The 107,891-nt window shown below is 68.6% G+C and carries 113 protein-coding genes and 2 pseudogenes (2 of these 115 running past the window's edge); 42 read left to right on the forward strand and 73 right to left on the reverse strand.

The features are described 5' to 3' along the window. On the forward strand, positions 1-2,349 hold the 3' portion of the coding sequence (locus tag AC3A6Y_RS04195) for a TrlF family AAA-like ATPase (protein ID WP_487866969.1). 708 nt of this gene lie to the left of the window's left edge; only the last 2,349 of its 3,057 coding nucleotides appear in the window; its start codon lies beyond the left edge, outside the window; its stop codon occupies positions 2,347-2,349. Between the two features lie 216 nt (positions 2,350-2,565). Here the strand turns inward: AC3A6Y_RS04195 and AC3A6Y_RS04200 are convergent, their stop codons facing one another. The 13 genes from AC3A6Y_RS04200 to AC3A6Y_RS04260 all read right to left on the reverse strand — a co-directional run bounded on the left by AC3A6Y_RS04200 (position 2,566) and on the right by AC3A6Y_RS04260 (position 14,533). Then, positions 2,566-3,009 (reverse strand): DUF4124 domain-containing protein, encoded by a 444-nt coding sequence (locus AC3A6Y_RS04200; RefSeq protein WP_487866970.1) that lies wholly within the window; start codon positions 3,007-3,009, stop codon positions 2,566-2,568. 116 nt (positions 3,010-3,125) lie between these two features. Continuing rightward, positions 3,126-3,344: a hypothetical protein gene (locus AC3A6Y_RS04205; protein ID WP_487866971.1), complete on the reverse strand. Its 219-nt coding sequence runs from the start codon at positions 3,342-3,344 to the stop codon at positions 3,126-3,128. After that, positions 3,323-4,372, reverse strand: a complete 1,050-nt coding sequence (gene darG, locus AC3A6Y_RS04210) for a type II toxin-antitoxin system antitoxin DNA ADP-ribosyl glycohydrolase DarG (protein WP_487866972.1) — start codon at positions 4,370-4,372, stop codon at positions 3,323-3,325. Before darG ends, AC3A6Y_RS04205 begins: the two co-directional genes overlap by 22 nt. 11 nt (positions 4,373-4,383) lie before the next feature. Then, on the reverse strand, positions 4,384-5,058 hold the full coding sequence (gene darT, locus AC3A6Y_RS04215; RefSeq protein WP_487866973.1) for a type II toxin-antitoxin system toxin DNA ADP-ribosyl transferase DarT: 675 nt from the start codon (positions 5,056-5,058) through the stop codon (positions 4,384-4,386). Positions 5,059-5,229: 171 nt separating this feature from the next. After that, the gene (locus AC3A6Y_RS04220) at positions 5,230-5,931 is read right to left on the reverse strand and encodes an ABC transporter ATP-binding protein (RefSeq protein WP_487866974.1); all 702 of its coding nucleotides are present in this window, start codon (positions 5,929-5,931) and stop codon (positions 5,230-5,232) included. Position 5,932: 1 nt separating this feature from the next. Continuing rightward, complete coding sequence (locus AC3A6Y_RS04225; RefSeq protein WP_487866975.1) at positions 5,933-6,742, reverse strand: ABC transporter ATP-binding protein; 810 nt, start codon at positions 6,740-6,742, stop codon at positions 5,933-5,935. Beyond that, positions 6,739-7,695: a branched-chain amino acid ABC transporter permease gene (locus AC3A6Y_RS04230; protein ID WP_487866976.1), complete on the reverse strand. Its 957-nt coding sequence runs from the start codon at positions 7,693-7,695 to the stop codon at positions 6,739-6,741. Before AC3A6Y_RS04230 ends, AC3A6Y_RS04225 begins: the two co-directional genes overlap by 4 nt. A 3-nt stretch (positions 7,696-7,698) precedes the next feature. Beyond that, entirely contained in the window at positions 7,699-8,571 is an 873-nt protein-coding gene (locus AC3A6Y_RS04235; RefSeq protein ID WP_487866977.1) for a branched-chain amino acid ABC transporter permease, read from the reverse strand. Between the two features lie 31 nt (positions 8,572-8,602). After that, on the reverse strand, positions 8,603-9,778 hold the full coding sequence (locus AC3A6Y_RS04240) for an ABC transporter substrate-binding protein (protein ID WP_487866978.1): 1,176 nt from the start codon (positions 9,776-9,778) through the stop codon (positions 8,603-8,605). After that, positions 9,775-10,566, reverse strand: coding sequence for an alpha/beta fold hydrolase (locus AC3A6Y_RS04245; protein ID WP_487866979.1), 792 nt, complete (start codon positions 10,564-10,566; stop codon positions 9,775-9,777). Before AC3A6Y_RS04245 ends, AC3A6Y_RS04240 begins: the two co-directional genes overlap by 4 nt. 142 nt (positions 10,567-10,708) lie before the next feature. After that, positions 10,709-12,331 carry a benzoate-CoA ligase family protein gene (locus AC3A6Y_RS04250; protein WP_487866980.1) on the reverse strand — a complete coding sequence of 541 codons (1,623 nt, stop codon included), beginning with the start codon at positions 12,329-12,331 and terminating at the stop codon, positions 10,709-10,711. Between the two features lie 35 nt (positions 12,332-12,366). Next, positions 12,367-13,926, reverse strand: coding sequence for a 3,4-dehydroadipyl-CoA semialdehyde dehydrogenase (locus AC3A6Y_RS04255; protein WP_487866981.1), 1,560 nt, complete (start codon positions 13,924-13,926; stop codon positions 12,367-12,369). Positions 13,927-14,068: 142 nt separating this feature from the next. Further along, on the reverse strand, positions 14,069-14,533 hold the full coding sequence (locus AC3A6Y_RS04260; RefSeq protein ID WP_487866982.1) for a 4-hydroxylaminobenzoate lyase: 465 nt from the start codon (positions 14,531-14,533) through the stop codon (positions 14,069-14,071). Between the two features lie 170 nt (positions 14,534-14,703). On the opposite strand from AC3A6Y_RS04260, the gene AC3A6Y_RS04265 reads away from it, so the two are divergent. The 7 genes from AC3A6Y_RS04265 (at position 14,704) to AC3A6Y_RS04295 (ending at position 22,490) form a co-directional block, all read left to right on the forward strand. Further along, complete coding sequence (locus AC3A6Y_RS04265; protein ID WP_487866983.1) at positions 14,704-15,633, forward strand: helix-turn-helix transcriptional regulator; 930 nt, start codon at positions 14,704-14,706, stop codon at positions 15,631-15,633. A 139-nt stretch (positions 15,634-15,772) separates the two neighbouring features. Beyond that, positions 15,773-17,443, forward strand: coding sequence for a 2,3-epoxybenzoyl-CoA dihydrolase (gene boxC, locus AC3A6Y_RS04270; RefSeq protein ID WP_487866984.1), 1,671 nt, complete (start codon positions 15,773-15,775; stop codon positions 17,441-17,443). A 220-nt stretch (positions 17,444-17,663) separates the two neighbouring features. Next, entirely contained in the window at positions 17,664-19,091 is a 1,428-nt protein-coding gene (gene boxB, locus AC3A6Y_RS04275; protein WP_487866985.1) for a benzoyl-CoA 2,3-epoxidase subunit BoxB, read from the forward strand. A 123-nt stretch (positions 19,092-19,214) separates the two neighbouring features. Next, a complete protein-coding gene (boxA, locus tag AC3A6Y_RS04280) occupies positions 19,215-20,498 on the forward strand; it encodes a benzoyl-CoA 2,3-epoxidase subunit BoxA (protein ID WP_487866986.1) in 1,284 nt (427 codons plus the stop codon). A gap of 13 nt (positions 20,499-20,511) precedes the next feature. Continuing rightward, positions 20,512-20,949, forward strand: coding sequence for a MaoC family dehydratase (locus AC3A6Y_RS04285; protein WP_487866987.1), 438 nt, complete (start codon positions 20,512-20,514; stop codon positions 20,947-20,949). A 178-nt stretch (positions 20,950-21,127) separates the two neighbouring features. Further along, positions 21,128-21,802: a hypothetical protein gene (locus tag AC3A6Y_RS04290; protein WP_487866988.1), complete on the forward strand. Its 675-nt coding sequence runs from the start codon at positions 21,128-21,130 to the stop codon at positions 21,800-21,802. Then, positions 21,795-22,490: an RES family NAD+ phosphorylase gene (locus AC3A6Y_RS04295; RefSeq protein WP_487866989.1), complete on the forward strand. Its 696-nt coding sequence runs from the start codon at positions 21,795-21,797 to the stop codon at positions 22,488-22,490. The genes AC3A6Y_RS04290 and AC3A6Y_RS04295 overlap by 8 nt, the downstream gene beginning before the upstream one ends. A 27-nt stretch (positions 22,491-22,517) precedes the next feature. On the opposite strand, the gene AC3A6Y_RS04300 is transcribed toward AC3A6Y_RS04295, so the two are convergent. The 4 genes from AC3A6Y_RS04300 to AC3A6Y_RS04315 all read right to left on the reverse strand — a co-directional run bounded on the left by AC3A6Y_RS04300 (position 22,518) and on the right by AC3A6Y_RS04315 (position 26,946). Then, a complete protein-coding gene (locus tag AC3A6Y_RS04300; RefSeq protein WP_487866990.1) occupies positions 22,518-23,399 on the reverse strand; it encodes a DMT family transporter in 882 nt (293 codons plus the stop codon). After that, entirely contained in the window at positions 23,392-24,222 is an 831-nt protein-coding gene (locus AC3A6Y_RS04305; protein WP_487866991.1) for a DUF2182 domain-containing protein, read from the reverse strand. Before AC3A6Y_RS04305 ends, AC3A6Y_RS04300 begins: the two co-directional genes overlap by 8 nt. A 67-nt stretch (positions 24,223-24,289) precedes the next feature. Continuing rightward, positions 24,290-24,892: a DUF1326 domain-containing protein gene (locus tag AC3A6Y_RS04310; protein ID WP_487866992.1), complete on the reverse strand. Its 603-nt coding sequence runs from the start codon at positions 24,890-24,892 to the stop codon at positions 24,290-24,292. Positions 24,893-25,017: 125 nt separating this feature from the next. After that, the gene (locus AC3A6Y_RS04315; RefSeq protein WP_487866993.1) at positions 25,018-26,946 is read right to left on the reverse strand and encodes a PAS domain-containing hybrid sensor histidine kinase/response regulator; all 1,929 of its coding nucleotides are present in this window, start codon (positions 26,944-26,946) and stop codon (positions 25,018-25,020) included. 264 nt (positions 26,947-27,210) lie between these two features. On the opposite strand from AC3A6Y_RS04315, the gene AC3A6Y_RS04320 reads away from it, so the two are divergent. Together AC3A6Y_RS04320 and AC3A6Y_RS04325 are read left to right on the forward strand one after the other, a co-directional pair. Continuing rightward, entirely contained in the window at positions 27,211-28,047 is an 837-nt protein-coding gene (locus AC3A6Y_RS04320) for an alpha/beta fold hydrolase (RefSeq protein ID WP_487866994.1), read from the forward strand. Positions 28,048-28,215: 168 nt separating this feature from the next. Continuing rightward, complete coding sequence (locus AC3A6Y_RS04325) at positions 28,216-29,280, forward strand: DnaJ C-terminal domain-containing protein (protein ID WP_487866995.1); 1,065 nt, start codon at positions 28,216-28,218, stop codon at positions 29,278-29,280. A gap of 20 nt (positions 29,281-29,300) precedes the next feature. Here AC3A6Y_RS04325 and AC3A6Y_RS04330 read toward each other — a convergent pair whose 3' ends face one another. Next, on the reverse strand, positions 29,301-29,768 hold the full coding sequence (locus AC3A6Y_RS04330; protein WP_487866996.1) for a ferritin-like domain-containing protein: 468 nt from the start codon (positions 29,766-29,768) through the stop codon (positions 29,301-29,303). Positions 29,769-29,939: 171 nt separating this feature from the next. Here AC3A6Y_RS04330 and AC3A6Y_RS04335 point away from each other — a divergent pair, with 171 nt between their 5' ends. Beyond that, positions 29,940-30,257, forward strand: coding sequence for a hypothetical protein (locus AC3A6Y_RS04335; RefSeq protein ID WP_487866997.1), 318 nt, complete (start codon positions 29,940-29,942; stop codon positions 30,255-30,257). Positions 30,258-30,263: 6 nt separating this feature from the next. On the opposite strand, the gene AC3A6Y_RS04340 is transcribed toward AC3A6Y_RS04335, so the two are convergent. Both AC3A6Y_RS04340 and AC3A6Y_RS04345 read right to left on the reverse strand, forming a co-directional pair. Beyond that, a complete protein-coding gene (locus AC3A6Y_RS04340; RefSeq protein ID WP_487866998.1) occupies positions 30,264-31,325 on the reverse strand; it encodes an alpha/beta hydrolase family protein in 1,062 nt (353 codons plus the stop codon). A gap of 118 nt (positions 31,326-31,443) precedes the next feature. Continuing rightward, positions 31,444-32,565: an AraC family transcriptional regulator gene (locus AC3A6Y_RS04345; protein WP_487866999.1), complete on the reverse strand. Its 1,122-nt coding sequence runs from the start codon at positions 32,563-32,565 to the stop codon at positions 31,444-31,446. Positions 32,566-32,639: 74 nt separating this feature from the next. Here AC3A6Y_RS04345 and AC3A6Y_RS04350 point away from each other — a divergent pair, with 74 nt between their 5' ends. Next, a complete protein-coding gene (locus AC3A6Y_RS04350) occupies positions 32,640-32,915 on the forward strand; it encodes a DUF2164 domain-containing protein (RefSeq protein WP_487867000.1) in 276 nt (91 codons plus the stop codon). A gap of 7 nt (positions 32,916-32,922) precedes the next feature. On the opposite strand, the gene AC3A6Y_RS04355 is transcribed toward AC3A6Y_RS04350, so the two are convergent. Beyond that, entirely contained in the window at positions 32,923-33,750 is an 828-nt protein-coding gene (locus AC3A6Y_RS04355; protein WP_487867001.1) for an enoyl-CoA hydratase/isomerase family protein, read from the reverse strand. Between the two features lie 57 nt (positions 33,751-33,807). Continuing rightward, on the reverse strand, positions 33,808-34,899 hold the full coding sequence (locus AC3A6Y_RS04360) for an alpha/beta fold hydrolase (RefSeq protein ID WP_487867002.1): 1,092 nt from the start codon (positions 34,897-34,899) through the stop codon (positions 33,808-33,810). Positions 34,900-35,054: 155 nt separating this feature from the next. Here AC3A6Y_RS04360 and AC3A6Y_RS04365 point away from each other — a divergent pair, with 155 nt between their 5' ends. Further along, entirely contained in the window at positions 35,055-35,897 is an 843-nt protein-coding gene (locus tag AC3A6Y_RS04365; RefSeq protein WP_487867003.1) for a ParB N-terminal domain-containing protein, read from the forward strand. 6 nt (positions 35,898-35,903) lie between these two features. On the opposite strand, the gene AC3A6Y_RS04370 is transcribed toward AC3A6Y_RS04365, so the two are convergent. Continuing rightward, positions 35,904-36,242 carry a hypothetical protein gene (locus tag AC3A6Y_RS04370; RefSeq protein WP_487867004.1) on the reverse strand — a complete coding sequence of 113 codons (339 nt, stop codon included), beginning with the start codon at positions 36,240-36,242 and terminating at the stop codon, positions 35,904-35,906. 270 nt (positions 36,243-36,512) lie between these two features. Here AC3A6Y_RS04370 and AC3A6Y_RS04375 point away from each other — a divergent pair, with 270 nt between their 5' ends. After that, the gene (locus AC3A6Y_RS04375; RefSeq protein WP_487867005.1) at positions 36,513-36,791 is read left to right on the forward strand and encodes a type II toxin-antitoxin system RelE/ParE family toxin; all 279 of its coding nucleotides are present in this window, start codon (positions 36,513-36,515) and stop codon (positions 36,789-36,791) included. A 32-nt stretch (positions 36,792-36,823) separates the two neighbouring features. Beyond that, complete coding sequence (locus AC3A6Y_RS04380; protein WP_487867006.1) at positions 36,824-37,120, forward strand: HigA family addiction module antitoxin; 297 nt, start codon at positions 36,824-36,826, stop codon at positions 37,118-37,120. A gap of 215 nt (positions 37,121-37,335) precedes the next feature. Here AC3A6Y_RS04380 and AC3A6Y_RS04385 read toward each other — a convergent pair whose 3' ends face one another. The 3 genes from AC3A6Y_RS04385 to AC3A6Y_RS04395 form a co-directional block, all read right to left on the reverse strand. Continuing rightward, positions 37,336-37,932, reverse strand: coding sequence for an ATP-dependent Clp protease proteolytic subunit (locus AC3A6Y_RS04385; RefSeq protein ID WP_487867007.1), 597 nt, complete (start codon positions 37,930-37,932; stop codon positions 37,336-37,338). Positions 37,933-38,221: 289 nt separating this feature from the next. Beyond that, positions 38,222-38,647: an arsenate reductase (glutaredoxin) gene (arsC, locus tag AC3A6Y_RS04390; protein WP_487867008.1), complete on the reverse strand. Its 426-nt coding sequence runs from the start codon at positions 38,645-38,647 to the stop codon at positions 38,222-38,224. Positions 38,648-38,712: 65 nt separating this feature from the next. Then, positions 38,713-39,051, reverse strand: coding sequence for a hypothetical protein (locus tag AC3A6Y_RS04395; protein WP_487867009.1), 339 nt, complete (start codon positions 39,049-39,051; stop codon positions 38,713-38,715). Between the two features lie 27 nt (positions 39,052-39,078). Between AC3A6Y_RS04395 and AC3A6Y_RS04400 the strand changes: the two genes are divergently transcribed. Further along, positions 39,079-39,501, forward strand: a complete 423-nt coding sequence (locus AC3A6Y_RS04400; protein WP_487867010.1) for a CopG family transcriptional regulator — start codon at positions 39,079-39,081, stop codon at positions 39,499-39,501. Positions 39,502-39,525: 24 nt separating this feature from the next. Continuing rightward, positions 39,526-40,608, forward strand: a complete 1,083-nt coding sequence (locus AC3A6Y_RS04405; RefSeq protein ID WP_487867011.1) for an extracellular catalytic domain type 1 short-chain-length polyhydroxyalkanoate depolymerase — start codon at positions 39,526-39,528, stop codon at positions 40,606-40,608. Between the two features lie 68 nt (positions 40,609-40,676). On the opposite strand, the gene AC3A6Y_RS04410 is transcribed toward AC3A6Y_RS04405, so the two are convergent. The 4 genes from AC3A6Y_RS04410 to AC3A6Y_RS04425 form a co-directional block, all read right to left on the reverse strand. Beyond that, complete coding sequence (locus tag AC3A6Y_RS04410; protein WP_487867012.1) at positions 40,677-41,186, reverse strand: adhesin; 510 nt, start codon at positions 41,184-41,186, stop codon at positions 40,677-40,679. A gap of 194 nt (positions 41,187-41,380) precedes the next feature. Beyond that, the gene (locus AC3A6Y_RS04415; protein WP_487867013.1) at positions 41,381-42,481 is read right to left on the reverse strand and encodes a glycosyltransferase WbsX family protein; all 1,101 of its coding nucleotides are present in this window, start codon (positions 42,479-42,481) and stop codon (positions 41,381-41,383) included. Positions 42,482-42,655: 174 nt separating this feature from the next. Next, positions 42,656-43,483 (reverse strand): ATP adenylyltransferase family protein, encoded by an 828-nt coding sequence (locus AC3A6Y_RS04420; protein ID WP_487867014.1) that lies wholly within the window; start codon positions 43,481-43,483, stop codon positions 42,656-42,658. A gap of 70 nt (positions 43,484-43,553) precedes the next feature. Further along, on the reverse strand, positions 43,554-44,453 hold the full coding sequence (locus AC3A6Y_RS04425; RefSeq protein WP_487867015.1) for a hypothetical protein: 900 nt from the start codon (positions 44,451-44,453) through the stop codon (positions 43,554-43,556). Between the two features lie 321 nt (positions 44,454-44,774). On the opposite strand from AC3A6Y_RS04425, the gene AC3A6Y_RS04430 reads away from it, so the two are divergent. The 8 genes and pseudogenes from AC3A6Y_RS04430 to AC3A6Y_RS04465 all read left to right on the forward strand — a co-directional run bounded on the left by AC3A6Y_RS04430 (position 44,775) and on the right by AC3A6Y_RS04465 (position 54,256). Then, positions 44,775-45,518 carry a hypothetical protein gene (locus AC3A6Y_RS04430; RefSeq protein ID WP_487867016.1) on the forward strand — a complete coding sequence of 248 codons (744 nt, stop codon included), beginning with the start codon at positions 44,775-44,777 and terminating at the stop codon, positions 45,516-45,518. 57 nt (positions 45,519-45,575) lie between these two features. Next, positions 45,576-47,573 carry an AsmA family protein gene (locus AC3A6Y_RS04435; RefSeq protein WP_487867017.1) on the forward strand — a complete coding sequence of 666 codons (1,998 nt, stop codon included), beginning with the start codon at positions 45,576-45,578 and terminating at the stop codon, positions 47,571-47,573. Then, positions 47,574-48,494, forward strand: coding sequence for a YihY family inner membrane protein (locus AC3A6Y_RS04440; protein WP_487867018.1), 921 nt, complete (start codon positions 47,574-47,576; stop codon positions 48,492-48,494). Positions 48,495-48,515: 21 nt separating this feature from the next. Further along, positions 48,516-48,842 (forward strand): hypothetical protein, encoded by a 327-nt coding sequence (locus AC3A6Y_RS04445; protein ID WP_487867019.1) that lies wholly within the window; start codon positions 48,516-48,518, stop codon positions 48,840-48,842. A gap of 356 nt (positions 48,843-49,198) precedes the next feature. After that, on the forward strand, positions 49,199-49,816 hold the full coding sequence (locus AC3A6Y_RS04450; RefSeq protein WP_487867020.1) for a YdeI/OmpD-associated family protein: 618 nt from the start codon (positions 49,199-49,201) through the stop codon (positions 49,814-49,816). Next, positions 49,813-50,007, forward strand: a complete 195-nt coding sequence (locus tag AC3A6Y_RS04455; RefSeq protein ID WP_487867021.1) for a hypothetical protein — start codon at positions 49,813-49,815, stop codon at positions 50,005-50,007. The genes AC3A6Y_RS04450 and AC3A6Y_RS04455 overlap by 4 nt, the downstream gene beginning before the upstream one ends. A 1,507-nt stretch (positions 50,008-51,514) precedes the next feature. Further along, positions 51,515-53,769, forward strand: a pseudogene (locus AC3A6Y_RS04460) (autotransporter outer membrane beta-barrel domain-containing protein); the annotation flags it as partial. A 268-nt stretch (positions 53,770-54,037) separates the two neighbouring features. Continuing rightward, on the forward strand, positions 54,038-54,256 hold the full coding sequence (locus AC3A6Y_RS04465; RefSeq protein WP_487867022.1) for a hypothetical protein: 219 nt from the start codon (positions 54,038-54,040) through the stop codon (positions 54,254-54,256). Here the strand turns inward: AC3A6Y_RS04465 and AC3A6Y_RS04470 are convergent. Then, the gene (locus AC3A6Y_RS04470; RefSeq protein WP_487867023.1) at positions 54,216-54,902 is read right to left on the reverse strand and encodes a GNAT family N-acetyltransferase; all 687 of its coding nucleotides are present in this window, start codon (positions 54,900-54,902) and stop codon (positions 54,216-54,218) included. The genes AC3A6Y_RS04465 and AC3A6Y_RS04470 overlap by 41 nt on opposite strands. 190 nt (positions 54,903-55,092) lie before the next feature. Between AC3A6Y_RS04470 and AC3A6Y_RS04475 the strand changes: the two genes are divergently transcribed. Continuing rightward, positions 55,093-55,332, forward strand: coding sequence for a hypothetical protein (locus tag AC3A6Y_RS04475; RefSeq protein WP_487867024.1), 240 nt, complete (start codon positions 55,093-55,095; stop codon positions 55,330-55,332). Further along, positions 55,329-55,700 (forward strand): DUF1161 domain-containing protein, encoded by a 372-nt coding sequence (locus AC3A6Y_RS04480; protein WP_487867025.1) that lies wholly within the window; start codon positions 55,329-55,331, stop codon positions 55,698-55,700. The genes AC3A6Y_RS04475 and AC3A6Y_RS04480 overlap by 4 nt, the downstream gene beginning before the upstream one ends. Before the next feature lies 1 nt (position 55,701). On the opposite strand, the gene AC3A6Y_RS04485 is transcribed toward AC3A6Y_RS04480, so the two are convergent. Next, positions 55,702-56,640: a GlxA family transcriptional regulator gene (locus AC3A6Y_RS04485; RefSeq protein ID WP_487867026.1), complete on the reverse strand. Its 939-nt coding sequence runs from the start codon at positions 56,638-56,640 to the stop codon at positions 55,702-55,704. A 162-nt stretch (positions 56,641-56,802) separates the two neighbouring features. On the opposite strand from AC3A6Y_RS04485, the gene AC3A6Y_RS04490 reads away from it, so the two are divergent. Next, positions 56,803-57,597: an SDR family NAD(P)-dependent oxidoreductase gene (locus tag AC3A6Y_RS04490; RefSeq protein WP_487867027.1), complete on the forward strand. Its 795-nt coding sequence runs from the start codon at positions 56,803-56,805 to the stop codon at positions 57,595-57,597. Positions 57,598-57,725: 128 nt separating this feature from the next. After that, positions 57,726-57,932: a DUF3606 domain-containing protein gene (locus AC3A6Y_RS04495; RefSeq protein WP_487867028.1), complete on the forward strand. Its 207-nt coding sequence runs from the start codon at positions 57,726-57,728 to the stop codon at positions 57,930-57,932. Between the two features lie 328 nt (positions 57,933-58,260). On the opposite strand, the gene AC3A6Y_RS04500 is transcribed toward AC3A6Y_RS04495, so the two are convergent. The 8 genes from AC3A6Y_RS04500 to AC3A6Y_RS04535 all read right to left on the reverse strand — a co-directional run bounded on the left by AC3A6Y_RS04500 (position 58,261) and on the right by AC3A6Y_RS04535 (position 65,777). Further along, positions 58,261-59,175 carry a LysR family transcriptional regulator gene (locus AC3A6Y_RS04500; protein ID WP_487867029.1) on the reverse strand — a complete coding sequence of 305 codons (915 nt, stop codon included), beginning with the start codon at positions 59,173-59,175 and terminating at the stop codon, positions 58,261-58,263. A gap of 30 nt (positions 59,176-59,205) precedes the next feature. Then, positions 59,206-59,544, reverse strand: a complete 339-nt coding sequence (locus AC3A6Y_RS04505; RefSeq protein WP_487867030.1) for a 4Fe-4S dicluster domain-containing protein — start codon at positions 59,542-59,544, stop codon at positions 59,206-59,208. A 25-nt stretch (positions 59,545-59,569) separates the two neighbouring features. Beyond that, positions 59,570-60,346: an enoyl-CoA hydratase-related protein gene (locus AC3A6Y_RS04510; protein WP_487867031.1), complete on the reverse strand. Its 777-nt coding sequence runs from the start codon at positions 60,344-60,346 to the stop codon at positions 59,570-59,572. Positions 60,347-60,482: 136 nt separating this feature from the next. Next, entirely contained in the window at positions 60,483-61,658 is a 1,176-nt protein-coding gene (locus AC3A6Y_RS04515; RefSeq protein WP_487867032.1) for a CaiB/BaiF CoA transferase family protein, read from the reverse strand. Further along, positions 61,655-63,034 carry an FAD-dependent oxidoreductase gene (locus AC3A6Y_RS04520; protein ID WP_487867033.1) on the reverse strand — a complete coding sequence of 460 codons (1,380 nt, stop codon included), beginning with the start codon at positions 63,032-63,034 and terminating at the stop codon, positions 61,655-61,657. The genes AC3A6Y_RS04515 and AC3A6Y_RS04520 overlap by 4 nt, the downstream gene beginning before the upstream one ends. 58 nt (positions 63,035-63,092) lie before the next feature. After that, on the reverse strand, positions 63,093-63,944 hold the full coding sequence (locus tag AC3A6Y_RS04525) for an ABC transporter permease (protein WP_487867034.1): 852 nt from the start codon (positions 63,942-63,944) through the stop codon (positions 63,093-63,095). A 14-nt stretch (positions 63,945-63,958) separates the two neighbouring features. Continuing rightward, complete coding sequence (locus AC3A6Y_RS04530) at positions 63,959-64,741, reverse strand: ABC transporter ATP-binding protein (protein ID WP_487867035.1); 783 nt, start codon at positions 64,739-64,741, stop codon at positions 63,959-63,961. 4 nt (positions 64,742-64,745) lie between these two features. Continuing rightward, the gene (locus tag AC3A6Y_RS04535; RefSeq protein WP_487867036.1) at positions 64,746-65,777 is read right to left on the reverse strand and encodes an ABC transporter substrate-binding protein; all 1,032 of its coding nucleotides are present in this window, start codon (positions 65,775-65,777) and stop codon (positions 64,746-64,748) included. Between the two features lie 346 nt (positions 65,778-66,123). Here AC3A6Y_RS04535 and AC3A6Y_RS04540 point away from each other — a divergent pair, with 346 nt between their 5' ends. Then, positions 66,124-66,366 carry a DNA-directed RNA polymerase subunit alpha C-terminal domain-containing protein gene (locus AC3A6Y_RS04540; protein WP_068686305.1) on the forward strand — a complete coding sequence of 81 codons (243 nt, stop codon included), beginning with the start codon at positions 66,124-66,126 and terminating at the stop codon, positions 66,364-66,366. Between the two features lie 49 nt (positions 66,367-66,415). On the opposite strand, the gene AC3A6Y_RS04545 is transcribed toward AC3A6Y_RS04540, so the two are convergent. From AC3A6Y_RS04545 to AC3A6Y_RS04590, 10 genes are all read right to left on the reverse strand, one after another. Then, positions 66,416-67,621: a beta-ketoacyl-[acyl-carrier-protein] synthase family protein gene (locus AC3A6Y_RS04545; protein ID WP_487867037.1), complete on the reverse strand. Its 1,206-nt coding sequence runs from the start codon at positions 67,619-67,621 to the stop codon at positions 66,416-66,418. 5 nt (positions 67,622-67,626) lie between these two features. Beyond that, positions 67,627-67,881, reverse strand: a complete 255-nt coding sequence (locus tag AC3A6Y_RS04550; protein WP_487867038.1) for an acyl carrier protein — start codon at positions 67,879-67,881, stop codon at positions 67,627-67,629. A 34-nt stretch (positions 67,882-67,915) separates the two neighbouring features. Further along, positions 67,916-68,623, reverse strand: coding sequence for a phosphatase PAP2 family protein (locus AC3A6Y_RS04555; protein ID WP_487867039.1), 708 nt, complete (start codon positions 68,621-68,623; stop codon positions 67,916-67,918). Between the two features lie 121 nt (positions 68,624-68,744). Further along, entirely contained in the window at positions 68,745-70,070 is a 1,326-nt protein-coding gene (gene fahA, locus AC3A6Y_RS04560; protein ID WP_487867040.1) for a fumarylacetoacetase, read from the reverse strand. Further along, complete coding sequence (locus tag AC3A6Y_RS04565; protein ID WP_487867041.1) at positions 70,067-70,876, reverse strand: cyclase family protein; 810 nt, start codon at positions 70,874-70,876, stop codon at positions 70,067-70,069. The genes fahA and AC3A6Y_RS04565 overlap by 4 nt, the downstream gene beginning before the upstream one ends. Before the next feature lie 15 nt (positions 70,877-70,891). Further along, positions 70,892-71,722 (reverse strand): ABC transporter permease, encoded by an 831-nt coding sequence (locus AC3A6Y_RS04570; protein ID WP_487867042.1) that lies wholly within the window; start codon positions 71,720-71,722, stop codon positions 70,892-70,894. Beyond that, a complete protein-coding gene (locus AC3A6Y_RS04575; protein WP_487867043.1) occupies positions 71,719-72,501 on the reverse strand; it encodes an ABC transporter permease in 783 nt (260 codons plus the stop codon). The genes AC3A6Y_RS04570 and AC3A6Y_RS04575 overlap by 4 nt, the downstream gene beginning before the upstream one ends. Further along, the gene (locus tag AC3A6Y_RS04580) at positions 72,494-73,264 is read right to left on the reverse strand and encodes an ABC transporter ATP-binding protein (RefSeq protein WP_487867044.1); all 771 of its coding nucleotides are present in this window, start codon (positions 73,262-73,264) and stop codon (positions 72,494-72,496) included. The genes AC3A6Y_RS04575 and AC3A6Y_RS04580 overlap by 8 nt, the downstream gene beginning before the upstream one ends. A 2-nt stretch (positions 73,265-73,266) precedes the next feature. After that, positions 73,267-74,208: an ABC transporter substrate-binding protein gene (locus AC3A6Y_RS04585; protein ID WP_487867045.1), complete on the reverse strand. Its 942-nt coding sequence runs from the start codon at positions 74,206-74,208 to the stop codon at positions 73,267-73,269. Beyond that, the gene (locus tag AC3A6Y_RS04590) at positions 74,205-74,948 is read right to left on the reverse strand and encodes a TetR/AcrR family transcriptional regulator (protein ID WP_487867046.1); all 744 of its coding nucleotides are present in this window, start codon (positions 74,946-74,948) and stop codon (positions 74,205-74,207) included. The genes AC3A6Y_RS04585 and AC3A6Y_RS04590 overlap by 4 nt, the downstream gene beginning before the upstream one ends. 99 nt (positions 74,949-75,047) lie before the next feature. On the opposite strand from AC3A6Y_RS04590, the gene AC3A6Y_RS04595 reads away from it, so the two are divergent. Together AC3A6Y_RS04595 and AC3A6Y_RS04600 are read left to right on the forward strand one after the other, a co-directional pair. Further along, the gene (locus AC3A6Y_RS04595) at positions 75,048-77,066 is read left to right on the forward strand and encodes an acetoacetate--CoA ligase (protein ID WP_487867047.1); all 2,019 of its coding nucleotides are present in this window, start codon (positions 75,048-75,050) and stop codon (positions 77,064-77,066) included. Positions 77,067-77,165: 99 nt separating this feature from the next. After that, complete coding sequence (locus AC3A6Y_RS04600) at positions 77,166-78,380, forward strand: MFS transporter (protein WP_487867048.1); 1,215 nt, start codon at positions 77,166-77,168, stop codon at positions 78,378-78,380. A 124-nt stretch (positions 78,381-78,504) separates the two neighbouring features. On the opposite strand, the gene AC3A6Y_RS04605 is transcribed toward AC3A6Y_RS04600, so the two are convergent. Then, on the reverse strand, positions 78,505-79,101 hold the full coding sequence (locus AC3A6Y_RS04605; RefSeq protein ID WP_487867049.1) for a hypothetical protein: 597 nt from the start codon (positions 79,099-79,101) through the stop codon (positions 78,505-78,507). A 549-nt stretch (positions 79,102-79,650) separates the two neighbouring features. On the opposite strand from AC3A6Y_RS04605, the gene AC3A6Y_RS04610 reads away from it, so the two are divergent. Further along, a complete protein-coding gene (locus AC3A6Y_RS04610; protein ID WP_487867050.1) occupies positions 79,651-80,457 on the forward strand; it encodes a hypothetical protein in 807 nt (268 codons plus the stop codon). Positions 80,458-80,469: 12 nt separating this feature from the next. Here AC3A6Y_RS04610 and AC3A6Y_RS04615 read toward each other — a convergent pair whose 3' ends face one another. The 6 genes from AC3A6Y_RS04615 to AC3A6Y_RS04640 all read right to left on the reverse strand — a co-directional run bounded on the left by AC3A6Y_RS04615 (position 80,470) and on the right by AC3A6Y_RS04640 (position 85,365). Further along, positions 80,470-81,357, reverse strand: a complete 888-nt coding sequence (locus AC3A6Y_RS04615) for a LysR substrate-binding domain-containing protein (protein WP_487867051.1) — start codon at positions 81,355-81,357, stop codon at positions 80,470-80,472. 46 nt (positions 81,358-81,403) lie between these two features. Beyond that, positions 81,404-82,219 (reverse strand): phytanoyl-CoA dioxygenase family protein, encoded by an 816-nt coding sequence (locus AC3A6Y_RS04620; protein WP_487867052.1) that lies wholly within the window; start codon positions 82,217-82,219, stop codon positions 81,404-81,406. Positions 82,220-82,280: 61 nt separating this feature from the next. After that, positions 82,281-83,321 (reverse strand): MBL fold metallo-hydrolase, encoded by a 1,041-nt coding sequence (locus AC3A6Y_RS04625; protein ID WP_487867053.1) that lies wholly within the window; start codon positions 83,319-83,321, stop codon positions 82,281-82,283. Between the two features lie 14 nt (positions 83,322-83,335). Then, positions 83,336-83,995, reverse strand: coding sequence for a peroxiredoxin (locus AC3A6Y_RS04630; protein WP_487867054.1), 660 nt, complete (start codon positions 83,993-83,995; stop codon positions 83,336-83,338). A gap of 170 nt (positions 83,996-84,165) precedes the next feature. Further along, a complete protein-coding gene (locus AC3A6Y_RS04635; RefSeq protein ID WP_309960442.1) occupies positions 84,166-84,330 on the reverse strand; it encodes an FmdB family zinc ribbon protein in 165 nt (54 codons plus the stop codon). Between the two features lie 111 nt (positions 84,331-84,441). Further along, a complete protein-coding gene (locus tag AC3A6Y_RS04640; RefSeq protein ID WP_487867055.1) occupies positions 84,442-85,365 on the reverse strand; it encodes a LysR substrate-binding domain-containing protein in 924 nt (307 codons plus the stop codon). Between the two features lie 171 nt (positions 85,366-85,536). On the opposite strand from AC3A6Y_RS04640, the gene AC3A6Y_RS04645 reads away from it, so the two are divergent. The 3 genes and pseudogenes from AC3A6Y_RS04645 to AC3A6Y_RS04655 form a co-directional block, all read left to right on the forward strand. Further along, complete coding sequence (locus AC3A6Y_RS04645) at positions 85,537-86,733, forward strand: acyl-CoA dehydrogenase (protein ID WP_487867056.1); 1,197 nt, start codon at positions 85,537-85,539, stop codon at positions 86,731-86,733. A gap of 1 nt (position 86,734) precedes the next feature. Next, a complete protein-coding gene (locus AC3A6Y_RS04650) occupies positions 86,735-87,964 on the forward strand; it encodes a CaiB/BaiF CoA transferase family protein (RefSeq protein WP_487867057.1) in 1,230 nt (409 codons plus the stop codon). A gap of 137 nt (positions 87,965-88,101) precedes the next feature. Next, positions 88,102-88,908: pseudogene (locus AC3A6Y_RS04655) on the forward strand (Fic family protein); the annotation flags it as partial. A gap of 3 nt (positions 88,909-88,911) precedes the next feature. Here AC3A6Y_RS04655 and AC3A6Y_RS04660 read toward each other — a convergent pair. The 3 genes from AC3A6Y_RS04660 to AC3A6Y_RS04670 form a co-directional block, all read right to left on the reverse strand. Beyond that, positions 88,912-89,370 carry a CopD family protein gene (locus AC3A6Y_RS04660; RefSeq protein WP_487867058.1) on the reverse strand — a complete coding sequence of 153 codons (459 nt, stop codon included), beginning with the start codon at positions 89,368-89,370 and terminating at the stop codon, positions 88,912-88,914. A gap of 62 nt (positions 89,371-89,432) precedes the next feature. Then, complete coding sequence (locus AC3A6Y_RS04665) at positions 89,433-89,807, reverse strand: VOC family protein (RefSeq protein WP_487867059.1); 375 nt, start codon at positions 89,805-89,807, stop codon at positions 89,433-89,435. After that, complete coding sequence (locus AC3A6Y_RS04670) at positions 89,804-90,787, reverse strand: threonine ammonia-lyase (protein ID WP_487867060.1); 984 nt, start codon at positions 90,785-90,787, stop codon at positions 89,804-89,806. The genes AC3A6Y_RS04665 and AC3A6Y_RS04670 overlap by 4 nt, the downstream gene beginning before the upstream one ends. 103 nt (positions 90,788-90,890) lie before the next feature. Between AC3A6Y_RS04670 and AC3A6Y_RS04675 the strand changes: the two genes are divergently transcribed. Beyond that, a complete protein-coding gene (locus tag AC3A6Y_RS04675; RefSeq protein ID WP_487867061.1) occupies positions 90,891-91,358 on the forward strand; it encodes an Lrp/AsnC family transcriptional regulator in 468 nt (155 codons plus the stop codon). Between the two features lie 7 nt (positions 91,359-91,365). Here AC3A6Y_RS04675 and pdxR read toward each other — a convergent pair whose 3' ends face one another. After that, the gene (gene pdxR / locus AC3A6Y_RS04680) at positions 91,366-92,805 is read right to left on the reverse strand and encodes a MocR-like pyridoxine biosynthesis transcription factor PdxR (protein WP_487867062.1); all 1,440 of its coding nucleotides are present in this window, start codon (positions 92,803-92,805) and stop codon (positions 91,366-91,368) included. Between the two features lie 92 nt (positions 92,806-92,897). On the opposite strand from pdxR, the gene AC3A6Y_RS04685 reads away from it, so the two are divergent. Then, positions 92,898-93,635, forward strand: a complete 738-nt coding sequence (locus AC3A6Y_RS04685; RefSeq protein WP_487867063.1) for an NAD-dependent epimerase/dehydratase family protein — start codon at positions 92,898-92,900, stop codon at positions 93,633-93,635. Next, positions 93,632-94,147, forward strand: a complete 516-nt coding sequence (locus tag AC3A6Y_RS04690; RefSeq protein WP_487867064.1) for a cupin domain-containing protein — start codon at positions 93,632-93,634, stop codon at positions 94,145-94,147. Before AC3A6Y_RS04685 ends, AC3A6Y_RS04690 begins: the two co-directional genes overlap by 4 nt. Before the next feature lie 3 nt (positions 94,148-94,150). Here the strand turns inward: AC3A6Y_RS04690 and AC3A6Y_RS04695 are convergent, their stop codons facing one another. From AC3A6Y_RS04695 to AC3A6Y_RS04715, 5 genes are all read right to left on the reverse strand, one after another. Beyond that, positions 94,151-95,131, reverse strand: coding sequence for a tripartite tricarboxylate transporter substrate binding protein (locus tag AC3A6Y_RS04695; protein ID WP_487867065.1), 981 nt, complete (start codon positions 95,129-95,131; stop codon positions 94,151-94,153). A gap of 55 nt (positions 95,132-95,186) precedes the next feature. Beyond that, the gene (locus AC3A6Y_RS04700) at positions 95,187-96,188 is read right to left on the reverse strand and encodes a quinone oxidoreductase family protein (RefSeq protein WP_487867066.1); all 1,002 of its coding nucleotides are present in this window, start codon (positions 96,186-96,188) and stop codon (positions 95,187-95,189) included. Next, positions 96,185-97,075, reverse strand: a complete 891-nt coding sequence (locus AC3A6Y_RS04705; RefSeq protein ID WP_487867790.1) for a beta-keto acid cleavage family enzyme — start codon at positions 97,073-97,075, stop codon at positions 96,185-96,187. The genes AC3A6Y_RS04700 and AC3A6Y_RS04705 overlap by 4 nt, the downstream gene beginning before the upstream one ends. 79 nt (positions 97,076-97,154) lie before the next feature. Then, positions 97,155-97,919: an SDR family NAD(P)-dependent oxidoreductase gene (locus AC3A6Y_RS04710; protein WP_487867067.1), complete on the reverse strand. Its 765-nt coding sequence runs from the start codon at positions 97,917-97,919 to the stop codon at positions 97,155-97,157. 25 nt (positions 97,920-97,944) lie between these two features. Then, the gene (locus AC3A6Y_RS04715) at positions 97,945-98,811 is read right to left on the reverse strand and encodes a dioxygenase family protein (RefSeq protein WP_487867068.1); all 867 of its coding nucleotides are present in this window, start codon (positions 98,809-98,811) and stop codon (positions 97,945-97,947) included. Between the two features lie 135 nt (positions 98,812-98,946). On the opposite strand from AC3A6Y_RS04715, the gene AC3A6Y_RS04720 reads away from it, so the two are divergent. After that, positions 98,947-99,969, forward strand: a complete 1,023-nt coding sequence (locus tag AC3A6Y_RS04720; RefSeq protein ID WP_487867069.1) for a LacI family DNA-binding transcriptional regulator — start codon at positions 98,947-98,949, stop codon at positions 99,967-99,969. Here the strand turns inward: AC3A6Y_RS04720 and AC3A6Y_RS04725 are convergent. Further along, positions 99,966-100,205 carry a YjiS-like domain-containing protein gene (locus AC3A6Y_RS04725; protein ID WP_487867070.1) on the reverse strand — a complete coding sequence of 80 codons (240 nt, stop codon included), beginning with the start codon at positions 100,203-100,205 and terminating at the stop codon, positions 99,966-99,968. The two genes, AC3A6Y_RS04720 and AC3A6Y_RS04725, sit on opposite strands and share 4 nt — an antisense overlap. A 90-nt stretch (positions 100,206-100,295) precedes the next feature. Here AC3A6Y_RS04725 and AC3A6Y_RS04730 point away from each other — a divergent pair, with 90 nt between their 5' ends. Then, on the forward strand, positions 100,296-101,186 hold the full coding sequence (locus AC3A6Y_RS04730) for a LysR family transcriptional regulator (protein WP_487867071.1): 891 nt from the start codon (positions 100,296-100,298) through the stop codon (positions 101,184-101,186). 131 nt (positions 101,187-101,317) lie between these two features. Here AC3A6Y_RS04730 and AC3A6Y_RS04735 read toward each other — a convergent pair whose 3' ends face one another. The 6 genes from AC3A6Y_RS04735 to AC3A6Y_RS04760 all read right to left on the reverse strand — a co-directional run bounded on the left by AC3A6Y_RS04735 (position 101,318) and on the right by AC3A6Y_RS04760 (position 107,049). Beyond that, a complete protein-coding gene (locus AC3A6Y_RS04735) occupies positions 101,318-102,232 on the reverse strand; it encodes a glutaminase (RefSeq protein WP_487867072.1) in 915 nt (304 codons plus the stop codon). A gap of 146 nt (positions 102,233-102,378) precedes the next feature. Further along, positions 102,379-103,302, reverse strand: coding sequence for a DMT family transporter (locus tag AC3A6Y_RS04740; protein WP_487867073.1), 924 nt, complete (start codon positions 103,300-103,302; stop codon positions 102,379-102,381). 31 nt (positions 103,303-103,333) lie between these two features. Further along, positions 103,334-103,831 (reverse strand): BON domain-containing protein, encoded by a 498-nt coding sequence (locus tag AC3A6Y_RS04745; protein WP_487867074.1) that lies wholly within the window; start codon positions 103,829-103,831, stop codon positions 103,334-103,336. Positions 103,832-103,862: 31 nt separating this feature from the next. After that, complete coding sequence (locus AC3A6Y_RS04750; protein ID WP_487867075.1) at positions 103,863-105,269, reverse strand: amidohydrolase family protein; 1,407 nt, start codon at positions 105,267-105,269, stop codon at positions 103,863-103,865. A 19-nt stretch (positions 105,270-105,288) separates the two neighbouring features. Then, positions 105,289-106,038 (reverse strand): TSUP family transporter, encoded by a 750-nt coding sequence (locus AC3A6Y_RS04755; RefSeq protein ID WP_487867076.1) that lies wholly within the window; start codon positions 106,036-106,038, stop codon positions 105,289-105,291. A gap of 18 nt (positions 106,039-106,056) precedes the next feature. Then, positions 106,057-107,049, reverse strand: a complete 993-nt coding sequence (locus AC3A6Y_RS04760; protein WP_487867077.1) for a Bug family tripartite tricarboxylate transporter substrate binding protein — start codon at positions 107,047-107,049, stop codon at positions 106,057-106,059. Positions 107,050-107,173: 124 nt separating this feature from the next. Here AC3A6Y_RS04760 and AC3A6Y_RS04765 point away from each other — a divergent pair, with 124 nt between their 5' ends. Then, on the forward strand, positions 107,174-107,891 hold the 5' portion of the coding sequence (locus AC3A6Y_RS04765; protein WP_487867078.1) for a GntR family transcriptional regulator. Its footprint extends 2 nt past the window's final position; only the first 718 of its 720 coding nucleotides appear in the window; its start codon is at positions 107,174-107,176; only part of the stop codon is in view: it crosses the right edge, with 1 base visible at position 107,891.

Raw genomic sequence — 107,891 nt, forward strand, 5'->3', positions numbered from 1 at the left:
GACGCCTTCAACGGGGTCAAGACTGCGGACAACGACAGCTTCTTCACCGATTTCCAAGCGGCTATCAAGCACCCAAAGCTGGCCGTTCGCGGCAGTGATGCGCATCGCGTCGCGGACTACGGGAAGTTCCATGGCGGTAACCCCACGTGGATCAAAGCGCTTCCGACGTTCGCGGGGCTTCTGCAGGCTTGCCGCGAGCCGGCGAACCGTTCCCACGTCGGAGCGTTGCCGCCCAAGGTCGACTTCGTCCAGAAGAACCCCCAGCTCTTCATCAAGAACGTCCATGTACGCAAGCGTGCTGGCGCCCCCGAGCCCGGCGCGTGGTTCGACAACACCACGCTTCCCCTGAATCAAGACCTCGTGGCGCTCATCGGCAGGAAGGGCAGCGGCAAAAGCGCCCTTGCTGACGTCATAGGTGTACTCGGTGATACGCCGAACGAAAAGTACTTCTCTTTCCTCTCCGACCAGCGCTTTCGGTTGGCGAAGGACAACAAGGCCAGCTCGTTCGAGGCACAACTCGAATGGGTTCAGGACTCGAAGGACCCAGAGTGGCGCGCTTTGTCTGACAGTCGGTCCAGCAGTTCTGTGCCCCGCGTCAAGTACCTGCCGCAGCGGTACTTCGAAGAGCTGTGCAACGACCACGTCAAAGGCGACGACAGCTTGCTGCAGGGTGAGCTCCGCGCAGTCATCTTTTCCCACATCCCGGTCACTGAACGAGATGGGGCTGACTCGTTGGATGAGCTGATAGCGCTTCGCACCGACGTCATCGAGCGAGAGGCATCAGCCATTCAAGCCGACCTGAAGGCGACAAACGCTCGCATCATCCAGCTCATTGAGCAGGTGAACCAGCCTGCGCAGGATCGTGCGCGGGAATCGGTTCGTCTTTCGCTCGTCGGTCTCCATGCCTTGCGCGACAAGAAGCCCGCGGTTCCGCCGGCACCGCAGGCCGATGACGAGCCCGCAAAAGTCGCGGCGGCTGCCATCACGGACTTGAACGCTCGCATAGCGGCAGTCGAGACGCAGCAGACGGCGGCCCAGACTGAAGCCGACCTGCAGCGGACGCGCATTCGCACCATAGACGACGTGCTTCAGCGCGTCGCCGCTCTTCAGAAGGTACTCGAGGACAGCAAAGCGGACCTGTCGAAGCGCATCACAGCACTCGGCCTAAAGCTGGAAGACGTCATTCAGCTCACCGTCAACACGGTGTCCTTGATTGAACTGCAGACAGCGTCAAAAGCCAAGCTGTCCGAACAGGAAGCATTGCTTCAACCGGGTGTCGAAGGGACGCACCCGACACAGCTGGCCAAACTCAAGGCGGAGTTGGCCACAGAGCGGTCCAGGCTCGACGGCCCGATGAAAGCGCACCAGGAGGCTCTGACAGCTCTGCGGGTCTGGGAGGAAGAGTGGGCTGCAGCGACTGGTGCGGCTGACAAAGAAGAGTCCTTCCGTGGCAAGTGGCATCGGCTCAAGAACATCCCGGCTCTGCGCGCCGAGCTGGTTCAGCTGCGCAAACAGCGAGTTCAGCTGTCTCTGGCCATATTAGGGACATTGCGCAAGCGCGGTGACGTGCTCAAGAGCCTCTTCGCCCCCGTGCAGGCGCTGGTGGACGACGAGCCGCAGATTCGTGAAGCACTGGGCGTCCAGTTCTCGGTGCGCTTCTCGTTCGATGTCTTCGTCGCGCGACTGTTCGACTTCATCAAGCAGAGCGCAGGGTCGTTCGTAGGATTTGAAGAGTCCAAGGCTCTCGCCAGCAAGCTACTGGCGGCGCATGACCTCACTACCGATGCGGGCCTGACGGCGTTTCTTGCCGACGTAGACGATGCATTGACCTTCACTGTTCGTGGCGGTCAACGCCGCGCCGTCGCCACGGCAACAATTCTCAAGTCCGATAGGACGGCAGCGCAGCTGTACGACTTCCTCTTTGGGCTTGAATACGCAAGTCTGAGTTATGGCCTGATGCTTGGAAGCGTCGAACTGGAGCGGCTCTCGCCCGGTCAGCGAGGCGCGTTGCTGCTCATCTTCTATCTGCTCGTCGACCGGGACCGCATCCCCATCATCCTAGACCAGCCCGAAGAAAACCTGGACAATGAGACCGTCTACAACCTACTGGTCGGCGTCATCACGCGGGCCAAGCAACACCGCCAGGTTGTGATGGTCACCCACAACGCCAACCTGGCCGTGGCCTGCGACGCCGAGCAGGTCATTGTCTGCAGCATGGAGCGCGACGGCTCAAACAAGATTTCCTATGAGGCTGGCGCCATCGAAGAGCTGAACCTGAACCAATCGGTGGTGAATATCCTGGAAGGCACGAAGCCGGCGTTTGAGAACCGGCGCCGCAAGTACGTTTGAACAAGACCCTTCGAAACTCATCGGCAAGTCGACGTTTGCGATGGCCGTATAACGAGGATGACGCATGGCTCTGAATAGCGCCTACAGGCGTGTGACGACCCCCTGAGTGGCGGGTTTCGCGCGCGGCAGTCACTCAGCTATGAGATCTCAAGGTCAGCACCCAGTCTTGAGCCGAACTTCAAATAGAGGCCCGGCAGGTCCCTACCATCTGCAGGCTCAACACTTCAGGTCAAAAACGCGCTTGCGTGCTTTGTAGAGGTTCACGTCGGCCAACACCTTCCCTTCGCCCGTGCCCTTCGCCGCGTCGGCTTCCAACTTCGGCACCAGGCTATCGAGCTGGGCGCACTGCTGCTGATCTTGGCTAGCCAAGTTGACTCGCCGCCGTAGCACGTTCATCTCTTCGTGCGATCGCCCGTGCAGCGGGCGCGTCGCGCCGTCGAGCAATGCGGTGAACTCATCGCGCTGGACCTCCCGGCCTTTCCGTGAAGCGCCGCTCATCTTGTCCGCGCCTTGCGTGGGCGTGGCGTCGATCACCTTCGCGCCGACACATGGCGCGTCCGAATAGGCGACCTTCCCATTTGTCTCGCAGCGATAGACGCGCGGCTGGGCGGAAAGCGAGGTCGCAGTGAAGAGAACGAGGCACGAGAGCACAAGCTTCATGCCCATCATTGTGGTGGCGCGTAAATGATCGACGCGCTCCCAATCCGGAAGGAATTCACGATCATGCAGACCACAAGGTCAGGCCGACCTCACACCCCAATAACTCCTCCAGCACCTTAGGCTCGGCCAACAAGCCCGCCGCGCAGGACATGGCTGTCCCCGTAGTCGGTATTCAGCCCTTCGATCTGCAGCATCTCAATGGACCTCGCCCAGTTAGGCCGTGCGTACTTCGGATTCACGCGGATCGAAGCCGGGTCGCCGGTCGCGATCACGATGCCGTTCACCATCACAGTGATGTGGGGCGAAAGCAGAATCAACGTGCGCTCGAAAGCCATCCTTCATCAGTGAGCCGCTGCCAAGCCAGCTTGATGTGATCGGACTGCATGAGAGCCTTCTTTCGATCGTTCCAGTCATGCACTGCCGCGATCGCTTCCTCGGCCGAGCGCACGCCGGGCTCGTGTGCGGCGACCCAGTGAACCGAGGCCAGCAGCTCCATGCCATACGACGACTGGTAGCCTTCGATCAGTCGTCCCACGCGCTCGACGTGGGCAGAGAGCGCTCCGTGTCCCTCCGCTGAAATGAACGCCTCGGCCTCAGCGAGGGCGTCTTCCGTGGGTTCGATCTCGGCCTCGACAACACCGTCGCCCAGACCCCGGATGAAGTGCCCTTCCATCTTGTTGAGTGCGTGGCGCAGTGTGTCCGAGTACGGGCCATAGTGGTGCTTCACGAACTGAAGCTTCAGCGGCTCGCCGGCCTCCTGAAGAAAGTACGCAAGCTTCTGAACCTCGATCTTGGACAGCCCGTAATTCAGCTCACGATACGTGTCCAACGCCTTGATGATCGCGGCCCGGCCCGGAGTCATACGGGGACGCTCGGTCCGTACTTCCATCGTTCGTGGATTCGGCGCCCCGCCCGGCTCGAAGAGCCGCACGTCAACATCAGGCAGCGCTTCGAATGCAGCTTCGATCAAAGGGCGCACTTCGGCCCAGTCCAGCCCACCATTTCCGCAACCCAGCGGCGGGATGGCAATCGACCGAATACCCAGGCGCCGCACTTGATCCACCAGGTCGACCAAGCCGTCGCGGATGAACTCCATCCTGGAGGCGCCACGCCAATGGTCCTTGGTGGGAAAGTTGATGATGTAGTTCGGCTTGACGAGCCCGCCGGAGTCGTGGATGAACATACGGCCCGGGCGCACCTGTCCGGCTTTGCAGGCTGCGGCGTACTCCGCAAAGTTGTCGGGCCACTTGTTCTTGAACTGCAGAGCAATGCCCTTGCCCATCACCCCGACGCAGTTCACCGTGTTGACGATCGCGTCCACGTCGTTTTGCTTCAGCAGGTCGCCCTGGGTGAGCTTGATCACGATGGCTGTCCTCAGAAGTACCAGGCCGGCATGATGTCGACCGTCAATGCTGCGCCGGCCTGCGCCAGCAGTGTCTGTACCTGCGCTCGCCGCCCGGCGTCGATCACGCCCAAACGAGTCACGCAGTTGAGGGGCACATTGTCCTTCACCAGAAACTCTGCCTGACGGCGTTCCATTCGGTCGGCGTACCGTGCAGCGGCTGGGTTGTTATGCCAGAACTTGCAGAAGCCGTCGAGCTGTGGTGCTTCGGTGATCAGGTCCCAGGCAACGGCAGTGTCCAGGTGAGCCAGATCGTTGTAGGGAGTGCTGAAAGCCAAGGTTGCGTTGCGATCGTAAAAGATGAACGGTCGGGCCTGAGCCACAACGCGCTGCACGGTAGTTTCGAAGTGAACGATATCCCCTTGACGCCATTGGCAGCCCACGACGCGGCCTCCGTTGATGGCCAAGAGCATCGGCGACCGGGGCGCAAAGTAGAACGGGACGAAGTCGTGCACCAAGCCGCCCGGCGGATCGGGCACTGCGCGCACGGCACGTGCTCCCTGGGCGCCTGCGTGAGCGATGTTCTGATAGTTGATGCCCGCGGCAGCACCACCGTTCTTTGACAGTAGAGCCCCTGCTGCGAAGATGGCCGGCAAGTTGGCGATCGCCGTAATGTGGAACAGGCGCGTTGGCTGTGGGGCCGGCATCGATCAGTTCCCGTCCCGGGAGGCGGGCGCTACGGCTACGGCATGGGGCGCCGCCGGCTGACGGATTCTGGCGCTGACCTCCTCGGTCGTTGTGGCGGCCACCGCGGATTCCTTTGCAAAAAGGCGCTAGCGTAATGCAAGCGCGGCCACTCCTAGCGAAGGTCCCGTCCCTCACACCCCCAACAACTCCTCCAACACCTTCGGCTCCGCAAGCAGTCCAGCCGAAGGCCCCTGCCGAACAATCTTCCCCTTCTCCATCACCACAGCCTGCTCGGTGTGCCCCAGCACCTTCCGCCAATCCCGATCCACGATCAGCGTCGCAATCCCCGTCGCCCGGATGTCCGCAATCACCCGCCAGATCTCCGCCACGATCAGCGGCGCCAGCCCTTCGGTCGCCTCATCCAGAATCAACAACCGCGGATTCGTCATCAACGCCCGCCCGATCGAAAGCATCTGCTGCTCCCCACCCGACAGCTGCTGCCCGCCATGCGACAGCCGCTCCGTCAGCCGCGGAAACGTCGTCATCACCCGATCGAAGGTCCACTCCCGCTTCCCATCGATCCCCGCCCGCGCGCTCATGATGAGGTTCTCCCGCACCGAGAGGTTCGGAAAGATCCCGCGCCCTTCGGGCACGTAGCCGATGCCGCGCCGCGCCATCTTCTCCGGCGCCCAGCCGGTCACGTCATCGCCATCCAGCTTCACCCGCCCCGACGCCGGCCGCACATAGCCCATCAGCGACCGGATCAGCGTCGTCTTCCCCATCCCATTGCGCCCCAGCAGGCCGACGGAGGTGGCGGTGGGCAGCGTCACGTCCACGCCGCGCAGGATGTGGCTGTCCCCGTAGTAGGTGTTCAGCCCTTCGATCTGCAGCATCTCAATGGTCCTCGCCCAGGTAGGCCGTGCGTACTTCGGGATTCACGCGGATCGAAGCCGGGTCGCCCGTCGCGATCACCGTGCCGTTCACCATCACCGTGATGCGGTCCGCGATGCGGAACACCGCATCCATGTCGTGCTCCACGAGCAGGATCGCGTGGGTGGCCTTCAGGTTCGCCAACAGGCCCAGCATGCGCTCGGTCTCCTCCGCGCCCATGCCCGCCAGCGGCTCGTCGAGCAGCAGCACGCGCGGCTTGGTGGCCAGGCACATCGCGACTTCGAGCTGGCGTTTGGCGCCATGGCTCAAGGTGCCTGCAACGCGGCCGGCGACGGACGAGAGGCCGGCGGCCTCCAAGGCGTCGCGTGCGGCGCCGTTGCTGTACTCGCAGCTTTCTGAAGACTCCCAGATGGCCCACGGCTTCGGCGCCGCGGCCTGCGCCGCGAGGCGGCAGTTCTCCAGCACCGTGAACTCCGGAAAGATGGTGGTGCGCTGATAGCTGCGCCCCACGCCCGCCAGCGCGCGACGGAACTGCGCGCGCCGGGTGATGTCCTCGCCGTTCAGCGTGATGCGCCCGTCGGAGGCCTCGATCTCGCCCGAGAGCATGTTGATCAGCGTGGACTTGCCCGCGCCGTTGGTGCCGATCACCGCATGCACCTCGCCCAGGTGCAGGTCCAGCGTCACCTTGTTCACCGCAACCAGGCCGCCGAAGCGGCGCGTCAGCGTCTCGACCTCCAGAAGTTTGCTGCTCACTGGAGTACCTTCGCCTTCGGCCACGGTGCTGTTCGTCTTCGGAGCGGCCGTGCGACTCATGCGGCAGCCTCCTTCTTCGGCATCACGCGCACCCGCAGGCCGACGATGCCCTTGGGCAGCAGCGCGACGAAGGCGATGATGGCCAGGCCCAGCGTCAACTGCCAGTGGTCCGCCAGCGGCCCGACGATCGCGTGCGTGGACAGCAGCTCCTTCAGCAGCGTGAAGGCCACCGCGCCGATCACCGCGCCGCGCAGGTGGCCGAGGCCGCCCAGGATGATCATCAGCAGCACCTCGCCGGAGTTGTGCCACGCCAGCAGCTCGGGGTTGACCACGCCGTCGCGCGAAGCCACGAGAAAGCCCGCCAGCCCGGCCAGCGCGCCCGCGATGACGAAGGCCGCAAGCTTGTAGCCGTACACCGGAAAGCCCGCCGCGCGCATGCGCTGCTCGTTGACGCGAATGCCCGCCAGCGCGGCGCCGAAGCGCGAGCGGCGGATCAGCGCCAGCAGGGCGTAGGTGAAGACCAGCGCGCCGAGCACGAAGTAGAACTGCACCTTGCGGTTCTCCATGTCGAGCGCGCCCAGCACCGGGCGGATGTACATGTAGATGCCGTCGCTGCCGCCGCCCACCGGCGTGTCGTGGAAGACGAAGAAGGCCATCTGCGCGAAGGCGAGCGTGACCATGATGAAGTACACGCCGCGGGTGCGCAGGCTGAGCGCGCCGGTCACCAGCGCATAGGCCGCCGCGCAGCCCATGGCCAGCGGCAGCAGCAGGGCGATCGATCCGCCTTCCTTGCCGGAGCCGAGCACGGTGGCATAGGCACCGATGCCGTAGAAGGCCGCGTGCCCCAGGCTCACCAGGCCGGTCATGCCGACCAGCAGCTCCAGGCTCAGCGCGAAGATCGCGAGGATCATCACCTTGACGACCAGGTCGCCAAGATACGGCCCGAGGAAGGGCCCGAGCGCCGCGAGCCCAATGGCGCAGATCAGGGGAAGGTAGTGGGAAAAGGTCTTCATGCTTCAGGCCTTCTTGCCCATCAGGCCTTCGGGACGCCAGATCAAGATCACGGCCATCAGCACGTACACGCCGATGCCGCTCAGCTCCGCGAAGAACACCTTGCCGAAGGTGTCGACGAAGCCCACCAGCAGCGATGCCACCAGCGCCCCGGTGATGGAGCCGATGCCCCCGATCACCACCACCACGAAGCAGATGATCAGCACGCTCGCACCCATGTTCGGGTAGACCGAGGACATGGGCGCCGCGATCATCCCCGCCAGCGCGGCCAGCGCCACGCCGGCCGCGAACACGATGCGGTAGAGCCGGCGGATGTCGATGCCCAGGCCGCGCACCATGTCGCGGTTGCTGGCGCCGGCGCGGATCATCATGCCCAGGCGCGTGCGGTTCACCACGTAGTACAGGCCGATCGCGAGCACGATGCAGGCGGCCGATGCGAAGAGCCGGTACCACGGGTAGCTCATGAGGTCGCCGAGCGCGAAGCTGCCGCTCAGCCACGGCGGCACCGGCACGCCGTGCACGTCGTTGCCGACCAGGATTGAGCGCAGCTCCTCGAAGACCAGGATGAGCCCGTAGGTCATCAGCACCTGCTGCAGATGATCGCGCTGGTAGAGGTAGCTGAAGAAGGCCCACTCCAGCACGTAGCCGAAGAGCGCGGTGAGCACCACGCCCCCCAGGAGCATCAGGATGAACTGGTCACCGAAGAGCGGCGCGAGCGCGAACGCCATGTAGGCGCCGATCATGTAGAAGCTGCCGTGGGCCAGGTTGATCACGCCCATGATCCCGAAGATCAGCGTCAGTCCCGAGGCCACCAAAAACAACAGGAGCCCGTACTGAACCGAGTTCAGGCACTGGACAAGAAAGGTACCGAAGTCCACGACAGGTCATCGCTTTCAGCGTTGGTGGCAATTACATCCTGCAGCCGCGGGCCGGGTCGGCGAGACCCTTGACGGCGACATTGACCATCTTGTTTTCCTTGCCCTCGACCTTGCGCAGGTAGATGTCCTGCACCGGGTTGTGCGACTTGCCCATGGTGAAGGCACCGCGCGGGCTGTCGATCCTGGCCTTCTCGATGGCGGCCGCGAACTCGGCCTTCTTCGTGATGTCGCCCTTGGTCGCGGCGAGGCCGATGGCCAGCATCTGCGCCGCGTCGTAGCCCTGCACCGCGTACACGTCGGGCTGCAGCTTGAACATCTTGGCGTAATCGGTGCGGAACTTGTTGTCGCGCGGCGTGTTGAGGCCGTCGGCATAGTGCAGCGTGGTCAGCATGCCCTGGGCCGCGTCGCCCTGCGCATCGAGCGTGCCGTCGGTCAGGAAGCCGGGGCCGTAGAGCGGGATGGTCTTGTTGAGGCCCGCAGCCGCGTAGTCCTTGACGAACTTCACCGCGCCGCCGCCCGCGAAGAAGGAATACACCGCATCGGGCTTGGCCGCTGCGATCTCGGTCAGGAGCGCCTGGAACTCCACGTTGGGGAAGGGCACGGTCAGCTGCTTCAGCACCTTGCCGCCGCCCTTCTCGAAGCCTTCCTTGAAGCCGGCCACCGACTCGTCGCCGGCCGCATACTTCCAGGTGAGGGTCATCGCGGTCTTCTTGCCCTGCTTGGCCGCGACCTCGCCCATGGCATAGGCCGGCTGCCAGTTCGAGAAGGAGCTGCGGAAGATGTTCTGCGCGCACATCGGGCCGGTCACTGCGTCGGCGCCAGCATTGGGCACGATCAGCACGGTGCCGCTTTCCTTGGCGGCCTTGGCCATCGCCATCGCAACGCCGGAGTGCACGGTGCCGACGATCACGTCGACGTTGTCGCGCTTGATCAGCTTGTTGACGTTGTCGGTGGCCTTGGCCGGGTCGGACTCGTCGTCGACCTTGATGTACTCGATCTCGCGGCCGCCCAGCTTGCCGCCGTTCTCCTCGACATGGAGCTTGAAGCCGTTCTCGATGGCCACGCCGAGTGCGGCGAAGGTGCCGCTGAAGGGCAGCATCAGCCCGACCTTGAGCTTGCCCTGCTGGGCGTGGCCCAGGGTGGCGATGCAGGCCAGTGCGAGAGCCGTCAGCGTGCTGCGGGCCAGGCGTGCGGTGGGGGTGGTCATGGTGATCTCCTGTCTTCGTTGATGAATGAAACGGTCGCAACTATCGCTTTTTCGGGCTGGTCGCGATGCGGGGAATGCCCGCAGTCGGGGAGTTCCACCAGTGCGGTGCCGGGCACGCGCTCGGCGATGCCGCGGATCTGCGCAAGTGTGCCGTACTCGTCGTCGATGCCCTGGATGGCCAGAACCGGGCAACGGATGGCATCGAGCTCGGCCTCGATGTTCCATTGCTTGAAGGGCGGGTGCAGCCAGATGCGGTTCCAGCCCCAGAAGGCCGAGTCCACGTCGTCGTGGTAGCGGCCCAGCTTCTTCGGCAGGTCGGTCTCGAGGTAGGCCAGCCGGGCCTGCTCGATGTTGGCGACCGTCACGTCCTCCACGAAGATGTGCGGCGCCAGCACCACCAGGCCGGCCACGCGCTCGGGGAAGCGCGCGGCGTAGAGCAGCGAGATCGAGCCGCCGTCGCTGTGGCCGAAGAGCCAGGGTTTTTCCGTGAGGCCGATGGCTTCGAAGAAGGCGGGCAGCACCTCGTGCGCCTGGCGGTGCATGAAGTCGACGTCCCAGGTCTCCTCGGGTCCGCGCGGCGTGGAGCGGCCGTAGCCGGGGCGCGAAAACACCAGGCCGCGGAAGCCGCCCTCCTCGCACAGGCGCTCGGGGAAGTCCTTCCACATCGCGATCGAGCCGAGGCCTTCGTGAAGGAAGACGAGGAGTGGGGCGCCGGTGCGCTCGGGGGCGATCCACTGATGCTCGATGCGCACCTTGCGCCCGCGCCATGTGATGCTGGCAAACGTCATGGCCTTGCTCCTTCCCCTTGCGGGGGAAGCTTGGGATGGGGGCAGCCGCGTTCGATGGCAGCGCCGCGTGCCCACACCGCAGCCCTCCCCCGGAAGGGGAGGGAGCCAAGACCGGGTCCGGAGCGCCGTGTCGTCCCGCGCGTCACCCCTGCCGCTCCCGCTCGCGCAGCCGGAAGCGCTGAATCTTGCCCGTGGCCGTCTTCGGCAGCTCCTCGACGAACTCGATGAAGCGCGGGTACTTGTAGGGCGCAAGACGCTCCTTCACAAAGGCCTTGAGCTCCTCGTCCGTCACGCTCTGCCCGCCCTTGCGCACCACGTAGGCCTTGGTCTTCACCAGCCCGTCCGCGTCTTCCTTGCCGATCACCGCGGCCTCCAGCACGGCCGGGTGCTGCATCAGCGTGGCCTCGACCTCGAAAGGGGAGACGTAGATGCCGCTGACCTTGAGCATGTCGTCGCTGCGGCCCGCGTAGGTGTAGTAGCCGTCGGCGTCGCGCGAGTACTTGTCGCCGGACTTGGTCCAGCCGTCGCGGAAGGTTTCGGCGCTCTTCTCGGGGTTGCCCCAGTACATCACGGCCGTGCTCGGCCCCTTGATGTAGAGATCGCCCACCTCGCCCACGCCGACCGGCTTGCCGTCCTCGCCGCGCAGCTCGATCGCATAGCCCTCGACCGGGCGGCCGGTGGTGCCGTAGCGGATGTCGCCCGGCCGGTTGGAGAGGAAGATGTGCAGCATCTCGGTGGAGCCGATGCCGTCGATGATCTCGCAGCCGAAATGCTGCTTGAAGCGCTGCGCCAGCTCGCCCGGCAGCGCCTCGCCGGCCGAGGAGCACATGCGCAGCGACACCGCCTCGCGTGCCGGCAGGTTGGGTGACGCCAGCATGCCGGCGAAGCCGGTGGGCGCGCCGAAGAACACCGTGGGCTTCATCGGCGCCGGGCCGCCCCGAGCCGACGGCTCCCCCTCGGCGGGCTGGCGCGCAGCGCCATGGGGGCCGGGCGTCTCGCCCGTCCAGCGCTTGAAGGTCGCATCGGGCGTCGGCCGCTCGGCCATCAGCAGCACCGTCGCGCCCACCGAGAGCGGGAAGGTCAGCGCATTGCCCAGGCCGTAGGCGAAGTAGAGCTTGGCCGCGGAGAAACAGACATCGTTCTCCGTCAGCCCCAGCACCGGCTTGCCGTAGAGCTCGGCAGTCCACCAGGGATTGCCGTGCGTGTGGACCGTGCCCTTGGGCTTGCCCGTGGAGCCGGAGGAATAGAGCCAGAAGGCGTGGTCCTGCGGCGTGGTCGCGGCGGGCTCGGCCAGCGGTTCGTGAGCGGCGAGCGCGGCCTCGAATTCCTGCGCGCCCTCGGGCAGCGCTCCGGTGGGCTGCGAGACGAACAGCGCCTGCAGCGCATGCGAGCCCTTGCGCTGCGCATCCTGCAGCACCGACAGCAGCGCGCCGGACACCAGGGCCGCCTTCGCGCCGCTGTTGGCCAGCATGTAGGCGTAGTCGTCGGAGGTCAGCAGCGTGTTGACCGCCACCGGCACGATGCCGGCGTAGAGGCTGCCGAGAAAGCTCACCGGCCAGTCGCTGCTGTCCAGCATCAGCAGCAGCACGCGGTCTTCGCGCTTCACGCCGGCGGCGAGCAGCGCGGCGGCGAGCCGGCGCGAGCGCTCCTCCAGCTGGCCATAGGGCAGGGTGCCGCGGTCGTCGACATAGGCGGTCTTCTGCGCGCGGCCGCGGTTGAGGGCGAACAGGTGTTCGGCGAAATTGAATCGTGCGGGCAGGCTCATCGTGTTCTCTCCTCGGGTCATCCCTGTGCTCTTGCTCAAGCCGGCGCCAGGCCCAGCTGCGCCAGCACGCCGGGGCTGGCCTGCACTGCGGCGCGGCGGTGGTAGAAGTCCATCGCGCGCAGCCCGGCCAGTTCCGCACCGCCACCCGCGCGGCCGGGGCCGCCGTGCAGCGACTGGGGCATCACGTTGCCGTGGCCCGTGTGGGCCTGGGCGACGTCGGGCGTGATCACATGCACGCGGCCGTGGCTGGCGGCCAGCTGCACCGCCGCCTTGCCCAGCGCGGCCTCGTCGGCGCCGTAGAGCGAAGTGACCAGCGAGCCTTGGCCGCGATGCGCCAGCGCGATCGCATGGTCGAAGTCGCGATAGGGCAGCAGGGTCGCGACCGGGCCGAAGACCTCCACGTCGTGCACCCGTTGCGCCGCATCGGCATCGCGCGCGCCCAGCAGCACCGGGCCGATGCACGCGGCCACCGCCGGGTCGGCATCGAGCAGCGGCGCCCGGCTGCCGTCGTGCAGCACGCTGGCCTGGGCTTTCAGCTCCTCCAGGCCTTCGCGCACCGCGTCGAGCTGCCCGCGGCTCACCAGCGAGCCCATGCGCACGCTCTCGTTGCGCGGGTTGCCGACCGTGATGCCCGCCAGCTTGCTGCCAAGCGCCTCGGCCGTTGCGTCGTACAGCGCGGCCGGCACCAGGATGCGGCGGATCGCGGTGCACTTCTGGCCCGCCTTGACCGTCATCTCCCGCACCACCTCGCGCACCAGCAGCTTGAAGCTCTCGCTGTCGGCCGTGGCGTCGGGCAGCAGCAGGGCCGAGTTGAGGCTGTCGGCCTCGATGTTCGCGCGCACCGAGCGCTGCGCGACCGCGGCATGCGAGCGGATCACCGCGCCCGTGTCGGCGGAGCCCGTGAACGACACGACGTCGAAGCCCTGCAGCTGATCCATCAGCCCGTTCGAGCTGCCGCAGACGATCGACAGCGCACCGGCCGGCAGCACGCCGGCCTCCACCACGTCGCGCACCATGCGCTGGGTGAGCCAGGCGGTGGCGGTGGCCGGCTTCACGATCACCGGCACGCCCGAGAGCAGGGCGGGCGCGGCCTTCTCCCACAGGCCCCAGGAGGGGAAGTTGAAGGCGTTGATGAACAGCGCCACGCCGCGCGTGGGCACCTGCAGGTGCTGCGACTGGAACACCGGCTCCTTGCCCAGCTTCACCGCCTCGCCGTCGCGCAGCGCATGCACGTCGCCCAGCGCATCGCCCCACTTGGCGTACTGGCCCAGCGTGAAGATGCCGCCGTCGATGTCCACGGCCGAGTCGTTCTTCACCGTGCCCGAGTTGGCGGTGGCGATCTCGTAATACGCGTCGCGGTGGGCCTGCAGCACCTTGACGACGCCCGCCAGTAGGGCCGCGCGCTGCTTGTAAGTGAGGGCGCGCAGGGCCGCGCCACCGCTCTCCCGCGCAAAGCCGAAGGCCTCGGCGAGGTCCAGCCCGCCCGCGTCGACACGGACCAGCTCGGTGCCCAGCACCGGATCGAAGAGCGGCGTTCCGGCGCCGCTGCCGGCCTGCCAGCGGCCGGCGACGTAGTTGGAGAGGAGTTCGGTCATTTCATAGGCTCCGGTTTTAGTTCGGGGGCACCGCGGAACCGGCCTTGGCCTGTCCTGAGCTCGGCGAAGGACCGGGCCGCTGGTGCCGCCCCCGGTGAGGGGGTGGGCGGCTACACGAAGTGAGCCAACCTGGGGGAGAGCGTCACTTCGTGAATTGGATTTGCCCTTCGGGCAACAGATAGAGCACAAGCGCGCGGCCCCGGGCCACCGTGGGGTGGTGTGCCGATCCCGGCGGATACACGCACCAGCCGGCCGGCCGACCGTCGAAGGTCGCATCGCCTTCCAGCGGCATGATCAAGTCGACCTCGCCGTTCGGATGCGTGTGGTGCGGCCCCTGGATGTCCTTCATGTCCACCACGTCGACCGAAAAGCGGTGCAGCTCGTCGTCGGCCTTGAACACCCGTCCGTACTTGATGCCGCCGCCCTCGCGCTCGCACAGCCAGCCTTCGGCCACGCCGTCGATGCAGGCCTCTTTCAGGCGTTCGTAGCTTTCGCTGCCGACGCCGTGCACGGCGTTGAGCCAGCGGTCGAGCTCGTCGTCGAGCGGGCGGCCGGCGATCTGCGAGGTCACGTCGGCGACGATCTGGTGGAAGGATTCCTTGGACATCGTGGTGCGCTCATGCATGGGGTGAAGAAGAACGAACTTGCGGCAAATCGCCGCGTGCAGTATCTTGCCTGTGCATGAACCATAAGCATCGACACAAAAGGTGTCAAGCAATATAGTGCATATATGGTGTTTACCCGTAGACCGGAGCGACGAGGAGAGGACGAAGCGAGATGAATGAGCGAGCCGACGCGGTGCTGAGCGCACCCGCCGATCCGGCCCTGCCGGCCGAGGAAGCCAAGAACCCGCTGCTGGTGGCGCTGGGCGAGCGGGTGCGCAACCTGCGCGCGCGCCGCGGGCTCACGCGCAAGGCCGTCGCGCAGGCGGCCGAGGTGTCGGAGCGCCACCTGGCCAACCTCGAGTACGGCATCGGCAATGCCTCCATCCTGGTGCTGCAGCAGGTGGCGACCGCGCTGCACTGCTCGCTGGCGGAGCTGGTGGGCGACATCACGACCAGCAGCCCCGAGTGGCTGCTGATCCGCGAACTGCTGGAGCGCCGCAACGAGGCCGACCTGCGCCGCGCCCGCATCGCCCTGGGCGAGCTGCTCGGCACCGCCGCCGGCGACCCGGCCCGCCACCGGCGCATCGCGCTGGTCGGCTTGCGCGGCGCCGGCAAGTCCACCCTGGGCCAGATGCTGGCGGACGACCTCGACGTGCCCTTCATCGAGTTGAGCCGCGAGATCGAGAAGCTGGCCGGCTGCAGCGTGCGGGAGATCCACGACCTGTACGGCACCAACGCCTACCGCCGCTACGAGCGCCGCGCGCTCGAGGAGACGGTGCAGATCTACGCCGAGGTGGTGATCGCCACGCCCGGCGGCATCGTCTCCGACCCCGCCACCTTCAACGAGCTGCTCTCGCACTGCACCACCGTCTGGCTGCAGGCCGCCCCCGAGGAGCACATGGGCCGCGTCGCCGCCCAGGGCGACACCCGGCCCATGGCCGCCAGCAAGGAGGCCATGGACGATCTGCGCCGCATCCTCGCCGGCCGTGCCGCCTTCTATTCCAAGGCCGATCTCAGCGTGGACACGAGCGGCCGCGACCTGGCGCAAAGCTTCCAGGCGCTGCGGACGACGGTGCGTGAAGCGATGAGCCGGGGCGGCTGAGAACGCGCCGGAAGCCGGCGGTTGCAAAAAAATCGGGGAAGGGCTTGACGCGCCCTCAAACATGCAAGATGATGCATGTCATGGCAAACGCCAACTGCACTATTGTTCATTGAACCCCAGGCACCCAGGAGACCGCGACATGACCGAGACCGCTGCCCATCCCGCCCGCGTCGACTACCGCACCGACCCGTCCCAATACCGCCACTGGAAGCTCAGCGTCGAGGGCTCCGTCGCCCGCCTGTCGCTGGACATTGCCGAGGACGGCGGCATCCGCCCCGGCTACAAGCTCAAGCTCAACAGCTACGACCTGGGCGTGGACATCGAGCTCAACGATGCGCTCAACCGCGTGCGCTTCGAGCATCCGGAAGTGCGTTCGGTGATCGTCACCAGCGGCAAGGACCGCATCTTCTGCTCCGGCGCCAACATCTTCATGCTGGGCGTTTCCAGCCACGCCTGGAAGGTCAACTTCTGCAAGTTCACCAACGAGACGCGCAACGGCATCGAGGATTCGTCCAGGCACTCGGGCCTCAAGTTCATCGCTGCCGTCAACGGCGCCTGCGCCGGCGGCGGCTACGAGCTGGCCCTGGCCTGCGACGAGATCCTGCTGGTGGACGACCGCTCCTCCTCCGTCTCCCTGCCCGAAGTGCCTTTGCTGGGCGTGCTGCCCGGCACCGGCGGCCTGACCCGCGTCACCGACAAGCGCCATGTGCGCCATGACCTGGCCGACATCTTCTGCACCAGCGTCGAAGGCGTGCGCGGCCAGCGTGCGGTCGAATGGCGCCTGGTCGATGCGATCGCCAAGCCCGCGCAGTTCGGCGCCGCCGTGCAGGAGCGCGCCGCCAAGCTGGCCGAGGGCAGCCACCGACCGGCCGGCGCCAAGGGTGTGAGCCTCGCTCGCGTCGAGCGCGAGGACGGCCCCGACAGCATCCGCTATGAATTCGTCACGGTCGAGATCGATCGCGCCCGCCGCACCGCCACGCTGACCGTCAAGGCCCCGGCCGGCGCGCAGCCCACCGACATCGCCGGCATCGAGGCCGCGGGTGCTGCCTGGTGGCCGCTCGCGATGGTGCGCCAGCTCGACGACGCCATCCTCAACTTGCGCACCAACGAGCTGGACATCGGCACCTGGCTGCTCAAGACCCAGGGCGATGTCCAGGCCGTGCTCGACAGCGACAAGACCCTGCTCGCCCACAAGGACCACTGGCTGGTGCGCGAAACCATCGGCGCGCTGCGCCGCACGCTGGCCCGGCTGGACGTGTCCTCGCGCAGCCTGTTCGCGCTGATCGAGCCCGGCTCCTGCTTTGCCGGCCTGCTCGCCGAGCTCGCCTTCGCCGCGGACCGCGCCTACATGCTGGCGCTGCCCGACGAGCCCGAGCGCGCGCCCCGGCTGGTGCTCGACGAGTTCAACTTCGGCTTCTTCCCGATGGTCAACGACCAGAGCCGCCTGCAGCGCCGCTTCTATGAAGAGGCCGCCCCGCTCGAGGCCGCCCGCGCCGCCGCCGGCAAGCCGCTCGACGCCGACGAGGCGCTCAAGCTCGGCCTGGTCACCGCGGCCCCCGACGACATCGACTGGGACGACGAGATCCGCATCGCCATCGAGGAGCGCGCCGCCATGTCGCCCGACGCCCTGACCGGCCTGGAGGCCAACCTGCGCTTCGCCAGCCGGGAGAACATGCTCACCCGCATCTTCGGCCGGCTCACCGCCTGGCAGAACTGGATCTTCAACCGCCCGAACGCCGTCGGCGAAAAGGGTGCCCTGAAGGTCTACGGCACCGGCGAAAAGGCGGGCTTCGACTTGAACCGCGTCTAAACCCCGGACATTGAGCTGAGCATGCCCCCGTTCGGTCTGAGCCTACCCCCCGTTCGGGCTGAGCCCCCCCGTTCGGGCTGAGCCTCCCGTTCGGGCTGAGCCTCCCGTTCGGGCTGAGCCTCCCCCCCGTTCGGGCTGAGCCTGTCGAAGCCTTGCCCCCCACCTTCGACAAGCCCAGCCCGCCCGGATTCACGGATTTCCATTCATTCAGGAGCCACCCATGAGCACGATCAACTACAGCGAGAAGATCCCCAACAACGTCAACCTGAGCGAAGACCGCACGCTGCAGCGCGCGCTCGAAGGCTGGCAGCCCAACTTCATCAACTGGTGGGACGACGTCGGCCCCGACGGCTCGACCAACTACGAGGTCTACCTGCGCACCGCGGTGAGCGTCGATCCGAACGGCTGGGCCCAGTTCGGCCACGTGAAGATGCGCGACTACCGCTGGGGCATCTTCCTGAACCCGGGCGACGCCGACCGCAAGATCCACTTCGGCGATTCCCTCGGCGAGAAGGCCTGGCAGGACGTGCCCGGCGAGCACCGCGCGAATTTGCGCCGCATCATCGTGACGCAGGGCGACACCGAGCCGGCATCGGTGGAGCAGCAGCGCCACCTCGGCCTGACCTGTCCGAGCCAGTACGACCTGCGCAACCTCTTCCAGGTCAACGTGGAAGAGGGCCGCCACCTCTGGGCGATGGTCTACCTGCTGCACAAGTACTTCGGCCGCGACGGCCGCGAGGAGGCCGAGGCCCTGCTCCAGCGCACTTCGGGCGACGAGAACAACCCGCGCATCCTGGGCGCCTTCAACGAGAAGACGCCGGACTGGCTGGCCTTCTTCATGTTCACCTACTTCACCGACCGCGACGGCAAGTTCCAGCTCTCGGCCCTGGCCGAAAGCGCCTTCGATCCGCTCGCGCGCACCACGAAGTTCATGCTGACCGAGGAAGCGCACCACATGTTCGTGGGCGAAAGCGGCGTCTCGCGCGTGCTGCAGCGCACCGCGCAGGTCATGAACGAGCTCAAGACCGACGACCCGCAGAAGGTGCGTGCGGCCGGCGCCATCGACCTCGGCACCATCCAGCGCTACCTGAACTTCCACTACAGCGTCACCATCGACCTGTTCGGCGCCGACCAGTCGAGCAACGCCGCCATCTTCTACAGCTCGGGCCTCAAGGGCCGCTACGAAGAGGGCAAGCGAAGCGACGACCACGTGCTCAAGGGCCAGACCTACAAGGTGCTGGAAGTCCAGAACGGCCAGCTGGTCGAGAAGGACGTGCCGATGCTCAACGCGCTGAACGAAGTGCTGCGCGACGACTTCATCAAGGACTCGGTCGCCGGCGTGAACCGCTGGAACAAGGTGCTGGAAAAGGCCGGCATCCCGACCCGCCTGACGGTGCCGCACAAGGCCTTCAACCGCCAGATCGGCGCGCTGGCCGGCATCAAGATGTCGCCGGAAGGCCGCGTGGTGAACGAGGCCGAATGGGCCGCGAAGAAGAGCGAATGGCTGCCCACGCCCGAAGACTTCGCTTTCGTGGCATCGTTGATGGGCCGCGTGGTCGACCCCGGCAAGTTCGCCGGCTGGATTGCGCCGCCGGTGATGGGCATCAACCGCCAGCCGGTGGATTTCGAGTACGTCCGTTTCGGCTGAGGTATTACTCCTTCCCCCTCCGGGGGAAGGCAGGGATGGGGCATCGGGCGTACCCACGACACGCACCGCGTGCCCCCACCCCAACCCTCCCCCCCGGAGGGGGAGGGAGTTTAGGAGCACAACATGGACACGGCCACCATCCAACTCGGCGTCATCAAGCAGCACCTGATCGACCCCGAGATCTGCATTCGCTGCAACACCTGCGAGGCCACCTGCCCCGTCAATGCCATCACGCACGACGACCGCAACTACGTGGTGCGTGCCGATGTCTGCAACAGCTGCATGGCCTGCATCTCGCCCTGCCCGACGGGCTCCATCGACAACTGGCGCACCATGCCCGTGGCGCGCGCCTACTCGATCGAGGAGCAGTTCACCTGGGACGAGTTGCCCGCCGAGCTCACGCCCGAGCAGCTGGAAGCAGAGGGCATCGCCTCGTCCGACGAGGTGGTGATCCAGGCGCAACCCGCCGCTGCGCCGCAGCCGCCCTCCGCACCCGGCGAAGTGGCTTTCAATTCCGCGCAGTACGGCGCCACCGTGCCGCCCTGGTCGGCCGCGCACGCCTACACCAATCTGTTCCCGCCGAAGAACCCCACCACGGCGACCGTGGTCGGCAACTTCAACTGCACCGAGGCCGGCTACGAGAACCAGACGCACCACATCGTGCTGGACTTCGGCGCCATGCCCTTCCCGGTGCTGGAGGGCCAGTCGATCGCCATCATCCCGCCGGGCACCGATGCCAACGGCAAGCCGCACTTCGCGCGGCAGTACTCCATCGCCAGCCCGCGCAACGGCGAGCGTCCCGGCTACAACAACGTCTCGCTGACGGTGAAGCGCGTGCTGCAGGACCACCAGGGCAACCCGGTGCGCGGTGTCTGCAGCAACTACGTGTGCGACCTCAAGGTCGGCGACAAGGTGCAGGTCATCGGGCCCTTCGGCACGTCCTTCCTGATGCCCAACCATCCGAAGTCGCACATCGTGATGATCTGCACCGGCACCGGCAGCGCACCCATGCGCGCGATGACCGAGTGGCGCCGCCGCCTGCGCAAGAGCGGCAAGTTCGAGAGCGGCAAGCTCCTGCTCTTCTTCGGCGCACGCACGCAGCAGGAGCTGCCCTACTTCGGCCCGCTGCAGACGCTGCCCAAGGACTTCATCGACATCAACTTCGCCTTCTCGCGCACGCCCGGCCAGCCCAAGCGTTACGTGCAGGACGCGATGCGCGAGCGCGCCGCCGACCTGGCCGCGCTGCTGAAGGACGGGCAGAGCCACTTCTATGTCTGCGGCTTGAAGAGCATGGAAGAGGGAGTGGTGCTCGCGCTGCGCGACGTGGCGGTGGAAGCGGGCCTGGACTGGGACACCATCGGCGCCGCCCTCAAGCGCGAAGGCCGCCTGCACCTCGAGACTTATTAAGCAGGCTCGCCGCATGAAGTTCGCCGAGTTTCACGCGGGCCAGGTCATCGAGGCCGGGCCCTACCTCGTCACCGAGGCCGAGCTGCTGCAGTTCGCGAAGGCCTACGACCCCCAGTGGTTTCACACCGACGCCGATGCCGCCGCCGACGGCCCCTTCGGCGGCCTGATCGCCAGCGGCTGGCACACCGGCGGCATCGCGATGCGGCTGGTGACCGATGCGGCATTGGCGGGTTCCGAGTCCTTCGCCTCGCCGGGCCTGGCTTACGTGAAGTGGCCCAACCCCGTGCGCCCCGGCGATGCGCTGCGTCTGGTGGCCGACGTGATCGAGGTGCGGCGCTCGGAAAAGCGGCCTACGCTGGGCATCCTGCGCTGGCGCTGGCGGCTCTTCAATCAGCGCGAGCAAATGGCGCTGGATCTGGAGGCGACGAGCTTGTTCAAGCTCGAAGGCTAGCGTTTCGCCGAAGGGTCGACCTCTGCTGCTTGGGCGTCGGCACATTTCATCGGCTGTGTTGGCCTCGTCGCTCTCCTGCGGTGGCACCCCCGCCCGAATCATGACCGGGGAGGTGGTGGCGTTCGGTTAGATGTATTAGCATTGCTGTTTACATCCAATCTAACCATTGAAGAGTGCCATGACCACGACCCATGCACACGCTGACCTGCTCGACGTCATGACCGGATCTCCCAAGGAGATCGGTCGGCGGCTGAACCAACTGGATGCAGATCAGGTTGTCGCCATCGGCCTGGAGCATGTATCCGCAAAGGAAGCTGGAGCCATCGCAGAGACTCTGGTCCGTTTCGTACAGCTGGTAGGCCTGAGCGTTTCCCGGCACGAACGCGAAACTCTGGAGTCCCTGGTTGAAATCCTCATACCGAGAGCGCCGCCTACGCCGACCCAGCTCAAGGAGGCGGCGATGCTGGCGAGAGCCCGCACTGCCGTGCTCCAGGAGGATAACTGGATGACGACGGCGCAAATCGCCGACCTCGCCGGCTTCAGCACCAGCAATCCCAGTGCCCAGCCCAACAAGTGGAAGCGCGACGGATTGATCTTCGCCATCCGTCACCGCGGGGTCGACTACTTTCCAGGCTATGGGCTTGACCCCAAGACGGGCTTCCGGCCATTCAAGGTCATGGCCAAGGTAATCAAGACCTTCGGCGAGTCAAAAGACGGCTGGGGTCTGGCGTACTGGTTCTCGTCCGCCAACAGCTTCCTCGGCGGCAAGCGACCGCAGGACGTGCTGGCGAAACAGCCCGATCGCGTCATTGCGGCCGCCGCGGATGAGCTGGAGGCGGTCGCGCATGGCTAAGCGTCCCGGCAAATCGCCGCCACCGCCATCACCGCCACCTGCCGATACGACGCCGTCGCCCCCGGCAACGCTGCATGTATCGACGATGCCCTGGCCGAACGGTGGGACCTTGCATCGGGTTCATCTGAAGAAGTACGCGGGCGAAGAATTCAATCCCGGCGTCACGGGCAATGCACGGTTCAGCCCGATCAAGAGCGCCAAGGGCGAGCCCATTCCCACGCTCTATGGCGGAAACACCTTCGCGTGCGCGGCCATGGAAACCGTCTTCCACGATGTGCCTTTTGCATCGGGGTTCAAGAGCTACGACAAGTCGAAGCTGAAGGATCAAGTGCATTCCCGGGTGACCACTGGAGCCGATCTCGTGCTGGCCGACCTGCGCGGCAAAGCCCTGCGCAAGCTGGGCGTGGAGCGCAGGCAATTGATCGACACGGAGAAAGATCAGTACGCGTCAACGCGGAAATGGGCCGAAGCCATCCATGCGCAGCGCTCCGACGTACAAGGTTTGTGCTGGACCTCGCGGCAGGACGACAGTGCCCAGGCCGTCATGCTGTTCGGGGATCGCATCGCCCCCGGCTTGCTGCGTCAAGTCACTCCTTCCCGCAGCTTGCTCGATGACGGGACAGGATATGACGAGTTGCTGAGCCTGGCCGAACAGATCGGCGTGAACATCGTGTCGGGGAAGACTTAGCCAGCGGGAGATCCGCGCCTGCGACGATCACCCACGGGGCCGCACGATTCTCGACTTGGCCAGCAGCACCAGCGCAATGCCTCCAAGGATTGCCACCGACGCGTAGGCCAGCCGCGGCGTGATCGCCTCCGCCAGGAAAATCACGCCGCCAAAGGCCGCGATCAGCGGCACCGACAGCTGCACCGTCGCCGCCCGCATCGCCGAGAGCCAGGGCAGCGCCGCGTACCAGATCACATAGCCGATGCCCGAGGTCAGCGCACCCGAGGCCACCGCCAGCGCGATGCCGGCCGCGTCGGCGTGCGCGCTGCCGGCGAGGACGAGGCTCAGCAGCAGCGCCATCGGCGCGGCCCGCACGAAGTTGCGCGCGGTCGCGGCCAGCGGGTCGGCCACGCCGCGGCCGCGCAGCGAATACACGCCCCAGGCCACGCCCGCGACGGCCATCAGCGCCGCGCCCAATGGCGGCGGCGCGGTCACCCCCGGCGACACCAGGTAGATCAGGCCCACGACCGCCAGCACGAAACCCGACCACGCGACCGGCCCGAACATCTCGCCGGCGCGCAGTCCGGCACCCAGCATCGTCAGCTGCACCGCGCCGAACAGGATCAGCGCCCCGGTGCCCGCGGACAGGCTCAGGTAGGCGAAGGAGAAGAAGGCGACATACGCGAACAGCATCGCCGCCGCCAGCCAGTCGGCGCGCCCGGCCGCGGCGCCACCCGAGCGCAGGCGCACGACCAGCGCCAGCGTGAGCGCCCCCGCCACCAGCCGGATGCTGCCGAAGCTGGCCGCATCGATGCCCCCCTGTTGAAGCGCCATGCGGCAGAGCAGCGAATTGGCGGCAAAAGCCAGCATGGCTGCCACGGTGAGCGCGATGGCCCGCAGGCCCGGGCGGCCGTCGCGCCCCTCAGGCATGGACGGCCACCACGACCAGGGCCCCCGCCAGCAACGCGATGCCCAGGGGCGCGCTCAGGCGCCGGCCCCAAGGCAGGTTCTTCTCGACCGCCATCAGCACGGCCAGCAGCAGCATCCAGCCCAGGCTGCCGGTGCCCAGTGCGAACATCAGCAGCATCAGCGCCCAGCAGCAGCCCACGCAGAACACGCCGTGGTGCGCGCCCAGCAGGAAGGCCTGGCGCGCCGGCGCGGGCCCGCGCCAGTGCTCGATGACGAAGCCCAACGGCGTGCGGCATTTGTCCAGGCACTGGTGCTTGAGCCGGCTGAACTGGAAGGCACCCGCCAGCCCGAGCGTCGCGGCGCCGATCAGCCAGCCGTGCCAGGCCAGCGTCGGCGAGCGTTGGAGCAGCGCCAGGACCAGCTCGTGCAGCCCATGGGCCAGCAGCCCGAACACGCCCCACACGGCCATATAGCCCAGCCCGAGCAGCAGCACCAGGCGCGCATGGTCCGGGCGCCGGGCCGTCATGCGGTCGAACACGTTGAACAGCGGCAGCGTGGTCGGCAGCATCATGGCCGCGGTCATCAGAATCCAGGCCAGCGCGTAGAGCAGCGCGGGCAGCAGCAGCTCGCCCGCGGGGACGACGCGGCACAGGAAGGCGGCGGGCCCCGACGCCATCCAGTCGCCATGCTCCAGGTAGCGGCCGTAGGGGCTGCGCGCCCAGGCCCACAGCGCCAGCCAGGCCAGCCCGATCAAGGCCACGAGCAGCGGCAGGAACACCCGCCGATGGCGCTCGGCTCCGGAGCGCGACGCGGCCGGCCGCGCAATACCCGCAGGCGTGTTCATCGAGTCAGCTCCGTATCAGGCGCGCCGGTGCGCGCGCGTTCGGAGCGGCCGTGCGGCGCTCATGAATTCAGGCGTCGAAGACGAAGGTGCTTTGCAGCGCGTTGTGGTTCTTGATGTCGAGGTCGATGCCCAGGGCGGCATTCTTCGAGCGATACACCGGCGCCTTGCCGACGAAGACCGGCGCGCCCGGCACGGTGGAGAACACGGTGTCCGACAGCACGGTCTGCCCGCCGGTCGCGCCGCGGTAGGGCTCCAGCTCGGCGTAGTAGTTCGTGCCGATCTCGAGCTTGCCCTGGCCCTCGTTCACATGAAAGCCGATCTTCGCCCGCTCCACCGACACCACCGTGCCGATCAGCTTGGCGAGGTCGGCGATCGGGCCGCCGGCCTGGCCGGTGTAGACCTTGAGCAGGGCTTCTTCCTGTTCCTTGGAGGCGTTGTCGTCCACGTAGATGGCGGCCGTCCAGTTGCCTTCCAGGATGTTGCCCGGGACGTGGGCCACGGCGGCGATGGTATTGCCGCCGACTTCGAGGCCGTCTATCGTTCCCTTGTCGATGCGCCAGGCGACGATGGTGTCGCAGGTGCCGTTGTCCGGGTCCTCGCCGATCCAGCAGGGGCACAGCACGTTGCAGTTGCAGACCTCGAGCAGGCGACCTTCCAGGTGATAGCTCATTCCGACCTCCGTTGAAGTGTGGCTCACGGACTTGTCGCCGCAGCTGTGGCGGCAAGGCGGACGACGATGCTACGCCGCAGGCGGCGGCGCGTCCATGGTCCGAACGGCCGGGTCGGGGGCCGGCGCTAGTCGAGCAGCCGCTTGAGCAGGTCTTCGAGCTGGCTCACGTCCACCGGCTTGGTCAGGTGCGCGAAGAAGCCGGCGTCGAAGCTCAGCTGGCGGTCGCGCTCCTGCCCGTAGCCGGTCACGGCGATCAGCGGCGGGGGGTGCTCGATCTCGGCGCGCGCGCGCCGGGCCACCTCCAAGCCGCTCATGCCGGGCAGTCCGATGTCCAGCAGCACGAGGTCCGGCGCCAGGCGCTTGATGGCTTCGAGCCCTGCCTGGCCGTCGTGGCGCACCATCGCGTGGCAGCCCAGCGTCTCCATCAGCGCGGCCATGGTCTGGGCCGAGTCGCGGTTGTCATCGACCACCAGCACCGTGGGACGCCCGTTCGATTGCGGGCCGGCTGCCGTCGCTTTCTCGGGCAGGGCCGGAGCCTCCGCCAGCGGCAGGCGGATCACGAACTCGCTGCCCTCGCCCGGCACCCCCTTGCTGTACGCCGCCACATCCCCGCCATGCAGCCCGACCAGCTGCTGGACCAGGCTCAGCCCCAGCCCCAGGCCGCCCTGCAGCCGCGCGATGTCCTGCTCGCCCTGCTCGAAGAGGTTGAAGACGCGCTGGATGTCCTGCGGCGCGATGCCCGGCCCGTCGTCGCGCACGCTCAGCACCGCGCGCTCGCCGTCGCGGCCGGCCTGCACCCATACATGGCCGCCGACCGGCGTGAACTTGATGGCGTTGCCGAGCAGGTTGCTCAGCACCTGGATCATCCGGGCGCGGTCGCCGGTGATCCACAGCGGCGTGTCCTCGATCCGGGTCTGCAGCTGCTGGCCCTTGTCCGTGGCCGCCGGCGTCATGGCCTCGACGGACTCCAGCACCACCCACTTGAGATCGACCGGCTTGGCTTCCAGCCGGATCTTTCCGCTGGTGATGCGGCCGACGTCCAGCAGGTCGTCCACCAGCCGCACCAGCTGCTTGAGCTGGCGCGTGATCGTGTCCTGCGCCAGGCGCAGCGTCCGGCTCTCCAGCTTCTCGCGGGCCATCAGCGCGAGCGCGTTCGAGATCGGCGCCAGCGGGTTGCGCAGCTCGTGGCCCAGCATGGCCAGGAAGGTGCTGATGCGCCGGCCTTCGTCCTCCAGCGAGCTGACGCGCCGCTGGTCCGTCATGTCGCGCGTCACCTTGGCGAAGCCGCGCAGCGTCCCGCTGGCATCGTGCAGCGCGGTGATCACCACGCTGGCCCAGAAACGCGTGCCGTCCTTGCGGATGCGCCAGCCTTCGTCGTGGAAGCGCCCGTCGCGGCGCGCCATGCGCAGCTCCTCGTCAGGCCAGCCGGTGGCCTGCGCCTCGGGCGGGTAGAAGACCGAGAAATGCCGGCCGATGATCTCGGCGGCGTCGTAGCCCTTGAAGCGCCGCGCCCCGGCGTTCCAGCTCACCACGTGGCCGCTGGTGTCGAGCATGAAGATCGCATAGTCCTTCACCCCCTCCACCAGCAGGCGGAAGCGCTCCTCGCTCATGCGCAGACGCTCCTCCTCGCGGCGGCGCTCGCTGAGGTCGCGGGTGATCTTGGAGAAGCCGCGGAACTCGCCGTCGGGGCCGGACAGCCGCGTGATGATGACGTTCGCCCAGAAGCGGGTGCCGTCCTTGCGCACGCGCCAGCCCTCGTCCTCGAAGCGCCCGACCTCGCGTGCCACCTTCAGCTCGTGCTCGGGCCAGCCGCGCTCGAGTTGCTCGGGCGGGTAGAACAGCGAGAAGTGGCGCCCGATCACCTCGTGCGCCTCGTAGCCCTTGATCCTGCGCGCGCCGGTGTTCCAGCTGCGAATGACGCCGCCCGGGTCCAGCAGGAAGATCGCGTAGTCGCTCACGGCTTCGACCAGCAGCCGGTAGTCCGCGTCCCCGGGGCGTGTCAGGGCCAAAGGCTGCGAACCGGGCGGGAGCGGAACGTCGCGTGCATCTGCCATGCTGTAGGTCGTTCGAAGCCGGGGGCCGCACCCGCCAAGGGTCCCGGCGCGGCTCCGTGAAGCCGGCGCATCGGGAAACCAAGGCACCAGGATGCAGCCGGGGCGGATGCGGCAGTCTAGCGGCGCAGACCCGTTCGCGGAGTCGGACAGATGCCCGGGTTTTCGAGCAGGGACGACGGTGTTGCGCAGCGGCGTCGGACGATCAGGCAGGCACCGGGGACGCCCAGGCAGGACGCCACGCGCGCGCTGCGCCACAGTGCATCCATGCACCCAGCGCTCCATCCCCACGTCCGCGAATCCGGCGCCGGCCCCGGCGTCGTCTGCCTCCATGCCAACGCAAGCAGTTCCGCCCAGTGGCGCGGCCTGATGGAGCGGCTGGCGCCGCGCTGGCGCGTGCTCGCGCCGGATTCGCTCGGCGCCGGCCGCAGCCCTGCCTGGCCGGCGGATCGCACCGTGACGCTGGCCGACGAGCTGGCGCTGCTCGAACCGGTGTTCGCGGCCGCCGGCGATCCCTTCTGCCTGGTCGGCCATTCCTACGGCGGCGCCGTGGCCTTGATGGCGGCCCTGGCATGGCCCGAGCGCGTGCGCGCTCTCGCGCTCTACGAGCCCACGCTCTTCTCGCTGCTGGAGCAGGAGTCGCCCGGCCAGGAGGCGGCGAACGGCATCCGCTTCGCTGTCGCCGATGCCGCGGCCGCCATCGACGCCGGCGACCCGGACGCCGCCGCCGAACGCTTCATCGACTACTGGATGGGCGCCGGCAGCTGGCGCCGCATGCCCGAGCCACGCCGCGCGCCCATCGCGCAATCCATGGCCAATGTCGCCGGCTGGGCTCGTGCCCTGTTCACCGAGTCCACGCCGCTGCAGGCCTTCGCTGCCTTGGAAATGCCGGTGCTCTACATGACGGGCGCGCAGTCGCCGGCCTCGGCGCGCGGGGTCGCGCGGCTGCTCACCGGCGTGCTGCCCGATGTGAGCGTCGTCGAGTTCGAGGAGCTCGGCCACATGGGCCCGGTGACGCATCCCGAGACCGTCAACGAGGCAGTGGCCGAGTTCCTTGCCCACTGCCGGGCGACCGAGGCTTACGAACGGTCACGATGTGCCTGAAAACGCTGGCGGATAGCGGCCAAGACGCGCGCTTCTGTCGCCAGCGCGCCACCGCCTTCGGATAGCATCGCGCAGACGGTGCTGCTGCCTCCATGGACCTTCGTCCGGACGGCGGGCCGCGATGAGGAATAGCGCTTGGGCACCGACGACGCTTTCGCCGAATTGGGTTTGGCATCTGACGCAAGCGAGAGCGAAGTGAAGGCGGCGTGGCGCCGGCTGGTCTCGCAATGGCACCCGGACCGCAATGGCAGCGCCGGCGCCGTGGCCAAGATGCAGCGCATCAACCAGGCCTTCGAGGAAATCCGCCGCGCCGGATTCCGGGCCGCTCCCGAATCCGCGGCGGACGAGGCCGAGTTCACCGCGCCCGGCCCGGCGACGACCTCCGGCGCCGGCTTCGACGAACAGGACGACGGCGGCGATACCGCCTTCCGCGACGACGCCGGCACGAGCCGGCAACGGCGGCCGATCCACCGCAAGGTCAAGCTGACCCTCGAGGAGGCAGCGGCCGGCTGCATCAAGGTGCTGCGCGGCAAGGTCACCGAGACCTGCCGGGTCTGTGCAGGCGCCGGCCACCAGGTGCTCGGCGGCAACTGCGTCCGGTGCGGCGGCTCGGGCGCCGTGCCCAAGCGTTCCTTCTTCGGCTGGCCCACCGGGCTGGCGGAATGCGAGGCCTGCCTGGGCGGCGGCATCGCGCGGCAGCCGTGCGCAGCCTGCAGGAGTTCCGGCAAGACCGCCGCGCGCAGCTACCAGGCGAAGGTGCGCATCCCCCACGGCGTGCGCCATGGCGACCTGCTCCATGTCGACGGGCGGCGGCTGCGCCCCGAGCGCCTTCCCGCCGATCTCGAAATCCGCGTCGAGCTGCTCGACCACGCCTTCTTCACGCTCGACGACGACGGCACGCTTCGCTGCGAGGTCCCGGTCGACGGCTTCGACTGGGTCGCCGGCCGGCAGGTCCAGGTGCCGACGCTCACCGGCCTGCAGGCGCTGCAGCTGAAGCGCGGCCAGCTGTCCTATTGCCTGAAGGGCGAGGGCTTTCCGGTGGAGCGGCGCGGCGTGCGCGGCGACCAGTGGGTGACGCTGGTGCCCGTGTTTCCGGAGCGGCTCAGCACCGACCAGCAGATCCTGCTCGACCAGCTCTGCGCCACCACCTCCGGTGCCGGCGCGCGCGAGGATGAACGGCTCCAGGCCTGGCACAGGGGCCTTCGCGCTTGGGAGCGCGGCCTGCGCGGCTAGCGGGTCGGCGGGTCAGCCGGTCAGCCGCCGGGGCGGTCCGCGAAGGCGCGGACTTCGCCGGGCTTGCGCAGCATCTTGTCCACGTCCGCCGCATGCAGCTCCTCGGCGTGGATCATCTGCCGGGCAAACTCCTCCAGCGCCACCGAGCGCCCCTCGACCAGCTGCAGCAGCTGCCGGTACAGCGCCAGCGCGTGGCCTTCGGTGGCCAGCGACTCCTGCAGGATCGCCGACAGGTCGTGCTTGTGCGAGTCGAGCAGCGCGCCGATGCCCAGCGACGGATAGGCACCCAGCGTGGTGATCCATTCGCCCACCTGCTGCGCATGCAGCAGCGATTCGTCGGCCTGCGCCCGCAGCCACGAGACGATCGGAATGCGCGAGAAGCCGAACACCAGGAACGAGTAGTGCGTGTAGCGCACCACGCCCGCCAGCTCCGCCTCCAGCAGGCGGTTCAGAACATCGACGACCTGGTCCTTGTCGATCTGGGACATGGCGTACCTCCTGGCGTGACGGGCGCCGCCTCGGCAGCGCGGCCCCGAGCCTTGCACGATCCGTCGACTTGCGCAAGGCGTCCGTGGCGGGCCGCGCGGGCGGTCGCAGTTGCGCCGGCAGGCCCGCGGTGCTTCAATGGCCGGCCCCCCGCACGTCCACAGGAGGCCGCCATGGCCTACGAAGCCCGCTACGTCTTCAAGCCCAATCCGGGCGCCGACCTGGCCGCCGTCATCGAAGCGATGGAGCAGGGCGCCGCGCTCTGGCGCAAGCACGGTGCGCCCAGCCCGCGGCTGTGGGCCATCACCGCCGGCGAGCTGGGCAACTACGTGCTCAGCGTGCAGTTCGACAACGCCCTGGCCTTCGCCCAGGTCGTCGACGGCCTGTCGGCCGATCCGGAGTTCCGTGCCTGGCAGACCCGCAACGCCGAGGCGGGCGACATCACCTGGGTGCGCAGCAACCACGCACGCGAGCTGGACCTCGGCGGCTGAGCCGCTTCAGCCGGGCGAGGCCTGGCCGCCCGACGGGCGTTCCTGCAGCAGGTGCTTCGCGAAAAAGGCCGTGATCTTGCGGTCCACCGCCGGCATCGTGGCCGCGCGGTCGAAGCCCGGCGGGTCGTTGAGCATGTCGCCGACCAGGCCGGTGAGCCCCGGCGGCGGCGGCGACAGCAGGGCGCCATGGCCGGCCGTGGGCAGATCGGCGATCAGCTCGCAGGTCTTGCAGGCCGCGACCACGCGGTCGCCGTGGAAGCGCGGGATCAGCCACCGGTCCTGCTGCGCCGTGACCAGGCCCAGCGGCACCGGCGGCGCGGCCAGCGAGGCCATGTCGAAGTCGGCCGAGAAGGGCACGCCGGCGACCACCGCCGCAACGCGCGGGTCGACATGCACGCGCGGCATGTCGTCGTCGAAGCGCCGGCGGATCACCGCGAGCGCGGCCCATTCCTTGAGGCCGTCCAGCCACCCGCCGGTCAGCCGCGTGAACAGTCCGACGCAGGACTGGAAGTCCGCCGCCAGGTGCGCCTCGCAATGCCGCTTGAAGCTGCCCGGCGACCAGCGCCCGCCCGCCAGGCTCAGGGCCGTGTGGCCGCCGGCCGACATGCCGTAGACGCCCACCTTGTCGAGTTGCAGCAGGGGCCCCAAGCGCGCATCGCGCCCCACCGCATCGATGGCGCGCGACACCTCGGCCGGTCGCCGGGCCCAGCTCTCCGGCCCCGGCTTGCTCCTGTCCTTGTGGTTGTCGCCCCGATGCTCGGGCATCGCCACCACGAAGCCGGCCTGCACCAGGCTGCGAGCCAGGTCGGCATGCACCCAGGGTGCGCCGCCCGAGCCGTGCGAGATCACCACCAGCCGCCCGTTGCCACGCACCGGTCGGCCCTGCGGCGCCACCTGCAGCGTGAACGGCCCGCGCGGAATCGCCTGCTCGGCATCGGCGGTCGGGTAGTACAGCGTGACCGGGCCGTCCTCGGCCGTCGCGGCGATCGTGCCGAGTCCCACGCCCGCCTGGGCCAGGCCGGACAGCAACAACGCCAGCGCGGCCGCCGGCAAACGCAAAGAACGCATCGTGTTCACTCCTTTTCTCGGGTCCGAAGGCCCCTGCCTGCGGTGATGCGGACGATGCCGCGCCGCGGCCGCTGCGTCTGGCCGAATGCGACGAAACCCATGTTTCGGCTCGCCGATTTCAGGAATCGGCCAGCTTTTCCCGGCGGTACTCGGTGGGTGTGAGCCCGGTGGCGGCCTTGAAGGCGCGGTTGAAGGGGCCGATGGACTGGAAGCCGGCTTCCAGCGCGATGCTCAGCACCGGCAGGCTGCGGCGCGCCGGATCGGCCAGGGCAGTGCGCGCCTCCGCCAGCCGGAAGCCGTTGACGAAGGCGTTGAAGTTGCGGTGCCCCAGGCGCTGGTTGATCAGCCGGCGAAGCCGGTACTCGGGCGTGCCCAGCCGGGCGGCCAGGCCGGCGATGCTCAGGTCTTCGGTCCGGTAGGCGCGCTCCTCGTTCATCAGGCGTTGCAGCGCCTCGGCCAGCGCCTGGTCGGCGGGGTCGGGTGCGGGCAGCGCGGTGCCGTCTTCGGCGCCCACGCGCTCGGCCCCGGCCGGATTCGCGTGCGGCGCCGGGGAGGGCACGGCGCGCTCGGACGGGAAGATCTCGGAGCCGGCCAGCCGCAGCATCCAGAAGGCGCTCACCGCCACGATCACCAGCAACAGTGCCGTGTCCACCGTCGCTGTCGTGCCCGAGAGCCGGCCCTGCGGCGATGCCAGCCGCGCCACCAGCATCGCCAGCGTGTAGGCCACGCCCGTCACCACGATGAAGGCCCGCAGCCGGCGCCGCCCCTCGACCAGGTCCGCGCGCCAGTGCGCCGCCGCCGCGATCGTGGCCAGCACCGAGAACAACAGCGGAACGCCGCGCTGCAGGCCCATCGTGAGCGCCGGCGCGGCGCTGCCGGAGGTCGTCGCCGCGCAATTGAAGCCGGCCAGCGCGGCCACCGCCAGCCAGGCGGCGGCGTGCAGCGGCCTGAGCCTGAAGTCGTCGTCGAACAGCGCCTGCACGAAGATCCAGAACAGCACCGCATTGGCCACCGAGATCGCGATCAGCGGCGCCTGCCAGAGGCGCGGCACCTGCGCCTCGAACTGCGGCGTGGAGCTGATCACCTGCACCATCAGCCCCAGCAACATCGCCAGCGCCGTGCGGGCCGCCGGCAGGCGAGGCCGGTCGCGGGCCAGCACCCAGGCCAGGAGCAGCAGCAGGGCGAGCAGCATGCCGCGCAGTGCGGCGTCGAAAAGCATCAAGAGCTGGGCGTCGGTCATGGCGGAGCGGGGCGCGACAGATTAGCAGGCGGCTCCCGTACAGTCGCCACTCGACACCACGAAGCCCAAGCACCATGCCCATCGAGCTCGACAAGGAAGCCAGGAGCGAAGCGATCAAGTCGATCGAGCGCTACTTTCAGGAAAACATGGAAGAGCGCATCGGCAACATCGCCGCCGGCGCGCTCCTGAGCTTCTTCGTCGAGGAGGTCGGGCCCGTGATCTACAACCAGGCCGTCGCGGAGGTCCAGGAGCGCCTGCAGGTGCGCATCTCGGAGCTCGACCTCGAAGTGCACGAGGACGAATTCCAGTACTGGCGCAAGCACGACGCCCGGCGCAAGGGCAGGAAGTGACCCCGGCTTAGAAGGGGCAGGACGGATCGAATTTCGGGCTGCGCTTCTCGCGCAGCGAGGCGATGCCCTCCTGCACGTCCGGCCCCGAGAAGCCGATGAATTCCAGCGCCAGCGAGCTGTCGAAGGTCGGCCCGGCCAGGCGCAGCCAGTTGTTGAGCGCGTACTTGGTCCAGCGGATGGCGGTCTGCGAGCCGGCGGCCAGCTTCTCGGCCACCTCGAAGGCCTTGGCCACCAGCTGGTCCTCCGGCACCGCCAGCGAGACCAGGCCGATGCGCTCGGCCTCTTCGCCCGACACCGCCTCGCACAGCATCAGGTAGTACTTGGCCTTGGCCATGCCGCACAAGAGCGGCCACACGATCGCCGCATGGTCGCCGGCCGCCACGCCCAGGCGCGTGTGGCCGTCGATGATGCGTGCCGTGGTGCTGGCGATCGACACGTCGGCCAGCAGCCCCGCGACCAGCCCGGCGCCCACGGCCGGGCCGTGCATGGCCGACACCACCGGCTTGGAGCAGTTGATCACGTTGTAGACCAGGTCGCGCGCCTCGCGCCAGACCCGGGCGCGCACGTTGAAGTCGTTCGCCATGTCCTCCACCAGGCCCAGGTCGCCGCCGGCGGAGAAGCCCTTGCCTTCGCCGCGAATCAGCGCCACGCGCGTTTGCGGGTCCTTGTCGATGTCGCTCCAGATCGACGCCAGCTCGCGGTGCAGGTTGTGATCGGCGGTCGAAAGCTTCTTGTTCGCGCTCTGCGAGGCGCCCATCACCACTTCGAGGATGCCGTTGGGATGGGGCTTCAGCGTGAGCGCGCTGTAGTGCGCGTAGGGGAATTCGTTGGCCATGTCTCGGTCCTGGTTCGGGGGTTGGAAATCCCCCGATCTTCTCCCTTCCACGAGCGCCTAGCCAATGCCGCGCGGCCCCGCGGGCACGAGCGCCGACGCGGCGCGCAGCACCTCCTCGAGCTGCGCCACCGTGTAGGGCTTCTGCAGCCAGAAGGTCCCGGGCGCGAGCCGGGACGGCGGCGGCCTGCCGGTGGCGAAGACCACCGGAAAGCCATGCCGTTGCAGCTTCTGCGCGAGATCCAGCCCGGAGAGCGCCGGCAGGTTGACGTCGGTCATCAGCAGATCGAAGGCGCCCTCGAGAAATCGATTGATCGCCACCTCCGCGCTCTTCACCCCGGTGACCCAATGGCCGAGCGTCTGCAGCAGCTCCAGCGTGACGGTCAGCATGTCCGGTTCGTCCTCGACCACGAGGATGCGCAGCTTGCGTGGGCACGCCGGCGCGCGCGCGGCGGTCGCGTCCTCGTTCGGCTCGGTGCGGCGCTGCGCCAGCCAGTCGAACAGGCTGCGGCGGAAGTCCGCGTGCCAATCGGGATGCGAGAGCGCGTGATCCGCGCCCTCCAGCATTTGCGTGCGCAGCGAGCGCGCGTGCGCGAAGGCGGCCGCATAGTTCTCGATGACGGGGCGCGGCACCGTGTCGTCGCTGCCCGATCCGATCAGCATCACGTCGCCCCGGAAGGCGGCGCAGGCCGCCAGGGCGCGGTTGTCCTCGGGGCGCAGCCGGAGCAAGCGGTAGGCGGCCAGGTCTTCCTTGTCGAGATCCTCCTTGGGTCTCGACCAGCCCCGGTCGCGGTACAGCGCCGGCGCCCGCAGCGCGAGCCAGCGCACCGGGCGCAGGCCGCTCGCGAACGCGGCCAGGTAGCCGCCGTAGCTCACGCCGATGAGGCCGATCCCGGCGCGCTCGACGCCCGGCTCGCGGGCCAGCGCGTCGTAGGCGGCCAGCACATCCCGCAGGTTGTCTTCGCGCGTTACGGCTGCGCGCTCGGCCGGCGACCACGACTCGTTGGGCAGGTCGACGAGACGGCAGGCCCAGCCCCGGGCCGCGAGACCGTCCACCAGGGCGCGGTAGCGCTCCCGGTGGTTGTCGTCCCAGCCGGGCACCAGCAGTGCGCCAGGCTTGGTGGCGGCGGTCGAGGGGACTGGGCTGTCCATGATGCTTGTTCGTTCCCGGCGGGGCAGGCATCCGACGATGCCGGCGTGCCGGACCGGCTGATCGTCAGCATCTTGCGCAATCGCTTGCCCGCCGATTCCTCGAAGACGGCTCTCTACAATGCGGGCCCTTTCTCCCGACCCCGGCTCTCGCACCCATGGACATCGTCGTCAACGAAGAACTTAAGGCCTACATCGACCCGCTGACCCCGGAGGAGTACGAAGCCCTGGAGCGCAGTCTGCTGGCCGAGGGCTGCCGCGATGCATTAGTGCTGTGGGGCGACGTGCTGGTGGACGGCCACAACCGCCACGGCATCTGCCGCAAGCACGGCCTTCCTTTCCAGACCGTGCAGAACACGCGCTTTCGCACGCTGGAGGACGTGCACCTGTGGATGATCGACCAGCACCTGGGCCGGCGCAGCATTTCCGATTTCCAGCGCGGCGTGCTGGCGCTGCGCAAGAAGGAGATCGTGGCCGAGCGGCGCTCGCGTGCCGCGGCCGGCCCGGCACCGGCCCCCGAGGTGCCGGCGAGCGCGCCTTCGGCCGAGCCCATCGGCAGCGCCCCGCTGCCCGCTCCGCTCGACAGCCGCGAAGCCGTCGCCAAGGCCGCGCGCCTGAGCAGCAGCCAGGTGGTCATGATCGAGAAGATCCGGAAGCAGGCCGCGCCCGAGCTGGTCGCGGCGGTCAAGTCCGGCACCATCTCGATCAACGCCGCCGCTGCGGTGGCCACCCTGCCGGCCGAAGAGCAGGTCGCCGCCGTGGTCGCCGGCAAGGACGAGCTCAAGCAGGCCGCCAAGCGCGTGCGCGAATCCAAGCGCAAGCCGCGCGAAGAGGGCGCCGAGGCGCCGCAGGAAAGCGCGCCACCCGGCGACGAACTCCAGGCCCTGCGCCGGCGCGTGGCCGAGCTCACGGCCGAGAACGAGACGCTGCGCCGGCAGCTGGCTGCGCTGCAGGCATCGAGCGATGCGCAAGAGGGCGCCGAGCTGTCGGCGCCTTTCTAGCAGCGCCTAGTAGCGGATCGTCACCCCCGCCTTGATGCCCTTGTTGTCCTTCCCGTCCGTGTGCGCGCCGGCGGTGAAGGAGACATCGCCGCCCGTGCTCGCGCCCAGCGAGTAGTTCGGGCGCGTGCCCGAGGTGTCCATGCCGCCATAGACGCCGCTGCCGTCCTTGCGCTGCAGGCCCAGCGTCGCGCCGTTCGCGGTCGCCGCCTTCTCGGTCGGCGACAGGTTGGGACTGACGTAGATCGAGCCCTCGTCGTTGCTTTCGAGCGGGAGCTTCGGCGTTTGGGCAAAGGAGGTGGCGCAGCAGGCAGCAAGGGCCAGCGATGTGAGGAGGGGCTTGTTCATCAGGGACAAGGCGTCGGGGGCAAACCGACAACCTTATCCAAGGCGGCAAGGCAGGACAAGCATTCCGGGCGTGATGCGGTGATCCACGCCGCTGCAGTGCTGCGTCAAGGAGACGGAAGTGTTTTCACATGTATTCGTGAGCGTGACCGATTTCGATCGCGCCCTGGCTTTCTTTGGTCCGGCAGGGGCCCCTTGTAGGAACAGGGCGATTAAGTACGCACTGCGTTATCAACGTTTGACGTTAATAACGCTGAACGTTAATATGCATTCATGATTCAGAGCTTCAAGGACGAGGACACTCGCCGCCTCTTCGAAGGCTCCCGGGTGCCGCGATGGGCGAACATCGCCACGGTAGCGATGCGAAAGCTCGCAATGCTTAATGCCGCTGCCATGCTCGATGACCTCAAAGTTCCGCCGGGCAATCGCCTTGAAGCATTGGCCGGTGACCGTAAAGGTCAGCACAGCATTCGCGTCAATGATCAGTGGCGCGTTTGCTTCAAGTGGGCCAAGGCGGGCCCAGCCGACGTGGAGATCATCGACTACCACTGAGGCCCTGAATCTACGTCAAGAAAGGAGTCTCCATGACGCGCCAAGTACCGTACCCCCACCCCGGCAACATCCTTGCCGAGGAGTTCCTGAAGCCCATGGGCATCACGCAGTACCGCCTGGCGAAGGCGATCCATGTGCCCGTGACTCGCATCGCAGCCATCGTCTCTGGCGAGCGTGGCATCACGACCGACACCGCCTTGCGCCTGTCCAAGGCCTTCGGGCTGAGCGACAGCTTCTGGACGAATCTCCAGAAGGACTACGAGACCGCCATTGCCAAGGAGGAACTCGCCGAAGAGCTCGCAACGATCGAGCTCCTCGAGGCTGCCTGACGAGTGGACCGTACCAGCCAATTCGGAAGTGCCTGCCGCGCCAACGACGCGCATGGCGGCGTTGCAAATGCTCGCAATAGCTTCGGCTATTGCTGCGCTTTGCGCCTTGCCCTGCACGCCGTTGACACGGCCTTCACTCCCGAATCGACTGTTACGGCCCACTGGTTGATGCGGCAGAAGCGGCTATTGATCGCAGGCAAGTCAAAGCCACCTTCCTACTTCAACTCGCTCTTGCGCTCGATGATGCGCGACACCAGCCCGTACTCCACCGCCTCCTCGGCCGACAGCCAGCGGTCGCGCTCGATGTCGGCCATCACCGCCTCGAACGACTTGCCGGTCTCGCGCGAGATGGTGCGCGCGATGCGCTCGCGGGCCTTGATGATCTCCTGCGCATGGATCGCGATGTCGCTCGCCGGCCCGCCGGCGCCGCCGCTGGGCTGATGGATCAGGAAGCGCGTGTTCGGCAAGCAGAAGCGCCGTTCGCGCGGTGCAGCCAAGTACAGGTGCGTGGCCGCGCTGCCCACCCAGCCGGTGCCGATCATGCGCACCGGCGCCGAGATGAAGCGCACCACGTCGTGGATCGCGTCACCCGATTCCAGGTGGCCGCCCGGCGAGCTCACCAGGATGTCGATGGGTGCGTCGCTGTCGGCGTCCAGCGCGATCAGCCGGCGCGTCGCGTCGCGCGCCGCAACGTCGGTGATCGTGCCGAAGATCAGCAGCGTGCGCGACTTGAAGGCCTTTTCTTCGAGATAGGAACTGCTGCGCGGTTCGCTTGCCGGAGAGTCCGGTGCGTCTTCTTCAGGGATGTCCATGGTGCTCCTCGACGTTTAAATGCCATCTGCGAACAGGGCCCGCAACGCGTGACGGGCCGCCGGCGGCAAGCCGCCTCGCGTCGATTCTGGAACAAACGCCAGGCCATCGCGCAAACGCGGGATCGGCAGGACGCCCGCACGTGCCTACGATGAGACCCAGGGATCGAAGGCCTTCACATGCTGTCACACCGATCCCCGCACGCGCCGGCACGCGTGCTCCGCTCTCAGGGAGGCAGGAAGAAGAAGCGCCTCGAGCCTCGCCGCGAGGCCGGGCGCTTCTTCACGACGCTCAGGTCGCGCGGCGCTTCCCGCTGTCGCTGATGCGCTCGCCGTCTTCCTTGGTGAAGGGCGCCACCGTCCCCGCCGGCAGGATCTCCAGCACTTCCTCCGAAGGCCGGCACAGCTTGGTGCCCAGCGGCGTCACCACGATCGGGCGGTTCAACAGGATCGGATGCCGGGCGATGAAGTCGAGCAGATCGTCATCGCTCCACTTCGGATTGCCCAGGTCCAGCTCTGCGTAGGGCGTGCCCTTCTCGCGCAGCAGCGCGCGCAAGGGCTGCCCCGTGGCCGCCGCGATCTCGCGCAGCTGCGCGCGGCTCGGCGGCGTTTTCAGGTACTCGACCACGACAGGCTCGATGCCCGCGTGACGAATCAGCGCCAGCGTGTTGCGCGAGGTGCCGCAGGCGGGGTTGTGATAGATGAGGACTTCGGACATCGGGCGATTCTCGAACAGGACGGCACAGGACGGCACAAGATGGCCGGCCGCGGCATCTCCCGCAATTACTCGATCCAGGGACCGCCGAGCATGGCTTGGATGTAGGCGGCGACTTTGACCAGGTCCTCGTCGGACAACGGCACCGGCGGCGCATCGACGAGATGCTCGGCCACCAGGTGCAGCTTTGCCGATGCGTTGGGCTGCTCGTGGAGCAAAACGGCGATCGCCGTGGTCTGCGCGACGGCCCGCAATTCGAGCGCACGCAGCCGCGCATTGATGTCTTCCATTTCCATCTGGCCTTCCCCCGGGGCGAGTTGAGAAAAGCGATTCTGCTTCCAAAAGCGCAGGCGCTCCTCTCGCGGTCCGAAGCGCGCTACGCCATCCAATAACCATCCGTACACCATCTTCTTGGATGGTGTTAGGATGGCCCCATGCCCCGCAAAAGTGCTTCCCTCATGGCCTCGCCCCGGCCCGCCGACGAAAAGATCACCATCAATGTCGGTTGCGTGGACCTCGGCCAGATCGACCTGCTGGTGCAGGAAGGCTTCTATGCCAATCGCACCGATCTGATCCGCACGGCCATCCGCAACCAGCTTGCCGCCCAGGTCGACGTCGTGCGCCAGGTCGCCTCGCGCAAGTCGCTGGTGCTCGGCATTCAGCATTACGGCGCTGCCGACCTGCAAGCCACCAAGGCGGCCGGCCAGATGCTGCAGATACGCGTGCTCGGCCTGGCCGTGATCGCGCCCGATGTCACACCGGCGCTGGCGCTCGCCACCATCGAATCCATCACGGTGCTGGGCGCGTTCCACGCGAGCCCCGCCGTCAAGGCGGCGCTGTCCGCCCGCATCCACTGACCCACCCCAACCCGAAGGCCACCCATGAACATCGACTTCAAGCACCTGATGGCAGAAGCAACCCGGCTGACGCGCGCCGGCGACCTGCGCGCCGCAACCGCCGCAATCCAGGCCGCGCTGGGTCGCGGGCGTGGACCTGTCGCGCCATCGAGCACCAGCGAAGCCGGCGATGTGATCGACGTGGAGGCCAGGCACGTCCCCCAGCCGCCACTGCCCGGCATCTTCGACGACGCGCCTGCCGCGTACGACCCGGTCCCCGTTCCGGGCCGCTTCGTCCCCGGCAGCTTTTCCGATGCTGCCGGCCGCCGCGACTACAAGCTCTACGTTCCACCCGAGGCGGGCCAGCGCCCCCTGCCGCTGGTCGTCATGCTGCACGGCTGTACGCAGGACCCCGACGACTTCGCCGCCGGAACCGGGATGAACGAGGCCGCGCTGGCACAGGGCTTCTTCGTGCTGTATCCCGCGCAGTCGCGCCGCGCGAACCCGCAAGCCTGCTGGAGCTGGTTCAAGCACAGCCATCAAAAGCGAGATCGCGGAGAGCCCGCGCTCCTGGCGGGCATGACGCGCGCGGTCATGACGCACTACGCGATCGATCCGCAACGCGTGTATGTCGCAGGGCTGTCGGCCGGCGGCGCGATGGCCGCCATCCTCGGCGAGGCGTATCCCGACCTGTACGCGGCCGTCGGCGTCCACTCCGGGCTGGCGGCCGGTGTCGCATCCGACCTGCCGGCTGCGCTGATGGCGATGAAGAGCGGCGGCGTTCCCGCCGGCAGTGCGGCCAGCGGCATGCCCACCATCGTCTTCCATGGCGATGCGGATGCAACCGTTCACGCCAGCAATGGCGAGCAGGTCATCGCGGCCTGCGTCGGCGACACGACCACGGTCGAGGTCCAGCATGTGAACGGCAAGGGTGCCCGCACCGCGACGCGCCGCTTGCACCGATCCGCCGACGGACGGGTGCTTGCCGAGCACTGGACCGTTCACGGTGCGCCTCATGCATGGGCGGGCGGCAGCGCCAAGGGCTCCTACACCGACGCCCGCGGCCCCGATGCGAGCGCCGAAATGCTGCGCTTCTTCTTCGAGCATCCGCGGCTGCCGGCACACTGAGCTGCGTCCGGCAAAAAAGAGCCCGCAACGCCTGAGCGCTGCGGGCTCTGTTCCTGGCGATGGCCAGCTTACTTCTTCACGCCGATCGCGCCCGAGCCTTGCGCCTGGCCGCCGGCACCGGCGCCCACGGCCCCGGTCGCCCCCTGGGCGGCGCCACTCACCGCATTGGTCGCACCACCCAGCGCATTGGTGGCGCCGCCCACCGCATTGGTCGCGCCGCCGACAGCGCCGGTCGCGCCCTGCACCCCGCCGCTCAGCGTGGAGCCGACACCGCCCAGCGTATTGCCGACCGTGCTGGTTGGCGAGGCACTGCTGGCGCCCGAGTCGGCACCTGCACTCGCACCCGCTCGCGTCTGCGCAGACCCGCCCGCGTGCGTGCCGCGGTGCTGGCGCTGCTGCTGCTGCTGCTGCGTGCTCGCATCCGCACCGCCCGAGGCGTCGACCCCGGCCTGCACGCCCACGCCGACACCGACCTTCGGCGTCTGCACGGTTTGCGCGTTGGCAGCGAATCCGCTGGCGGCCAGGAGGCCCGCGAGCAAGGCGCCGAGAGCGATGCGGTTGTGCTGTTGTTGCTTCATGTGTGACGTCCCTTTCTTGATGAATGGTCACTGACAAAAAGAACTGGCCTTGAAGGCCAGTCCGGGAGGGACCATAGGGCAGGGGCCGTGCTGCGTCGTGTGCGCGAGGGGCGCTCACGGCTGTGGGAAGTGGCCGTCGGCGAAATGGGGAGCTGATGCGTTGCGCCTGCCCCAGCCCGACGTGCACCCGCGGCTCATTCGCCGCCGTTGCGGCCGACCACGGCGCTGATGGCTTCCAGGTAGGCCGTGCCGAGTTCCTCGTCCGGCTCCAGGTAGGTGCCTTCCGCCCACTCGTTCCAGGCGTTGATGAAGATGAAGCGCGTTCCGGCGCGGCTCGCTCCTTCGTAGAGCTGAGCGAAGCCGTCCTGGAACGTGGCGACGTCGACATTCCGCATGACCAGGCTCGTGTCCAGCCGCCTGCGCGGCGTGTTGTCCCAATCGACGAAAGCGCCGGGGTAGTGGCGGGGAGGCCGGGGGCGACTCGCAATCTCGCGCCACATCGACCGGTAGTCCCTGCTGCGGGGCGCGTAAGGGCCTCTTCCAAAATACTTCCAGCACAGCCGGCTGGCGCCGTTCGCGACCTTCTCCGAAATCTTCAGATGCACGGGCAGGTTCGCCTGCGTGTAGAAGGGCTCGAACTCGACATAGGCATCGAACAGATGGCTGCGTGCATCGCGGCCGAACACCGTCATCATGCTCACGACATGCAGCCCCGGAAAGCCGCGCTGCACCGCCAGGTTTCGCCAGCAGTCCAGCATGTTTTCGCACTCGGCGATGCTGGCGCTTCGATAGAAGAGGATCACCGGGCAGCCGTCCACCCGGATGTAGCGCGGATCGCGAAATGCCTTCTCGAGATAGCGGAAGTGCGCTTCCCAATCGCTCCTGCCGCCATAGTTCTGCGGCATCAGGATGTCGCGGTCGCCGCCATCCCAGACACGGGTCCAGGGCTCGTTGGCCCATGCGAGACAGAAGGGGAAGTCCGGCGCACCCCGCCGCAGGATCGAATCCACCGGCCTTTCCAGCAGCTGCCGGCCTGCGAACCAGTAGTGGTAGTAGCAGAAGCCTCCCAGGCCATGCGCCTTGGCGAGATCGGCCTGCCAGTCCTGCGTGCGCGGGTCCGACAGGTCGTAGTAATGGCCGTCCATCGGAATGCGCGGCTGGCGATGGCCGCGGAATCTCGGCTGCGCCTTCCTGACGTTCGTCCATTCGGTGAAGCCTTCGCCCCACCATCGGTCGTTCTCGGGGATGCGATGGAATTGCGGCAACAGAAATGCCAGCAGCTGTGGCTTGCTCAAGGTCGAGGTCCTCAATGACGGGGTTTTGCGGCGTTCTTTGACGCGCCGGATGGACCGGCCATCCTGAGGCAGGTGGCAGCACGCAGCGCTTCGTCCGAGTGCGGTCTGTGTGTAGGCTGATGCCTACCGAGCGTAGGACGCAGTGCAGTGCGTCCGTGCAACAAGGCCAGCTTTTCAGGGCTGCGGCATTGCCACTGCGCGCAGCAGCTGCATCGGCCCCACCGCACGCACGCGCTCCAGCTCGTCTTGGGAACGCAGGAACAACGAGCCGGCGAAGCCGAGCGCGTTCACCGAGATCGATTCGAAGCAGGCGCGCGAACGCGGCACCACGAGCATCCAGCCTCGGCGCACCAGCAGGTTGTAGGGCGCCGACTGAACTTCGCCTTCGGCCTCGGCGACAGCGCGAATGCCGCACCGATCGAGCAACTCGCGATAGAGCGCATGCCATTCAGGCGCCGTCGCTTGCGGCGCCACGCGCGCGAACGCATGCCGGAATGGCAATTGCGCGCCGGTGCCGAGCACGCGCTCCATCGGTACGCCGTCCGGGCCCTCCGCGTCGAGCGGGAGCGGCACGAGCTGCAGATGCTTGCGCCGCTGGCTCGCCCCGGCCTCGGCGCCGCCGTTGTAGAAGCCGAGCCCGTCGACCTCGCCCAGGCAAGCGATGAGCGCTGCGAAATCGTCCACGCCAAGCAGACGCTCCTGGCGCTCGAAGCGGCGGGTGACGATCAGCACATGGCCGTCGAGCACCTGGAACTTGTTGAGCAGGACGTAGTGCGAAGGCCCGAGCTCGCCCACGAACAGGGATGGCTCGTAGTCGCCGAGCGGATCTGCGGCGGCAACGGCCTGGTGGGCCTTGTCCTTGCGCGCGAGGCTCGACACCGTGCGCAGCACGAACCGGACGCCATCGCTGTCCAGGAGAACGGTTTGCGTCTCGATCGGCTGCAGTGCGCCGTCGGCCAGCGCGCGCTGCCTTGCATGCTGAATGATGGACTGCGAAAACACGCCGTCTTCTCTCGCTCTTCACGCGTCGGCGATGAAGGTCGTCGCATGGCCGCTCATGGCATGGCGCACTTCAGGCCGCCTGCACCGCAATCAGCCACAGCTGCGCCCCTTGCTGCGGCGTCGAGACCCACGTCACGTTGTAGCTCCCGGCCGCGCCGACCTGCCGGACCGCAACGGCGCATTGCACCAAGGCACCCGAAGCCAGTACCGAATCGATCACCGTGAAGCCGTTGTTGGGCACCGCCGTCTTGTCCAGGTCGACACCGGCATCGCCCCACCACCATGCGACGAGCAGCGCAGGCCCGGTGGTGGTGACGCTCGCGCTGGTCAAGGGCTGGCCCGCCAGAACCTCGCGCCACTGCGCATCGCGCACGGAGCCGGCCTCGGTGATCTCGACGACGCTCAGCGTCGTTTCGTCGGTGACCTTGGGCTTCGCCACCGTGACCGCATGGCCGGCCATGCCGCGTGCCTGCGCACAGGCATACAAGGCCGTCCCGGAGTTGGGCCAGAGGGTGTAGGTGTGCGCCGCACCGAGCTGGACGAAGGCATTGCCTGCCGTGTCCGTCGGCAGGTCGGCTGCCAGCAGGCCCCGCCCGACGCAGGCCAGCAGGGTGCTTCCGCTCGTGCGCGTAGTCATCCCTGAAGCGGACAGCGACGAAGAGGTCACGCCGTCCCGGTTGAAGGCGAGCACGTGGGCGCCGAGCGCCGGGGCCGCCGAAGCAGGGGCGGGTGCCGGTGCGGGTGCGGGAGGGGGTGATGGCGCTGGAGCAGGGGCGGGGGCCTGGGCGGCGCTGGTTGCGGCAGCAGCAACGAACGCTGCCCCGCCGCCACCGCCGCCGCCTCCGCCACAGGCCGTGAGCACTGCGCTTCCAGAAGCCATACCGACCGTCGCCAGCGCCGACAAACGGCGCAACAGCGCGCGGCGTTCGTTCAGCAGCGCGAGTTCCGCGTCGCCGGTGGGTTCATTCATGTAGGCACTCCGTTTTCTTTTTTTCGGCGTCCGATTGTGAAATGCCGAGCTCTGCGAGCCAAGTCGAATCCGCCGTCCGAGTGTTACGGACAGTCAACCGTCGACGCATGAGCCCTGTAGGCGGGTACTTGCACGGCGCGCAGTCCATCGCCGTCACGGGGACTGGCGACTTGGCGCTGGAGGCACCGAAGCAAGGGGCGCAACTTCGTGTTCACTAGCGCCTTGGCGCGTTCCTCCGTTCGGGGGCGCTGAGCGATGACACCGTCACCTTCATCACGCGTTACCTGCGTTGCCTGCGGCTGTTCGAACCGCCCCAACGCCATGTTCTGCATCGGGTGCGCGCGACGGCTGCCCACCTTTGTTGCATCCGGGCCGTCCGCGCTCGAATCGATCAGGGCGCTGCCTTATCCATCGAGCCCGCGAACGCAGAGCCGCCCGCCGGGTCCCACGCTGCCTGCGGAGACGCCCTGGTTCTGGCTTTGGCTGGCGTTGCTGGTGCTGGCCATGATGATGGTGTTCGTGGGGTGGTACGTGAGCTTCACGCACACCGACGCCGGGCCGCCGGCTGTTGCAAGCGCGGGGGCGGCACCTGAATCAGCGGTCGAGCCGGAGGCCAAGGCAGAGGCCGCATCGGTGGTCGAGCCCGGGCCCGGGCCCTTGCCCTCCGCTGCGCCCGCGCCCGCCAGCATGCCGAACGCTCCCGCTGCCGACCCGTCGCACGATGCCGCGCCTGAAGCCCCAAGCCCCAGGCGCAACGACGCGCCCGTCGAAGCGGTCGCCAAGTTCTATCGCGCCCTCGCCGCCGCCGACGGCGCCACGGCCGCCGCCCTCGTCGTTCCGGCGAAGCGAGGGCGCGGGCCGTTCAGGGCAGAAGAGATCTCGGCCTTCTACGGCTCCCTCCGGGAACCGCTTGCCCTTCGATCCATCCGCACGATCGATCCAAACCGTGTCGAGGTCCGGTACCGGTACCGGGCCGCGAAGACCCCGTGCGAAGGCACCGCCATCGTCGAAACCGAAACCGTCCTTCGGCAGACGCTGATTCGGCGCATTCGCGCCAATTGTTGAGGCACGGCCACCACCGTTGACGCGACCACCATGTCTTCATCGGCTCCGCTCCGATTCGTGCGACGGCACCCCGTCTTGCTGGCCATCGTCACGGCATGGGTGGTCCTGGTCATTCTGTTCGACTGGAACTGGTTCCGCCCACCCCTGGAACGCTACATCTCGCAGAAGACGCAGCGCGAGTTCAGGATCTCCGACCTGCACGTCGAACTCGGCTTCGTCCCCACCATCCGCATGCGCGACGTGTACTTCAGCAACGCCGACTGGTCGCGGCACGAGGCGATGGCCAAGATCGAGATGCTGGAGTTTTCCGTCTCGCTGCGCGACCTCCCCGACAAGATCCTCATTCCGCGCGTGGCCCTGACCAAGCCCGACCTGATCTTCGAGCGCCTGCCCGACAACCGGAAGAACTGGATCCTCGCCGAGCCGACCGAGACGACGCCGAGCAAGCTGCGCATCAGCACCCTGTCGGTCGACCACGGTCACCTGCGCTATCTGGACCACGGGGAGCCTTTCGAGCTGGACGTGCAAGGAAGCACCTTCGACCCGGCCACCCAGGAGAAGGTCAAGGATGCAGATGCCAAGCCCTCCAACGTTCGCTACACCACGCAGTACAAGTTCAGCGGCAAATACCACGACGCTTCGTTCTCGGGTACCGCCCTCACCGGCGAAGTCCTCAGCTTTCAGGAGTCCGGCGTTCCGTTCCCGCTGAAAGGCAGCCTGAACGCCGGCACCACGAAGCTGGAGGTCGAAGGCACCATTGCCGATGCGGCCAATATCTCGGCCATCGACACGCGCCTGCACATCGAGGGCCAGACCCTGGCCAACCTCTATCCCTTCTTGCTGCTTCCCCTGCCTGCGTCGCCGCCCTACCGCTTGCAGGGCCACCTGGTCCTGAAGGGAAACCAGTACACCATGGATGACCTTGCCGGAAAGATCGGGTCCACCGACGTCACCGGCAAGGCCCGCTACATCGAGCGCGAACCGCGGCCCCTGCTCGAGGCCGAGCTGCACAGCAAGCTGCTGAACATGGCCGACCTCGGGCCGATGATCGGCGTGCAGACCAAGGGCTCGGGCGGCAAGCCCGCCATCTCCCAGGCCGAAACCCGCACGCGCCCTGCCGCCAAGGCAAAAGATCAGGCGGTCGATCCGAACCACATCCTCCCGGCCGGTAGCTTCGACGGCAGCCGCCTGCAGAAGATCGACGCCGAAGCGAGCCTCGTCGCGGTCAAGCTGATCGTCCCCAAGGCCTTGCCCCTCGAAAGCCTGCGCGCTTCCTTGAGCTTGCACGATGCGATCCTGAAGCTCACACAACTGGACTTCGGATTTGCGGGCGGCACCATCGCGGCGCAGGCCGTGCTCGATGCGCGCGAGCCCACGATCAAGTCCGACGTGAAGATCAACCTGCGGCGCGTCCGCCTGGACCGCCTCATCCCGGAAAGCCCCACCATCGCCCAGGGCGCGGGCTACGTCGGCGCGGCCCTGCAGCTGAAGGGCACCGGCAACTCCATCGCCGACGCGGCAGCGAAGGCCGACGGCCGCATTGCCGCCACCATTGCGAATGGCCGCATCTCGAACCTGGTGGATGCCGCGAGCGGCCTGCAGGGCGGCAAGGTGCTGGGGCTCCTGCTGGGCGGCGACCGGCTGATCAACGTCAATTGCGGCGGCATGGTCTTCGACGTGAAAGGCGGTCGCGGCACCTCCACCCTGTTTGTCGTCGACACCGAGCAGACGCAAATTCTCGGCACCGGCGGCTTCGATCTCGAGCACGAGCGCTTCGACATCACCGTGGCGCCCAAGCCGAAGAGCGCGGGCGTGCTGTCGCTGCGCACCCCGGTGCGTCTGCACGGCACCTTCAAGGAACCCGACTTCGAGATCGTGAAGGGGCCGCTGCTTGCGCGCGTTGGCGGTGCGCTCGCGCTGGCGGGCGCCGGGCCGCTGGCGGCGCTGGTGCCTCTGATCGAAACCGGCCCCGGCGAAGAGACGAACTGCGGCACAGTGAGCCGCGAGGTCGGCGCCGCGCGGGCGCAGGCCAAGCCGCGCGAAAAAAGGAAGTGATTGCCGGCCGGCTGCGGACGGCACCCATCACAATCGCCATCCAGCCGCAGCAGCCCCATTCCCCGCGAGCCCGCCGAGTCCCCCGCCAGCGATCCGATGTTCACCCTGACCCGCCTGACATTCCACCGCGCCAGGAAAGAGCGCCTTCCCCAAGTTGCCGGGAGCCTGACCTTCACGACCTTGCTGTCGATCGTGCCCTTGCTGGCGGCGAGCTTCGCGCTGTTCACGCACTTTCCGATCTTCCGGCGCTTCAAGGACGCGCTCCAGGAGCTCTTGTTGAGCAGGCTGCTCCCGGTTGACATCGCGCGCACCGTGCTGAAGTACCTGAACCAGTTTGCCGCGAATGCCAGCGGCCTGACCTGGGTCGGCTCGCTCTTTTTGCTGGGCGCGGCCATCGCGCTGTTGCTGACCGTGGAGAACGCGCTGAACCAGATGTGGCAGGTGAGAAAGAATCGCCCGTTCTTCAGGCGCGTCGGCCTGTACCTGCTGATGCTGGCCGTCGGGCCGCCCGTTCTGGGGCTGAGTTTGTGGGCGACGTCGTACTTGCTGGGCATTTCGATGGGGCTGATCGGTGCGCTGCCGCGATCGCTCGCCTTCGTGCTCGACCTCGGGCCGCTCATGCTCGGCGTGACGGTGCTCACGTGCATGTTCTACCTGGTGCCGAACACGAAGGTGCGGCTGCGCGACGCGGTCGCGGGCGGCTTGCTCGCCAGCCTGGCTTTCGAAATCGGCAAGCGCGCCTTCACCGCGTACCTGGTCAAGATGCCGACGTACAAGGCGCTGTATGGGGCGTTTGCGGTGCTGCCGATGTTCTTGCTGTGGGTGTACTTCTCTTGGCTGGTGACCTTGGTGGCGGCGATGATGACTGCCAACCTGGCGCTCACGCGGCGGCGGGCGGCCGGCAAGCCGGCTCGGGCGTAGCAGCGGGGAGTCTCTGTCGCGATGAGCCCAACGGAACCTCGCCCGGCGTCGATCTGGAATCGCTTCTGGTGGCCGAAGAGTTTGCTCGAGCAGGTTCCGCCTGCGGCGTCGGCAGAGGAGGCCGATGCCATCGCGCGGAGGAACAACCTCTGGCTGAAGACCTACATGGATCTGTACATCTTGAGGTGGGGTGCGCTTTGGGCGGCTTCGCTGATGGTGATGCTGCTTCTGGTGGATGTGGCGGGGTTGCTGTTCGTGATCGCGCTGGCGGCGAACCTGGGGGCTTTTGTTGGGTTGGTCGCGATGATCTTGATCTATCGGCGGGCGTCCAGGGCTCTTCGACGTTGATCCTGAAGAGCGGCAGGGGCTGGCACATTTGCCTGCTGCCACGGCATAGCTGAGGAAGGTTGTGGGCGCGCAGATTGACGCTCGGAGATCACAGCTTGCGCAGAGGCAACGTCTTTGCTACCGAATTGCCCCATGGTTTGGATGGAGGGGTCGTCCCCGGCTTCGGCGATCCGGTCAACCGCCACGACATCCTCACTGGCTCGCGCTCTGATGGACACCCTGGCCGTGCCCGATGCCGATAAGGACACCACGTGCGGCAATTGGACCAGCCGGTCTTTCGAGGCCGTGACAATGCACCAAGGCACGAGGCCACTGTGCAGCGAACCGCGCCGGCTCTCTGCGGCACACTCCATCCGATGCCCGCCGCCAAATCCGCCGTCCAACCCGACTCCTCCCCGACCTTGTTCAAGAGCGCCAAGGCTTTCGAGACCTGGCTGAAGAAGAACCACGCCACCTCCGACGGCCTTTGGCTCAAGATCGCGAAGCGGGGCGCCAATGAACCCAGCGTCACCTACCCCGAGGCGGTGGAGATCGCGCCGTGCTGGGGCTGGATCGATGGCCAGAAGAAAGGCCTCGACGACCAGCACTTTCTCCAGCGCTTCACGCCGCGGCGCGCGCGCAGCATTTGGTCCAAGATCAACGTTGACAAGGTCGCGGCGCTCGTCGAGGCGGGCCGCATGCAAGCACCGGGTTACGCGCAGATCGAAGCCGCCAAGGCCGACGGACGCTGGGCGAAGGCCTACGACGGAGCGCGCACGTCCGCGGTGCCGGAGGATCTGCTGGCGGCGATGGAAGCCGAGCCGGCGGCCAAGGCCTTCTTTGCAACCATCAACGCGGCCAATCGCTACGCGGTGCTGTGGCGCATACAGACGGCCGTCAAGGCCGAGACGCGCGCCAGGCGCATCGCCCAGCTGGTGGAGAAGCTCGCGCGCGGCGAAACCATCCACATCTTCAAGCCCAGTGCCAAGGCATGACCGTGAGCGATGCTGGCCGAGGCATCCGCTCAGGTCCTGACACACCGGCGTCGAGGGAGGCGCTGATCGAACTGCTCGGCTGCTACATCTTGGAAGTCGGCTTCCGCCAGCACGGAGGTCGATTCAGTTGGTATGAGGAGCGCAAGCAGCCTGTTCTGGTTGTCGGTGAGCCAGAGTTCACGTTGCCATGATTGCCTTCGACCGAGGGCAGCGATCGGCCAATACCAGTTTGAACACGCAAGGACCGGCGTGTTAGTCGCGATGGCGCAACACGAGCGAAATTAGCCGCGGAGATTGAACACCTTTGGCTTCTGAACAGGTCGTATGGCTTGACGACTGCACTGCATGATTCGAGTAACAACTTGTTGTGATCGGATCGTTGTGATGAATTCAGGCTTTTGCGGTGCCCCATGCGGTGCAAAGGGCGTTCGACGGACACGAAGAGTGGGTCGCTGGGCTTTCAGCTCGACGAACCCTGGACACTTGCTTCCTTTGTCGGCAATCGCACTTGCAGTCGCTCTCATCGCTGTCCATCAGCCGGCGCGCGCCGCCAACGAGTGCGGTGCCGAGGTCGCCGGGCAGGACACCCTGACATGTGCGGGCGCGAGCTATGCCACGGGAATCTCCTACAGCGGATCGAATGGACTCACGCTCGATCTCGCCAACCCAGGCATGGTGGTCACGGGCGCGCAAGGCGTGTCGCTTCAGACGAACATCGGCCCGGTGGCACCCCAACTCACGGTCAATGTGACCAGCGTCGATTCGATCACCGCCACCGGCTCGGCGGTGACGGTGGCCACCACTGCAACCGGCGGGGTCGCTTCCGTCAACATCGCCAGCGGAGCGATCACCACCACCGGCGTGGCTGCCACCGTGTCGGCGAACGGCGGCGCCGCGGCGGCCGATGCCCGAGTGACCCTGAGCGGCGGGCGGGTCCTCAATTCCGGCAATGGGGTAGGCATCCTTGCGTCGACAGCGGGTGTGAACGGCACAGGCAACGCGTCCATCGTGATCACCGGCGGCGAGGTCCAGGCGACCAGCCTGGCCGTCCAAGCGAACATCTCCGGTGCCGGCCATACGGGTACGTCGAGCATCGCCATGAGTGGTGGTTCCGTCGTGTCCTCGAGCCTGATCGCGCTGTGGGCGCGGACCGCGGGCAAAGGCTTGGCCCAGGTGCAGGTGACAGGGGGCACGGTGCTCGGCGGGACCGACGGCATCTTCGCCTCGAGCACCTTCGGCTCTTTCGCGGTGGATGTCTTAGGAGGCACCGTGACCGGGGGCGGCGGCGCAGGCGCCGCGGTCCACTTTTCTGGCGGCGCCGGAGGCACTGCCAACATCGGCGCGGCTGCCGTGATCAATGCGGGCGCCTCCGGTGTCGCGCTCCGGGACGGCGACCTCAACCGCGATGGCATCGACGAAGTCGGAGACAACGCGACCATCACCACCGCAGGCGTGCTCAACGGCGCCGTCCGGCTCGGCGGCGGCACCGACACCCTGAACGTTGCCGGAGGGTCCATCAACGGCAATATCACCGGTGACGGCCTCGATGCACTCAACTTCAACCTGGGCTCGAACAGCTTCACCTACGGCGCGGCCCATGCCATCAGCGGGATGAACAGCATCGCGATGAACTCCGGTACCGCGCAGATCGATAGCGCGATCAACGGCGGCACGGCCCTGGCCGTCAATGGCGGCACGATGGTGCTCACCGGCGACAACAGCTACACGGGGGGCACCACGATCCATGGCGGCTTCCTGCAACTCGGCAATGGCGGCACCTCGGGCTCGATCGTTGGCGATGTCGTCGACAACGCAACGCTGGCTTTCAACAGGTCCGATGTCGTGACCTTCGGTGGCCTCATCTCGGGCACCGGTGCTGTCACCCACGCAGGTCCGGGCACCACGGTGCTGACGGCGGCGAACAGCTACACCGGTGCAACGACCATCGCCTCGGGCACGCTGGCCCTCGCCGGCGCCGGCTCGATCGCAGCATCGAGCGGCGTGGTGGCCGATGGAACCTTCGACATCTCGGGCGTGGGTGCGGGAGGCTCCAGCATTCGGCGCCTGTCGGGCAACGGGACGGTCATGCTCGGCGGCAAGACCCTGACCTTGACCGCTGCCGCCGACAACTTCGGCGGCGCCATCGCGGGCACCGGCAGCTTCGCGCTTGCGGCCGGCAAGCAGGTGCTGACGGGAACCAACACCTACACCGGTGGGACGACGATCTCGGGCGGCACGCTGCAGCTGGGCAATGGCGGCACTTCGGGTTCCATCTTGGGTGACATCACGAACAGCGGCACCCTGGTCTTCAATCGTTCGAACCGAATGGACGTCGACGGCACCATTTTGGGCGCAGGTGCGATCCGCCAGATCGGAGCCGGCCTGACGAACCTCGGCGGCAACAGCGCCGCCTTCGCCGGCACCACCACGGTGGAAGCCGGCACCCTCGCAGTCAACGGCGCCCTCGGCGGCACGCTCATTGTGCTGGGCGCGGGGCGCGTGCAAGGCTCTGGCACCGTCGGCAGCACCACCGTCGCCGGCACCGTCGCCCCCGGCAACTCGATCGGCACCCTCACGGTCAACGGCAACTTCACGCAAGCGGCCGGCTCCACCTACCAGGTGGAAGTCGACCCGGCCTCCAATGCTTCCGACCTCCTCCACGCCAGCGGCACTGCGGGCATCGCCAGTGGCGCGAACCTGCAGGTGCTGCGCACCGCCGGCTCGGGCTATGGGCTCGGCAACCGCTACACCGTGCTTACGGCCGATGGCGGCGTCACCGGCACCTACAGCCTCACGGGCGACACCCAGACCGCGTTCGTGCGCCTGTTCGACAGCTACGACGCCACGCACGTCTATCTCAACACCGAGAAGGTGCGCAGCTTCACGGAGGTGGCCACCTCGCCCAACCAGGCCGCGGTGGCCACGGCACTCGAGAGCCTGCCGGAGACCAATGGCCTGGTCAACGCGGTGGCCTTCCTGCCCAGCGACTTTGCCGCGCGCGATGCCTTCGACCAGCTGTCGGTGGACATCCACGCATCCAGCAAGACCGCTGCACTGGAAGACAGCCGCTTCGTCCGCGAGGCGGCCATCGACCGGCTGCGCACGGCCAGCTGCGCGCCCGGCAGTGCATCGCCAGCTCAGCAGCTACAGCAGCAACAGCAACCGCAGCAAGCCGGCGCCGACTGCACGCCCGCGGACAACCAGGCCCGCAGCACCTGGGGCCAGGTCTCCGGCTCCTGGGGCCACATCGACGGCAACGGCAACGCGGCCAAGCTCAAGCGCGACATCGGCGGCTTCGTCGTCGGTGCCGACACCGGCGTGGGCGAGGGCTGGCGCGTGGGCGGCCTGGCCGGCTACAGCCGCGCCAGCGCCGACACCGACGCGCGCAACAGCAGCGCCAGGACCGACAGCTACCACCTGGGCGTCTATGGCAGCACCCAGTGGGGCGCCACCGCGCTGCGCCTGGGCGCCAGCCAGAGCTGGAACAAGCTGGACACCAGCCGCTCGGTGGCCTTCGCCGGCTTTGCCGACAGCGTCTCGGCCGTTACGACAGCACCACCAGCCAGCTCTTCGGTGAGGTGGGTCACCGCATCGACGCCGGCACCGTGGCGCTGGAGCCCTTCGCGGGGCTGGCCCATGTGCGGGTGAAGAGCGATGCCTTCTTCGAGCGCGGCGGCCTGGCTGCGCTGTACGGCGACGGCGGCAGTGTCGATGCGACCTTCTCCACACTCGGCGTTCGTGCGAGCACTCAGCTGAGCGAGCGCACGCGCGTGCGCGGCCTGCTGGGCTGGCGCCATGCCTTCGGCGAGACCACACCCACCAGCACGCATGCCTTCGGCGGCAGCCTGCCCTTCACGCTCGCGGGCGTGCCGCTGGCGAAGAACGTGGCGGTGCTGGAAGCGGGCGTGGAGACGCAGCTGCGGCCCAACCTGAGCCTGGGTGCTTCGTACTCGGGCCAGTTCGGCGACGGGTTGAAGGACCATGGGTTCAAGGTCAACTTGAACTGGGCTTTCTGACCGAACACCGGGCTGCTCGGCAGCATGGTCGAGCTTTGCTGCGTAGAACGTCGAGCGGGCATTGCAACTGGGAACGCAGAGTTCAGCCTTTTCAACGGCGGTGGTCTTCAGCGCTTCAACAGGGCGGGCGCGCAATTTGTGACTCAAACACGGCTGACTCAAACGCAGCAGTCCATGAGACTTGGGCCCCGATCCCACGCGTCTCATGCCCATCCAACTCCTCCACCGCATCGCCCATTCCCGCCTCCCTCTCGTCCTCACCAACGACCTCGACATCGAAGCCATCCGCCCCCTGATCCAGGCCAGCCTCGTGAAGGCCGCGATGCAGGTCACGCTCGATCCTTGGGGTGGTGGGCCGCAGGCAGGGGTGGTGGTGAGGGAGATTACGCAGGAAGGGCGGAGGGTGGCCGCTGCTGAGGGATGAAGGTCGGCAGCGGCGCGGCTTTCGCGTGGTGCGCTGCCGGATGCGCCGCGTGCTCCCACCCCATCCCTCCGCCGGAAGGGGAGGGGGCCAAACCGCGCAGGTTCATGCGGAAGGCGATCACCGCCACGTCATCCTCCGACGGTGCCATCCCCAGAATGGTGGTGGCGCGCAGGTCGTGTTCGGGGCAGCGGGTGAAGCCCATGTGGTGATACAGCTTGCAGGCCGTGGTCATGAACGACGAGCTGTGGATGCCCAGCGTCAGCGCGCCGAGTTCGCGGGCGCGGTCCACGCAGTATTGCGCCAGGCGGCGCCCCAGGCCGCGGCCGCGCGCATCCGGGTGCACGGCGAGCTTGCGAAAGCCCGCCCAGCCCTTGGGCAGGCCCATGCCCAGCAGGCCCGCGTCGGGGTAGAACACCACGCTGCCCACCACCCGGCCCTGCCATTCGGCAACCAGCAGCTCGGTGCCGTTCTCCGGCCGCTCCACGTGGCGCAGGTCGTCGAGGTAGGCGTCGAAGACGGCCGGCGGGGCGCTCTTGCGGTACTGGGAATAGGCGGCCATGCGGATCGATGCGATCGGCGTGGCCTCGTGGCGTGCAGCGGGGCGGATGCGGCTGCTCGCCGCCACGCGCCCCTCGAAATCCAACATGTTCTTTCTCCTTCACTCCCCGGGCGGTCGGATGACCGGCGGATGCAGTCAGCTTAGGCTTGCGCGCCCGCACCTTCTTGAAGGAATGCGACATCTTGTCCGACACGCGCATAGGCCATGCGGCCGATGTTCGCGGCCGCGCGCCTTGGCTAGATTGCTCCGGATACCGCGACGACCCCGGAGAATTCCAATGCTCGACACTGCCCAGAAGGCCTTGCTGCTGCGCCGCAACGGCGTTGCCGTTCCCGAGTTGCCGGCGGATGGCAGCATCGCGCGATGGCACGCGTCGGTCGAGGCGCTGTTCCACCAGTACGTGATGCAGCGCGCCGCCAGGAGCCTGAAAGAAGCCGAAGAGGCGCGCGAACTGGAGCTGCTGAGCCGCCTCGCCGCGACCTCCTACCCGCGACGACGCATCACGAACTACGCATGATCCTGATCACCACCAGTCGTTTCCTTGCCGCGACGGCGCTGTGGGTCTTCGCGGGCGCGGCGCATGCGCAGGCCGCCGGCTGCGAGGCGCTGATGGCCCAGATCGACGCGAAGATCCGCGCCGGCGGCGTGACGCAGTTCACCCTGACGACGGTGGACGCCGCGGCCCATGCCGGCGGGCGCGTGGTCGGCACCTGCGAGCTGGGCACCAAGAAGATCGTGTACGAACCGGGGCCGACGCATGGCGCGGTCTCTGCGACCCGCCCGGCGCAGCAGCCTGCGCCCGCGCCCGCACGGCAGCGCAACGAGCCGATGCTGACGGAGTGCAGGGACGGCACCGTGAACATGGGCGGCGACTGCCGCAGGTAGCTCAAGCCATCAGCCGCGCGCTGCGCCGGATGCTCTGCGGGGGCTGCCCCAGCGTCCGCAGAAAGGCCCGCCGCATCCGCTCCGGGTCCCCGAAACCCGCCTCGCGCGCCACCACGCCCAGCGCAAGCTCGCCCGCGTCGATCATCGTGCGCGCAGCCTCCACCCGCAGGTTCTCCACCGCCTGCGCGGGCGACTGCCCGGTCTCGGCCTTGAACGCCCGGCTGAACTGCCGCGGGCTCAGGTGCGCGACATCGGCCAGATCCTCGACCGAGAGCGGCTCGCGCAGATGGGCCCGGGCATGGGCCAGGGTCTTCTGGATGCGGTCCGACTGCGGTTCCAGTTCCAGCATGGCGGAGAACTGCGACTGGCCGCCCGGCCGGCGGTAATAGACCACCATCTTCTTCGCGACGGCGCGCGCGATCTCGGCGCCCAGGTCCTGCTCGACCAGCGCCAGCACCATGTCGATGCCGGCAGTCATGCCGGCGGAGGTCCACACCGGGCCGTCGTTGATGAAGATGCGATCGGGCTGCACCTGAATGAGCGGATGGCGCTTTTGCAGCTCCTGCGCAAAGCCCCAGTGCGTGGTGGCGCGCCGGCCGTCGAGCAGGCCGGCCTCGGCCAGGGCGAAGGCGCCGGTGCAGATGCTGGTCACGCGCCGCGCCTGGCGCATGCCCGACCGCAGGAAGCGGCACACCTTGGGGGTGATGGTGATGGCGACGAGCGCGCCGGTCATCACCAGGGTGTCGAAGCGGGCGGTGGTGAAGCGCCGGGAGTCGACCGCCGCGCCGCTGGAGCTCGCGACCAGGCCGCCGTGCTCCGACAGCACTTCGACGCGGTAGTGCGCCTGGCCGAGCTGCATGTTGGCCAGCTCGAAGGCGGCGATGGCCGCGAGGTCGAGGATCTGGAAGCCGGGGAAGACGAGGATGCCGATGCGTCGCATGGGCCGCAGGGTACGTGGGGCCGGCCGGCAGGTCAATGAGTCAGCATGTCCCGAAACGTGGGAAATATGACATTCGGGACAAAGCGGCGCGGAGCACACTTCGGTTCAGCCCGTCGGTCGTTCGACGGCCCCGAACCCCGCATCCCCCAAGGACCTGACGCCATGACTGCAGCAAACACCCGGGGCACCGCCCTTATCACCGGCGCTTCATCCGGCATCGGCGCCGTCTATGCCGACCGGCTGGCGCGCCGCGGCCACGACCTGATCCTGGTCGCGCGCAACCGCGAGCGGCTGCAGGCGCTGGCCGAGCGGCTGACGCGCGAGACCGGCCGCAAGGTGGAGACGCTGGTCGCCGATCTCAGCGACAAGGCGGGCCTGGCGCGTGTCGAGGACGTGCTGCGCAGCAACGAGAAGATCACCATGCTGGTCAACAACGCCGGCTTGGGCGCGACCGCGCCGCTGCTCGGATCGGACATCGGGAAGATGGAAGACATGATCGCGCTCAACGTGAATGCGCTCACCCGCCTGACCTACGCCGCGGTGCCGGCCTTCGTCGAGCGCGAGGGCGCGACGCTGGTGAATATCGCCTCCATCGTTGCCATCTCGCCCGAGACGCTGAACGGGGTTTACGGCGCGACCAAGGCCTACGTGCTGGCGCTGGGGCATTCGCTGCAGCACGAGCTGGCCGACAAGGGCGTGCGCATCCAGACGGTGCTGCCCGGCGCGACGGCCACCGAGTTCTGGGACATCGCCGGGCTGCCGGTGCAGCATCTGCCGAGCGAGATCGTGATGACGGCCGAGAACCTGGTCGACGCTGCGCTCGTGGGTCTGGACCGGGGGGAGGCGGTCACCATTCCGTCGCTGCAGGACGAGGCGGACTGGGATGCGTACGAGTCGGCGCGGCGGGCGATGTCGGGGCGGCTGTCGAGTTCGCAGGTGGCGGCGCGGTACGCCTGACGCCCGCCCGAGCGGTGTGCGTCCGCCTTTCGCGGGTAGGACGATGCAGGCTTTTCCTACGAGGCCGGGCTCGGGGAGCAGGCAGGCTGCGTTTCAGGAACCACCTCCCAAACCCTCCACACACTGCCATGCGAGAAGCCATTTCCTCCCCCGCCCGCCTGTTCATTCCATCGATTGCCGACGATGTGGCGAGCGTGCGCATCATCGACGTCACCGACCCGACCGACGTCGACTACTGGACCGAGACGCTCGGCGTGAGCGAGACCGAGCTTCGCCTGGCCGTCGCCGCGGTTGGCAGCTCAGTGCAGGACGTGCGCGACCACCTCGGCAAGTGAGGTGGCCTGCGCCTTTGGTGGCTGCGGCTTGGGGTCGCAGGCAGCAAGAGCCGAGAGCGCAAGCGACGCCAGCGCGAGGCACAGAGTCCGAAGTTTCATGATCGCCTCCTGATGCGGGCCGTGCAGGTTCGCACGGGGTCCGCCGAGCCCATTCTGGCGCCCCGGGGGGCGACCTGCCTGTCAGCCGAAGCCCCGCGGGCCGGCTCCCTTCGCCGGTTTTTGCGCCTTCCCCTTCCGGGGGAAGGCCGGGATGGGGGCGCCGGGCGCATCCATCGCGAAGCCGCGCCCGCCCCCGCCCCAGCCCTCCCGGGGAGGGGAGGAAGCAAGGTCACAACGCGGCTGCAGTCAGCTCCAGCTGCGTCAAGCGCCTGGCCATCCGCCCCACGAAGTTCTGCGTCACATGCGGCAGCGCCCGCTGCGTCGGCACGACGATGCCCACCAGCAGCTGATTCAGTGCCGGCAGCGCGAAGGGCCGCCACAGCAGCTCCCCGCGCTTGAGTTCCTCGATGAAGGCGATCTTGGAGAAGCAGGAGATGCCCTTGCCGCCCATGATCAGCCGCTTGAGCAGGGGCGTGGAGTTGCAGGTCGCGGCCGGCTCCATGTCGTCCCAGAAGGCCGCGAACTCGGCCGACAGCGAGGCGCTGATCACCGGGTGCGAGCTGGAGCGCAGGAAGGGATAGCCCGCGCAGTCCTTCAGCGCGATGCGGTCGTGCTTGGCGAGCGGATGCCCCGGCGGCAGCACGATGCCGATCGGCAGATTTGCCAGGCTCACCGCCTTCACGCCGCCGGGCAGCCGGCCCACGAAGCTCAGGCCCACGTCCGCCTGGCCAGACATCACGAGCTGCGGCACCTCCATGGGCTGGGTCGAGGTGATGGTGTAGGTCACGGCGGGGAAGACCTGCAGAAACTCTTCCACCGCGGCCGGCAGCAGTTCCTCGAAGAAGGAGTCCATCGCCGCCACTTTCACGTGGCCGGTGCGCTCGCCCTTGAGCGCATCGAGCTCGGTGCGCATCACCTGGAACTGGTGCAGCGTCTCCTGCGCATGCTTGAGCAGCCGCTCGCCGGCGGGGTTGAGCCGCAGCCCGTTGGGCAGGCGGTCGAAGAGCTCGACGCCCAATTCGTCTTCCAGCTTGTGGATCTGGCGGTTGACCGCGCTGGCGGCGACGAACAGCCGCTCCGAAGCCTTGCGCACCGAGCCGCAGCTCGCCACCTCGATGAAGTACTTCAGGATGCTGGCGTGCATGGCCGCACCCTCCCGCAGAAGGCCTCGCCGCTACCCCGCGGCCGCTGCGCCCGGCGCCTCCAGCGCGATGCGCGGATGGTCGCAGGCGAGGCGCCGCCCTTCGGCGCCGCCGGGCGAGCCCAGGCCGCTGACCTCGGCGCCGAAGAACTCGCGGTTGATGGCGATGTAGTGCGTGAGCCCGGGCGGCAGCCGATGCTCCTCGTAGATCGCCTGGGTCGGGCAGGCGGACACGCAAATGCCGCAGTCGATGCATTCATCCGGGTGAATGTACAGAGTGCGCGCGCCTTCGTAGATGCAATCGACCGGGCAGCAGGGGACGCAGGCGCCGTCCTTGCAGTCGATGCAGGCGGTGGTGATGACGTGGGCCATGGCCGTGCCTGGTGCGATGCTCGGCTCAGCGGCCCAGCCACTGCGGCTTGCGCTTCTGCTGGAAGGCCAGCACGCCTTCGTCGGCGTCTTCCGAGCGCAGGGCCGCCATCAGCGCGGGCAGGCGCTGGCCGTGGGCCTCCGACGGCGACAGCATGCCGGTGCGCCGCACCACCTGTTTGATGGCCTTGAGCGACAGCGGCGCGCAGGCCAGCATCTGCTGCACCCAGCGCTCGACGGCGGTGTCGAGCTCGGCGCGCGGCACCACTTCGTTGATGAGCCCGATCTCGAGCGCGCGCCGGGCGTGGATGCGCTGGCCGGTGAGCATCATCCCCATCGCATGGCGAAAACCGATCTGGCGCTGCAGCAGCACCATGCCGCCATCCAGCGGCAGGCGGCCCACCAGCGGCTCGGGCAGGCCGAAGCTCGCCTCTTCGCAGGCGACCACCAGGTCGCAGCCCAGCACCATCTCGAGGCCGCCGCCGAGCGCCAGGCCGTTGACGCGCGCGATCACCGGCACGTCCAGCGTCTCGCGCAGCGCGATGCCGCCGAAGCCGCCGGGGCGGGCGGCGGCCCAGTACTCGACGCCTTTCAGCTTCGAGGTGTTCTTGAGGTCGGCGCCGGCGCAGAAGGCGCGCTCGCCGGTGGCGGTGAGCACCACCACCCGCACGTCGTCGCGGCGCTCGATCTCGTCCCAGATGCGCAGCAGCTCGGCCTCGGTGGCCGTGTCCACGGCGTTGAGCACCTCGGGGCGGTCGATGGTGACGGTCGCGACGTGGTCCGCGACGTTGAAGAGAACGGTCATCGGGAAACCTCCGCGCGGCGTGCTGCGCCGCGATTCGGCTGGGGAGCGGCCCGGCGTGTCACTGGAGTACCTTCGCCTTCGCCTTCGCCTTCGCCTTCGGCTACGGTTCTATGAGCCTTCGGAGCGGCCGTGCGTCTCATGCGTCGGCCTCCTCGATCAAGGCCCGCGCCTCGGCGAGCAGCTCTTCCGTGTGCTCGCCCAGCCGCGGCGGCGCGCGTCGCAGATCGGCCTGCGCGCCCGACATGCAGATCGGGCTGGCGATGAACTTCAGCCTGCGGCCGGAGGGCGAGCTGCCTTCCAGGATCATCTCGTTGTGCAGGGTCTGGGCATCGACCAGCGCTTCGCGCATGTCGCGCACCGGCGCCGACAGCAGGTCCTGTTCTTCCAGTCGCGCCAGCCAGTGCTCGCGCGTGTGGCTGGCGAAGCGCTCGCTGAAGATCGCGTGCAGCGCGGCCTTGTTCGCGAACTGCGCGGTCAGATCGGCGAAGCGCGCGTCCAGCGACAGGTCTTCGATCTCCAGCGCGGCGCAGATGTCGCGCAGCGGATTGGCCTTGAAGGCGCCGACCAGCACCAGCGGCCCGGTCTGCGTGTCGAACACGCCCGACAGCGGCATGGCGGCCCAGTTGACCTCCGAGTCCTCCATCATCACCATCGCGGCCTCCTGCATCTGCATGGCCAGCATGGAGTTGTAGAGCGAGACGGCAATTTTCTGGCCTTCGCCGGTGCGCTCGCGCTGCAGCAGCGCGAACAGGATGCCCTGCACCATGTGCATGCCGGCGGTGTAGTCGGCCAGCGCCGTGGGGTAGATCGAGACCGGCACGGTGGCGTCGGCACGCCGCGCCATCACGCCCGTGAGCGCCTGCGCCAGCACGTCCTGGCCGCCCTTGTGCGCGTAGGGCCCGGTCTCGCCGAAGCCCGTGCCCACCGCGTAGACGATGCGCGGGTTGATGCGGCGGCAGTCCTCGTAGCCCAGCCCCAGCCGCTCCATCACGCCGGCGCGGAAGTTGTTGCAGACCACGTCGCTGTCGGCGATGAGCGCCTTCACCAGCTCCATCTGGGCGGCGTCGCGCAGGTCGATCTCGACGCTGCGCTTGTTGCGGTTGAGGCTGCAGAAGATCGGGTTGTCCTCGCCCGCCACGGGGGCGAAGGTGGAGCGGCTCAGGTCGCCCGCGCCCTTGCGCTCGATCTTGATCACGTCGGCGCCGTGGTCGGCCAGCATCTGGGTGCAGACCGGGCCCATCATGACCTGCGTGAAGTCGATCACGCGGATGCCGGCCAGCGGCAGGTTGTTGTTGGCGTTCGAATCGATCATGCGGCCTCCGCGAAGGAACGGGCCATGGCCGGGGTGTCGGCGTTCGGGCCCTTCTGGTCGCCGGGGTCGGCGCCTTGGGCGCGCAGCGTGCGCTGCAGCTTCGCGATGTCCACGTGGCGCACCGCCACGCCGGCGTCCAGCGCCAGCGCCGCCGCCGTGCCGGTCGCCTCGCCCATCGCCATGCAGGGCGGGATCTCGCGCGAGATCTTCTGCGCGGCCGAGGTCGACGAGTAGTGGCGGCCGGCGACCAGCAGGTTCTCCACGCTGCGCGGCACCAGGCTGCGGAAGGGGTAGTAGTAGTCGCGGCCGCGCGCCACGCTGTCCGCGAAGCGGGCGCGCTGCGCCACGTCTTCCTTGGTCATCACGTACTCGCCTTCCAGCAGGCGGGTCTGGCGGATGCCGGTCTGCGGCGCCAGGTCGACCAGGTAGCAATCCTCGAAGCCGGGCAGCTTGGCGCGAATGAACTCGATCACCTTGTGGATGGTGGCGCGGCCTTGCACTTCCGCGCGCGTCAGGTCGGCCACCTTGAGGCCGTCCAGGCCCGCCATGTGCGGGCAGTTGCACCACACCACGCCGGGCAGCGGCGTCTTGAGCCACCACGAATCCCAGGCGCCGCCCAGGATGTGCTTGACCTCGCGGTCGATCGCCGCGAAGGCCTCCGGCTCCTCGTGCTCGAAGCGCTCGGCCTCGTCGGTGTCGACGCCGCCGAGGCGGAACACGGTTGTGACGATGTAGGCGCCGCTGATGTGCGGCGCACCGGCCGAGGCGGCCACGTCGAGGTCGCCGGTGGCGTCGATCACCACCTTGCCCAGGACGGCTTCGCGGCCGCTCTTGGATTCGACCACCACGCCCTTGACCCGGCCGTCTTCCACCAGCGTGCGCGAGAACCACGAGTGCAGGCGCAGGTTGATGCCGGCCTGCTGCACCATCTCGAGCGAGGCGCGCTTGAAGGCGTCGGGGTCGAAGGCGGCGGCGAAGCAGATCGGGTGCGGCTTGTCCTTGCTGTGGAAGTCGAAGGTGCCCCAGCGCTTCCAGCGGCGCACGGACTCGGGCAGGCTGCCCCAGTCCTTCTGCTTGGGGTACTCGGCCAGGCCGCGCTCGGCCATGCGCTCGATCATCTCGAGGCAGATGCCGCGCACCGAGATTTCGCGCAGGTGGCTGTCCCACATGTCGTCGAGCACCAGCACCATGCCGCCCGAGGCCAGGCCGCCCAGGTGGTTGTAGCGCTCCAGCAGGGTCACGCTGGCGCCGTTGCGCGCAGCGGCCACGGCCGCCGCCTGCCCGGCGGGGCCGCCGCCGACCACCACCACATCCGATTCGGCTGCGACGCGAATGTCGTGCGCAGGTTCTTGCATCCAGTCGCCGATACGGCTCATAGGAATCTCCTAGAAAAATTTCGAGAGTTGGCGGCGCAGGAGGCGCCGTCGAGGTCGTTCAGTGCTGGCCTTCGGGCTGCCATCTGATGATCCAGCGCTCGGCGAGGGTGACGAGCAGGAAGAACAGGCCCGACAAGGTGGCGCTCATCACGATCGCGGCGTAGAGCAGCGGCGAATCGAAGTTGAAGGTGGCCTGCAGGATCATGGCGCCGATGCCCACCGTGGCGCCCACCCACTCGCCCACCACCGCGCCGATCACGCTCATTGAGGCCGCGATGCGCAGGGCCGAGAACAGGTAGGGCAGCGAGTTCTGCAGGCGCAGGCGGAAGAAGATCTCCGTCTTGCTGGCCGACAGCACCCGCATCAGCTCCATCGCCTGCGGGTTCACCGACTCCAGGCCGCGCACCATGTTCACCAGCGTCGGGAAGAAGCACACCAGCGCCGCGATGGTGATCTTGGGCTCCATGCCGTTGCCCATGATCAGCACCAGCACGGGCGCCTTGGCCACCAGCGGGATGGCGTTGAACATCAGCACGACCGGAAAGAAGATGTCCTGCAAGGTCTTGTTGTGGACGAAGACCGTGGCGATGGCGATCGCCGCCAGGTTGCCCAGCAGGAAGCCGCCGGCGGCCTCCATGGCGGTCGGCAGCAGGTTGTCGAGCAGCACGGCGCGCTTGGCGTAGAGCGTCTCCACAACCGCCCAGGGCGAGGGCGCGATGAAGGGCTTGACGTCGAAGATCGCGATCACCGCCCACCACAGCACGAGCAGGCCGGTGATGCCCAGCGCGGGCAGGAGGCGGCGGCGCCAGAGGCGGCGCTGGCGTGCCGTGGCCCAGGCCTGGTACTCGGTGTCGGGCGCGGCGAGGCCGGCAGCGGAGGCGCTGCTCACGTCGATGGAAGAAGTGGTCATGGCTTGGGCCTCGATCAGCAGGTTTCCAGCACGCGCCGCAGATGGGCAGTGAGGCGTACGAATTCGGGGGTCTCGCGGATGTCCAGCGTGCGGTCCTCCGGCATGTCGACCGGGACGATCTCGCGCAGCCGGCCCGGATTCGCCGCCAGCATCAGCACGCGCTGGCCCAGGAAGGCGGCCTCGTGGATGCTGTGGGTGACGAAGAGGATGGTCACGCTGGTTTCCTTCCACACGCGCCGGATCTCCTCGTTGAGCCGGTCGCGCGTGATCTCGTCGAGCGCGCCGAAGGGCTCGTCCATCAGCAGGATCTTCGGATCGCTGGCGAGCGCCCGCGCGATCGACACGCGCTGGCGCTGGCCGCCCGACAACTCGTGCGGCCAGGCGTTGGCCTTGTCCTTGAGGCCGACCAGCTCCAGCAGCTCCTTCGGCGAGCGGCGGCCCTTGCGGCTGGCGCCGCCGCCCACTTGCAGCGGCAGCTCCACGTTCTGCAGCGCGGTGCGCCAGGGCAGCAGCGCCGCGTCCTGGAAGACGAAGCCGATATCGCGGTTCTTGCGCGCGGCCATCGGGCTGGTGGAGAGCACCTCGATGCGGCCGCGGCTGGGCTCGAGCAGGTCGGCCACCACGCGCAGGAAGGTGGACTTGCCGCAGCCCGAGGGGCCGAGCAAAGTCAGGAACTCGCCTTGGGCGACGTCGAGGTCCAGGCTCTTGATGGCCGTGACATCGCGGCGCTCGGTGAAGAAGCGCATGCCGATGTCGCGGCAGGAGATCGCCGGCGTGGCGCTCATGACGGCGGCCATGGGGTCAGGCCTTTCCCATGCGCAGCCCGGTGGTGGCCTTGAGCGCATCGAGCGTGATCACGTCCTCGACCTTCGGCGTGCGGGCGGTGAACTGGCCCAGCTCCGAATAGGTCGCGATCTGCTGCTGCCAGACGGCGGGGTCCATCGCGCCCCAGCCCTGCGTCTGCGCGAGGCCGCCGAAGCTGTAGTCGAGCATGACGTCGACCGCCACGCGCTCGTCCTCCGCCTTGAGGTTGGGGTACTCCTTGACCAGCAGCTCCACCGACTGGTCGCGGTTGGCGCGCACGTGCTGCCAGCCCTTCGCCGTGGCGCGCACGAAGGCTTCGATCACCTTGGGCTGCGTTTCCAGCGTCTTGGTCGAGGCGTAGTAGGGCAGGGCGTAGAGCTGCACGCCGGCGTCCCACAGCGTGAGGTCGACGCGGTCGGGGCCCAGCATCTTGAGCGCCGTCGTGCTGGTGAGCCAGCCGGTGACCACGTCGACCTGGCCGGTCAGGAGCGGCGCCATGTCGGAGCCGACGGTCACGACCTTGACGTCCTTCTCGGGAATCTTGTTCTTCGCCAGCAGGGCGCGCAGCAGGATGGCCGCGGTGGAGGGAATGCCCACCTTCTTGCCGACCAGGTCGGAGGGCTTGCGCACCGGGTTCTTGGCCAGCGAGAAGAAGGTGAAGGGATGCTTCTGCGCGCCGATCGCGAAGCACTTGATCGGCAGGCCTTGCGACACCGCCAGCATCACCGAGGGGCTGGAGGACACCTGCCCCACCTCGTAGCGGCCGGAGGCGACGATGGCCACGCCATCGATGTTGGGCCCGCCCGGCTGGATGGCGAAGTCGATGCCCTCCTGCTCGTAGAAGCCCAGCCGCTTGGCCACGACTTCGCCGATCTGGTTGACGCCGACGATCCAGCCGAGCTGCATGTTGATCTTCGCCTTGCCCTGGGCCAGGGCGTCGATGGAGAGCAGCCCGCCGCTTCCGAGCCCGGCGGCCAGGAGCGAGGTCTTGAGGAGGCGGCGGCGACCGGGGTCCCGGAGATGGGCCATGGCAGATTCCTTTGCTGTGGGGGACAAGAAGAAAAATGAGAGCGTCGACCTGGGCCTTCGGTGTCGCGAAAGATGCGACGGCGAAGACGTGATGACAGGAATGCTAGGAGACGGAGGCGTTGCCTCCAAGCACCGTTTTTCGCAACGGGTGCACTGAAAATTAGCTCGGGCGGCCCTGCGGAAAACCCTGTGTGCCGAGAAGACAAATGCCTGAAACGAAGGCATTTCGCTTGCTTGGAATTCAGCCTTGCAAGGCAGCTTTCCAATGAAGATCGTGCAGGGGCAAGGGTGTGGGCCGATGGCATGACCTGTGCAAGTTCCAGCCATCGTTTCCCGGAGACACGCCATGGATGATGGTCAAGCCATCGCCGTCCGGCCCGCGACGGAGTCGCTGCTGGATGCCGACATCGAAGTCCTGAAGCTCTCGCTTCGTACCACCAACGTGCTGCGCCTCAACCAGCTTCACACGGTCCGCGATGTGACCCGCGTGCCGGCCAAGAAGCTCTTCGTGCTTTCGCGCCTGGGCCGCAACTCGCTGCGGGAGATCGTGGAGAGCATGAACCGGCGCGGGCTGCGGCTCGCCGACTGAAGTGCGCTTGCTCCCCCCCCCGCTTGCGGGCGAGGGAGCAAGACGCGCATCAAGCGCGGCGGAAGAGCAGCACCGAGTTCGTTCCGCCGAAGGCGAACGAGTTGCTGATCGCAGCCTCCAGCCGCGGCGCCGCGGCACCTTGCTGCGGCACCAGGTTGAGCCGGCATTCCGGATCGACCTCCGTGCAATGCGCATTGGGCGGCAACTGCTGCCGGTGCAGCGCCAGCACGGTGATCACCGCCTCCAGCGCGCCGGCGGCGCCGAGCAGGTGGCCATGCAGCGCCTTGGTCGAGCTCACCTGCAGATCCGCGAGCGCGGCCTCGCCCCAGACCTCCGCCAGCGCATTGCGCTCGACCACGTCGCCGATGCGCGTGGCGGTGCCGTGCGCATTGCAGTAACCCACGTCGCGCGGCGCGAGCCCGGCCGAGCGCAGGGCGGCGCGCAGGGCACGGGCCTGGCCCGCCGCGTCGGGCTTGGTGAGGTGCGTGGCGTCGCAGCCGATGCCCCAGCCGGCCAGTTGCGCATAGGCGCGCGCGCCGCGGGCGCGGGCACGCTCGGCCGACTCCAGCACCACGAAGGCGGCGCCCTCGCCGAGCGCGAAGCCGCTGCGGTCGCTCGCGAAGGGACGGACCGCGCGCGCCGCCTCGCCGGGCGCGAAGGAGGCCAGGGTCTGCATCGCCTGCCAGGCGAGCACGACTCCGGGCACGACCAGCGCCTCGCTGCCGCCGGCGATGGCGATGTCGACCTCGCCGCGCTGCACGGCCTTGGCCGCCTCGGCGATGGCGACGCCGGATGATGCGCAGGCCACCGAATAGGTGAGCACCGGGCCCTGCGCCCGCCGGCGCATCGCCACGTGCGCGGCCGGCGCGTTGGGCATGAAGGCGGGAATCGTCAGCGGCGGCATGCGCGCATTGGCGCCGCGGTAGGCGGCTTCGAGCGCGGCGGCGCCGCCCATGCCGCAGCCGGCGTAGACGCCGATGCGTTCGGGATCGGCATCGCCCGGCGCGCCCGCGTCCTGCACCGCGAGCTCGGCCGCCGCCACGGCGAGCTGGCTCACGCGGTCGACGCCGGCCAGCTGAAGCTTGGTGAACCAGCGGGCGGCATCGAAGGGCGCGAGCGCGGCGGCGGTAGGCTTGGGCAGATCGGTGAAGACGGGCTGGACGGCCGACTCGCCGCGCATCAGCGCGTCGAACATCGCGCCCGTGTCGTCGCCGTGCGGGCTCACGACGCCCAGCCCGGTGACGGCGACCTGCACGGCGCTCACCTGGCCTGGGCGGATGCGGCCTGTGCGGCCAGGGTCTTGTCGACCACGGCGGCCAGGTCGGCCAGCGTGTCGACGTTCACATCCTGGTCGGGCATCGAGATCTTGAAATGGTCTTCGACGGCGAACACGAATTCGACCAGGGTCAGTGAATCCAGGCCCTTGTCGCGCATCGACGCGTGGGGGTCGAGCGCCGCGGGGTCGAGGCCGTATTTCTCTTGGATCAGAACCTGTAATTCTTTCAGCGAACTCATTGGGCGGTGTCCGTCTTCACGGGAGGCCAAGGGGTCATCTGTGAGGGATGATATCCGCTCCCCCGAAGACTGCAGGGGCCCTGGTGCCCGGCATGGGCCGCCAGCGCATCGACGGCCATGCAAAGGCGATGCCCAGCAGCGCGCCGGCCAGTGCGTCCAGCACCACGTGCTGCTTCACGGCCAGCGTCGAATACGCGATCGCGGCGAACCAGAGCCAGTTGCCGAGGCGCATCGACACGGGGGCGCGCGCGCGGTGCAGCACGTCGTCCACCCGGATGGCGGTGAAGATCGCGACGGCCACGTGCATCGAAGGGCAGGCGTTGCCGGGCGCGTCCACCCCTTGCAACAGCGCGAAGCCGGGGAAGTCCGAGCTGCCGGCCATGAGCGGCGGCACCTGCGTCGGCCAGAAGTGGAACAGGGCCAGTCCGCTGAGGCACAGCGCGCCGACCCACAGGCCATAGACCACCAGCTCGCTGAAGTTGCGCTGCAGCCCGGGCGCCAGGCCCACGTAGAACCACAGCGAGAAATACGCGATGAGCATCTCCGGCTGAAAGGGAACCAGCCGGTCGAGCGCCGTGAGCGGCATCACGGCCATCGCATTGACCGGATGGCGCAGCAGTTGGAAGTAGCCGATGAAGAAGAGCCAGGTGAAGACCGTGACGCCGACGATCTTCAGGGCCAGCAGATGACGGATGCGAAAGCGGAGCTCTGAAGTCCAGTGAGGGAGTGGGGAAGAGGGCATGTGCAAGTGGATGAGCGTGCGTCGACGTCGTTCATCGTTTGCGGCACGAGCATCGAGCATGCCTGTTTTCGCGCCGGCACGAAACCCCGCTTCGATGCCGCCGCTTGACAATGCCTGTTCTTCAGCCCCGCACGGGCAGCACCATCCCCCGGCTTTCGCCGAAGCCGATGCGCGCATGGCCCGGCTTCTCGCACCAGCCGCGCAGCATCACCGCGTCGCCGTCCTCGAGGAAGCGGCGTTCCTCGCCGGTGGGCAGCGCGATGGGCATCTGACCCCCGCGCGTGAGCTCGATGATCGCGCCGGCCTCGCCCGGCCCCGGGCCCGAGATGGTGCCGCTGCCGAACAGGTCGCCCGCGTTGAGGCTGCAGCCGCCCACCGTGTGGTGCGCCACCATCTGCGCGATGCTCCAGTACTGGTGCTTGAAGCTGGTGGACGACAGGCGGGCCGGGCCGCTGCCCTCGGCGCGTGCCTTCTCGCTCTCCAGCCACACCTCGAGATGGATGTCGATGGCGCCGGCCGCGCGATTGCTCTCGTCTTCCAGGTAGGGCAGCGGCTGCGGGTCCTGCGCAGGACGCGTCCACGGCAGGCGGTAGGGCGCCAGCGCCTCCAGCGTCACGATCCACGGCGAGACCGTGGTCGCGAAATTCTTGGCCAGGAAGGGGCCGAGCGGCGCCATCTCCCAGAACTGGATGTCGCGCGCCGACCAGTCGTTGAGCAAGCCGATGCCGAAGATGTGCTGCTCCGCCTTCGCCAGCGGAATCGGCTCGCCGGGTGCATTGCCCTTGCCGATGTAGACCGCGAGCTCGAGCTCGTAGTCCAGCCGCGCGCAAGGCCCGTAGACCGGCGCCTTCGCGCCCGGCGGCAGGGCCTGTCCCATCGGGCGGTGGAAGCGCTGGCCGCTCACGCCCAGCGTGGAGGCGCGGCCGTGGTAGGCGATCGGTATCCACTGGAAGTTGGGCGTGATCGGGTCCTCCGGACGCAGCAGCCGCCCGACGTTGAGCGCATGGTCGATCGAAGTGTAGAAGTCGGTGTAGTCGCCGACGTTCGCGGGCAGCTTGAACTCGGCCTCGGCCTGCGGGACCAGGCAGCCGCGCACGCCCTCGGCAAGCTCGGGGGCCGCGTCGTCCTTCAGCAGCGCGAACACGGCATGGCGCAGCGCACGCCACACGCCGGGGCCGAGCGCAAAGAAATCGTTGAGCGCCGAGGTGGCGCAGGCGCGCGCCCCATCGAGCGCAGCGCCTTCGAGCTGCCGGCCGACGGCGAGGGCGCCGAGGTCCAGCACCTGGTCGCCGATGGCGATGCCGCCGCGGTAGGGCTCGCCGCTGCCGGTGCGGCGGAACACCGCGTAGGGCAGGTTCTGGATCGGGAAATCGCTGCCCTCGGCCTGCGCCGAGTCCAGCCAGCTGCGCGCGGCCGGGTCGTGCGTGTGGTTGAGCATGGCGTTCATCCCGCGCTGGCCATCAGCGCGTCGTCGAAGATCGCGACCGCGCGCGTCCAGCCCGCCGAGGCGCCGCGGATCTTGTGCGGAAAGCAGCTGATGAAGAAGCCGTCGGCCGGCAGCGCCTCGAGGTTGTGCAGTTTTTCGAGATGGCAGTAGCCGATGTCGCGGCCGGCCTTGTGGCCCTCCCAGATCAGCGAGGCGTCTCTCGATTCGCCGTATTTCTTCGCGGTATGGACGAAGGGCGCATCCCAGCTCCAGGCGTCGGTGCCGGTGAGGCGCACCCCGCGCTCCAGCAGGTACATGGTGGCCCCGTAGCCCATGCCGGCGCCGGCAGAGACGTAGTCGGCGTGGCCGTAGCGCGAGCCCGCGCGCGTGTTGACCACCACGATCTCCAGGGGCTTGAGCGTGTGCCCGATGCGCCTGAGCTCGGCGTCCACGTCATCCGCCGTGACCACATAGCCGTCCTCGAAATGGCGGAAGTCCAGCTTCACGCCGGGCTGGAAGCACCATTCGAGCGGCACGTCGTGGATCGCAATCGCGGGCTTCTTGTCGCCGAGCGCCTTGTCCATGGTCGAGTGGAAGTGATAAGGCGCATCGAGGTGCGTGCCGTTGTGGGTCGAGAGCTGCACGAACTCCACAGCCCAGCCTTCGCCGTCGGGCAGGTCTTCCTTCTTGAGGCCGGGAAAGAAGGGCTCGATCTGCTCGTAGGTCTGTTCGTGCGTGAAGTACTGGATCTTCGGCGCGAAGGCCGGCGGGTCGGAGAGCACGTCGTTCTCCAGAAAGATCGACAGGTCGACGAATGTGCGGGTCATGGGAGTTCCTTTTCTTCAGGGGCGCTGCCAGCGCAGCAGCTTGTTCTCGGCGAAGGCCAACATCGCGTTGCTCGCGAAGCCGATCAGGCCCAGCAGCACGATCCCCGCGAAGAGATCGCTCGCCCGAAACGCGCGCGCCGCAAGCAGGATCGCCTGGCCCAGGCCGCTTTGCGAGGCGATCATCTCGCCGACCACCGCCACGATGAGCGAGATGGTCAACGCCAGCCGCATGCCGGCCAGGATGTCCGGCATCGCGTTGGGCAGCCCGATCTTCCAGATGAAGGCGGCGCGCGGCATCTGCAGGCAGCGCGCGACTTCCGCGAGGCGCGGCTCGACCGCCGCGAAGCCGTGCACGGTGGCCAGCAGCACCGGCCACATGGCACCGAAGGCGACCACGAAGAGCACCATGCCCGGATTGAGGCCGAAGATCGAGATCGCCAGCGGCAGCAGGGCCGAGGCGGGCAGCGGCCGGACGAATTCCAGCGTGGGCTGCACCCAGGCCCGCACGGCCGGCGAGACGCCGATGGCCGCGCCCAGCAGCACGCCGAGCAGCGAGGCCAGCAGCCAGCCTTCCAGCATGCGCAGCACCGTGGCGCCGGTGAAGGCCAGCAGCTCCCCGTTGCCGCTGCCGCCGAAGTTCAAGCCCTCGGCCAGGCTGGCGAACGTGGCTTGCGGGGTCGGCAGGAAGACGCGGCTGACCCAGCCTGCGTTGCTCGCCAGCCACCACAGCGCGACCAGCGCTGCAAGCAGGGCCGTCGAGCCGAACCAGCCGTGGATGCGCGCGGCCAACGAACTGCCTTCGCCCTGGGCTGCGGCATTCGCCTTGGGGGCGGCCCGGCTTGTCATGGCGCGCTCCCCATGCGCCGCGCCACATGCCGTTGCAGCCGCAGCGTGGCCGCGTTGAGCGCGAAGCCCACGACGCCGATCCAGCCCAGCCAGGCCAGCATCAGCGCCGGGTCGAAGCTCTGCTGCGCGATCATCATCGCGTAGCCCATGCCGTGGGGATTGGCCGCGATCTCCACCGTGACCGCGACCACCAGCGCCACCGCCACGCCGAGGCGCAGCGCGACGAAGAGGCGCGGCACGATGGCCGGCAGCACGATCTTGAAGGCGCGGTCGCGCGCCGAGAGGCCGAGCACGCGGCTGAGCTCGAGCAGGCGCGGCTCCACCTGCTGCACCGCCGACTGCACCAGGACCAGCATCGGCCAGAAGGTGGCGAAGGCGACGATGGCGAGCTCCATGCGCACGCCGAAGCCGAACATCAGCATCGACAAGGGGATCAGCGCGACCGAGGGCACCGGCCGCAGCACCTCGATGGAGAACCCGCCCAGCTGCGCGGCGCGGCGCGACAGCCCCAGCACGATGCCCAGTGCGATGCCGAGAACGGCGCCCACCAGCAGGCCCAGCGCGGCCGTGCCCAGCGTGAAGCCGGTGGCCTGCCACAGCGAGCCGTCGAGGGCCGCGCCGGCAAGGGCCTCGAGCGCGGCGCTCGGCGGCGCCAGCGCATCGCTGCCCAGCGCCGCGGCGCGCCGCGCGTACCACTCGAAGAGGCCGAGCAGGAGGGCCGGGAAGACCCAGGGCCGCACCAGCGGGAGCAGGCCGCGCCTTGCGCCTTCGTCAGTCATGGCTCTGCTCGATGAAGGCGAAGAGCTCGCGCCGCAGGCGCAGGAACTCGGGATGCTCCTTGGCCGTGAGCTGGTCGCGCGGCCGCGGAATGTTCACCTCGATCATGCGCGCCAGGCTGGGCCGACCCGGGCCCGGGTCGGCCTGCAGCGCGATGACGCGATCGCCGAGGTAGATGGCCTCTTCCAGGTCGTGCGTGACGAAGAGCACGGTGAGCCCGTCCTCGCGCACCAGCCGCGCGAGCTCGTCCTGCAGACTCTGGCGCGTGAGCGCATCCAGCGCGCCGAAGGGCTCGTCCATCATCATCAGCTCGGGCTGCTGCGCCAGGCAGCGCGCGATCTGGGTGCGCTGCTGCATGCCGCCGGAGAGCTGCACCGGGAACTTCTGCGCATGCCCAGCGAGCCCGACCTTGGCCAGCACCTCGGCGATGCGCGGCGCATGCTGCTGCTTCGGCACGCCGGCCGCCTCCAGTGCCAGCGCCACGTTGCCCGCCACCGTGCGCCAGGGCAGCAGCGCACGGCCATAGTCCTGGAACACGAAGGCCACCTCGCGCGAGGGCTCGGTCATCGGCCGCCCGTTGCGCCGCACTTCGCCGGCCGTGGCGCGCACCAGGCCGCTGGCCGCGCGCAGCAGCGTGGTCTTGCCGCAGCCGCTGGGGCCGACGATGCACACGAATTCGCCGCGCGCCACCTCGAAGGAGGTCGGCGACAGCACCTCGCGCGCGCCGTAGCAGATGCGCACGCCTTCGACGCTCAGGAGCCCCATGCTCATTGGACGACCAGCTTCGTCACGTCGATCGGAGTCTTGAGCATCTCCTGCTCCTTCATCAGCTCGACCCAGTAGGCGATCTGCTTCTCGTTCACCACGGGGCCGGGCGGCGAGATCTGCACCTTGGCCAGCACCTCCGGCGGCAGCTTGATGTACTTGCCGATGCTGGCGCGCACGCGGGCATCGTTCTTCGCCTGCTGCATGAAGGCGCTGCTTTCCTGCACCGCCTCGCGGAAGGCGCGCGCGGCCTCGGGGTTCTTCTGCACCCACTCGCGCTTGGCCGCGTGCACGATGGTCTGCTTGCCCTCGGGCAGGAAGGTCGAGTAGTACGACGCCACGTAGCCCGCGCCGCTGTCGGTGATGCGGCTCATGAACGGATCGGCCGACACCACCGCATCGACCGAGCCGCCGCGCAGCAGGTCCGCGTGCTGCGGGAAGGCGGCCTCGACGAAGTTGACCTTGCGGTAGTCCACGCCCTGGTCCTTGAGGTACGCCCGGAAGGTCACGTGCAGGAAGGCGCCCAGGCCGGGCACGCCGATCTTCCTGCCGATGCAGTCCTGCGGGGCCTTGATGCCCGAGCCCGCGCGCGCCACGAGCCCGAAGCCGGTCATGGTCTTGGAGGTGAGCCCGCCGCCGGCCACCAGCACCAGGTCCATCCCGCCGTCGACCGCCTGCAGGAAGACCGAGGGCGTGGGTCCGCCGATCTGCAGCGAGTCGGACTGCAGCGCGGCCGGGATGGTGGAGTTGAGGGGGATGAACTTGAGCTCGACATCGAGCCCGCGCTTCTTGAAGTAGCCCTCCTCGGCCGCCACGAAGACCGAGGCGAAATCGGTCACGGCGGTGTAGCCGAACACGATCCGGGTGGCGGCCTGCGCCCGAGCGGGCAGCGCGGCCGCGCCGGAAGCGGCCAGTGCCGCGAGCAGAGTGCGTCGATTCATCATGGCTTTTGTCTCCTGGTCATGGGCTTTTTCTGTGCGGGCCGGGGGCGGGGCAGCGCCGCGCGCAGGCCGCCGACGATGAAGTTCACCAGCATCGGCGCCACGGCCGGGTCGCTGCGCCGGTTCTCGCCGCGCGAGAGCCGCTCGATGCGGTTGTCGTTCAGGTGGTGCAGCAGCGTGCCCAGTGCGAACTGGTAGCCCCAGGCCGCCTGGGCGCGCGTGGCATGCGGCAGCGCGAGATGCAGCGCGTCGATGTAGGCCTCCGCCAGCGGATCGAAGTAGCCGCGCAGCACGCGGTCGGCCTCCTCGGTCGCGTGGTAGAGCTCGCGCGCGACGAGCAGCGCGTAGTACTCGCCCTCGGCGCTGGCGCGCAGCGCGAGCACGGGGGCGGTGAAGGCCTCGATGATGCGCGGCAGCGTGCGCGCGTCCTCGGGGTCGACGGGCACCGCGCGCAAGCCCGCGAGGCGTTCCTCGATGGTGTGGCTCCAGTGCTCGAAGATCGCGTGGAAGAGCTCGTGCTTGGGGCCGTAGTAGTAGCCCACCAGCGCCAGCGGCACGCCCGCCTCGTCGGCGATCTGGCGGATCGTCACGGCGTGGTAGCCGTGCTGGGCGAAGAGCTTTTCGGCTGCCAGGAGGATCGCATGGCGGCGGTCGGGCCGCGCGCCCTCGGCGGCTGCGGCCGCGCCTGCGGCGCGCTGCGGTGATCGGCGAAGAGGGGCAGCGCGGGGCGCACGTGAGGCCATGCGCTGTATTGAACGATCGTACAAAGTTCTTGTACAACAGTACAAACCCTGTGCTTTCCCGCATTGAATCCACAGCCGCAGGCGCGTTAGGCTGCATCGGTGAAACCCACCCCGACACCCTTCATCCCCCAGATCCGCCTCTACCAGGACTGGCTGCGCGAGCAGCGCGGCCTGGCCTTCGACTCCTACGACGCGCTGTGGCGCTGGTCGGTCACCGACCTCGAAGCCTTCTGGCGCAGCGTCTGGGACTGGAGCGGCATTCGCTCGCCCGCGCCGCCGACGGTCGCGCTGGCGGATGCGCGCATGCCCGGTGCGCGCTGGTTCCCCGGCACGCAGGTCAACTACGCGCACGAGGTGCTGCGCCATGTCGATGCGGCGCATGCGGCCGGCATGCCGGCGATCGTCAGCGAGAACGAGCTGGGCGAGGTGCGCGAGATCTCCTGGCCCGAGCTTCGCAGGCAGATCGCGTCCTGCGCGCTCGCGCTGCGTGCGCTCGGCGTGCAGCGCGGCGATCGCGTCGCTGCCTATCTGCCCAACGTGCCCGAGACGATGGTGGCCTTCCTCGCCTGCTCGAGCATCGGTGCGGTGTGGAGCGTGTGCGCGCCCGACATGGGCACGGCCGCCGTGGTCGACCGCTTCCGCCAGATCGAGCCGCGGCTGCTGATCGCGGCCGACGGCGTGCATTACGGCGGCAAGGCGCTGGACCGCAGCGCGGTGGTGCAGGAGCTGCGGGCCGCGCTGCCGAGCGTCGAAAAGCTGCTGCTGCTTCGCACGCCCTTCGCAGCGCAGCAGATTCCGGCCGAGGCCGCGTGGAGCGACGCGGTGGCGCGCGACGACGGCGAGACCGCGGCTTTCGAGCCCGAATGGCTGCCCTTCGACCATCCGATCTGGATCGTCTACTCGAGCGGCACCACCGGCCTGCCCAAGCCCATCGTGCACGGGCAGGGCGGCATCTTGCTGACGATGTACGCCTGCGGCCTGCACCACGACCTGGGCCCGAGCTACGGCGCCAACAATTTCGGCGAGCGCTACCACTGGTACAGCTCGACCGGCTGGGTGATGTGGAACTCGCAGCTCTCGGGGCTGGCCTTCGGCACGACCGTGTGCATCTACGACGGCAATCCGTCCGGCAGCAAGGAGAAGCCCGACTGGGGCGTGCTGTGGCGCTTCGTGGCACGGCACAAGGTCACTTTCTTCGGCGCCGGTGCAGCCTATTTCTCCAACTGCATGAAGGCCGGCCTCGAGGCCAAGGCCTGCGGCGATCTGTCGCGGGTGCGCGCGCTCGGCAGCACCGGCTCGCCGCTGTCCGAGGAGGTGCAGCGCTGGGGCACGGCGCAGCTGCGCGCGGCGGGCGCGCCCGAGGTGTGGTGGTACAACATCTCGGGCGGCACCGACTTCTGCGGCGCCTTCGTCGGCGGCAACCGCGAGCTGCCCGAGGTGCCGGGGCAGATGCAGTGCCGCTTCCTGGGCGCTGCGGTCGAGGCCTGGAACGAGCAGGGGGAACCGGTGATCGGCGAAGTCGGCGAACTGGTGTGCACGAAGCCGATCCCGGCCATGCCGCTGTACTTCTGGGGCGACCAAGGCAACGCGCGCTATCTGTCGAGCTATTTCGACACCTACCCGGGCGTGTGGCGGCACGGCGACTGGCTTCTGATCGGCCAGGACGGCGGCTGCATCATCTACGGCCGCAGCGACGCCACCATCAACCGCCAGGGCCTGCGCATGGGCACCAGCGAGATCTACAGCGCGGTCGAGGGCCTGCCCGAGGTGCTCGACTCGATGGTGGTGGACCTGGAGTACCTGGGCCGCGAGAGCTACATGCCGCTGTTCGTCGTGCTGCGGCCCGGCGTCGCGCTCGATGCGGCGATGCGCGCGAAGATCGAGGGCGCGATCAAGACCCGGCTCTCGCCGCGCTTCGTGCCCAACGACATCTTCCAAGTGGCCGAGATCCCGCGCACCCTTTCGGGCAAGAAGCAGGAACTGCCCATCAAGAAGCTGCTGCTGGGCCAGCCGATCGAGAAGGTGGTGAACCGCGAGGCGATGGCCAACCCTGGCAGCCTGGATTGGTACGTGGACTTCGCGGCGCGGCGGCGCGCGTCGCACGACGCACGGAGCTGAGCTCCGCGGCTGAAATTGCCGCAGCGCAGCAAGAACGGAGGGGGCGTGCTAAGGTCGCGCGGGTCTAGGGTTATTACCTAACCCGCCATCCCGCCGCCCATGTCCGCACCTTCCCTGCCTGTTTCCGAAACCACCCCCGGCTTTGCGCGCGCGATGCTGGCGCTCGGCGTGGGGGGCTTCGCCATCGGCACCGGCGAGTTCGTCATCATGGGCCTGCTGCCCGAGGTCGCGCGCGACATCGGCACCACCATTCCGCAGGCCGGCCACGTGATCAGCGCCTATGCGCTGGGCGTGGTGATCGGCGCACCGGTGCTCGCGGTGCTGGCCGCCGGCTGGGCCCGGCGCGCCTTGCTCATCGCGCTGATGGCCGTGTTCGCCGCCGGCAACTTCGCCAGCGCGATGGCGCCCGGCTACCTCTCGTTGAACCTGCTGCGCTTCGCCAGCGGCCTGCCGCACGGCACCTACTTCGGCGTGGCGGCGCTGGTGGCGGCGGCGCTGGCGCCGCCGGACCGGCGTGCGCGCGCGGTGGGGCTGGTGATGCTGGGACTCACCGGCGCTACGCTGGTCGGCGTGCCCATCGCGGCCTGGCTCGGCCAGCATTTCGGCTGGCGTGCCGCCTTCGTCTTCGTCGGCCTGATCGCCGTCCTCGCGATGGCGATGCTGCGGCGCGACCTGCCGGACCTGGCCGCACCCTCGGGCGCCGGCCCGCTGCGCGAGCTGGGCGCGCTCGGCCGCAAGCAGGTCTGGCTGACCCTGGGCATCGGTGCGATCGGCTTCGGCGGGATGTTCGCGGTCTTCAGCTACATCAAGCCCACGCTGACCGAGGTGGCGGGCCTGCCGCTGGGCGGCGTGCCGCTGGTGCTCGCGCTCTTCGGCTGCGGCATGGTGGGCGGCAACCTGGTCGGCTCGCGCCTGGCGGACAAGGCGCTGATGCCCACCATCGGCGGCCTGCTGGTCTGGGCCGCGCTGGTGCTCACCACCTTCTCCTTCGCGGCCCACCATGTGGCGACGGCCGCGCTCAACGTGTTCCTGATCGGCACCATCGTCGCCATCGGGCCGGCGCTGCAGATCCGCTTGATGGACGTCGCCGGCGACGCACAGACGCTGGCCGCAGCCCTCAACCATTCGGCTTTCAACATGGCGAACGCGCTCGGGGCCTGGCTGGGCGGCGTCGCCATCACCGCGGGCCTGGGCTGGACCTCGACCGGCTGGGTCGGCGCCCTGCTGGCGCTGGCGGGCCTGGGCGTGTTCGGCTGGTCGCTGGCCAGCGAGCGCGGCCGGCTGCGCGCCGTGGCGGCGGGTGCGAGCCGCTGAAGGGCGGCAGAAGACAGGGACGACCTGCGCGCGCGCAGTTGCGCCGCATGCAAGCGAAGCAAGGGCTAACCTACAGGCATTTGCCGCCGCCCGGCATCTGGATGGACCGGGCTCTTGTGCAGCCTCAGCGCTCGCCGTCGTCGGTGCCGGTGCGTTGCGCTGACTTGGGCATGAGGCGCCGCACCCATGCGCCCAGGCCCGGACGGCGCGTGACCTCGGCCGTCGCAGCCCGCCCGCCGTAGTACGTGTCGCGCTCGTGCCGCAGCACCGAGGCGAGCGCCTCGAGGTTCACGGGGTTGTACTCCCACAGCCCGCTGACGATGAAGTGGCCCATGTGCTCGGCGTTGGGCTTGGGCGCGATCACGATGTGGCTGGCCCCCAGGCTCTGCAGGAAGGCCGAACGGGCGCCGGCGAGCCGCATGCCGTCGCCGTAGCCTTCGACCTGGCGGCTCAGCGACAGGCTGATGGCCTGCACCGAGGTGAAGTTCTCGGCGATGAAATACACCATTTCCACCAGCGCCAGCTTGCTGATCTCCAGCTTTTGCTGCGTGACGATGGGGGTCGGCGTGAAGTGCTCGATGTGAACTTCGGTGCCTTCGCGATTCACGGGAACCGGGTCCAGGGTCGCGATGTGAAGCGACCCGTCGTACAGGTACATCGGCTCGCCCAGCACATAAGGGCTCGAGTGGGGCCCCGTGATTCGCAATTTCGCTCTGGTCATGATTCCCTTGGGTGCCCCACTGTAGTTCGGCGCATGCCTTCGCAGGCGCACTTGACCAACGATTTCGTCGATTTCTGCGGGCAATTACCGATGATGGCGGCCCGGCGCAAGGGCGTCTTCCCCCATACGGCCTATAGCGGCGGCGACTCTGTATAGCTTTGGCTTACACAGCCGGCGCTTCGAAGACGCATCATGTCTCGATGTGGGGCGATGCAGGTTTCAGCCGGCTCGCGCAGGGAACGGCATGAAGTTCGTCCACCTCATCCGTCTTCCGGCCTCCGAGCGGCGAGGAAAGATTCTGCCGAGCGCTGCTTCTGGGCTTAAACAAAAGCATTACCACGAACTCGTTGCAAATGAAAAGGTGATTACTTAACGTAACACTTCGTGTTCTCCGGCCAACTACTTTTTGGACGACCGTCACGTACAACTTGCATCATGTCTGCGCAAGTGGAGTAATGCGCAATCCGTTGTCGGAAATTGTCTTACAGCAGCTCGTGGAAGGCCTGGCAGGCCCCTCGGCACCCCGTCATCACTCTCAAGGACATCGTCATGCAACTCTCCGAGATCACCGAATACAAGGATCAACTCGTTCAGCAGCTGGAGGAATCCGGGCTGAACGTCAGTTTCGGTGACGATCTCTCGGTGCTGCTGAAGACCTACGAGGCTGCCACTGGAACGGGCTACGTTCAGTTGCCATTCGTGATCGAAGACCCCAAGGATGCCAATCCCTACAACTTCTGGGTCTGCTTCGACGACGGCAACGCGCCCGTGGCCCTGAGCGGCTTCCGCACCATGCAGAACGGCAGCGCCGTCCGTCGCGTCGGGGAGGCCTACAACGAGGGGGCGCTCTACCGCTGCAAGCAGAAGGAAGGCTGGCTGCCGGAAACGGGCCCGAAGCTCCAACCCCACGCGCTCTTCGGTTACATCGGCGCGGGCTGGGTGCATCCACGCTATCGCGGCCACAACCTCGCCGGCTTCATCGCCCGCATCACCCAGGCCGAGGCCCTTCTGCGCACCCGCGGCACCCTGGCCATGTCCACCGCCATGACGGCCGAAGCCCTCTACCTCTCCGGCATGAACCTGCGCGCCAGCGGCCTGCACCACCTGCATGTGGAACTGGTGCTGGACGGCTACCTGGGCATCGCCGAGCACGACATGCGCCTGTATCTTTCGCATAGCACCGGCACCGAGCTGATGAGTTTCTACGAGCGCGAGCTGGCCATGCTGCGCAAGGACGAAACCATCCCATGGCTGCACCAGCACGACAAGATCCATGCGTCGGCGGTCCTGGCCGGCGAGGAAAGCACCCCGGCCGACGCGAGCGCGCGGACAAGCGGCATGGCAGCCCTCGCCTGAGGCCGCAACCGCTCAGCGGCTGCCCAGCAGGTGGCGCAGCAGCAGCTGCGCATTGGCGGGCAGCGCATCGCTGCGGCGCACGCAGACCGCCAGGTTGCGCGCCGCCCAGGGATCGGTCAGCGCGATAGACGCGATCGCCATCGACTTCGCGCAGCGTTCGGCCACCGCCTGCGGCACCACGCCCACGCCCACCCCTTGCTCGACCATGTGGCACACCGCTTCCAGGCTGCGCACCCGCACGCGGTAGGCGATCCGCCGGCCCAGCCGCAGGGCGTTGCGCGACACCAGTTCCTGCAGGGGCGCCGCGCCGCCGAGGCCGACGAACTCACGGTCCAGCACCTCGCGCAGCGCGGCGCCTCGCCGCTTGGCCAGCGCGTCGTGCCCCGGCACCACCAACACCAGGTGGTCCTGCCGAAAGGTGAAGGCCTCCAGCCCGGCCAGATCCACCGCGTCCGAGACGATGCCGAGGTCGCCGAGCTCGTTGCGCAGCGCGTCCGCGATCTCGTGGCTCGCGCGCTCCTCCAGGTCCACCGAGATGTGCGGATGCCGCACCAGGAAGCCGCTCAGGGCCTCGTACAGGTGTTCGGTGAGGGCCGACGTGTTGCACAGCAGGCGCACATGGCCCTTGAGGCCCGCGCCGTACTCGGCCAGCTCGCTTTGCATCTGCTCCATCTGCAGCAGCACCGCGCGCGCGTGATGCAGCAGGGTGCGGCCGGCCTCGGTGGGCTGCACGCCCCGCGGGTCGCGCAGCAGCAGCGCGACGCCGAGGTCGGCCTCCATGCCGCGCACCCGCTCGCTCGCGGAGGCCAGCGTCATGTGCGTGCGCTCCGCGCCGCCGGTGATCGTGCCGGCCTGCACCACGTTGACGAAGAGGCGCAGGTCGGTCAGGTCGAATCGCATGCCGCCGACCGTAGCACGGGCGTCTTCGCCGTGGCCCGAGGCGCCGTCAGCCGGCGCGGTGCCGGCGGTGGCCCACCTCGAAATCGTTGCGCCCGCTCCGGTCCACGCCCCTGAGCAACCACAGCGGCCGCTGCGCGAAGTTCACCGCCACGCCGGTCTTGCCGTCGGCCGGCCGGAGGTCGCGCTCGAACACCGAGGTCGATGGCATGTAGCGCAGCGCGACCCCGGTGCGCCGCTGCTTCGAGGTGTTGGCGCGGGCGCCGTGGATCATGTAGACGTCGTGCAGCGACATCTGGCCGGGCTGCAGCTCCAGGTCCACCGCCTCGGCTTCGTCGAAGCTGCCTGCGGCCATGCGCTGGTTGAGCGTCAGGTCCTCGCGCTCCTCGTGCAGGTGCGGATGCAGCACGCCGCCGCGGTGCGAACGCGGGATCACGCGCAGGCAGCCGTTGGCGCGCGTCGACGGCTCCAGCGCCACCCACACGGTGCAAGTGGCCAGCGGGCGGATCGGCCAGTAGTGGCCGTCCTGGTGCCACGGCGTCTCGAAGCCTTCGCTCGCCGGCTTGCAGAACACATGGCAGCCCCAGAGGATCACGTCCTCGCCGATCACGCCCGAGACCAGCTCGACGATTTCGGGGTCCATCGCCAGGTCGAGGAACTCCCGGCTGCCGCGCACACCCTCGCCGTTGTCGCCCTCGATGTGGGCCGAGACCAGCTTCTCGGGCCGCACGCCGGGGTTGCGGTGAATGAGCTCGTTGAGCGCATCGTGCATCTGCGCCACGCGGCGCGGCGACAGGCGGAACGCGGGGATGACCCAGCCTTCGCGCTGGTAGTGGGCGATCTCGTCGGGGGAAAGTCGGGCCATGTCTTTGATCTCTCGTCCTTCTCGGGAGCGCGCGCCGCCCGGTCGGCGATCGGCGGCCCGGTCAGGGTTCCTTGCCGGTCTTCACGGGGTAGCCCGCCTCGCGCCACGCCTTCATGCCGCCGTCGAGCGCGACCGCGTGCAGGAAACCCATGTCGCGCAGCGTCGCCGCCGCCAGCGTCGAGATGTAGCCCAGCTCACAGCAGCTCAGGATGCGCCGCGTCGGATCGGGCAGGTCCTGGTTGACGCGCAACTCGAGCTGGCCGCGCGGCAGCAGGCGCGCGCCCGGCACATGGCCGGCCTCGTAGGCGTCGCGCTCGCGAACGTCGAGCACGATCAGGTCGTCCTCGCCCGCCTCCACGCGCGCCTTGAGCTCGGCCAGCGACATGAAGGGCACCGTCGCCCCCGCCTCGGCCAGCAGGCGCGCCACCGTCTTGCCGCCGCTCATGTTGGTGCGCAGCGCCTCGGTCACATGGGTGGGCATGGTGAGGTTGAGGCCCCGCATCATCTCGACGAACTCGGCGCGCTCGCGCTTCTGCAGGCGCGGGTTGGTCGCCAGCTCGTCGCCGATGGTCGAGTGCGTGCGCCCCTTGTAGTCGTGCGCCGGGCAGACCTTGAGCGCCGGGTCCAGCCGCAGCACGCGGTTGAACAGGCTGTCGTAGAGCGCCTCGGGGTCGCCGCTGGGCAGGTCGGTGCGGCCGGTGGCGCCGATCAGCAGCGTGTCGCCGGTGAACAGGCGGTCTTCCACCTGCAGGCACATCGAATCGGCCGTGTGGCCGGGCGTGTGCAGCACCGAGAGCCTGAGCTTGCCCAGCACCAGCATCTCGCCATCGGCCAGCCGGAGCTCGACGAAGGGCGCCGGGCTGGCGCGGTGCATCACCACCGGCACCTTGAGCTGGCGCGCCAGTTCGCGCGTTGCGGAGAAGTGGTCCGCGTGCGTGTGGGTATCGATCAGGTAGCGGATGCGCACGCCGTGGCGTGCCGCCAGGCCCAGGTAGTGGTCGATCTGGCTGAGCTCCGGGTCGATCAGCGCGGCGCCGCAGCTCTGCTCGCAGCCGACCAGGTACGACTGGCAGCCGCCGGTCGCGACCTGCTCGAAGACCATGCGGCCCGCCGGGATCAGCCGGGTTGCTTCACCACGCGCAGGTAGGGCCTGGGCGCTTCCCAGCCGCCGGGGAAGAGCTTCTTGGCATCGTCGTCGGAGACCGAGCCGGCGATGATCACGTCCTCGCCATGCTTCCAGTTCACCGGCGTGGCGACCTTGTGCTTGGCGGTCAGCTGCATGGAGTCGAGCACGCGCAGGATCTCGTCGAAGTTGCGGCCGGTGGTCATCGGGTAGGTCAGCATCAGCTTGATCTTCTTGTCCGGGCCGATGACGAAGACCGAGCGCACGGTCGCGTTGGTGGCGGCGGTGCGGCCCTCCGAGGTGCCCGGCTCCTCGGCCGGCAGCATGTTGTAGAGCTTGGCCACCGCGAGGTCGGTGTCGCCGATCATCGGATAGGTGGGCCGGTGGCCCTGCGTTTCCTCGATGTCGTCGCACCAGCGGTCATGGGCATCCACCGGGTCGATGCTCAGGCCGATCAGCTTGGCGTTGCGCTTGGTGAACTCGGGCTCGATCTTCGCCATGTAGCCCAGCTCGGTGGTGCATACCGGCGTGAAGTCCTTGGGGTGGGAGAACAGGATGGCCCACTGGTCGCCGATCCATTGGTGAAAGTCGATCTCCCCCTGGGTGGTCTTGGCCTTGAAGTTGGGGGCTTCGTCGTTGATGCGCAGTGACATGTTCGCTCCTCTGAAAAGAATGACTGACGACAAACGCTGTTGCCGCGCCGCACGGCAAGACCCAGAGCATAGAAGACTGGCGCGCCGGATGCCAGCGACGGTTCCGTGGCAGCACGAGGCGCGCGCCTTTGCCGCGGCGCACAAGGGCAGGCGCCGTGGCGCCGCGCGGCTCAGCTTTTCTTGGAGGTCTTCGCGAAGAACTGCGTCGGCTTGTGCTCGACCGAGTCGCTGCCGCACTTGGGGCAGCGCAGCTGCACCGTCTCATGCTCGGCGATGTGCTCGGCGTGTTCGAACACCTCGCCGCACTTCTGGCAGCGGTACTGATAGGTAGGCATGGCGCTTCTCCATCGTGTTGACGGCCGGGGGCGGCGATTCGCCCCGCGAGCCAGCGGACTCCGATGCACGGGGCCGATGCTAAACCCAAGCACTGCCGGAGACCAGCCGATTCAGCGGCGGTCGGCCGAGTTGGCCTCGGCCGCGGCCTGTGCCGAGAGCCAGTCGCGAAAGGCCGCGAGCGCGGGCCGCTCGTCCGCACTGGCCGGCGTGACCAGGAAATACCCTCGCTCCGCGCGCAGCGGACGGTCGCAAGCCACGACCAGCTCGCCGCGCGCGAGCTCGGGCTCGATCAGCATGCGCGGCATCAGCGCGACCCCCAGGCCGTGCGCGGCCGCGACCGCGATCATCGAGAACAGCTCGTAGCGCGGACCGGTGCGCGCGCGCGGCGCATCCACCTTCTGGGCGTCGAACCACTGGTGCCAGCCGTCGGGACGGGTGCTCTGCTGCAGCAGCGGCATCCGCGCGATCGCGGCCGGCGACAGCTGCGCCTTGGCGCCCAGCAAGGCCGGGCTGCATACCGGCATCACATCCTCGTGCAGCAGCAGCACCGAGTGCGTGCCGGCCCAGTTGGCGGCCTGCGCGGGCGTGCCGGCATACAGGGCCGCGTCGAAAGGCGTGTCGTTGAAGAGAAAAGGGCGCGTGCGCGTCTCGATGTGGACGGTGATGTCGGCGTGCTTCGCGGCGAAGTCCGGCAGCCGTGGGATCAGCCAGCGGGTGGCGAAGGTCGGGACCGCCGCCAGCTGCAGCGCGCCGCCCAGGCCCTGGCGCGCCATGGCATCGAGCGTGTCGCGCTCCATGCTGTCGAGCTGGCGCGCGGTCTGCCGCGCGTAGTCGGCGCCGGCCGGCGTCAGCGCCACGCCGTGGCGGGTGCGGCGGAACAGCGCCATGCCGAGAAAGTCCTCCAGGGCCGTGATCTGGCGCGACACCGCGCTCTGCGTCAGCGCGAGTTCCTGCGCGGCGCGCGTGTAGCTTTCGTGCCGGGCAGCGGCCTCGAAGCAGATCAGGGCCTGGGTGGAAGGGAGTCTTCGGCGCATGGTATGCGGGTGCTACATAGTTGATCGAAGCCGTCTGCCAATGAGGCTCGATCGGCCATTGTGCGATGAAGTGAGCAAAGCGCATAACTGGGTGCCGAATCTTCGTTTGCGCTCAGAGGGTCGGACGCTTAGGATCGCATCAGACCCCCGCCACCTACACCGGAGACGCACATGGCCCACGCCGCATTCCATTGGGACGACCCCCTCCTGCTCGACCAGCAGCTCACCAGCGAAGAGCGCCAGGTGCGCGACGCCGCCAACGCCTACTGCCAGGGCCAGCTCGCACCGCGCGTGCTCGAAGGCTTCCGCACCGGCAAGACCGACCCGAAGATCTTCCGCGAGATGGGCGAGCTCGGCCTGCTCGGCCCGACCATCCCCGAGCAGTACGGCGGCCCCGCGCTGAACTACGTCTGCTATGGCCTGATCGCGCGCGAAGTCGAGCGCGTCGACTCCGGCTACCGTTCGATGGCGAGCGTGCAGAGCTCGCTGGTGATGGTGCCGATCAACGAATTCGGCACCGAGGCGCAGAAGCAGAAGTACCTGCCCAAGCTGGCCACCGGCGAATGGATCGGCTGCTTCGGCCTGACCGAGCCGGACCACGGCTCCGACCCCGGCAGCATGGTCACCCGCGCCAAGAAGGTGCCGGGCGGCTACGCGCTCACCGGCGCCAAGATGTGGATCAGCAACAGCCCGATCGCCGACGTCTTCGTGGTCTGGGCCAAGGAAGTGAGCGAGGCCGGCGCCGTCGGCCCGATCCGCGGCTTCGTGCTCGAAAAGGGCATGAAGGGCCTGTCGGCCCCCGAGATCCACGGCAAGGTCGGCCTGCGCGCCAGCATCACCGGCGAAATCGTCATGGACAACGTGTTCTGCCCCGAAGAGAACGCCTTCCCCGAAGTGCGCGGCCTCAAGGGCCCCTTCACCTGCCTCAACAGCGCGCGCTACGGCATCTCCTGGGGCGCGCTGGGCGCGGCCGAGGACTGCTGGCACCGCGCCCGCCAGTACACGCTGGACCGCAAGCAGTTCGGCCGCCCGCTCGCCGCCAACCAGCTGATCCAGAAGAAGCTGGCCGACATGCAGACCGAGATCACGCTGGGCCTGCAGGGCTGCCTGCGCCTGGGCCGCATGAAGGACGAGGGCACCGCTTCCGTCGAGGTCACCTCCCTGCTCAAGCGCAACTCCTGCGGCAAGGCGCTGGACATTGCCCGACTGGCCCGCGACATGATGGGCGGCAACGGCATCAGCGACGAGTTCGGCGTGGCGCGGCACCTGGTGAATCTCGAGGTGGTCAACACCTACGAGGGCACGCACGACGTCCATGCGCTGATCCTGGGTCGCGCGCAGACCGGCATCGCGGCCTTTGCCAACTGACATGGCGGCAGCACTCGACGGCATCAAGGTTCTCGATCTTTCGCGGGTGCTCGCGGGCCCGTGGTGCACCCAGATCCTCGCGGACCTGGGTGCCGACGTGGTCAAAATCGAGCGCCCCGGCGTCGGCGACGACACGCGCACCTGGGGCCCGCCCTTCCTGAAGGACGCCGAGGGCCGCGACACCGACCAGGCCACCTACTTCACTTCCTGCAACCGCAACAAGCGCTCCGTCACCATCGACATGGCGACAGGGGAAGGGCAGGCGCTCCTCAAGAAGATGGCCGCGCAGGCCGACATCGTGGTCGAGAACTTCAAGACCGGCGGCCTCCGGCAGTACGGGTTGGACTACGAGAGCCTGCGCGCCATCAATCCGCGCCTGGTCTATTGCAGCGTGACCGGCTTCGGCCATGACGGCCCACATGCCTCGCGCGCCGGCTACGACCTGATGATCCAGGCCACCAGCGGCATGATGAGCATCACCGGGCGCCCCGACGACGCGCCCGGCGGCGGTCCGCTGCGGGTGGGCGTGGCGCTCACCGACCTCTTCACCGGCGTCTATGCGGCCACGGCGATCCTGGCGGCCATCGAGGTGCGGCACCGCACCGGCGAGGGCCAGCACATCGACATGGCGCTGCTCGACGTCGGCATGGCCATCCTCGCCAACCAGGCCAGCGCCTTCCTCAACACCGGCGTTGCGCCCCAGCGCCAGGGCAACAGCCATCCGAGCCTGGCCCCCTACCAGGACTTCCACACCAAGGACGGCGCGATGCTGCTGGCCATCGGCAACAACGGCCAGTTCACGCGCTTTTGCGAGGCGGCCCGCCAGGCCGAATGGGCGAGCGACCCGCGCTTTGCCACCAACACCCTGCGCGTGCGGCACCGCGAGGTGCTGATCCCGATGATGGAGACCGTCACGCGCACCAGGACCACCGCCGAGTGGATCGCGCTGCTGGAAGACAAGGCCGTGCCCTGCGGCCCGATCAACAACATCGCGCAGGCCTTCGAGGACGAGCAGGTCAAGGCGCGCGGCCTCGCGGTGACGATGCCGCGCCAGGCCGGCGACGGCATCGCACAGATCGTGGGTGTCGCCAGCCCGCTGCGCCTGCAGGGCACGCCACCGGTGCTGCGGCACGCACCGCCGGCGCTCGGGCAGCACACGGACGAGGTGCTGGCCGAGATGGGACTCGACGCACGGCAACGCGCGGCGCTGCGCGATGCGGGCGTGATCTAGACGCACCCGGCCTTGCATTGCGGCGAATAGAGCCCCTGTTCGCCGCATCGGTTGCGGTGAATAGTCATCCGTGTGCGGCGAATGGCTGCACAATCTCCGCATGAATCGCGGAGAAAGCGTCGAAGGCCTCTACATCTGACATGGTGCTGGACGCCACCGGCGCGCATGCGCAGCCGCTCACGCGCGAGCGGCTGTTCGGCTGGCATGCCGCGCTCTTTCCGACCGGCTACAGCGGGCTGGCGCCCATCCGCACCGGCACCTGGCGTGACGATGCGAGCGGAGCGATGCAGGTCGTTTCCGGCCCCATCGGCAGGCGGAAGGTGCACTTCGAGGCGCCGCCCGCACCTCGGCTCGAGGCCGAGATGGCCCGCTTTCTCGAGTGGTTCGAGCAATCCACGGAAGGCGACCGGCTGGTGCACGCAGGCCTGGCGCACCTCTGGTTCGTCACCTTGCATCCTTTCGACGACGGCAACGGCCGTATCGCACGTGCCGTCGGCGACATGGCCCTGGCCCGCGCGGACCGCTCGGCGCAGCGTTTCTACAGCCTCTCGGCCCAGATCCAGCGCGAGCGCAAGGACTACTACGACATGCTGGAGCGCACGCAGAAGGGGTCGATGGACGTCACGCCCTGGCTCGCCTGGTTCCTGGGCTGTCTCCTGCGCGCCGTCGAAGGCGCGAATGCTTCGCTGTCCGCGGTGCTGGCCAGGTCACGCGTTTGGCAGCGCTGGGCGGAGCTGCCGCTCAACGAGCGGCAGATCAAGCTGCTCAACCGCCTGCTGGAAGGCTTCGAAGGCAAGCTCACGAGCAGCAAGTGGGCCGCCATCGCCAAGTGCTCCGCCGACACGGCCTTGCGCGACATCGGCGACCTGGTGGCACGCGGGGTGTTGAAGAAGTCCGAGTCCGGCGGGCGCAGCACCAGCTACGAGCTGGTCATGCCGATCTGAAGCTCACAACACCCGCCCCACGATCGCGAGCCCGAACACCGCCACGCCCAACGCGAGGTTCAGCTCCACCAGCCGGCGGATCGTGTCGAGCTGGCCCGCGGCCACCGGCCACTCGCGGGCGGCAACGCCGCGCAGCAGGCGTGGAAAAGGCGAAAAGCGGATGTGGAGGAACACCGCCATCATCACCAGCCCGATGGCGAGCATGGCATGCACGCTCCAATGCACGCGGGCGAAGCCGCCCGCCAGCCAGACCATGCCGAGTCCGCTGGCCAGCAGCACGACGATGGCGATGGAGACACCGACGAAGAAGCGCGACAGCGACTGCGCCATCAGCGGCAGCCGCAGCGGCGGATCGAGCACCGCGACGGCGGAAGGACGAACGGCGAAGTGCATGACGGCCATGCCGCCCACCCAAAAGGCGGCGGCGAGCAGATGCAGCAGGAGCAAGAGGGCTTGGAGCATGGCAGCGCGCAGCTTAGTCCACAACGCGTGCCGCGCGCCATGGGGCACGCGGCGGTGCCAGGTCAGCTTGCGTTCGTCAGCACCTCGATCCGGTGGCCGTCGAGGTCCAGGAAGATCGCGCCGAAGTAGGTCGGGCTGATGTCGGGCCGCTCGCGCGGCGTGAACACGTCCTTGGCCGACGCGGCCATCGCCGCTTCATGGACTGCCGCCACATCGGCGCGCGAGGCCGCACCGAACGCGAAGTGGGTGCCCCGTGCCGTGACGCTTTCCTCCGCCGGAACGGGATAGAGAAAGAACGACCAGTGCGAGGGAATGCCGAACGATGCTTCGGCACCGGTATCCCGCAACAGGGTCAATCCCAGCGGCGCCAGCACGCGCTGGTAGAAAGCCACCGCCTCGGGATAGCGGTTCGTGCCGAGCGAAACGTGATCGATCATCGGAAGTCTCCTCCGTCGAGCCAGCGAGCCACCTGCTCCCGCGTGAGATTGCTGCCACACAGCACCGTGGCAAGGCGCCCGGAACGAAGGATCGGGTGCTCCAGCACCGCAGCGACGCCGACGACGCCGGCCGGCTCGATCACCAGCCCGGAAGTGGAAAAAACGAGGCGCATCGCACGCTCGATGGCCGCATCGCCCACCAGCAGCACTTCGTCGAGGGTGCCTTGCATGTCGGCCACCGCCGCGGGCACAGGGCAACGCACCGCGATGCCGTCCGCGATGGTGCGCACGGCCTCGCGTTCGACCGCGCGACCCTGCTGCCATGAGGCCGCCATCGCGTCGGCGCCTTCGGCACAGATGCCGACCACGCGGACTCCCGGCGCATGGGACTTGATCCAGCGGCCTGCGCCGGTGGCCAGTGCGCCGTTGCCCAGCGGCAGGAGCACGGTGTCGAAGCGGTGCCGGCGCAGCAATTCGCGCCCGATCGTCCCGGCGCCCTCGGCGATGCTCGCCTCCTGGCCGTCCTCGACGAACGCAGCGCCGGTGCGCTCGCAGAAGCGTCGGGCCTCGTCCTTGGCCGCGTCGAAATCGTCGCTGTGCAAGCGCACCTCGGCGCCCATCGCGCGCATGCGCTCGACCTTGAGCGCGTTGGCGGTCGTTGCGCTGAAGACGACGAGCGGCCATTGCCGCGCGCGACACACATAGGCCATGGCCTGGCCCCAGTTGCCTGCGGTCGCGCACACCAGGGTTCGGCCGCGCAGGCGGGCGGCGTTCTCGTGCATGAAGAAGTCGGCGCCGCGGCCCTTGAACGAGCGCAGCGGATTCAGCGTCTCGACCTTCAGGAGGAGCGACGCACCCAGCGCTTGCGACAGCGGTTCGCACTCGAACTGCGGGCTGTCGCGGAACACCGGGTCGATCAGCGTGGCTGCGCGCTCGATGTTGGCGAGCGAGAGCCGGTGGGGGGTCTCGATAATCGGCATGCAGGGAGTGTGCACAAGCGGCCGGTGCTTTCGGCCTCGATTCGACCCCCGCTTTCGCGGCCACGCCGCATCTTGAGTGCCGCCGATGCGGCCGACCGACACCATGAACCTCGACACGCTCGATCGCCAGATCCTCGCCCTCTACCAGCACGACACGCGCGTGCCGAGCGAGCGGATCGGCGCCCAGGTCGGCTTGTCGGCCGCCGCGGTGCAGCGGCGGCTGAAGCGCCTGCGCGAGGGCGGCGTCGTCGTGGCCGAGACGGCGTCGCTCGACTGCGCGAAACTCGGCCTGGGCCTGACCGCGATCGTGCATGTCGATCTTGTCGATGAATCGGCGCAAGCGACGCAGGCGTTCCGCGACAAGGTGACCCGCCGCGGCGAAGTCCAGCAGTGCTACGGTGTCGCGGGCAGCGTCGACTACGTGCTGGTGGTCATCGTGGCGGATCTCGCTGCCTACGACGCGTTCTGCAATGCCTGCCTGTTGCACGACGCGAACGTCAGGAGCTTCACCACGCAGATCGTGCTCGACGCCGCGAAGCGCGGTGGCCCGCTGCAGATTCCGGCCCGGTGAGCGCGGCTCAGCCCATGAGGAGCGCGCGGCGCAGCCTCTCCACCAGGCGCCCGGCCTCGGCCTCCGAGACGATGTTGGCGAAGCCCATGAGCAAGCCGTCGAGGGCGGGCTTGCCCGCATAGCGCTCCGACAGGGCCCGGCAGTTGAGGCCGGCCTCCTGTGCGCGCAGGCTCAAGGCGGTGTCGCTGCCCAGCCCTTCGAAGCCGGCGATCAGGTGCATGCCGCCGCTGCGAAGCTCGATGTGCACCGCCTCGCCGAAGGCGCGCTGCAGCTGCGCGGCCAGCATCGTCCGCCGGCGCGCGTAGAGCAGCCGCATCTTCTTGACGTGGCGGGCGAAGTGGCCCTCCCGAAGGAAGTCGCTGACGATCGCCTGGCCGAGCGTCGAACAGCCGTTGGACCCCATGCGGGCGGCCCGCGCGAAGCGCTCGACCAGCGGCTCGGGCACGACCAGGTAGGCCAGGGCCAGCCCCGGGTGGAGCACCTTCGAGAAGGTGCCGGCATAGAGCACCCGGTCCTGCCGGTCCAGGCTCTTCAGCGCCGGCAGTGGGTGGCCCGCATAGCGGTACTCGCCGTCGTAGTCGTCCTCGACGATCCACGCTTTCGCGGCCTGCGCCCAGGCGAGCAGCTCGAGGCGGCGCGGCATGCTCATCGAATGGCCCAGCGGCGCCTGGTGCGAGGGCGTGACCACCGCCAGCCTCGCATCGGCTGCGCGGCGCCGGCCCACGGCAACGCGCAGGCCCTGCGCGTCGACCGGCACCGGAACCACGCGCAGGCCGGCACTCTGCAGCACTTCGCTCGTCGGCGGAAAGCCCGGGTCCTCGATCCAGACGCGCTCCTGCGGGGCGAGCAGCACGCGCGAGACCAGCGCCAGGCTCGCGCGGTGCCCCGCGGTGACGAACACCTGCGCCGGGCTGCAGGTCACGCCGCGCGACACCAGCAGGTAGGTCGCGAGGGCCTCGCGCAACGGCGCATGGCCCACGGGGTCGCCGTAGTTCATGTCGGCGATGGTGGTCGCGCGGATCCTGCGTGCCGCCAGCCGTGCCCACAGCTTGCGCGGAAAGGCGTCCAGCGCAGGAATGCCCAGCTGAAAGGGCGGAGGCGCCGAGACCGGCACCAGCGGCAACTCGCGCGGCACCGGTGCGCCCGCGCGCGCGGGGCGTTGCGGCCGTGCGGAGCGCGGCAGCTGCGGAGACACCACCGTGCCGGCCTGCCCGCGCGCGAGCAGGTAGCCCTCGCCGGCCAGCTGGCCATAGGCGAGCTCGACCGTGCCGCGCGCCACGCCCAGCTCGCCGGCCAGGGTGCGCGCCGACGCAAGTCGTTCGCCCGGCTGCAGCAGGCCCTGCTCGATGGCATGGCGCAGGCGCTGGCAGATCTGCCGGTACAGCGGTGCCGCTTGCCGCCGGTCCAGCCGGAGCAGCTCGGCGCGGAGGGAATGTGCGTCCATCATGGCCCAGTCGTTTCTGCGATTCTTGGATCTTTGTGCTGGTGCATCGTAGACCTAAGCTGAAGGCTCCGAAGATCGAGGAAAGGCTCCGCAAGATGAAGATATTCCTGGCCGGCGCCACGGGCGCCATCGGGTCGGTGCTGGCCCCCCTGCTGGTGGACGCCGGCTACACGGTGTACGGCACGACGCGCCGCCCCGAACGGGCCGAGGCCCTGGAGGCGCAGGAGGTGAGGCCGGTGGTGGTCGACGTCTTCGACGCGCCGGCCCTGGCATCGGCCGTGAAGCGGATCGCTCCCGGCATCGTCATCCATCAGCTCACCGACCTTCCGCGCGACCTGGACCCGGCGCGAATGGCCGAGGCGGTGGTGCGCAACGCGCGGGTGCGCAGCGAAGGCACGCGCAACCTCGTCGCCGCGGCGCTGGCCGCGGGCTGCGGCCGCCTGATCGCACAGAGCCTCGCCTGGGCGTATGCGCCCGGCCCGAAGCCGTGGCGCGAGGAGCAGCCGCTGGACATCACCGCCGCGGACCCGCACGGCATCACCGTTCGCGCCGTGGCGGCCCTGGAAGCGCTGACGCTCGGGACGCATGGCGTGGCCGGGACGGTGCTGCGCTACGGCCGGTTCTACGGCCCGGGCACCTCGACGCCCACGCCTCGGGGCGCCAGTCCGGTCCACGTCGAAGCGGCGGCATGGGCGGCCCTGCTGGCCGTTCAACGCGACGCCCGCGGCATCTACAACATCGCCGAGGACGGCCCCGAGGTCAGCAGCGACAAGGCTCGGCGCGAGCTCGGCTGGCATTCGGCGCTGCGCTGGCCGGCGGAGGTCCTGCGATGAGCGCGCTGTTCATGGCGCCGCGCCGCGCCGCCGCGCTCGCCACGCTCGGCCTCGCCGCCGGATGGCTGCTGCTCGCGCCCGCCGCGCCGCGCTCGGCCGTGCAGTGGTTCGACGATCTCTGCAGCAGCCTCGGCCGGCCGATGTTCGCCTCGGCCCCCGCGCCGGCCGGCGCCGCGGCACGGCCCGCAACCGTCGTGAAGCGGCTGTCCTGCGAGCCCTTGCCCAACGTGCCCGGCAAGTCCCAGACGACGGTGCTCGTGGAGTTCCCGCCGCTGGCCTTCTCGCCGGCGCATCGGCACCCGGGCTCGGTCACCGCGGTCGTGACCGAAGGCACCATCCGCTCGCAGCTGCAGGGCACGCCGGCAGCGGACTACCAGGCCGGCCAGAGCTTTTTCGAGCCGCCCGGCACGCTGCACGTGTTCGCCGAGAACCCGGACCCGTCGCGCAGCGCGAAGCTGATCGCCTTTTTCGTCACCGACGAGAACTGCGGGCCGCTGGTGGTCTACGAGTAGCGTTCAATCCACCTTGATCCCGGCCGCCTTCACCACCTGCTGCGCCCGGGCGGTCTCGTCGACCAGGAACTGGTCGAACTTGGCCGAGGGCATGGTGAAGGCCTCGGCGCCGAGCTTGTCCAGCCGCTCCTTGAGCTCCGGCGCCGTCATGATCTTCGCGACCTCGGCCTGCACCCGCTCGACCACGGGCTTCGGCGTCTTGGCCGGCGCGAACAGGCCGACCCAGAAGAGGTACTCCGAGCCGGGCACGCCCGCCTCGACGGTGGTGGGCAACTGCGGCATCACGGCCGAGCGCTTGCCGGTGCCGACGGCCAGGGCCTTGAGCTTGCCGTCCTTCACCAGCGGCAGGGCCGACACCATGGGCGCGAAGAACCAGTCGATGCGTCCGCCCATCACCTCGGTCATTGCCTCGGGCGTGCCGCGGAAGGGCACGTGCTGCGCCTGCACGCCCGCAGCCAGGCGGAACACCTCGGCATTCATGTGCGTGGCCGAGCCGTTTCCGGCCGAGCCGTAGTTGAAGCCGCCGGGCCTGGCCTTGACCTGCGCGACCAGGTCCTTCACGTCGGCGAAGCGGTTGGGCGCCACCACCAGCATGTTGGGCAGGCTCGCCATCGGCGTGATGCCGGCGAAGTCCTTCAGCGTGTCGTAGCTGAGGTTGGGATAGATCGAGGGATTGACCAGGTGTCCCGCCGAGTGGACCAAGAGCGTGTAGCCGTCGGCCGGCGCCTTCGCCACCTGCGCCGCGCCCAGCGTGCCGCCGGCGCCGGGCTTGTTGTCGACGATCACGCTGGTGCCGAGCGCCGGACCCAGGCGCTCGGCCACCAGCCGCGCGACGATGTCGGTGCCGCTGCCGGCGGTGAAGGGCACGATCAGCTTGATCGTCTGGCCCTTGGGCCAGTCGCCCTGCGCCTGGGCGCCGCTGAAGGCACAGGCCGCCAACGCGGCCGCGATCAGCCGGCGGCGGCTGGGAAGAAATGTCGTCATGGTGTCGTCTCCGTTGATTTCGTTGGGGGGCGGCTGCGGATTCGTCGCCGCTTCTTCAGGGCCGCAGCACCACGCGGTCGGTGCTGCCGGAGAGCACCAGGCGATAGGCGTCCGCCGCCTCGTCGAGGGCGAAGGCGCGTGCCACGGGGAAGGGCTTCAGGGTGCCGCGCTCGAAGCCCTCGCGCATCGCGTCGAGTTGCGCGGTGGCGGCTTCGCAGTCCAGCGCGAGCGAATCGATGCCCACGTAGGTGTGCATGCCGCGGTAGAACGAGAAGATGTCGAAGGGCACCGCGCGATCGTGCGTGGCGATGAAGATCTGCGTGGCGCCCTTGGCCATCGACTTGTTGCCGGCCTCGAAGTAGGCGCTGCCCACCGTGTTGTAGACGATGTCGGCGCCGCGGCCGCCGGTGAGCTCGCGCACCCGTGCGGCGACCTCGCTCGTGCCGGCATCGATCACGTCGACCGGCCCGCAGGCGAATCCCTCGAAGGGCCCGGCGCGCCGCTGCACCGCGATCACCCGCGCGCCGCCTTGCGCGGCGAGCTGCACGGCGGCCTGGCCCACCTTGCCGTTGGCGCCCAGCACCAGCACCGTCTGTCCCGACTGCGGCATGCCGCTGCGGCGGAAGCCCTCGTAGGCAGTGACGAAGGGCACGCCGACGGCGCCGGCTTCGTCCATCGAAATGCTGCGCGGGCGATCGCGCAGGGCGGCCACGGGCAAGGTGAGGAAGCGCGCATGCGAGCCGTCGCGCGTGATGCCGATGTCGCCGCCGGAGCCGTAGACCTCCCGCCCCACCCACTCGGTCGGGCCCGCCACCACCTGGCCGGCGAAGTCGCGGCCGGGGGTGCGCGGCCACACGGCCTGGGGCATGAGGCCCAGGCTGGCCTTGACGTCGCTCGGGTTCACCGCCGCCGCCCCGATGCGCACCACGGCGAAACCGGGCTGGGCGGCAGGCTCGCGCTGCTCGGCGATGTCGAGCTTCAAGTCATCGAGCGCCGCGGCCTTCTCGTGCAGGCGCACGGCGCGGGCGGCCGTCGCCGTGTTCAGGACCGCGCTCATCGGCCGGTTCCCCCGGCCAGGCCGAGCATCGTGCGTGCCTCGCGCGGATTCGCGATCTCGCCGCCCAGGCTCTCGATGATGTCGCGCGCCTTGGCCACCAGCTGCGCATTGCTCTCGGCCAGCACGCCCTTCGCGAGGTAGATGTTGTCCTCCATGCCCACGCGCACATGGCCGCCCAGCAGCCAGGCCTGCGCCACGATCGGGAACTCCATGCGGCCGATGCCGAAGGCGCTCCAGAAGGCGCCGCGCGGGAGCATGTCGCGCGCGTACAGCACCGTGTGCGGCGTGGGCATGAAGCCGTACTTCACGCCAAGAACCAAGGTCCACATGGCGGGCCCTTCGAGCGTGCCGTCGGCGATCAGGTCCAGTGCCAGGTGGATGTCGCCGGAATCGAAGATCTCCAGCTCCGGCTTCACGCCCGCCTCGCGGATGACCTTCGCCATGCGGCGCACGTTCTTCGGTGTGTTGATCACCACGTCGGGGCCGGAATTCATGGTGTTGAGGTCCAGCGAGCAGACGTCCGGCTTGATGAGCGCGATGTGCTCCACCCGCTTCTCGGGCGGCAGCAGGCTGGTGCCCGGCGCGTAGACCTTCGGGTCGTCCTCGCTCGGGATGAAGCGGCCGCCGGGGCCGGTGGTCAGGTTGATGATCAGCTCGCGGTTCTGCTTGCGGATGCGGTCCACCACATCGCGGTAGAGCTCGACCTGCATCGAAGGCCTACCGCTCTCGGGATCGCGCACATGGATGTGCACCTGGCCCGCGCCGGCCTCGGCGGCAGCCAGGCATTCGTCGGCGATCTGCGCAGGCGTGATGGGCAGGTGCGGCGTCTGCTCGGGCTTCACCAGGTTGCCGGTGACGGCGCAGGTGATGAGTGTCTTGCCGTTCATCGTGCCCCCATGCTCGTCGACGGTCGTATTGAGCTGCCCCTCCCGGGGGCCTTCGGACCTTTGGGCGTGCATGCGGCGCTCACAGATGCCTCCCGCCATCCACCACGATGCGCGTGCCCGTCACGAAGCGCAGCGTGGTCGCCAGCGCCTCGACGGTGGCTGCCACGTCGTCCGGCTTGCCGATGCGCCCCAGCGGCGTCGTCGTTGCCATCCTGGCCTTGAAGTCCTCGCCGCGCCCCGGCACGAAGGACGATTCGACCGCGCCCGGCGCGACCGAGACCACCCGCACCGCCGGCGCGAGCGCCTTGGCCAGCGCATCGCCCACCACGTCCAGCCCGGCCTTGGCCGCCACATAGGCCAGGTTGCTGCCGACGCCGGTGAAGCCTGCGATCGAGGAGATGTTCACCACCAGCCCGTCGCCGCCGGCCTTGAGCAGCGGCGCGAAGGCGCGGATGGTGGCGAAGACGCCGCGGAAGTTGGCGCGCATCAGCTCGTCGATGAGCGCGTCTGTCAGTCCGTCGAGGTCGGCGGCGGCCACCGGCCGGGTGTGGCCCGCGCTGTTGACCAGGATGTCGCAGCGGCCGTAGCGCTCGCTCACGTCGGCTGCGGCCTTCTGCAGGCTGGGCGTGTCGACGATGTCGGCGCGCAGCGCGACGTGGCGCTGGCCGGTCGTGGCGGGCAGCGCGACCGTGCGCCGCGCCGCGTCGTCGGCGCCGCGGTGCAGCAGCACGCAGCTGGCGCCGAGCGCCGCCAGGCGCTGCGCCGTGGCGTAGCCGATGGCGCCGAGGCCGCCGGCGATGACGGCGACCTTGCCGTCGAGTCGGGATGTGGGATCGAAGCTCATGCGATGGATGTCCGGCAGGAGGAATTCAGGGAATCGGCGGGCGGGGGAACTTCATTTCGCCGGGCTCGAGCACGAAGTCGTGCTGCAGCGTCGCGGCCTGGCCGTCGCGCTGCGCCTCGAAGCGGCCGATCAGCCGGCGCGTGACGCCGAACACCGGGTCGCTCTCCAGGTTCTCGTCGTCGTCCGCGAAGACCTGCGTGATCAGCACCTTGTGCCCCGGCTTGCTCACCATGAAGTGCAGGTGCGCCGGCCGGTTGGGGTGGCGCTGCTGCGCGCGCAGCAGCTGGCCGCAGGGCCCGTCGGTCGGCACCGGGTAGCCGGCCGGGCGCACGGTGCGGAAGTGGAAGCGGCCCTCGGCATCGGTCTCGAAGCGGCCGCGCAGGTTCATGTCGTCCTGCTGCGGGTCCTGGTTCTCGTAGAGGCCCGCGGGCGAAGCCTGCCAGGCATCGACGATGGCGCCCGCGACCGGCCGCCCCTGCCTGTCGCGGACGACCCCCGTCACTTCGAGCGGCACGCCGGGTGTGTCGCAGCGCGCGATCGATTCGCCCGCCCGGCACAGCGGCGCGTTGGCCCGCCAGAAGGGCCCGAGCAGCGCGGCGGGCGATTCGCCCTGCGGGTCCTGGTTGTTCAGCAGCGCGACCAGGGTGGAGACACCCAGCAGATCGGCCGCCAGCACCACCTCGTTCTTTTTCTCGCCGGTGGCCTGGCCGATGGCGACGATGAACTCGAGCGCCTGCTCGAACTCTTCTTCGCGAAGGTGCACTTCCTGCACGAAGGCATGGAGGTGCCGGGTGAGCGCCTCCATCACGGTGCGCAGGCGCTCGTCGGGTGTGCGCGACATGGCGGCGGTCGCCATGCGGAGCACGGAATGGGGAGTGGTCACGATGTTCATGGGGCCTTGGTAGTTGACTGCAAACGTTTGCAAATTATGAGCTCCGAGAAATTTCATGCGAAATCGGGGTTAACGAGAGTCCCCAATAAAAACAAGGCGATACTCTCGGCATCGACGAATCAATCGTTTGCAAAAATGAATCCGCAATCGCCTTCCACGGTCACGATCCGCGACGTCGCGCGGGCCGCCGGCGTGCATGTGTCGACCGTCTCTCGCGCGCTCAGCCCGGACAAGCGCGGCTTGATCAGCGAGGAAGTGCTGCGCGTGGTCGAAGAGGCCGCGCAGCGCCTGGGCTATCGGCCCAACCGCGCTGCCTCGGCTTTGCGAACCGGCCGCACCCACACCATCGGCGTGCTGGTGCCCGACATCACCAACCCGGTGTTCCCGCCCATCCTGCAGGGCGTCGAGGCCAGCGCCGCGGCGCGCGGCTACTTCGTGTTCGTGACCAACGTCATGGACCCCGCGCTCGCCCGCCCGGTGGTCGAGCGCATGCTGGCGCAGCAGGTCGACGGGCTGGTGATGGCCATCGCCATGCGCGACGATCCGCTCATCGACTACCTGCGGAAGGCCGGCATGCACACGGTGCTGGTGAACCGCGCCGACGAGAGCGGGCGCCTGCCTGCCGTGGTCAGCGACGACCGGCTGGCGATGAAGCTGGCCGTGGACCACCTCGTCGCGACGGGCCACCGCCGCATCGCGCACCTGGCCGGGCCGCAGAATGTGCCCACCGGCGTGGCCCGGCGCCAAGGCGTTGAACAGGCGCTGCGCGACCGCGGGCTGGCGTTGGTCGCAGTCGCCGAATGCGAGAGCTACAGCCGCGAGGCCGGCCGCCGCGCCATGGAGCAACTGCTCGCGCAGAACGAGCGGCCCGAGGCCGTGGTGTGCTGCAACGACCTCGTGGCCCTGGGCGCCTACGACCTGCTGCGCGCGCGAGGCCTGCGCGTGCCACAGGACATTTCGATCACCGGCCACAACGACATGCCGCTGGTCGACATGGTCGATCCGCCCCTCACCACCATCCGCCTGCCGCACCGCGAGCTGGGCTGGCGCGCGGCCGAGATGCTGTTCGACGAGATCGAGGGCAAGTCGCTGTCGGCCTCCACGGTGGTGCTGCGGCCGGAGCTGGTGGTGCGGGCGTCGACGCGAAGGCTGGCTTAGCAGGCACTCGCGCGTTCAGCCGCGTGTCCGCGTTCGGTGCCAGACGGCGTGGTGGCGCGCAGCAAGGCCGGCACTTCGCTGCGGCCGATCCCCAGATCGAGCAGCTCGTGCTCGCTCATTGCTGCAAGCTGCATCGCCTGGCGGCGCGCACGGCGGCGTGCTGCCAAGCGCGCGAGGCCGCTGGCAAATACCCGCATCAACGATTCGATCATCCGCAGTTGAATCCTGAGTTCCATCGCGCTCACTCCTGTCATGGAACCCGATGGTGCGCCGCCGCGTGCTATTGTGAAAGTTGAGATTTCTGAAGCCACCAATCAGGATTCCTGATGCGACACCTGAACCTCGACCAACTCCGAACCCTGGTCGCCATCGCCGACCTCGGCACCTTCTCCGCGGCCGCACAGGCCCTGCACCTCGCGCAGCCCACCGTGAGCCTGCATGTCAGCGAGCTCGAGTCGCGCCTGGGCGCGCCGCTGGTCGTGCGCGGTGCGCGCCGCGTCACGCCCACTCCGGCCGGCGCGCTGCTGGTGGAGCGCGGCCGTCGCCTGCTGCGCGATGCCGACGAAGCGATCGACGCGGTACGCCGCCAGCACCAGGGCCTGGCCGGCCAGGTTCGCATCGGCTGCAGCACCACCAGCGTGGTGGTCGACCTGCTGCCGCCGGTGTTCCATGCGCTGCTCGAGCGCTACCCCGACATCGTGCTGACTCCCAGCTTCCTGGGCTCGGCCTATTCGATCTCCGGCCTGCTGGCCGGCACGCTGGACCTGGCCATCATCGCGCTGCCGCAGCCTGCGACGCCGGGCGTGGCGCTGACGCCTTGGCGCAAGCAGCCCATGGTGGCTTTCGTTCCGGCCCGCTGGCAGGCCCCGCGCCGCGCCACGCCCGCCTGGCTGGCGCAGCACCCGCTGATCATGAACGAGCCGGGTTCGCGCATGTACGAACTGACCATGGAGTGGTTCGGACGCGCGGGCTTCGCGCCCCGCGCGCGCATCGAGCACGACTACGACGTCGCGATGCGCGGCCTGGTCGCTGCCGGCTACGGCGTGGCGCTGCTGCCGGCACCCGACGACGGGACGACCGCCCGCGCCGGCGAGCACGTGCAGACGCTGCCGCTGAGCCCCAAGCTCACGCGCCAGCTGGCCATCGCGTACCGCGCACACGGCGCCCTCGACGGCGCCACGCAGCGCGTGATCGAGACGCTGCTGGAGTTCGCCTGAGCCAGTGTGCCGTCCCGCATGCAACTGCGCATGAAACCGCGTCTTTCGACCTTCGGTATCGCTGCGGTTTGCGCCTTGCCCTGGGCCGAAATCCATCGGCTTCATTTTGCGCAGCTATGCGGGACCGCACACTAGAACACCGACAGCCCGGTCTTCGCGACGAACAGCTCCAGGGCCTTCCTGCCCAGCAGCGAGTTGCCCGTCGCATCCAGCGCGGGCGACCAGACGCACAGCGTGAGCTGGTCCGGCACCACGGCCACGATGCCGCCGCCCACACCGCTCTTGCAGGGCAGCCCGATCGAGAAAGCGACGTCGCCGGCGGCGTCGTAGGTGCCGCAGGTCAGCATGAGCGCGTTGATGCGGCGCGTGTGGCGCTCGGTGGTGATGTCGGCCTCGCCTCCGCGCGGGTGGCGGCCGTCGCGGCACAGGAAACCGGCCGCCCGCGCCAGCTGCACGCAGCTCATGCGCAGGGCGCACTGATGAAAATACAGGTCGAGCACCGACTCGACGGCGTTGTCGAGCTTGCCGAAGCTCTTCATGAAATTGGCCAGCGCGTAGTTGCGGTAGCCCGTGGCGGCTTCGGAGGCGGCCACTTCGGCATCGAAGCCGATGGGCTCGCCGCAGAGGCTCTCCATCAGCGCGAGCAACTCGGCCTTGGCATCGCCGTCGCAGAGCAGCCGGTCGGCCACCGCGATGGCGCCGGCATTGATGAAGGGGTTGCGCGGCTTGCCGTGCTCGCTCTCGAGCTGCACCAGCGAATTGAAGGGGTTGCCCGAGGGCTCGCGTCCGATCCGCTCCCACAGCGCATCGCCGAGGTGCCGCATGGCCAGCGTGAGCGTGAAGAGCTTGGAGATGCTCTGGATCGAGAAGGGCATTGCCGCATCGCCGGCCGATGCCTCGTCGCCCCGGCAGGTGCGCAGTGCAATGCCGAACTGCTGCGCCGGCACGCGCGCGAGCGCGGGGATGTAGCTGGCCACCGTGCCGCCCTGGCCGAGCAGCGGGCGGATTTCCTGGTCGATCTCGTCGAGGAGGGGCTGGAAGTTCATGAGGGTGGCCCGACATGCACGATGAAGCTGGTCTGCAGCAGGTCCAGCCAGGCACGCGCGGTCGCGTGCGAAACGCCGGTCTCGTTGCCCGGGCTGGTCGTATGCATATTGAAGAAATTTTCTTGGATTTGCAGGACCGTGACGCACTATCGCGTCACCAGCGAATCTGCCGCCGTGGCTCGCGCTCGCCGATTGACCAGCACGATGCCCAGCGCCACGCCCGCCAGCGCCAGCACCAGTTGCAGTGTGAGCGGCTCGTCGAGGAGCACCACCCCGAACACCAGCGCGAACAGCGGTGTGAGGAAGGTGAAGGAGGAGATGCGCGTCGCCGGGTAGTGCCGCAGCATCCACATCCAGGCCAGGTAGCTCGCGAAGGCGCCGATCGCGGTCTGCAGCGAGATCGAGAACCAGGCGTAGCCCGAGTAGGCGAAGCCCCATCGCTCGCCCAGCGCCAGCGACAGCAGAGGCGACACCGCGGCAGTGACCGCAATTTGATAGAAGAGCGTCTTCTCGGCGCTGGCGGTGGCGAGCCGCGTGGTGCGGATCGCCAGCGTGGTCAGGCCCCAAAGCACGCCGGCTGCCAGCGCCAGCGCGTCGCCGCGCAACTGCCCGGCACTGCTATGGCCGAAGCTCTCGCTGAAGGCCAGCACCACCCCCGTGAAGGCGATCGCCAAGCCCAGCCACTGCACACCGCGCAGGCGCTCGGCCGGCACGAAGCGCGGCAGCAGCAGCGCCACCACGAAAGGGGAGGTGTAGAGGAACACGGTGAGCCGCGATGCCGTCGTGTGCTGCAGCCCGATGTAGATGCAGGCGAACTCGCCTGCGAAGAGCAGGCCTGCGAGCAGGCCGCCGGGCAGCGTGCCGTCGCGCTCGAACAATGGCACGCGGCGCCACAGGCACCACAGCCACAGCAGCAGCACCGCGCCGGTCATGCGGATCGCTGCCTGCCACAGCGGCGGCACCTCGGCCACGGTGGTCTTGATCAGGATCTGCTGCAGGCCCCAGAAGGCGCAGCAGGCGAGCAACAGCGTGGTGGCGCGGGTGTCGAGGTGGTTCTTGCGTTCGATCATTGTTGTTTCCGGTAGGTCTCGGATGACGTTGTCAGGGGCTCGCAACGGGATAGGGCGGCTTGCCGCGCGTGCCGACCATCAGGTCGTCGACGACCAGCTCGACCTCGGGCACGGCGCGCGCCGCCCGTTCGAGCCGGCGCGCCAGCGCACGCGAGGGCACGCAGCCCTGCAGATAGACCCAGCGCCGCTGCACGACGGCCCAGACGCTGGCGCGCCGCACACCCGGCACGGCGGCGAGCGCGGCCTGCACCTGGGGCGCGATGGCCCGGTCGTAGCGATAGGCATTGCTGTCCTTGCAGCGGCCCTCCAGCCAGCAGCTGGTGCCGCGCTCCAGCCGCGCATGCATCTGGGATCGACGCTCGTCTTCGGTGTAGAGCGGGCCTTCGGGCACGGGACAGCCGCGCGCGCCCGACGAAACCTGGAAGAAGGGATCGTCGAACCAGTTCTTCTTCTCGGGACCGGCGGAGGCCGCCGCACAGGCCATGGCGAGCAGTGCCGCGGGCGCGCCGCGGCGCAGGCGTGAAGGCATGGGCCGATCGTAGCCCGCCTTCGCGAAAGCTTCAGGCGGGCTCGCCGGGCTGATGTCGGGCGCGGTGCAGGTCGGCGACCGGATGCACGCGCTGGATCGGCGCCCGGCTGACGTCGCGGCGCGCGATCGTCGCCACTTCGCGCATCAGCGCGCGGGCGTCCCAGTCGACCGGCCAGCCTTTCCACAGGCGCAGCGCGCCCTGCACGAACACCGCCAAGATCTGGTCGCGGTTCGCGAAGCGCACCAGCTCCCAGCTCAGGTCCCAGCTCGGCACGAACTCGGGCACCTCCAGGTCGAGGAGCAGGAAGTCGGCCGCCAGGCCCTCGGCGATGCGGCCGGTGAGCGTGCCCAGGCCCGCGGCCTCGGCGCCGCGGTGCGTCGCATGGTCCAGCCAGAGCCAGCCGCCGCCGCAGGAGGAGTCGCCCTTGGCCAGGCCTTGCGTGAGGCGCTGGGTGGCCTCGGCGGCGTCCATGAGGCGGAAGCCGTCGGCGCGCGTGCCGTCGGTGCCCAGGCCGAAGGGCACGCCAAGCAGCTCCAGCAGGCCGGCGTCGAGCACCGCATTGCCCTTCCATTGACTGGCCACCGGGTTGTAGGCCACGGCGGCGCCGCTGTCGCGCAGGAGGCCCAGCTCGCGCGGCGTCAGCAGCGTGGCATGAGCCAGCAGCGCCGAGGCATTGAGCGCGCCGCAGGCGTGCAGCACTTCGAGCGGGCGCAGGCCGCGCGCCACCAGCGAGCGCTCGACGGCCGCCAGGTGCTCGTTGACATGCGTCTGGAAGCGCCGGCCGCTTTCGAGCGTGAGCGTCGCGGCCGCGCGCAGCATGCGGTCGGTTGCGGCCTCGGGGATCGAGATCGCCAGAGATGGATGGACCAGCGGGTCGTGTTCGAGGCGGGCCAGGAAGGTCGCGGCCGCATCGAGGATGCGGCGGCCCGCGGCCTCGTCGCCCTCGAGCCCCGCGTCATTGCAGATCATGCCCAGCACGCAGCGGATGCCGGCGTCGCGTGCGGCGCTGGCCACCGCATCCAGCCCGGCCTCGGAGCGCGTTCCCGCATCGACCACCGTGGTGAAGCCGCCGCGCAGCGACTCCAGCGCCGAGAGCTTGGCCGAGAGATAGGCCGCGTCGGCGTCGAGCGTGGCCTCCATCGGCACCCAGATGCGGCGGAAGATCTCCGAAGGCTCGCCGAAGGCCAGCGCCTTGCCGAAGGACTGGGTGAGGTGGGTATGGGTGTCGATCAGGCCCGGCATCAGCAGGCGCTGCGGCAGTTCGATGGTGGCGAGGCCGGGATGCGCGGCGCGCACGTCGGCAAGCGCACCCACCTGCGCGAATCGTCCGTCCCGCACCACGAGGCCGAGACCCTGGCGCGGGCCCTCGGGCAGCATCACCCACTCGGGCGCGAGCAACAACGGCCGGTCCGATTGCAGAACAGCGGGAGACAGCATGGCACTTCCTTCCATCAGATCATGCGAGCAGCAGCCAGGCGAACCAGCTGCCGACGGCCAGCAGCAGCAGCGAGACGAAGCGCTGCAGCTGCCGCATATCGAGGCCCGCGGCCGCGCGTTGCCCGGCGAGAGAGCCCGCCAGCATCAGCAGGCCGCACAGCGCCGCCAGTCGCAGGTCGAGGCGGCCTTCGATCCCATGCACCGCACTGCTCGCCAGGGCCACGGGCAATTGCACCGCCTGTGCGGCCATCACGGCAAAGCCGACCGGCTGGCGCAGCAGCATCAGGAGCGGCAATACCAGCACCGGGCCTCCGGTGCCCGTGAGCGCGGAGCCGAGCCCGACCGCCACGCCGAGCGTGAGCAGCAGCGGCGTGCCGAGCGGCGCGGCGAGCGCCGGCGCCGCGGCCGCAGCGCGCAGGCCACGCCAGCCCGAGAACAGCACCAGCAGGGTCACGCCCGTCATCAGCGCGGCGGCCGGCAGCCAGCGCACCAGCAGCGCACCGGCGGCCGCGCCCACCAGCGCCCCGGCCAGCAAGGGGATGGAGCGCGCGGCCTGCGCGCGCTCGCGCAGGAGCGGACGCAGCGCCACCAGCGCCGGCAGCGCGAAACCCAGCGAGGCCGCGGCGATCGCCTGCGGCAGCGGCACTTCGCCCAACTTGGTCAGCACCGGCACCAGCAGCACGCCGCCGATGCCGCTGGCGCCGATCAGCCCGCCGGCCAGCAGCACGGCCGGCAGCACGATCCAGGCACTGGCGAGCGACATCAGCATGGGTGCGCTCCTTCTTTCTTACTCGACCTTGATGCCGGCGGTCTGCACCACGCCGGCGATGGTCTTGCGCTCCTTCGCCAGGTAGTCGGCGAAGGCGGGGCCGGCGATCAGCTGCGGCTTGACCGCGATGTCGGCGAGCTTGCGCGCGATCTCCGGGTCCTTGAGCGTGGCGTCGAGCGCCCGGATCCAGGTCGAGACGACGGCAGCCGGCGTGCCGGCGGGGGCGAGCACGCCGAGCCAGGCGTCCATCTCCAGGCCCTTGAGCTCGGGTGTCTCGCCCAGTGCGGGAATGTCCGGCGCGCTGGGCGAACGGGCGGCCGAGGTGACGCCGAAGGCGCGCACCTTGCCGTCCTTCACGAAGGGCTGGGCCAGCGACAGCGGCAGCACCGCGAGGTCGACCTGGCCGCCCGCCACATCGGTCAGCACCTGCGGGCCCGACTTGTACGGCACGTGCATCAGGTCGATGCCGGCGCGCTGCTTGAACATCTCGGCCGTGACGTGCAGCGAGGTGCCCACGCCGTCGGTGCCGAAGTTGAACTTGCCGGGCTGCGCCTTCGCCAGCTGGATCAGCTCGGCCGTGGTGCGCGCGGGCAGGGTGGCCTTGCCGATCAGCACGAAGGGCGAGGTGCCCACGGTGGCCACCGGCACGAAGTCCTTGAAGCTGTCGTAGCGCACCGCCGAAGGCGCCACCAGCGGCGCCACGTTGAGCGGGCTGGCCACCGCGAACAGCAGCGTGTAGCCGTCGGCCGGCGCACGCGCCGCCCGCTGCGTGCCGATGGTGCCGGCCGCGCCGGCCACGTTCTCGATCACCACCGGCTGCTTGAGCTGCTCGCCCAGCTTGGCGGTGAGCAGGCGCGCCGTTGCATCGACGCCGCCGCCGGCGCTGAACGGCACAATCAGCGTGATCGGCTTGGCGGGATAACCCTGGGCCTGGGCGGCGGCGACGCCGGCACCGAGCGCGAGCGCGGCGGCGGCGGATTGGAAGCGTGAGAAGGCGCGGGCTGCGGACATGGTCGATTTCCTCGGTCGGTGAATGAACGGAAAAGAAGCACCCTGGCGGTGCCTAATCTACTTGTTATGACAAGTTATGACAAGCGACGCAGGTCGCATGCCAACGTTGGCTATGGGGCCATCCATGCCTGAGCTCCCGCAGTCGCTGCATGCGCAGCTGCGCGACGCCTTGCGCGCGCGCATCCTGGACGGCGAGCTGGCGCCGGGGGCCAAGCTGCCTTCCGAATCCGAGCTGACGGCGGCCCATGGGGTCAGCCGCATCACCGTGCGGCAGGCGCTGGGCGCGCTGCAGGCGGAGGGGCTGATCGTCAAGCTGCACGGCAAAGGGGCCTTCGTGTCCCATTCGAAAGCGGCTCAGAGCCTCAACCGGCTGCAAGGGCTCAACGAGGCGCTCGCGCTGGAGCAGCACGCCGTCAGCAGCAAGCGGCTGGCCTGGCGCGAGGTGAAGGCGCCGGCCGCGGTGGCGCGGCAGCTGCAGCTGCCTGCGGGAGAGACGGTGTACCACCTGCAGACGCTGCGCTACCTGGACCGTGAGCCCTTGTCGGTCAACAGCTCCTACCTGCCGCGCTTCCTGGGCGAGCGGCTGGCGCGCGTGGACTTCTCGCGGCGCGACCTGATCGAGATCTTCGAGCACGAGGGCGGCCTGGAAATCGGCGAAGCCCAGCTCGAAATCGGCGCCGGCCTGGCGAAGCCGCAGGAGGCGAAGCTGCTGCAGCTCGAGCCCGGGGCGCCGGTGCTGAAGGTGGAGCGCCTGCTGCACCTGGCCGGCGGCGGCCCGGTGCATCTGGAGACCGCGGTCTACCGCGCCGACACCTTCCGCTACAAGCTCAGCCTCAGGCGCT

This window comes from Variovorax sp. Soil_C_17, assembly GCF_057657265.1.

Bases quoted from the DNA above. Each gene is read 5' to 3' on its own strand.
- AC3A6Y_RS04200 (WP_487866970.1), bottom strand. From the start codon at position 3,009: ATGAAGCTTGTGCTCTCGTGCCTCGTTCTCTTCACTGCGACCTCGCTT.
- AC3A6Y_RS04205 (WP_487866971.1), bottom strand. From the start codon at position 3,344: ATGGCTTTCGAGCGCACGTTGATTCTGCTTTCGCCCCACATCACTGTG.
- darT (WP_487866973.1), bottom strand. From the start codon at position 5,058: ATGCCGGCCCCACAGCCAACGCGCCTGTTCCACATTACGGCGATCGCC.
- AC3A6Y_RS04220 (WP_487866974.1), bottom strand. From the start codon at position 5,931: ATGCTGCAGATCGAAGGGCTGAACACCTACTACGGGGACAGCCACATC.
- AC3A6Y_RS04225 (WP_487866975.1), bottom strand. From the start codon at position 6,742: ATGAGTCGCACGGCCGCTCCGAAGACGAACAGCACCGTGGCCGAAGGC.
- AC3A6Y_RS04230 (WP_487866976.1), bottom strand. From the start codon at position 7,695: ATGAAGACCTTTTCCCACTACCTTCCCCTGATCTGCGCCATTGGGCTC.
- AC3A6Y_RS04240 (WP_487866978.1), bottom strand. From the start codon at position 9,778: ATGACCACCCCCACCGCACGCCTGGCCCGCAGCACGCTGACGGCTCTC.
- AC3A6Y_RS04245 (WP_487866979.1), bottom strand. From the start codon at position 10,566: ATGACGTTTGCCAGCATCACATGGCGCGGGCGCAAGGTGCGCATCGAG.
- AC3A6Y_RS04250 (WP_487866980.1), bottom strand. From the start codon at position 12,331: ATGAGCCTGCCCGCACGATTCAATTTCGCCGAACACCTGTTCGCCCTC.
- AC3A6Y_RS04255 (WP_487866981.1), bottom strand. From the start codon at position 13,926: ATGACCGAACTCCTCTCCAACTACGTCGCCGGCCGCTGGCAGGCCGGC.
- AC3A6Y_RS04260 (WP_487866982.1), bottom strand. From the start codon at position 14,533: ATGTCCAAGGAATCCTTCCACCAGATCGTCGCCGACGTGACCTCGCAG.
- AC3A6Y_RS04265 (WP_487866983.1), top strand. From the start codon at position 14,704: ATGAATGAGCGAGCCGACGCGGTGCTGAGCGCACCCGCCGATCCGGCC.
- boxC (WP_487866984.1), top strand. From the start codon at position 15,773: ATGACCGAGACCGCTGCCCATCCCGCCCGCGTCGACTACCGCACCGAC.
- boxB (WP_487866985.1), top strand. From the start codon at position 17,664: ATGAGCACGATCAACTACAGCGAGAAGATCCCCAACAACGTCAACCTG.
- boxA (WP_487866986.1), top strand. From the start codon at position 19,215: ATGGACACGGCCACCATCCAACTCGGCGTCATCAAGCAGCACCTGATC.
- AC3A6Y_RS04285 (WP_487866987.1), top strand. From the start codon at position 20,512: ATGAAGTTCGCCGAGTTTCACGCGGGCCAGGTCATCGAGGCCGGGCCC.
- AC3A6Y_RS04290 (WP_487866988.1), top strand. From the start codon at position 21,128: ATGACCACGACCCATGCACACGCTGACCTGCTCGACGTCATGACCGGA.
- AC3A6Y_RS04295 (WP_487866989.1), top strand. From the start codon at position 21,795: ATGGCTAAGCGTCCCGGCAAATCGCCGCCACCGCCATCACCGCCACCT.
- AC3A6Y_RS04300 (WP_487866990.1), bottom strand. From the start codon at position 23,399: ATGCCTGAGGGGCGCGACGGCCGCCCGGGCCTGCGGGCCATCGCGCTC.
- AC3A6Y_RS04305 (WP_487866991.1), bottom strand. From the start codon at position 24,222: ATGAACACGCCTGCGGGTATTGCGCGGCCGGCCGCGTCGCGCTCCGGA.
- AC3A6Y_RS04310 (WP_487866992.1), bottom strand. From the start codon at position 24,892: ATGAGCTATCACCTGGAAGGTCGCCTGCTCGAGGTCTGCAACTGCAAC.
- AC3A6Y_RS04315 (WP_487866993.1), bottom strand. From the start codon at position 26,946: ATGGCAGATGCACGCGACGTTCCGCTCCCGCCCGGTTCGCAGCCTTTG.
- AC3A6Y_RS04320 (WP_487866994.1), top strand. From the start codon at position 27,211: ATGCACCCAGCGCTCCATCCCCACGTCCGCGAATCCGGCGCCGGCCCC.
- AC3A6Y_RS04330 (WP_487866996.1), bottom strand. From the start codon at position 29,768: ATGTCCCAGATCGACAAGGACCAGGTCGTCGATGTTCTGAACCGCCTG.
- AC3A6Y_RS04335 (WP_487866997.1), top strand. From the start codon at position 29,940: ATGGCCTACGAAGCCCGCTACGTCTTCAAGCCCAATCCGGGCGCCGAC.
- AC3A6Y_RS04340 (WP_487866998.1), bottom strand. From the start codon at position 31,325: ATGCGTTCTTTGCGTTTGCCGGCGGCCGCGCTGGCGTTGTTGCTGTCC.
- AC3A6Y_RS04345 (WP_487866999.1), bottom strand. From the start codon at position 32,565: ATGACCGACGCCCAGCTCTTGATGCTTTTCGACGCCGCACTGCGCGGC.
- AC3A6Y_RS04350 (WP_487867000.1), top strand. From the start codon at position 32,640: ATGCCCATCGAGCTCGACAAGGAAGCCAGGAGCGAAGCGATCAAGTCG.
- AC3A6Y_RS04355 (WP_487867001.1), bottom strand. From the start codon at position 33,750: ATGGCCAACGAATTCCCCTACGCGCACTACAGCGCGCTCACGCTGAAG.
- AC3A6Y_RS04360 (WP_487867002.1), bottom strand. From the start codon at position 34,899: ATGGACAGCCCAGTCCCCTCGACCGCCGCCACCAAGCCTGGCGCACTG.
- AC3A6Y_RS04365 (WP_487867003.1), top strand. From the start codon at position 35,055: ATGGACATCGTCGTCAACGAAGAACTTAAGGCCTACATCGACCCGCTG.
- AC3A6Y_RS04370 (WP_487867004.1), bottom strand. From the start codon at position 36,242: ATGAACAAGCCCCTCCTCACATCGCTGGCCCTTGCTGCCTGCTGCGCC.
- AC3A6Y_RS04375 (WP_487867005.1), top strand. From the start codon at position 36,513: ATGATTCAGAGCTTCAAGGACGAGGACACTCGCCGCCTCTTCGAAGGC.
- AC3A6Y_RS04380 (WP_487867006.1), top strand. From the start codon at position 36,824: ATGACGCGCCAAGTACCGTACCCCCACCCCGGCAACATCCTTGCCGAG.
- AC3A6Y_RS04385 (WP_487867007.1), bottom strand. From the start codon at position 37,932: ATGGACATCCCTGAAGAAGACGCACCGGACTCTCCGGCAAGCGAACCG.
- arsC (WP_487867008.1), bottom strand. From the start codon at position 38,647: ATGTCCGAAGTCCTCATCTATCACAACCCCGCCTGCGGCACCTCGCGC.
- AC3A6Y_RS04395 (WP_487867009.1), bottom strand. From the start codon at position 39,051: ATGGTGTACGGATGGTTATTGGATGGCGTAGCGCGCTTCGGACCGCGA.
- AC3A6Y_RS04400 (WP_487867010.1), top strand. From the start codon at position 39,079: ATGCCCCGCAAAAGTGCTTCCCTCATGGCCTCGCCCCGGCCCGCCGAC.
- AC3A6Y_RS04405 (WP_487867011.1), top strand. From the start codon at position 39,526: ATGAACATCGACTTCAAGCACCTGATGGCAGAAGCAACCCGGCTGACG.
- AC3A6Y_RS04410 (WP_487867012.1), bottom strand. From the start codon at position 41,186: ATGAAGCAACAACAGCACAACCGCATCGCTCTCGGCGCCTTGCTCGCG.
- AC3A6Y_RS04425 (WP_487867015.1), bottom strand. From the start codon at position 44,453: ATGAATGAACCCACCGGCGACGCGGAACTCGCGCTGCTGAACGAACGC.
- AC3A6Y_RS04430 (WP_487867016.1), top strand. From the start codon at position 44,775: ATGTTCTGCATCGGGTGCGCGCGACGGCTGCCCACCTTTGTTGCATCC.
- AC3A6Y_RS04445 (WP_487867019.1), top strand. From the start codon at position 48,516: ATGAGCCCAACGGAACCTCGCCCGGCGTCGATCTGGAATCGCTTCTGG.
- AC3A6Y_RS04450 (WP_487867020.1), top strand. From the start codon at position 49,199: ATGCCCGCCGCCAAATCCGCCGTCCAACCCGACTCCTCCCCGACCTTG.
- AC3A6Y_RS04455 (WP_487867021.1), top strand. From the start codon at position 49,813: ATGACCGTGAGCGATGCTGGCCGAGGCATCCGCTCAGGTCCTGACACA.
- AC3A6Y_RS04465 (WP_487867022.1), top strand. From the start codon at position 54,038: ATGCCCATCCAACTCCTCCACCGCATCGCCCATTCCCGCCTCCCTCTC.
- AC3A6Y_RS04470 (WP_487867023.1), bottom strand. From the start codon at position 54,902: ATGTTGGATTTCGAGGGGCGCGTGGCGGCGAGCAGCCGCATCCGCCCC.
- AC3A6Y_RS04475 (WP_487867024.1), top strand. From the start codon at position 55,093: ATGCTCGACACTGCCCAGAAGGCCTTGCTGCTGCGCCGCAACGGCGTT.
- AC3A6Y_RS04480 (WP_487867025.1), top strand. From the start codon at position 55,329: ATGATCCTGATCACCACCAGTCGTTTCCTTGCCGCGACGGCGCTGTGG.
- AC3A6Y_RS04485 (WP_487867026.1), bottom strand. From the start codon at position 56,640: ATGCGACGCATCGGCATCCTCGTCTTCCCCGGCTTCCAGATCCTCGAC.
- AC3A6Y_RS04490 (WP_487867027.1), top strand. From the start codon at position 56,803: ATGACTGCAGCAAACACCCGGGGCACCGCCCTTATCACCGGCGCTTCA.
- AC3A6Y_RS04495 (WP_487867028.1), top strand. From the start codon at position 57,726: ATGCGAGAAGCCATTTCCTCCCCCGCCCGCCTGTTCATTCCATCGATT.
- AC3A6Y_RS04500 (WP_487867029.1), bottom strand. From the start codon at position 59,175: ATGCACGCCAGCATCCTGAAGTACTTCATCGAGGTGGCGAGCTGCGGC.
- AC3A6Y_RS04505 (WP_487867030.1), bottom strand. From the start codon at position 59,544: ATGGCCCACGTCATCACCACCGCCTGCATCGACTGCAAGGACGGCGCC.
- AC3A6Y_RS04510 (WP_487867031.1), bottom strand. From the start codon at position 60,346: ATGACCGTTCTCTTCAACGTCGCGGACCACGTCGCGACCGTCACCATC.
- AC3A6Y_RS04515 (WP_487867032.1), bottom strand. From the start codon at position 61,658: ATGATCGATTCGAACGCCAACAACAACCTGCCGCTGGCCGGCATCCGC.
- AC3A6Y_RS04520 (WP_487867033.1), bottom strand. From the start codon at position 63,034: ATGAGCCGTATCGGCGACTGGATGCAAGAACCTGCGCACGACATTCGC.
- AC3A6Y_RS04525 (WP_487867034.1), bottom strand. From the start codon at position 63,944: ATGACCACTTCTTCCATCGACGTGAGCAGCGCCTCCGCTGCCGGCCTC.
- AC3A6Y_RS04530 (WP_487867035.1), bottom strand. From the start codon at position 64,741: ATGGCCGCCGTCATGAGCGCCACGCCGGCGATCTCCTGCCGCGACATC.
- AC3A6Y_RS04535 (WP_487867036.1), bottom strand. From the start codon at position 65,777: ATGGCCCATCTCCGGGACCCCGGTCGCCGCCGCCTCCTCAAGACCTCG.
- AC3A6Y_RS04540 (WP_068686305.1), top strand. From the start codon at position 66,124: ATGGATGATGGTCAAGCCATCGCCGTCCGGCCCGCGACGGAGTCGCTG.
- AC3A6Y_RS04550 (WP_487867038.1), bottom strand. From the start codon at position 67,881: ATGAGTTCGCTGAAAGAATTACAGGTTCTGATCCAAGAGAAATACGGC.
- AC3A6Y_RS04555 (WP_487867039.1), bottom strand. From the start codon at position 68,623: ATGCCCTCTTCCCCACTCCCTCACTGGACTTCAGAGCTCCGCTTTCGC.
- fahA (WP_487867040.1), bottom strand. From the start codon at position 70,070: ATGAACGCCATGCTCAACCACACGCACGACCCGGCCGCGCGCAGCTGG.
- AC3A6Y_RS04565 (WP_487867041.1), bottom strand. From the start codon at position 70,876: ATGACCCGCACATTCGTCGACCTGTCGATCTTTCTGGAGAACGACGTG.
- AC3A6Y_RS04570 (WP_487867042.1), bottom strand. From the start codon at position 71,722: ATGACAAGCCGGGCCGCCCCCAAGGCGAATGCCGCAGCCCAGGGCGAA.
- AC3A6Y_RS04575 (WP_487867043.1), bottom strand. From the start codon at position 72,501: ATGACTGACGAAGGCGCAAGGCGCGGCCTGCTCCCGCTGGTGCGGCCC.
- AC3A6Y_RS04580 (WP_487867044.1), bottom strand. From the start codon at position 73,264: ATGGGGCTCCTGAGCGTCGAAGGCGTGCGCATCTGCTACGGCGCGCGC.
- AC3A6Y_RS04585 (WP_487867045.1), bottom strand. From the start codon at position 74,208: ATGATGAATCGACGCACTCTGCTCGCGGCACTGGCCGCTTCCGGCGCG.
- AC3A6Y_RS04590 (WP_487867046.1), bottom strand. From the start codon at position 74,948: ATGGCCTCACGTGCGCCCCGCGCTGCCCCTCTTCGCCGATCACCGCAG.
- AC3A6Y_RS04600 (WP_487867048.1), top strand. From the start codon at position 77,166: ATGTCCGCACCTTCCCTGCCTGTTTCCGAAACCACCCCCGGCTTTGCG.
- AC3A6Y_RS04605 (WP_487867049.1), bottom strand. From the start codon at position 79,101: ATGACCAGAGCGAAATTGCGAATCACGGGGCCCCACTCGAGCCCTTAT.
- AC3A6Y_RS04610 (WP_487867050.1), top strand. From the start codon at position 79,651: ATGCAACTCTCCGAGATCACCGAATACAAGGATCAACTCGTTCAGCAG.
- AC3A6Y_RS04615 (WP_487867051.1), bottom strand. From the start codon at position 81,357: ATGCGATTCGACCTGACCGACCTGCGCCTCTTCGTCAACGTGGTGCAG.
- AC3A6Y_RS04620 (WP_487867052.1), bottom strand. From the start codon at position 82,219: ATGGCCCGACTTTCCCCCGACGAGATCGCCCACTACCAGCGCGAAGGC.
- AC3A6Y_RS04625 (WP_487867053.1), bottom strand. From the start codon at position 83,321: ATGGTCTTCGAGCAGGTCGCGACCGGCGGCTGCCAGTCGTACCTGGTC.
- AC3A6Y_RS04630 (WP_487867054.1), bottom strand. From the start codon at position 83,995: ATGTCACTGCGCATCAACGACGAAGCCCCCAACTTCAAGGCCAAGACC.
- AC3A6Y_RS04635 (WP_309960442.1), bottom strand. From the start codon at position 84,330: ATGCCTACCTATCAGTACCGCTGCCAGAAGTGCGGCGAGGTGTTCGAA.
- AC3A6Y_RS04640 (WP_487867055.1), bottom strand. From the start codon at position 85,365: ATGCGCCGAAGACTCCCTTCCACCCAGGCCCTGATCTGCTTCGAGGCC.
- AC3A6Y_RS04645 (WP_487867056.1), top strand. From the start codon at position 85,537: ATGGCCCACGCCGCATTCCATTGGGACGACCCCCTCCTGCTCGACCAG.
- AC3A6Y_RS04650 (WP_487867057.1), top strand. From the start codon at position 86,735: ATGGCGGCAGCACTCGACGGCATCAAGGTTCTCGATCTTTCGCGGGTG.
- AC3A6Y_RS04660 (WP_487867058.1), bottom strand. From the start codon at position 89,370: ATGCTCCAAGCCCTCTTGCTCCTGCTGCATCTGCTCGCCGCCGCCTTT.
- AC3A6Y_RS04665 (WP_487867059.1), bottom strand. From the start codon at position 89,807: ATGATCGATCACGTTTCGCTCGGCACGAACCGCTATCCCGAGGCGGTG.
- AC3A6Y_RS04670 (WP_487867060.1), bottom strand. From the start codon at position 90,787: ATGCCGATTATCGAGACCCCCCACCGGCTCTCGCTCGCCAACATCGAG.
- AC3A6Y_RS04675 (WP_487867061.1), top strand. From the start codon at position 90,891: ATGAACCTCGACACGCTCGATCGCCAGATCCTCGCCCTCTACCAGCAC.
- pdxR (WP_487867062.1), bottom strand. From the start codon at position 92,805: ATGATGGACGCACATTCCCTCCGCGCCGAGCTGCTCCGGCTGGACCGG.
- AC3A6Y_RS04685 (WP_487867063.1), top strand. From the start codon at position 92,898: ATGAAGATATTCCTGGCCGGCGCCACGGGCGCCATCGGGTCGGTGCTG.
- AC3A6Y_RS04690 (WP_487867064.1), top strand. From the start codon at position 93,632: ATGAGCGCGCTGTTCATGGCGCCGCGCCGCGCCGCCGCGCTCGCCACG.
- AC3A6Y_RS04695 (WP_487867065.1), bottom strand. From the start codon at position 95,131: ATGACGACATTTCTTCCCAGCCGCCGCCGGCTGATCGCGGCCGCGTTG.
- AC3A6Y_RS04700 (WP_487867066.1), bottom strand. From the start codon at position 96,188: ATGAGCGCGGTCCTGAACACGGCGACGGCCGCCCGCGCCGTGCGCCTG.
- AC3A6Y_RS04705 (WP_487867790.1), bottom strand. From the start codon at position 97,075: ATGAACGGCAAGACACTCATCACCTGCGCCGTCACCGGCAACCTGGTG.
- AC3A6Y_RS04710 (WP_487867067.1), bottom strand. From the start codon at position 97,919: ATGAGCTTCGATCCCACATCCCGACTCGACGGCAAGGTCGCCGTCATC.
- AC3A6Y_RS04715 (WP_487867068.1), bottom strand. From the start codon at position 98,811: ATGAACATCGTGACCACTCCCCATTCCGTGCTCCGCATGGCGACCGCC.
- AC3A6Y_RS04720 (WP_487867069.1), top strand. From the start codon at position 98,947: ATGAATCCGCAATCGCCTTCCACGGTCACGATCCGCGACGTCGCGCGG.
- AC3A6Y_RS04725 (WP_487867070.1), bottom strand. From the start codon at position 100,205: ATGGAACTCAGGATTCAACTGCGGATGATCGAATCGTTGATGCGGGTA.
- AC3A6Y_RS04730 (WP_487867071.1), top strand. From the start codon at position 100,296: ATGCGACACCTGAACCTCGACCAACTCCGAACCCTGGTCGCCATCGCC.
- AC3A6Y_RS04735 (WP_487867072.1), bottom strand. From the start codon at position 102,232: ATGAACTTCCAGCCCCTCCTCGACGAGATCGACCAGGAAATCCGCCCG.
- AC3A6Y_RS04740 (WP_487867073.1), bottom strand. From the start codon at position 103,302: ATGATCGAACGCAAGAACCACCTCGACACCCGCGCCACCACGCTGTTG.
- AC3A6Y_RS04745 (WP_487867074.1), bottom strand. From the start codon at position 103,831: ATGCCTTCACGCCTGCGCCGCGGCGCGCCCGCGGCACTGCTCGCCATG.
- AC3A6Y_RS04750 (WP_487867075.1), bottom strand. From the start codon at position 105,269: ATGCTGTCTCCCGCTGTTCTGCAATCGGACCGGCCGTTGTTGCTCGCG.
- AC3A6Y_RS04755 (WP_487867076.1), bottom strand. From the start codon at position 106,038: ATGCTGATGTCGCTCGCCAGTGCCTGGATCGTGCTGCCGGCCGTGCTG.
- AC3A6Y_RS04760 (WP_487867077.1), bottom strand. From the start codon at position 107,049: ATGTCCGCAGCCCGCGCCTTCTCACGCTTCCAATCCGCCGCCGCCGCG.